The following is a 113,625-nucleotide window of genomic DNA, read 5'->3' as shown; positions in this document are numbered from 1 at the left end:
CAGATCAAGGTGCGCATGAGGGCGGCCCGCCGGGCCGAGAACGAAGCCGACCTGGCCTTCATGGAGGACCTCCTCCGGGAGAACCCCGAGGCCGACATCGAGCAGGACATGCAGAAGACGCGGTCGGAGATGGGCGTGCCGGAAACCCCGGAGGCCCAGGACGCCCAGGAGGCCGCGCCCGCGTCCAAGCGACAGATCATCGACCTGCACCAGGAGTTCCGGGGCAAGTTCCCCGCGTATCTGCGCGCGCGCTCCTTCCTGCTGCGGCACCGGATCCGTACGCACCTGGTGAGCGGCATCGAGTTCCAGATGGGCGTCTTCATGATCGGCCCGCTGTTCGACGTGGTGCTTCCGGCGACCATCGTCTCCGGTGCGCTGCTCCTGGTCTTCGAGCTGGCCATCATCTACAAGCTGCTGCTCTCGACGCGGGACTTCACGCGGACGATCGACTCCTTCGAGGAGCGCAAGGCCCTGGCCGCGACCACTGCCGCGACCGCGACCACGACCGCGACCATGAATTCGACCTCGACCTCGACCTCGACCTCGACCTCGGCTTCGGCTTCGGCGACGGTGTAGGGATCACCGACTTCGCCAAGTGCGCCCTCAGGCGCCGGACGGGCTGAAACTCTTCAGCCCGTCCGGCGCCTGAGGGCTTTCATGGACCGCATGGACAGCGTCCCGAGGATCGCGAAGACGGCGACCACGACCACGACCACGATCGCGGCCGCCCACCGGCACTGCCCGGCGCTCCGTCCGTCGCCGCGAGCGGCTGACCCCTCCTCGTGAAGGAGGAGCCCGGCCGTCACAAGCCCCTTACATCTATGAGGACTTACGGGATTCGGTCCCGCGGTGTCCGATCTGCCGACGGGGGCCCGATTTGTTATTACAGAAGCTTGTTGAACAAGTCACAGGTGTATGTAGGTATTGATCTGCGCGCGTCAATCAGACATGGTTTCGTCCCAACGCCCGGAGATCTTCCGGATCTCAGGGGGCGTCGCAGTGAAGTTTTGAAACCCCCCACATCCCCCCACAAGCACCACGAGGAGACCCCTCTTCATGGCAAATCACAAGCGTGCCCGCTCGGTGAAGCTCGTCGCGGCGATAGCCACCACGGCCACCGCGGTCGGCGTCACCGTATTCGCCACCTCGTTCGCCGGTGCGGCAACCCCCGCCGAGGGCAAGGTCTACGGGGCCGACGCCAAGGGCGCCGTCTCCGGCAGCTACATCGTCATGCTCGACGAGAAGGCCAACAAGGGCGCCAAGTCCGACCTGGCCAAGGAGTACGGCGGCGAGCTGAAGCGGAACTACTCGTCCGCGATCAACGGCTTCTCGGCCAAGGGCCTCAGCGAGACCGACGCCAAGCGCCTGGCCGCCGACCCGGCCGTCGGCAAGGTCGTCCAGTCCAAGAAGTTCAGCACCCAGGCCACCCAGGAAGACCCGCCGTCGTGGGGCCTCGACCGCATCGACCAGGACGACACCAAGGGCGACGGCAAGTACACGTACCCGGACGCGGCCGGTGAGGGCGCCACGGCGTACGTCATCGACACCGGTGTCCGCGTCAGCCACAAGGACTTCGGCGGTCGCGCCACGTCCGGCTTCGACGCCGTCGACAACGACGACGACGCGGACGACGGCAACGGCCACGGCACGCACGTCGCGGGCACCATCGCCGGTGAGGCGCACGGTGTCGCCAAGAAGGCGAAGATCGTCGCGGTCCGCGTCCTCGACGACCAGGGCTCCGGCACCACCGAGCAGGTCGTCGCGGGCATCGACTGGGTCACCAAGAACCACAAGGGCCCCTCGGTCGCCAACATGAGCCTGGGCGGCGGCGCCGACGAGGCGCTCGACGCGGCGGTCCAGAAGGCGATCGCCTCCGGTGTCACCTTCGCGGTCGCGGCCGGCAACGAGTCCTCGGACGCCGGTCAGGGCTCCCCGTCCCGCGTGAAGGAGGCCATCACGGTCGCCTCCTCCACCAAGGACGACGAGCAGTCGGACTTCTCCAACTTCGGCAAGGTCGTCGACATCTACGCCCCGGGCTCGGACATCACGTCCGACTGGAACACGGGTGACGACGCCACCAACACCATCTCCGGTACGTCGATGGCGACCCCGCACGTCGTGGGTGCCGCCGCCGTCTACCTCGGCGCCCACCCGGACGCCAAGCCGGACGCCGTCTCCAAGGCGCTGACCGACGGAGCGACCGCGGACAAGATCTCCAACCCGAGCGAGGGCACGCCCAACAAGCTGCTCAAGGTCGTCGAGTAAGACCCGTAAGACCCGCAACACCCGTAAGGCCAGTAACACCCGGCTGAGCAACACCCACCGGACCGGCGGCCGCCGCGCCCACCCCCACGGGGCGCGGCGGCCGTCTTGCGGTCGTCCTATGGTGTGCGGATGACGGTCAAGGCATACGCGGTGCTGCTGCGCGGCATCAATGTGGGTGGCAAGAGAAAGCTGCCGATGGGGGAGTTGCGAACTCTCCTCTCCGGTCTCGGATTCGATGACGTACGCACCCATCTGCAGAGCGGCAACGCGGTCTTCGCCAGTGCGGCCGCCGACGAGGACGACCTGGCCGCGCGGGTGAGCCAGGCCATCGAGCGGCATTTCGGCTTCGACGTGGACGTCCTGGTGCGCGACGGCGCGTATCTGAAGGCGGTCGCCGACGCCTGCCCGTTCCCCGCGGCATCCCTCGAAGGCAAGCAGCTGCACGTCACGTACTTCTCCGAGCCGGTCGACGCGTCCCGGCTGGACGGGATCGACCCGGCGGTGTTCCTGCCCGAGGAGTTCCGGCTCGGTGACCGCGCGCTCTATCTCTACGCGCCGGACGGGCTCGGCCGCTCGAAACTGGGCGAGGTCCTGTCGCGCCCCGCCCTGTTCAAGGGCGTCATCGCCACATCCCGCAACTGGAACACCGTCACCAAGCTGGTGGAGCTGACGCAGGAGCCGCCCCGTGGCTGACCGCACGCCCGCCGTCGAAGCGGCCATCGAGGGCGAACTGCGGCTGCTCGCCCCCGAAGTGCGTGCCTCGCCCGAGCTGCTGGGGGAGCTGCTGCACCCGGAGTTCACCGAGTTCGGCGTCTCGGGCACCCACTGGGACCGCCCGTCGATCATCACGGCCCTGTCCCAGGACCCGGGCGGGACCGGCCCCTCGGTCACGACGTCCCGGATGCGGGGCGTCCAGCTCGCCGACGACATGGTGCACCTGACCTTCGACACCGAGAGCAACGGCCGCAGTGCCCACCGAAGTTCGCTGTGGCGGCTGTGCGACGGCGTGTGGCTGCTCTGGTTCCACCAGGGAACGCCCTTCGGCGAAGTCGGCCCGCCCCAAGCCTGATCTTCCTCGGTGCCGTGTGCGAGGCTCGGCTCCATGCGCTACATCATCGTGGGAGCAGGGGCGATCGGCGGCACCGTGGGCGGACGCCTTGCCGAGAGCGGACATGACGTGGTCCTCGTCGCGCGGGGCGCGCACTACGAGGCGGTACGGGAGAGCGGACTGCGGGTCAGGACGCCCGAAGGGACGGCGACCCACCGCCTTTCCGTCGTCCGGAACCCGGATGAACTAGGCGAGTTGAGGGCGGACGACGTGCTCTTCCTCGCCGTGAAGACACAGGACTGCGTAGCCGCCCTCGACGCCTGGAGCGGGCGTCCGGTGGTGGGCGGCGGGACCGCGGGCGAGGTCCTTCCACTGGTCTGCGCGCAGAACGGCGTGGAGAGCGAGCGTATGGCGCTGCGCCGCTTCCGTCGGGTGTACGGGATGTGCGTCTGGCTGCCCGCGACCCATGTCGAGCCGGGCGCGGTCTCCGCGGCGGGTGCTCCCTACACGGGCATCCTGCACCTCGGCCGCTATCCGACGGGCACGGACGACACCGCCCGTCTCATCTCCGCCGACCTGGCGAAGTCGAAGCTGCTCTCGCCCGTCGTGGCGGACGTGATGCGCTGGAAGTACGGCAAGCTGCTCTCCAATCTGGCCAACTCCATCGAGGCGGTCACGGGACCGCTCGTCGACAACGAGGCCATCGCGCTCTATCGGCAGGCACGCGCGGAGGGCGAGGCGGTGCTTGCCGCCGCGGGCATCGAGGCGGTGGGCGAGCAGGAACAGAAGGAGACCCGCGGTGACCGCGTCCGCCTGGAGCCCTTCGAGGGGTCGGAACGCGGCGGCGGCTCGTCCTGGCAGAGCCTGAGCCGGGGAACGGGCAGCATCGAGGCGGACTACCTCAACGGCGAGATCGCGCTGCTCGGCCGTCTGCACGGAGTGCCGACGCCGGTGAACGACGTCTTGCAGGCTGTGGCGAACGCGTTCGCGCGGGAGCGCCGCGACGCGGGGTCGATGCCGGTGTCCGAACTCCTCGGCCTGGTGGCGAAGGCAGAGGAGAGGGCGGGGTGACGGAGTAGGCAAATGGCCCGGCAGAAGGAAGGGTGAATGGCCCAAAGCTGTACGCCATTTGCTCATTAGGGTCGGGTCATGACGACGACGGACGACGCATCGAAGGCTCCGGAGCAGACCGCTCCCCGGACCCGCATCGACTTCTACTTCGACCCGGCCTGTCCCTTCGCCTGGATCACATCGCGCTGGATCCTGGAGGTCGAGCGCGCCCGTGACCTCGACCTCCGCTTCCGCGTGATGAGCCTCTACCTCCACAACACCGGCAACGAACTGCCCGACTGGTACCGGGAGCTTGTCGACAAGTCGATCCAGCCGGTCCGGGTCGCGGCCGCCGCGGCGCAGCAGCACGGCGACGACGTGCTCCGCGACCTCTACACGGCCTTCGGCACCCGCATCCACCAGGACAAGAACGAGGACTTCGACCAGGTCATCGCCGAGTCCCTGGCCGAGACCGGCCTGCCCGCCACCCTCGCGGCCGCCGCGCACGACCCGGCGTACGACGACGTGGTGCGCCGCAGCCATGACGCGGGCAAGGACCCCGAGGAAGGCGCCTACGTCGGTACCCCGACGATCCACGTCGACGGCACCGTCTGGTTCGGCCCCGTGCTGCGGGCGATTCCGCGCGGCGACGACGCGGTGCGGCTCTTCGACAGCTTCCGGGTGATGGCCGGATATCCGGACTTCTTCGAGCTGAAGCGCACCCGCACCACGGGCCTCGACTTCAGCTGAGCAGCGCCGAGGTCATCAGAAGCGTGGTGCGGCCGTTGTCCTCCGGGACCGTGCGGCCCTGGGTGAAGCCGAGGCGCTTGAGGACGGTGATGGGCGCGATGTTCTCCGAGTCCACGGTCGCGTGCACCTCGGGCAGGGCCAGAGTCTCATGGCCGTACGAGGTGAGCAGCTGGCCGAGCTCTGTGCCCAGACCCATCCCCCAGCTGCCGCGGAAGATGCCGCAGACGATCTCGTGGCCGTCGAGCCAGCTCTCGGGGGACGGCTTTATCTCCGCGTGGCCTATGTAGCGTCCCTCGTGCCGCACAGCCCAGATCGGGAACTGGTTCTCGGCGTACACGAGGCCGAAGATCCGGCGGAACAGCGCGTGGGTCTGCTCCACGCTCTGCATCCCGTCCCCGAACCAGCGGCCCACGGCCTCGTCCTGGAGGAGCGAGACGAACTGCTCCTCGTCGGTGGCGGCATATGGGGACAGGTTCAGGCGCTCGGAGCGGAGTACGGGGGTCATCGGCGTGACGGTAGGGCCACGGGCGGTGATCCTGCAACCGGATTGGCGCAGCCCGCTCAATCCGCTCGAAACACTCAACCCTCTCAACCCGCTCAGCCCGTGGGGCGCGGCAGTCCGATCGGGTTGGGGAAGGGGACGAGGTCCGCCGCGAGGATCTCCCGCACCGGATGTTCGAGGGCGGCCAGGAGTGTGTCCGCGTCCCGCGCGGCGAGCGGGCGCAGCAGACGGGCCGACAGACGGTCCGTCGCGTCCTCGATCGACTCCCGCTCCGTGCGGCCGTGTTCGGTGATGTGCCCGTCCCCGTCGAGGAGGCCGCGCCCGCGCAGCCGGTCCATCGCGTGCGCCCACTCCTGTTCGCCCCACCCCCGGTCGTGCCGGATGGTCTCCGGGTCCACACGGCCCGTGGCGGCGGCGAGCACCACCGCCTCGCACGCGTCGAGGCCGTGGTCGGCGAGTACGGAGACATGGGCGTCGCCCCTGAATTCGCGTACGCAGGTGACCAGTTGCCACAGCCGCTGCACCGGATCGGCCCGCTCGCTCACGTCACGGTTCGCCGCGAACAGCGGGCGGGACAGTGACGGCGCGTCCTCGACCATGGCAGCGAGGGGCGGACAGAGGGCGATGGCCTGGTCCTCGATGTCCGGCACGAGGGCGCGCAGGGCCCGCGCGGTGCAGGCCGCGCGCTCCTCCACTATCCGGCCGGGCGACACGTACTGCCAGGCGGAGGGGAGGGCCCGCTCCACCATGCCGGGGGCGAAGACGCCGAGCGAGGCCGTGGCAGGGCCCGCTTCGACCGGGCCCATGGGAGCCGTACGGGCCGCGAAGTAGCCCATCCAGAAGCCTTTGAGGCCAAGCGACCTGCCCAGATCGCGGCAGCGCTCCTCGAAGTAGATCACTGCGTGCAGGGGCTCGGTCCGCAGCCAGAGAGTGCGGGATCTGGTGAGGGTCATGACCCCACAAACTAAGCCAGCACGGGAACCCGCGCCATACGCCCGACCACACCGGACTCGGAACATGCCTCGTCGTAGCGCCGCACGAGCAGCCGCGCCAAACCGGGCGAGGGGCCGAGGACTTCGGCCGTGACGTCCGCGTCGGCGGCGCCCCGCGCGATGCGGTCCGGCAGGAAACCGGGCGCGATGACATAGGGCGCCACCGCCACCCTGCCCACACCCAGATCGCGCAGCTCCCGCACGGCGTCCTGCGTGCGGGGCAGAGATGCGGAGGCGAACGCAGGCCGCACGGCGCACCAACCGGTGTGCCGCCACTCCCGCGCGATTTCAGCGATCACTGCGATCGCCTCCGGGTCAGATGACCCCGCCGAGGCAAGAACGACCCCGGTCGAGGACTTGTCGGCGGGGGTGAGCCCCGCCTCGTAAAGGCGTTGGTCCAGCGCGGTCAGGAGCAGCGGCGAGGGGCCGAGCACTCCGGCCTGCCGGATGCGGAGCCGGGGCGGCGCCTGGCTCAGGGCCGCCGGGATGTCCGACTTCGCGTGGAACGCCCGGGTGAGGAGCAGGGGCAGTGCGATCACGTCGCGTATGCCCTCGGCGTCCAGGGACTGAAGGACCTCGGGGACCGAGGGCGAGTTGAAGTCGAGGAACCCCGTCTCCACCCGCAGCCCCGGCCGCTCCTCCCGCACCCGTCGCACCAGGGCGCGCACCGTCTCGGCATGCCGCGGATCGCGGCTGCCGTGGGCGATGACGAACAGGACGGGACGGACGGTGTGGACGGGACGGACGAACATGGTGCGTCAGCTCCTCACGAGGAGTCCGCGGCTGCGCAGGACGCGCCGCTCAAGGGGGCTGAATATCAGCAGGTCGATGGCGATGCCGACGATGAGGATGAGGAGGATCGCGAAGAACACCTGCGACATGCTGCTGTTCGTGCGGCCCGCCTCAAGGAGCTGGCCGAGCCCCATGCCCAGGTCGGGTGACTGCGCGATGATCTCCGCGGCCATGAGCGAGCGCCACGAGAACGCCCAGCCCTGCTTCAGGCCCGCCAGATAGCCGGGCAGCGCCGCCGGCATCACGATGTGCCAGGTGTGGCGCAGGCCCGTCGCCCCCAGGGTGCGGCCCGCCCGCAGGAAGAGCGGCGGCACTTGGTCGACGCCCGCGACCAGGCCGTTGGCGATCGAGGGGACCGCGCCGAGCAGGATCACCGCGTACATCATCTGGTCGTTGAGCCCGAGCCAGATCACGGCCGGCGGCACCCACGCCACCGACGGCAGCGACTGCAGACCGGACAGGATGGGACCGATCGCGGCCCTGATGAACCGCACCCGGGCCACGATCAGACCCAGCGGCGTACCGATCGCGAGCGCCATCAGGAAGCCGAGGAGACCGCGCGAAACGGAGGTCCAGATGTACTCCAGGAGCGTGCCCTGCAGCCAGGCGTCCTGCACCTCGTGCCAGACGTCGGCGGGCGGCGGCAGCTTGTAGGTGTCGGTGGTCTTCGTCCACACCAGGACCTGCCAGACGACCAGGACGAGCAGGACGGCGGTCATCGGCGGCAGGATCTTCTGGACGAAGGTCTGACGGAAGGGCGTGCGCCGGGTCTGGACCGCGTCCAGGGCGTCGAGGCCCGCCTCAAGACCGGCCAGGTCCTGGCTGCTCTCGCTCTTGGCCTTGTCGACATCGGCCTTGTCGACCGGAGTGTCAGTGCTGGCCATGTCGGCGGATCTCCCCACGCAGTTGTTCGGTGATCTCGACGGACAGTTCCGCGACCGCGGAGTCCTCGATGCGGCGCGGGTGGGGGATGTCCACCCGCCACTCGTGCGCCACCCGGCCCGGACGCGACGAGAGGAGCACGACGCGCTCGGCGAGGCGGACGGCCTCGCGCACGTTGTGCGTGACGAAGAGGACGGAGACGTTCGTCTCGCGCCAGATGCGGGTCAGTTCGTCGTGCAGGACGTCGCGCGTGATCGCGTCGAGCGCCGCGAACGGCTCGTCCATCAGCAGGATCTTGCTGTCCTGCGCGAGCGCGCGAGCGAGCGCCACACGCTGGCGCATGCCGCCGGACAGCTCGTGCACCCGCTTGCCGTACGCCCCTTGGAGCCGTACGAGGCCAAGGAGCTCCTCGGCCCGCTCGCGCCGCTCCGCCTTCGCGACGCCGCGCAGCTTCAGGGCGAGCTCGATGTTCTTGCCCGCGGTCAGCCACGGGAACAGCGCGTGCTCCTGGAACATCAGGGCCGGGCGGCCGTCGGTGGCGATGTCGCCCGCCGACGGCTTGTCGAGCCCGGCCACCAGATTGAGCAGCGTCGACTTGCCGCAGCCCGAGGCCCCCAGGAGCGTGACGAATTCGCCTTGAGCGACATCGAGCGTGATGTCGTCCAGGACGAGCTGCTGCCCGGCGGGTGTGGCGAAGGACTTCGAGACGTGCTCGATCCGGGCTGCGTGCGGGGCGGCCGTGATGTCGTCCGCCGCCTTGGCGAGCGTGGTCGTCGCCATGGTCGTCACCTCCTGGGAACTGGTCTGATTCCGGGGTTACTTGACGCCGAGACCGGCGTCGTCGACGGCGGACTTGCCCTCGGCCTTGAGGACCTTGTTCAGGGGCCTCAGGTCGTAGATGCCCTTGAGGTTCGGCTTGTCCAGGAGACCGGCCTTGACCGCGTGCTCCGCCTCGGTGTCGAGCGTGGCGGCCAGCGGGTCGTCCGTGGTCTGGATGGACTTCCACGCCGGGTCGATCACCTCGGGCGGCAGCTCCTTGCCGGACGCCTCCTTGAGCGACGCGTTGGCGGAGGCCTTCGCCTTCTCGGGGTTGTCCTTGATCCACTGGTTGGTCTTCACCGAACCGCGCAGGACGGCCTCGACGACCTTCGGGTGCTCCTTGAGGAACGACTGCGACACGATGATGTTCGTGATCACGAACTTCTTGTCCGGCCACAGGTCGGACTCGTCGAGGATGGCCTTGCCGCCCTCGGCGACCAGCTTCGACGCGGTCGGCTCGGGCACCCAGGCGCCGTCGACGGAGCCGGACTTGTAGGCGTCAGGGGTGATCTTGTTGTCGGTGCGGACCACCGAGACGTCGCCCTTGCCGCTCTCCGCGTCGACCTTCCAGCCCTTTTCCTTGATCCAGTTGAGGAAGGCCACGTCCTGGGTGTTGCCGAGCTGAGGCGTCGCGATCTTCTTGCCCTTGACGTCGTCCAGGGACTTGATCTTCTTGGGGTTGACCACCAGCTTCACGCCACCGGACGCCGAGCCGCCGATGATGCGCAGGTTCTTGCCCTGGGACTTGGTGTAGCCGTTGATCGAGGGCGACGGGCCGATCCAGCCGATGTCGATGGACTTCGAGTTCAGCGCCTCGATCTCCGACGGGCCCGCGTTGAACTGCGTGTACTTGGCCTTCGTCGCGCCCAGTTCCTTCTGGAACAGGCCCTCCTGGTCGCCGACCAGGGCGGTGGCGTGCGTGAGGTTCGGGAAGTACCCGATCTTCACCTCGTCCAGGCCCTCGATCTTCTTGGCGCCGGAAGCCACCTCCGCCTTGTCGTTCTCGTCCTTCGAGTCGGATCCGTAGCCGCAGGAGGTGAGCACTACGGCGAGCAGGGGCAGGGCGGTGACGGCGGCAAGGGCACGGCGGCCGCCGGTGGTACGTGGTGCGCGGAAGCTGGCAGGCACGGGAGGTGGTCCCCTCGTTGGCCCGGCTCTCACGCCCTCAGGGCGTGGCCGGGAGATCGGCAGGTTTTCGTCTTCGCAGGTCGGACTCGCGAGGGGTGTGGGCGCGCGAGCGGTGCGCGTGCCCCCTCCCCGCTGGAGGCGTCACGTCGCGACATCGCCCGACCCCGCCCTGTCCGCTGCCGAGGGCACCGCTGCCGACACGGCCGCCCTCCTTCGCGAAGGTCGAGAAATAGTCGGTCGAGATCATGTCAGAAGTCCCAACCCTCGTCGTCCGCGGCCTTCGTGGTCTCCTCGGCCGTCTCGGCGGTGGTGGCGAACGCGTCGCCCGCCATGCCCGCCGCGAGCGTCGTGCCGTCGGCCGGGTCGATCAGGAGGAAGGAGCCGGTGCGGCGCGAGGCGGCGTACGCGTCGACCGCGATCGGCTCGGCGGTGCGGATGACGACGCGGCCGATGTCGTTGGCGACCAGCTCTCCGGGTGCCGGGTGCTGGGAGAGGTCGTCCAGGGTGAGCCGCGAGGGGATGTCCTTGACGATCGCCTTGACCGTGCGGGTGGTGTGCTTGAGCAGCACCCGCTGACCGACGGCAAGGGCGGTGTCCGCGACATGGCAGACCGTCGCCGTGAGGTCCTGCGAGATCGGCGGCTGGTCGCCGCTCGGCACGATCAGGTCGCCGCGCGCGATGTCGATGTCGCTCTCCAGGAGCAGCGTCACGGACTGCGGCGTCCAGGCGACGTCCACCGGCTCGCCGAGCAGGTCGATGCCGGCGATCTTCGACGTCTTGCCCGAGGGCAGCACGGTCACGGACTCGCCGACCCGGAAGGTGCCCGCCGCGATCTGTCCCGCGTAGCCCCGGTAGTCGGGGTGCTCGGCGGTCTGCGGACGGATCACGTACTGGACGGGCAGGCGCGCGTGGCAGGAGGTCAGGTCGTGGCTGACCGGGACCGTCTCCAGGTGTTCGAGGACGGTGGGGCCGCCGTACCAGTCCATGTTCGACGACGGCTCGACGACATTGTCGCCGGCGAGCGCCGAGATCGGGATCGCGGTGATCTCCGGGACGCCCAACTCGCTCGCGTACGCGGTGAATTCCTCGGCGATCTTCGCGAAGACGGTCTCCTCGTACTCCACGAGGTCCATCTTGTTCACGGCGAGCACCACGTGCGGGACGCGCAGCAGCGCGGCGACGGCGGCGTGGCGGCGGGTCTGCTCGATGACGCCGTTGCGGGCGTCCACGAGGACCACGGCGAGGTCCGCCGTCGACGCGCCGGTGACCATGTTCCGGGTGTACTGCACGTGGCCCGGGGTGTCGGCGAGGATGAACCGGCGCCGGGGCGTCGCGAAGTACCGGTACGCCACGTCGATGGTGATGCCCTGCTCGCGCTCGGCCCGCAGGCCGTCGGTGAGCAGCGCCAGGTCGGGGGCCCCGGCACCGCGGCTGGCGGAGGCGCGCTCCACGGCTTCGAGCTGGTCGGTGAGGACCGACTTGGAGTCGTGCAGGAGCCGTCCCACGAGGGTGGACTTGCCGTCGTCGACGGACCCGGCGGTGGCGAACCGCAGCAGGGTGGTGGCCGACAGCTGCTCGTTGGAGAGCGGCTGCGCCTTGTCGGGTTCGGTGGTGCTGGTCATGTTTAGAAGTACCCCTCGCGCTTGCGGTCTTCCATCGCGGCCTCGGACATCTTGTCGTCGGCGCGGGTGGCGCCTCGCTCGGTCAGTCGCGAAGCGGCGATCTCGGTGATGACGGCGTCCAGCGTGGTGGCGTCGGAGTCGACGGCGCCGGTGCAGGACATGTCGCCGACCGTGCGGTAGCGCACGAGCCGCTTCTGAGTCGTCTCGCCGTCCTTGGGGCCGCCCCATTCACCGGCGGTCAGCCACATGCCGGAGCGCTGGAAGACGTCCCGTTCGTGCGCGAAGTAGATCTCGGGGAGCTCGATGCCCTCGCGGGCGATGTACTGCCAGACGTCCAGCTCGGTCCAGTTGGAGATCGGGAAGACGCGGACGTGTTCGCCGGGGGCGTGGCGGCCGTTGTAGAGCTGCCACAGCTCGGGGCGCTGGCGGCGCGGGTCCCACTGCGAGAACTCGTCCCGCAGGGAGAACACCCGCTCCTTCGCGCGGGCCTTCTCCTCGTCACGGCGCCCGCCGCCGAACACCGCGTCGAACTTCTCGCTCTGGATCTTCTCGGTGAGCGGGACGGTCTGCAGCGGGTTGCGGGTGCCGTCGGGGCGCTCGCGCAGCTTGCCCGCGTCGATGTACTCCTGCACGGAGGCGACGTGCAGACGGAGCCCGTGCTCGGCGACCACGCGGTCGCGGTACTCCAGGACCTCGGGGAAGTTGTGCCCGGTGTCGACGTGCAGGAGCGAGAAGGGGATCGCCGCGGGGGCGAAGGCCTTGAGCGCCAGGTGCAGCATGAGGATCGAGTCCTTGCCGCCGGAGAAAAGGATCACCGGCCGCTCGAACTCCCCCGCCACCTCGCGGAAGATGTGCACCGCCTCGGACTCCAGGGAGTCCAGGTGACTGAGCGCGTACGGGCTGTCGGTGCCCTCGCTCACGGTGGCCACGGTGGTCGTCATGCCAGACCCCTTTCGATGAGCAGCGCGCGCAAGGCCGCCGCGGACTCCTGCACGGTCTGGTCCTGGGACTCGATGCGCAGATCGGGTGACTCGGGCGCCTCGTAGGGGTCGTCGACCCCGGTGAGACCGGAGATCTCGCCGGCCGCCTGCTTGGCGTACAGACCCTTCACGTCGCGTACGGAGCAGACCTCGACCGGCGTGGCCACATGGACCTCCAGGTAGGGCGTGCCGCCCTTCTGGTGGCGTCCGCGCACCGCCTCACGGCTGTCCGCGAACGGCGCGATCACCGGCACCAGGACCTTCACGCCGTTACGGGCGAGCAGTTCGGCGACGAAGCCGATGCGCTGCACGTTGGTGTGCCGGTCCGCGCGGCTGAAGCCGAGGCCCGCCGAGAGGAACTCGCGGATCTCGTCGCCGTCGAGCACCTCCACCTGGTGGCCCTCACCGCGCAGCTTGTCCGCGAGTTCGTACGCGATGGTGGTCTTGCCCGCGCTGGGCAGCCCGGTGAGCCAGATGGTGGCTCCGGTGGTCACGTGCTTCTCCGATGCGTTCCGGGGACCGGTGGCCCGCTGAGGCCCGGTCTGCTGAGGCTCTGTCATCAATGGATCCCGCACTCGGTCTTGGCGTTGCCCGACCAGCGCCCGGCGCGGGCGTCCTCGCCCTCCAGGAGACGGCGGGTGCAGGGCGCGCAGCCCACGGAGCCGTAGCCGTCCATGAGGAGGGGGTTGGTGAGGACACCGTGCTCGTCGACGTAGGCGTCCACGTCGTCCTGCGTCCAGCGGGCGATCGGCGAGACCTTGACCTTCTGGCGCTTCTCGTCCCAGCCGACGACCGGGGTGTTGGCCCGGGTCGGGGACTCGTCGCGGCGCAGACCCGTCGCCCATGCGGCGTACGAGGTCAGGCCCTCCTCAAGGGGCTTGACCTTCCGCATGGCGCAGCACAGGTCGGGGTCGCGGTCGTGCAGCTTCGCGCCGAACTCGGCGTCCTGCTCGGCGACCGACTGCTTCGGCGTGAGCGTGATGACGTTGACGTCCATCACGGCGGCGACGGCGTCACGGGTGCCGATGGTCTCGGGGAAGTGGTAGCCGGTGTCGAGGAACACGACGTCCACGCCGGGGCGGGCCCGCGAGGCGAGATGGGCGACGACGGCGTCCTCCATGGAGGAGGTCACGCAGAAGCGCTCACCGAAGGTGTCCAGGGCCCACTGGAGGATCTCCAGGGCGGACGCGTCCTCCAGATCCCGCCCGGCCTGCTCGGCGAGAGCCTTCAACTCGTCGTTCGTACGCTGCTCCTGAGCCTGAACAGCCGTCATATCTCTTCCCCTCCACCGCTGTTGCGCTGAACTCCCTGGGCGAGCAGCCCGAGGAACTTCAACTGGAAGGCTCGATTGCACGCGGCGCATTCCCACGCGCCGTGACCGGTCTCGTTGGGGCGCAGGTCCTCGTCACCGCAGTAGGGGCAGTGGAAGGGGGCGGCTCGCTCGCTCACTTCAGTGCCTCCTCGCTGGCGCGGGCCACCCAGGTGGCGAAGCGCTCGTCGTCCGCGCGCTCGTCCTGGAACCGGGTCAGGACCCGCTCGACGTAGTCGGGCAGCTCGGCCGAAGTGACCTTCAGGCCACGGACCTTGCGGCCGAAACCGGCCTCAAGGCCGAGCGCGCCGCCCAGGTGCACCTGGAAGCCCTCGACCTGGTTGCCCTCGCCGTCCAGGACGAGCTGGCCCTTGAGGCCGATGTCTGCGACCTGGATACGGGCGCAGGCGTTCGGGCAGCCGTTGATGTTGATGGTGATCGGCTGGTCGAACTGCGGGATGCGGCGCTCCAGTTCATCGATGAGCGTGGAGCCGCGCACCTTGGTCTCGACGATCGCCAGCTTGCAGAACTCGATGCCGGTGCAGGCCATCGTGCCCCGCCGGAAGGGGGAGGGAGTGACCCGCAGATCCAGGGCCTCAAGCCCCGCCACGAGCGACTCGACCTGCGCCTCTTCCACGTCGAGCACGATCATCTTCTGCTCGGCGGTGGTCCGCAGGCGTCCAGAGCCGTGGGCGGCGGCGACATCGGCGATCTTCGTGAGCGTCGCGCCGTCCACGCGGCCGACGCGGGGGGCGAAGCCGACGTAGAAGCGGCCGTCCTTCTGCTTGTGGACGCCGAGGTGGTCGCGCCAGGTTCCGGCGGGCTGCTCGGGCGCGGGTCCGTCGATGAGCTCGCGCCCCAGGTACTCGTCCTGAAGGATCTGCCGGAACTTCTCGGGACCCCAGTCGGCGACGAGGAACTTCAACCGGGCACGGGTGCGCAGGCGCCGGTAGCCGTAGTCACGGAAGATGCCGATGACGCCGGTCCATACGTCCGGCACCTCCTCCAGCGGCACCCAGGCGCCGAGCCGCACCCCCAGCTTGGGGTTGGTGGAGAGGCCGCCGCCGACCCAGAGGTCGAAGCCGGGCCCGTGCTCGGGGTGGTCGACCCCGACGAAGGCGACGTCGTTGATCTCGTGCGCCACGTCGAGCTGAGGGGAACCGGAGATCGCCGTCTTGAACTTGCGCGGCAGGTTCGAGAACTCGGGGTTGCCGATGAAGCGGCGCTGGATCTCGTCGATGGCGGGGGAGCCGTCGATGATCTCGTTCTCGGCGACACCGGCGACGGGCGAGCCGAGGATGACGCGGGGAGTGTCACCGCAGGCCTCGGTGGTGGAGAGCCCGACGGCTTCGAGCCGCTCCCAGATCGCGGGAACGTCCTCGATGCGGATCCAGTGGTACTGGACGTTCTGCCGGTCCGTGAGATCGGCCGTGCCGCGCGCGAACTCCTGCGAGATCTCGCCGACGACGCGCAGCTGCTCGGTGGTGAGACGCCCGCCGTCGATGCGCACCCGCAGCATGAAGTACTCGTCGTCCAGCTCTTCCGGCTCCAGGACCGCGGTCTTGCCGCCGTCGATGCCCTGCCGACGCTGGGTGTAAAGACCCCACCAGCGCATACGCCCGCGAAGGTCGTTCGGGTCGATGGAATCGAAGCCGCGCTTGGAGTAGATCGTCTCAATGCGTGTCCGCACATTGAGACCGTCGTCGTCCTTCTTGAACTGTTCGTTGCCGTTCAACGGCGTGAAGTGGCCAACGGCCCACTGGCCCTCACCACGGTGACGGCTCGCCTTGCGCCGGGGCGCGGCAGTCGTGGGTTTTTCAGGGGTGGCAGCCATGGCTATACGTCCTTCAAGGCGGGCTGAGGGCTGGGCTGACCTGCACACTTCGCGCAGGAGGCGCGGCGGTGCGCTTTAGGGTGGTCAGGAAAGGGAAGTCGTCGGCGCTGGTGCTGTCAGCTCGCCGGACACATGGCGCTGGACATGCGGCAGAGATCGACGTGGCGTCGACTCACCAAGGCAATTCCAGTGCGATCCATGACGGAAGCGTGTCACGGGACTTTCGGCCCAGTCCACCATTATCCAAAATGTGGACGTGTCGGTCTCGCGATGCGAGATGGTGTGGCTTCGATCACTCAACCCTGGACCAATGATGGTGCCCTGAAGGGGCGCGGGGAACTGCGCGCCCAGCCACAACCGGACCCGCAGTCAAATATCGCACCCCCCCGCGCGGAGGCTGCGCTACGCCCCGGGCCAGGGTCCAGGCGTAGGTACGTCCCGCTCCTGCGAGACCTCCGTGTCGAACAGCTTGAAACCGCGCCGAAGGTAATTGCCCATCGCGTGCTCCCCGTCCTTGGAGCAGGTGTGCACCCACACCCGCTTGGTCGGGGGCAGCTCCGGCCACCGCTCCGCCAGGTCCCAGGCCCGCCGCACCCCGTACGAGAGCAGATGCCCACCGATCCGCCGCCCCCGGAAGGCCGGGATGAGCCCGAAGTACACGACCTCGACGTCACCGTCATCCCGCGCCGCCAGCTCCACATACCCGGCGGGCGTCCCCTTGTCGTACGCGACCCAGGTCTCGACGCCGGGCTTCGTCAGATGCTCCTGCCACTGCGCGTACGTCAGGGAGAGCCGGTCGATCCAGCGGATGTCGCCGCCGACGGAGGCGTAGAGGAAGCGGCTGAACTCGGGGGAGGGGATCTCGGCCCGGACGATCGTGACGTCGCCGTCGGGAGCGGCGGCCGGCTGTAGATCGCTGGGAGCGGTCTGCTCCAGGGACCACGTGGTGACAGTGAGGCTCATGCCGGTCAGAGAATCACGGGGCGGGGGTACCGGCCAAGGCGGGTACCCCGAGCCCCCCCCCAAGCCCCCGGGCCTCAGCGGCGCGCCGGCCGCACCACCAGGTCGAAGGCGGTTCCGTGAGCCGGGGTGCAGATGGGGATCGGGAGGCCGCCCGCGATGGTGACGCGTCACGCGAGGGCGGTGGCGTAGCGGCACGCGAAGCTTTCGAAGCCTTCGCGACGGCACTCCGGCACTCCGGCACTCCGGCACTCAAGGCTCCGCCACTCTCCGTGCCTCCCGCACCGCGGGCGCCGTCGAATGCGGCAGCAGGTTCGCCGGGTGCTCGGGCAGGATCACCTCCACGTCCACGTCCTCGGGGAAGCGGTAGGGGCGGTGGGCCAGGAGGCCGCCCAAGTAGCGGCGGACCCGGGAGAGTTCGGCGCGGACCGTCACCGTGCGCGCCGGGTCGCCGAACATGTCCTCGGCGAGGCCCGAAGCGCTGCGGCCCTCGCGGTGGGCGCTGAGGAGATAGAGCAGTTCGGCGTGGCGCGGGCTCAGTTCATGGGTCCAGCCGCCCGCGCCACCGCCCTCCACGGTGACCGACCAGCGGCGCAGCCCGCTCACGTCCAGGATGACGCGGGTCGCGGCCAGGGGCTGCGGATCCTCGTCCACCCGCAGCAGCCAGCCGCCGGGCAGCGGCTCCACCGCGCAGGTGCCGAGCGAGGGCAGCCACGTACGGCCCGCCGCCATGGATTTGGGCAGGGAGAGCCGGTCCGTGTGCGGCATTCCCGTGACCGCCGCGGTCCACCCGCGGGAGTCCACCGCGACGGCACGCCCGTCCAGGCGGGCGAGGACCGGCGCCGCCACCGAACGCAGCCGGTCGAGCGCCGTCACGTGGTTCTCCCGCAGCCTGGCCTCGGCGAGCTTCGCCACCGCGTCGACCAGGGCGAGCGTCGCCGGATGCATCGTGTTCAGCGGGCCGCTGATGTCGACCACACCGAGGAGGCGGCCGTCACGGGGATCGACGATGGGCGAGCCCATGCAGGTCCACGCGTGGTGCGTCTCCACGAAGTGCTCGGCGGAGAACACATGTACGGGCCGACGTACGACGAGCGGTGTCCCTATCCCGTTCGTGCCGACGACGCCCTCGCTCCAGTCCGCGCCCAGTTCGAAACCGAGCGAGTCCGCCTTGCGCAGCACCGTGGAGTGGCCCTCGCGCCACAGGACCCGGCCGTCGGCGTCGCAGACGACCATGATGTGGTGCGCCGCGTCCGCCACCGAGACGAGCGCGTCGCGCAGCACCGGCATGATCTCGACCAGCGGCGATGTACGGCGGCGCTCCTCCAGCTCCTCGACGCCGAGCAGCCGTGAACGGAAGTCGCGGTCCGGATCGACCCCGCCGAGCAGCATGCGCTCCCAGGACTCCTCGATCACCGGACGGGGCAACACGCGCGGCCGCCGCCCGGCGAGCGTCGCGTGACGGACGCTCGCGAGCAGTCGCGCGGCCTGTGTGCAGTCCATGGTCGAGATCCTCGCGAGGTCGAGCGTCGAAGTCGCTTCCATCACTGGGTCCTTCCCGAGCAGAGCCAGTGCGTCGGGGGCATCCGCCCATCGTGCCCCTTCGGCGCCCGCAAAGGTGTCGATTCAGTGATGAACCGACGTAGTTCAGTGAGAGTGACCAGCCGCAGCCGCAGCCGCCGACTTGCAACCGTCTGCAACCCTCGCGAACAGGCATGCGGCGGCCGAAGCTGATGCCGACGCCGTTCACGCGGCGTCGACGCTCCTCATCGGGGCTTGAGGCGGGGGTGACGCCGTGTCGGCGCGGCATCACCCCCGCTGCTCCATCCCGCCTACTCCCTCCCGCCTGCTGCGTCCCACCTACTGGGTCCCGTCGCCGCCGGGCGCCGCCCGCTCCACCACGGCGGCCAGGTCGAGCGTGTGCGGCAGCGTCCCGAACGCCGAGCCCCAGTCCCCGCCGAGCCGCGAGGCACAGAACGCGTCGGCGACCTCCGCGGGCGCGTACCGCACGAGCAGCGAACCCTGGAGCACCAGCGCCATCCGCTCCACGAGCCGACGGGCCCGCGCCTCGATGCCGTCCAGGTCGGCCAGTTCGGTGAGCAGCGCCTTGATCGCGCCGTCCAGGCGGTGATCGGCGCCGCGCGCGCTGCCGACCTCCTGGAGGAAGGCGTTCAGCGCCTGCGGCTCCCGCTGCAACGCACGCAGCACATCAAGGGCCTGTACGTTCCCCGAGCCCTCCCAGATCGAGTTGAGCGGCGACTCGCGAAGCAGCCGCGGCATCCCCGACTCCTCGACGTATCCATTGCCGCCGAGGACTTCGAGGGCCTCCACCACGAGCGGCGTGCAGCGCTTGGTCACCCAGTACTTCGCGGCCGGCACGGCGATCCGCAGGAACGCCCGCTCCTGCTCGCTCCCGTCGTCGTACGCGGCCGCGAGCCGCAGCGCGAGCGTCGTGGCCGCCTCCGACTCCAGGGCCAGATCCGCCAGTACGTTGCGCATGAGGGGCTTGTCGATGAGCTTGCCGCCGAACGCCTCGCGGTACGTGGCGTGGTGCACCGCCTGTGCCACGGCCTGCCGCATGAGCGCCGCCGAGCCCACGACGCAGTCGAGTCGCGTGGCCGCCACCATGTCGATGATGGTGCGCACTCCGCGCCCCTCGTCGCCGACCCGGCGCGCCCATGTCCCGTCGAACTCGACTTCGCTGGACGCATTCGACTTATTTCCCAGTTTGTCCTTCAGGCGCTGAATGGCGAAGGCATTACGGGTGCCGTCATCCAGCACGCGCGGCACAAGAAAGCAGGTAAGTCCCGCATCGGTCTGCCCGAGCACGAGAAAGCCGTCGGACATAGGTGCGGAACAGAACCACTTGTGCCCCGTGAGTTCATAGGCGCCCTCTTCCGCGAGAGCACGCGCACGTGTCGTATTCGCGCGCACATCGCTTCCGCCCTGTTTCTCCGTCATGCCCATCCCGAAGAGCACTCCGGCCTTCTGGGACGCGGGCCTGAGCCCTTCGTCGTAGACCGGAGAAGTGAGCCGCGGCTCCCACTCGGCGGCGAGCGCGGGATCGGCCCGCAGCGCGGGCACCGCCGCGTGCGTCATCGACACCGGACAGCCGTGCCCCGCCTCGACCTGCGACCACACCAGGAACCCGGCCGCGCGCCGCAGATGGCCCCCGGGCCGCGACCAGGCGGCGGTCAGCCCCGACGCCACCGCCTTGCCGAGCAGTCGGTGCCACGCCGGATGGAAGGCGACTTCGTCCACGCGATTCCCATAGCGGTCATGGGTGTGCAGAACGGGCGGATTCTCATTGGCCAGAAACCCCCATTCCCGTGCCTGGGCCGAACCCGCGGTGCGCCCGAGTTCCGAGAGTTGCTCGCGCGCGGTACTGAGAAGCGTGGGATCGAGATGCCGCTCGACTCCCTCGGTGAGGGCGCGGTCCGACGTAAAGACGTCATATCCCACCAGGGGCGGAGCCTGGTTGGTCACTGTGTGGGTGCTGGCTGCCATGCCGCTACGGTAAGGAGGTGCACCAGGCAAAAGAAACACCCGGGAGGCCGAAGGGCCGCTGGAACCGGGCCCGCGCTCTCTACAGCAACGTCTCCAAGCGCAGGACTGCCTGGCTGCTGCTCAAGGACACGGTCAACTCATGCGTGGAATACCGGATCCTGGGTCTCGCGGCCGAGGCGGCGTTCTTCACCCTGCTTTCCGTGCCGCCGCTGCTCCTGAGCCTGATCGGTCTGCTCGCGTACGTGGACCGGTGGACCGGCGCGAACACCATCGCCAGCGTCGAGAACAACATCCTCGAAGCGTCCCGCACCGTCCTCTCCGACAAGGGCGTCAGCCAGATCGCGCAGCCGATACTGGAGGACGTCATGCGGGTCGGCAGGCCCGACGTCATCTCGATCGGTTTCCTGTTCGCCCTCTGGTCGGGCTCGCGCGCCGTGAACGTCTTCATCGACACGATCACGGTCATGTACGGCCTGGACGGCGCGCGCGGCATCGTGAAGACCCGGCTGCTCGCGTTCGGCCTGTTCATCGTGGCGCTGCTGATCGGTTCGGTGGCGCTGCCGCTGATGGTGGCGGGGCCTGACGCCGTGGTGAAGCTGGTGCCCGGCTCCACGACGGTGGTGCAGGTCCTGTACTGGCCGGTGGTGACGCTGCTTTCGGTGGTGTTCCTGACGACCCTCTACCACGTGTCCGTGCCGGTGCGGTCGCCCTGGGTGGAGGACATGCCCGGTGCGCTCGTCGCCCTCGGGATGTGGGTCCTTGGGAGCTTCCTGCTGCGGATCTACCTGACGAGCACGGTCGAAGGGCCGACGATCTACGGCTCGTTGGCGGCGCCGGTCGCGGTGCTGCTGTGGATAGGGGTATCGGCGTTCGCGGTCCTTGTGGGGGCCGCGGTGAACGCCGCGATCGACCGGGTGTGGCCGTCTGTCGCCACGGCTGCCGCGCGAGCGGCCAATGACCGGATACGGGAGGCGCGTGCGGTGGAGGTGGTGGCCCGCGCCGCCGCCGCGCGGGAGGCTTCCACGGACCCCGACGACCAGGACATGCCGTCCGAGTTCCCCGAGCGGTGGTCGCGGTTCCTGCCTCCGGACGACGTCTCCTCGCGGCTGCGGACGCATGTGAAGAAGCCTGGGGGGAACGGGGAGACGCCGCCGGAGTAGGGGCCCGGACGGGCTGGAATTCCAGCCCGTCCGGGCGATTGAGGACGAACTCGGCGAAGCCGGTGATTGACGGCGCGCAAGGCTTTGGAGCCAGTTCACCCCTTCCAGACGCCCGCCTCCGCCTGCTCCCGGGCGAACTCACCGAAGTCCCGAGGGGCCCGCCCGAGAACCTCCCGCACTCCCTCGGAGAGATACGCGTTGCGCCCGTCCAGATTCGTCTCGAAGAGTTCGATCAGGAACTCCGCCTCCTCGGCCGGCACCCCGTACTCCGCGAGCGCACCCCCGTACTCCCGAGCGGAAACGGGAACGTACCGGATCTCCCGCCCCGCAGCCGCCGAGACCTCGGCCACCGCACCGCGGAACGAGAGCAGCCGCGGCCCCGAGATCTCCACGACCCGCCCCGCGTAGCCCGAGCCAGGGCGCAGCACCGCCACCACCACATCCGCGATGTCCCGCGCGTCGATGAACGGTTCGAGCACTTCCCCGGCGGGGAACACCAGTTCCCCGGCCCGCATGCCATCGAGGAGCGGCCCCTCGCTCAGGTTCTGGGCGAACCAACTCGCCCGTACGACAGTCCACTGAGCCCCGGACTCCCGCACCGCCCGCTCGGCGGGCTCCGCCTGGTCCTCGCCGCGCGCGGACAGCAGCACAAGGTGCCGCACCCCCAGCTCCACCGCCCGCCGGGCCAGCGCCCCCACCGCCTCGCCCGCACCGGGCGCGCCGACGTCCGGCATGTACGCGAGGTACGCCGCGTCCGCGCCCCGCAGCGCGTCCTCCCAGGTCGAGGGGTCGTACCAGTCGAACTTCACCGCCCCCGACCGCGAAGCGGCCCGCACCGTGAATCCCGCCGCCTCCGCGGCCTGCGCGACCCGGCGTCCTGCCTTGCCGGAAGCGCCCGTGACCAGCAGGGTCATCGTCTGCGTCTGCGACGCGTTCTTCGTCATGCGTCCCAGTCAACTGCCGCCCGCCACAAGGAACCATCCGTCAGCGACTCACCCCCATACGCGTGCGTCTACGCTTCCGGCATGGACGTACTCGCAGGCTTGCTGGAGGGCCCGCGCGCGCGAGGAGCCTTCATGATCCGCGCGTGTTTCGACCCGCCCTGGTCCGTCCGTATCGCGGACGAAGCGCCCCTCTCGGTCATGATCATGGTGCGCGGCACCGCCTGGATCGAGCCCGACGACGCCGAACCCCAGCTGATCCGTCCCGGAGACGTCGCCGTCGCGCGCGGCCCCGACCACTACACCGTCGCCGACGAGAAGGACACGCCGCCCCGCGCCGAGATCCAGCCCGGCCAGCGCTGCGTACCCCTCGGCGGCACGCCGATCGGGCAGTACCAGGACCTCGGGCTGCGCACCTGGGGCGAGTCGCTCGACGGCGCCGCCGAGCTGCTGATCGGCACCTATCCGGCGCGCGGCGAGATCACCGGACGGCTCCTGGACGCGCTGCCCCCGCTCCTCGTGCTGCCCACCGAGGTGTGGGACTGCCCGCTCACCCCGCTGCTCGCCGACGAGTTGGCCAGGGACGAGCCGGGGCAGGACGTGGTGCTCGACCGGCTGCTCGATCTGCTGATGATCGCCGCGCTGCGGGCCTGGTTCTCCAGGCCGGAGGCGGAGGCGCCCGCCTGGTACCGGGCGATGGGGGACCCGATCGTCGGGCAGGCGATCCGGCTGCTCCAGGACGACCCCGCCCACCCCTGGACGATCGCCGCGCTCGCCGCGAAGGCCGGGGTCTCGCGGGCCGCGCTCGCCCGGCGGTTCACCGAGCTCGTGGGCGAGCCGCCGATGGCGTACCTGACGGGCTGGCGGCTCGCGCTCGCCGCCGACCTGCTGCGGGACGGCGAGCAGACGATCGCCGCGATCGCACGGCGCGTCGGGTACGGCAGCGCGTTCGCCCTGTCCAGCGCCTTCAAGCGGGTGTACGGGGTCAGCCCGCAGGAGCACCGCTCACGGGCCGCGTAGCCCTGAGCGGTGTCACTGAGCGGTGCCACTGAGGGGTGCCACTGAGGGGTGTCACCGAGCGGCGTAACCTTGAAGGCGTGTCGTCCGAGACCGTCGAGTACGCGGAGCGGCCGTCCCGTGTCGCGGGCGCGGTCCTGTGGACCCGCACCAGCGGTGGTCAGGCCGACGCCGCCCACCCCGTCCTTCCTGACGGCTGCATGGATCTGCTGTGGGCCGACGGCACGCTCTTGGTGGCCGGGCCCGACACCCGCGCACACCGGCCCGAAGCGAAAGCGGCCGCCCGGTACGTGGGCATCCGTTTCTACCCCGGCACCGCCCCCGCCTTCCTCGGCGTGCCCGCGCACGAACTCCGCGACCGGCGTGTCGACCTCGCCGACCTGTGGCCCTCCGCCGACGCCCGTCGCCTGACCGAGCGCATGGACGCGGCGCGCGATCCGGCCGCCGTCCTGGAGTCCGTAGCCCTGGAGCGCGCGGTCGGGACGGAGCCGCCCGACCCGTTGCTCGCCCATGTCGTGAAGGCGCTGGACGCGGGGCGGTCCGTCGCGGCGACCGCCGAGGAGGTCGGCGTCAACGCCCGCCTCCTGCACCGGCGTTCACTCGCGGCGTTCGGCTACGGGCCCAAGACACTTGCCCGTGTCCTGCGGCTCCAGCGCGCGCTCGCCCTGGCCAGAGGGGGCCTGACGTACGCGGAGACGGCGGCCGTGGCCGGTTTCGCCGACCAGGCCCATCTGGCGCGCGACGTCAAGGAGTTGGCGGGCATGCCGCTGGGGGAGCTGCTCAGCCCGCGGCCGGTCCGGACGGCGTAGAGAGCGGCGCGAACAGGTCGACGCCGTTCCCGTCCGGGTCGAGGACGGAGGCGTACCGCTGGCCCCAGAAGGCGTCCCACGGCTTGAGTTCACCGTGATATCCGGCGTCGACCAGCTCGTCGTACGCCGTGTCGACGCCCGCCGGGGTCGCGCAGTGGAACGCGAGACCGATGCGGCCCGCGCCCCGCGGCGGCTCCCAGTTCTCGGTGAAGGAGCGAATGGTCTCCTCCGTGTCGAACGCGATGCGCAGACCGCCGGGGAGCGTCGCCTCGACATGCGGCTGGTCCTCGGAACCCTCGGGAAACTCCAGGCCGAGGCGGCGGTAGAAGGCGAGCGTCGCGGCCATGTCGGAGACGACGATGCCGATCAGGTCGAAGCGGGGTGTGATGTCCGTGTTCATGCCTCGCAGCGTAGGCAGCCGCTCCCCGCCCGTCTTGAAGAAAACGGACGCCGTGCCAAACGGACGCCGCGCCACTCCTTGCCGCCGACCCCGCATGGTCGTACATGTGAGCAGGAAGGCACGTACGTGCACGTGGACGAGGAGAGTTGGCCGCCATGTCCGCCATGCCCACGCCGACCACGCTCGGCAAGGACCCGATCGGTCCGGTCGGTCCGGTCCGCCTCGAGACGCAGTACGACGCCGGTCTTTCCCGCTGGCTCTGGCTGGTGAAGTGGCTGCTCGTGCTCCCGCACTACATCGTTCTGCTCTTCCTGTGGATCGGCTTCCTGCTCGTCACCGTCGTCGCCTTCTTCGCCGTCCTGTTCACCGGCAGCTATCCGCGAGTCCTCTTCGACTACAACGTCGGTGTGCTGCGCTGGAGCTGGCGTGTCGAGTACTACGCGTACGGATCCCTCGGCACCGACCGCTATCCGCCCTTCGCCCTGGGCGACGTCGCCGACTACCCGGCCCACCTGGACATCGACTACCCCGAGCACCTCTCCAGGGGACTCGTCCTCGTCAAGGGCTGGCTCCTTGTCGTTCCGCAGCTCATCGTGGTCGCCCTGCTGGTGGGCGGCTACCGCTTCAGCGTCGGCCTCGCCGGGCTCCTCGCCTTCTACGCGGGCGTGTCGCTGCTGTTCACCGGCCGCTACCCCCGTGGGATGTACGACCTGAACATCGGTCTGCACCGCTGGGTGGCGCGCGTCCTGGCCTATGGCCTGCTGCTCACGGACGTCTATCCGCCCTACCGCCTCGATCAGGGAGAGCTGGAGCCCCTCGGGTGACTGTCCCGGTCCGCGAATCCTCGCTACGGTGGATGCCATGGACTTGCCGAGCGTGCCGAGCGACAACCGACTCGCGGCTGCTGTAGTGGCGCACCAGGGGCGTGTGCTGCTGGTGCGGCGCAGCGAGACCGAGCGGTTCCTGCCACGCGTGTGGGGCGTCCCCTGCGGAAAGCTGGAGCCGGGCGAGAGCCCGCTGGACGGCGTGCTGCGGGAGCTGAAAGAGGAGACCGGGCTGCTCGGCGAGGTGCTCCGCAAGGTCGGTGAATCGTCCTTCGTCAGTCAGTACCGCGGGCACGAGGTCAAGAACTGGCAGGACAACTTCCTGGTCAGACCGCTGAGTTTCGAGGTGTCTCTGCCGCTCCCCGACCAGGAGCACCGGTGGCTCGCCCCGGCCGACCTCGGCACGGTCGAGATCGACGACTACAACCTGGACATCGTGCGGCAGGCGTTCACCGGCTGATCAGTTCCACCGGCCGACCAGCTTCACCGGTTGACGGCTGACCGGTCTCACCGGCTGATCAGTTCCGCCAGCGCCTCCAGCTCCGCCAGATACTCGTCCACCTCCATCGGCCGCTTGGCGACCGCCTCCGCGCGCCTTCCGGCCTCCGCGCCCGCGTCCGCGAACACATCCGCGAACACGTCCGTGTAACGGCGCCGCCCCGCCCCCGTCTCCAGGAACAGGGTCACCGCCGTCCCCTCCGACGCGCACCACGCGCGGTGCAGGGCGTGCGACGGCAGGCCGTAACCGCTGCCCGCCGCGTACTCCGCCGTCTGCGTGAGCCGCAGCCGCGCAGGGCCGGCGGGCTCAAGGAGCCAGTGGCCCTCAACGTCCGACAGGGACTCCCGGTACGAGGACGCCGCGAGACCGCTCTCACCGGAGTCGGACTCCACCGGCTCGCGCGAGGGTTCGTACAGCTCCATGCCGAGTGTCCCCCGCACCACGTAAGAGGCGAGCGCCGAACGGTGGTTGTGGATGTCCTCGCGGCCCGCCGAGCGCGGGCCGGGGTGCCAGACGTGGGCGCGCAGCTTGTGCCGCGGGCCGCCGTCGATCAGGAGCAGCTTGTCGAAACCGAGGACATGGCGGTACGAGAGGAGCGCGCACTCCGAAGGGGCGCCGCCGCTCGCCGCCAGTTCGCCCACCAGGCCCAAGAGGCGCCCGGGGGAGCCGAGTTCGGCGACGACCGCGCGCGCCGCTCGCACCAGTCGCTCCTCCGGCAGCGCCGCGTCCAGGGCCCCTTCGAGCAGACGCCGGGCCCTTTCGACGTGCCGACCACCCATGCGGTCACTCTTCCCCTCGGTCGCGAGCGCGCCGCCGGGGATCATCCGCCCGGCTGATACATCCATACGGCATGGGCTCGCAGCGCCGAAAGCCCTTGATAGGTCATCCACATCGGGCGGCCGAGATCGTACCCGTCCCAGTTCCAGATCCCGGCGTCCTGCTGGCGCCACACCGCGCCGACCGCCCCCGCCACCAGCGCGTGCCACGCGTCCTCGCGGCCCTCCTCCGAAGCGATCTCCCAGGCGCTCGTCGTGAGCAGCGCGCGCATCATCCAGGCGGCGGTGAAGTGCCGTACGGAGAGCACCTCCTGGCGCCAGGAGTCGACGGGGTGCGGGCGGCGCACCTCCTCCTGGGTGTTGCGCAGATCGGTGCAGTCCCCGTGCTCGGGCGCCGGGCAGGCGAGCAGCCAGCGGATGCCGTCCTCGCGGGCCGCGCGGGTGTTGCTGTCCTCGCCGAGCACGCGGGCGGCGCGGTCCAGGGCGACGACCGCCTGCGCGGTGTGCACCGCGGACGGCCGCGTGACCCGGGCGCGCAGGGCCGGGCCCCAGCAGCGCCGGTGCTCACGCAGGGGATCCGTCACCGTCCGGTCGACCAGCTCGGCCCGGAGGCGTGCGAGGTCGGGGGAGCCCGGCGCCGCGCGCAGCAGGCCACGCAGCATGGTCGTCACGACGTGGGTCCTGCCGAGCCCGGACGGCTCGATCTCCTCGGTGAAACGCGCCACGCACTGCGCCGCCTCCTCCGCGAGCCGTCCCGGGTCCGCGCCCGCCCGCGCGAGCGCCCCGAGAACCAGGGCTGTCACCTCGGGGCGCGGCGTCGAGCCCTGCGAGCGTGCGGCCCAGCCGCCGTCGGCCAGGCGCAGCCGCCACAGGGTCTCTACCAGTTCCGATGCGCGCAACCTGCCGTCGGGCACGCCGAGTTCGAGCAGGATGTGAAGGCCGTACGCCGTGCCGGTCGGAGTGGGCCGCACCGGTTGCGTCTGCTCGTCGAGTGCGTGCGCCCAGCCGGTGAGGCGGCCGCTCTCCGGGGCGTCGACGGTGGCGAGTTCGGCGATGAGCGTGGCATGGGTGGCGGCGGCGAGCTGCGGGAAGGGGCCGGGGGCGGGAGCTGCCCGCGGTGCCATCGGAGCCGGTAGCCGGGTGCGGTCGTCCGCGTCCGCTCTGGTCCGGATCAGCGCGGCGGCGAGCCAGGCGGCGACACCCGTGCCGATGCCGCTGACCGCCGCGATGCCGTAGCGGGCGGTGTCGCCGGAGATCGAGTCCGGCAACACGCCCACCAGGGACTGGAACACCGCGAAGGCCGCCGCCGCGCAGCCGAAGCCCCCGATCCACCCCACGAACCTGCCGGGACGTGCGTCACCCGACGGGGGAGGAGGGGTGGCCGGCGGCCTCAACGGGCTGCGACGGAGCCGCGGTTGTGACACGGGGTGCTCCCTCCCCCCAGGGTGGCACGTGGTTCGACGGTGACTTCCAGTCTAGTGCCGAGTCACCGGAAAACCCCGGTCAGAGCGAGGTTCACCCGCCTGGCGGCGGCATCGGCGGCATGGGTGGCTCCTCCTCGGGCGTGGCGTCGCGGTGCGCGAAGGTGAAGGTGAACTGTGCGGGTGCGGCGGGGAGTTCGTACTGCGGAAGGACCCCGGGCCCGCAGGACTGCGAGCCGATGCCGTGCTGGCCGTGGTCGAGATGGACCCACACCGTCTCGCCGGGGGTGAGGTCCGTGCGGTGCGTGGCCGCGTCCAGCTGTTCGGTGGTCCAGCGGCGCGCGGTGAACCAGAAGGCGGGCTCGCCGACCACGCGCACGCCCTCTCCGGTGAAGCCCGCCCGCAGCTCGGCCCAGCGGACGTCCGCACGGGCGCCGTTCTCCTGGGGGCGCACGTACGGGGTCTGCATCCGGTCGACCGGCATGGAGCGGCGGCTGATGTCGGACGCCGCCGCCGTGTCCGGGTACGCTTCGCCGTTGCCGCCGCCGAACCAGTGCGCGTACCCGTACGCGGCGGGAAGGCCGAGCCGGATGCCGAGCCGGGGCAGCGGAACCGTCCACTGGCCCTCGGGCACCACGGAGACCGTGAGGCGCAGCCGGGTGCCGTCGGAGGTCCAGTGGTAGGTGGTGCGCAGGCCGATGTCGCGCGAGGCGGGAGCCACGCGGGTGCGGACGGTGAGCGCTTCGTCGGTCAACTCGACGGCATCGAGACGGTGTTGCATCCGATGCAGGCCGAGCTCGCGCCACACCAGGCCGTTGCGCTGTCCGCCCTGCCAGGACGCCCCGTTGTCGTTGTCGGTGGGGGCCCGCCAGATGTCCAGGCGCGGGGCGCTGGACAGGGGGATGGCGTTCAGGGCGTGCAGTGCGCCGGTGTGGGCGTCGAAGGTGCCCGGGCCGAGATTGATGAAGTGGCCGTCACGCTGGGGCCGTTCGCCGGCAGCGGCGCGGGCGGCGGGACGCGGCGTCACCGCGAACTCGGCCCGCGCGACGACGTGGTCCAGCTTCGTCCAGTTCGTGTCGGCGACGCCCACCAGCGCCGTGAGATGCAGGAAGGTCTCGGCGGCGCGGCTCGCGGGCGGCGCGTCCGGCAGCTTCAGTTCGACGGATTCACCGGGCCCGAGTTCCGGTGGCACGGCCAGCTCTCCGGCCTCGGACGCCGCGTCGCCATCGCTGATGTACGACCACTCGAAGGACAGGTGCGACAGGTCCGCGAAATCGTGCAGATTGGTGACCCTGACCGTCCCCGCGTCCGCGTCGTACGCGAAGCCCACCGGCTGGATGACCCGCTTGTACGCGTCGAGCCCCGGTGACGGCGCCCGGTCGGGGAAGACCAGGCCGTCGCAGACGAAGTTGCCGTCGTGCAGCTCCTCGCCGAAGTCGCCTCCGTAGGCGTAGCCGAGCTCCGGGTGCTCGAAGCCGTGGTCGATCCACTCCCAGATGAAGCCGCCCTGATTGCGCTCATGGGCGTCGAACAGCGCCTGGTACTCGCTCAGACCGCCGGGTCCGTTGCCCATCGCGTGCCCGTACTCGCAGAGGATGAAGGGGAGTTGGAGCCGTGCTGCCGGTCCTTCCGTGTCCTCGCGGCGGCCGATGCGATCGACCTCGGCATGGTCGGCGTACATGCGTGAGTACATGTCGGTGTACACGCAGGACTGGTCGCCCTCGTAGTGGATGAGGCGCCCTGTGTCCCGTGCGCGGATCCAGCGGGCCATCGCGCTCAGGCCGCGGCCCGTCCCGCACTCGTTGCCGAGGGACCAGATGATCACCGAGGCGTGGTTCTTGTCGCGCTCGACCATGCGGGCCGCGCGGTCCAGGAGGGCGGGCGTCCAGCGGTCGTCGTCGACGGGGTTGTCGCGCCAGCCCTGCTCGGTGAAGCCGTGGGTCTCCAGGTCGCACTCGTCGACGACCCACAGGCCCAGCTCGTCGCAGAGGTCGAGGAAGGCGGGGTGCGGCGGATAGTGGCTGGTGCGGACCGCGTTGATGTTGTGCTGCTTCATCAGCAGGACATCGGTGCGCATGGTGTCGAGGTCGAGCGCGCGCCCCGTCCGCGGGTGGAACTCGTGCCGGTTCACGCCGCGGAACAGGATCCGGCGGCCGTTGACCTTGATGACCCCGTCCTCGACGGCCACCGTGCGGAAGCCGATCCGCAGCGGGACGCGCTCGCCCGCGGTGGCCAGGACCCCGTCGTAGAGGCGGGGCGTCTCGGCCGTCCACGGCTCGACGGCCACCGTCACCGACTCGCCCGTCGCGACGTCGACCCCCAGCTCGGGCACGGTGATCCGGCCGTCCACGTCCGAGTCGACCCGCAGCGTCCCGGTCCCCGCGCGGTGGTCGTACGAGGCGTGCGTGAAGAAGTCGAGCGCGCAGCCCTCGGGGCGGTGCAGCAGGGTCACGTCCCGGAAGATGCCCGGCAGCCACCACTGGTCCTGGTCCTCCAGGTACGAACCGGACGACCACTGGTGGACGCGGACCGCGAGGACGTTGCCCGAGGGCTTCAGGAGGTGGCCGACCGCGAACTCGTGCGGAAGCCGTGAGCCCTTGAACTCGCCTAGCTCCGTGCCGTTCAGCCAGACGCGGGCACAGGACTCGACGCCGTCGAAGCGCAGGGCGCCGCCCCCGGTCGCGGGCCAGTCGTCCGGCAGGTCGAAGGTGCGCAGGTGGTCGCCGGTCGGGTTCTCGGTGGGGACGCGGGGCGGGTCGACCGGGAAGGGATAGGCCACGTTGGTGTAGAGGGGCGCGCCGTGCCCCTGCAGCACCCAGTGGCCTGGCACCGCCACGGTGTCCCAGGCCCCGGCGTCGAAGCCGTCCGAGGCGAAGGAGTCGTCGGCGGCGTCGGCGGTCTGGGAGAGCCGGAAGCGCCAACTGCCGTTCAGGGAGAGGGAAATGGCATCCGAGTCCGCATACCACGCGCGGGGCGGGAGGCTGCCGGTGCCGGGGGATACGTCCTCAAGGTAGGGGAGCTCCATGACCTCCATCAGACAGCCGGGAGGAGGGACGTCACAACACTCACGCGGCGGGGGTTGTTGGATTCTCGGCGGGGGAGTTGGACGGATGGTGCACGGGCTACGGATCTCGCCGTACGGCGCGGGTCATCGGAGCTTCAGTTCCCCGGAGATGACACGCTGGGCCACCGAGTCCAGGGGCACGCCCGAGGCGAAGGCCCGTGCCTTGATGAGCGCCAGGGCGTCATTGACCGAACCGCCCGTCTGCTCGGACAGCACGCCTGCGGCCTGGTGGACCGTGGCCCGCAGATCCGCGCCGCCGTAGAGTCCGAGATCCGCGTCCGGCCCTATCAGCACGCCGTCCGCCAGCGCGGCGGCGACCTCGCTGAACTTCCCCGATCTGGCGAGCGACGACGGGGGATCGAAGACCGTGAGCACCCCTATGCAGCCCGACGACACCTTCAGCGGGAGCGCCGCGACCGATCTCAGGCCGAGGGCGGCGATGCCGGAGCCGTAACCGGGCCAGCGGGTCTCGAGCACCGGGCCCGACGCGTACACCGCAAGTCGGGCGCGGACCGCGTCGAGTCCGGGGCCCGCCGTCAGGACGTACTCCAGATCCTGGGCGCCGCGTGAGGGCTGGTCCGAAGCGGCGACCGCGAGTTGGCTCAGATCGGGCCCGACGAGCGTGAGCGCGGCGCTGAGCGTTCCGCAGGCCTCCGCCACCCCCGCCATGAAAAGGGAGGAGAAGCTGCTGTCTGTGGGCTCCGCCTCCACCAGCCGGAGTGCGTACGCCTGCTGGAGGCGGGCCGTGGTGCGATGGCGTTCCGCGATCGCGTGGTGCCGCGTCGCCATCGTCGAGTGGAGCACGCGGCCGGTCTCCACGAAGAGCCGCTCATGGCGCTCGGCGGTCGTCGTCTCCTGCGTGGCGCGCTCGTCCGCTCGGACAGCACGCCGCCGGGCGGTGTCGGCCCGGCCGCCTGTCTCCGGAGAACTGCCCTCCATGGCGCTCATGTCCAACAGCGTACGACCTTGCGGGTCAGCTGCCCCCTGTGTCGGCGACATCTTCCATGAGGAGGACGACACCGCCGTTGTGTCCGTCGAACGGAGAGCAGATGACCGAACAATCGATGTTTCGTCCGATGCGGTTCACCGCGGGGATGACCACGGGGCCCGACCGCTTGCCCGACGCGACGCACCGCTGGATGACATCGCGCAGGCGGTCGGTGGGCAGCCCGAAGTCGAGGGCGAAGAAATGCTCGTCGAGCACCTCGTCCGGGCGCAGACCCCACAGGTCGATCGCGCCACGGTTCCAGTTCTTCGTGCGCATGTCGGCGGAGAGCACCACCACCCCGGCCGCGATGCTGCTCACCACGCCTTCCAGGAAGGCATGCGCCTCGTCCAGATCAGTGGTGCGCAGCCGCATCTCGTCGTTCATCGTCTCGAGCTCTTCATTGCCGGACTGGAGCTCTTCGTTGGTGGTTTCCAGCTCCTCGTTCGTCGACTGGAGCTCTTCGTTGGTGGTCTCCAGCTCCTCGATGCTCGACTGGAGTTCCTCGTTGGTGGTTTCCAGCTCCTCGTTCGTCGACTGGAGTTCCTCGTACGCCGTCTCCAGGTCCTCACGCACGCGCTTGACCTCGGCCTTGAGGCGGGTGGACTGCGTGACGTCGAGGAACGTGACGTTGATGGCGACCGGCAGACCCGGTCCGCCCGGCCCGCTCAGGATCGGCTGGATGTCGATGTCGAAGTACTGCAGCTCGTTGCCGAGACGGCGCTCCGCGCCGCGGACGTGCATCGGGCGGCGTTCGTAGATGGCCTGGTCGATCAGGGAACGGAGCTCGGCCGGCCGGTAGGAGATCTCCAGGTCCTGGAAGGGCCTGCCCACGTCGTTGGGCGTGAGGCCGAACTGGGCCCGTGCCCCGTGATTGACCATGATGACGATTCCGCTGCTGTCCAGGGCGATGCTCGCCCCCGGCGTCGAGTCCAGGACCAGATCACGCAGCTGTACCGTCTGCGGGATCGGCTGCCTTTCCAAAGCCATGCTGACCCTGGCCTTCAGCGGGGGTGTGGCGTGATACGGCGGCCCGTTGCCGCCGGGGCGGCGGCGGAAGACGCGCTGTCGGATACTGATCGCCTCGAAGCGGTCGGTGTCGTTCAGGAGCATCTCGGCCTTGCCGAGGAAGAGGTGACCCCCTTCGCGCAGGGCGAAGTGGAAACGGTCGAGGATCTGGGTCTGCGCCTCCACGTTGAAGTACATCAGCGTGTTGCGGCAGACGAGCAGGTCGAGGCGGGAGATCGGGGCGTCACGGGTGATGTCATGACGGCCGAAGATGACGCGGCGGCGCAGATCCGTCCGGAAGGTGTAGTGGGTGCCATTGCGCTCGAAGTACTTGTCGCGCAGTTCCTTGGACAGCGGCTCCAGGACCTTCGCGATGTACTGACCCGAGCGGGCTTCGCGCAGCGCTTCCTCGTCGACGTCCGTGGCGTAGATCTTGACGCGTTTCGCGCACTCCTCGACGCCGATCTCCTCCGCGAACAGTATGGCCAGGGAGTACGCTTCCTCCCCGCTGGAACAGCCCGCGCTCCAGATCCGGATCTCCTCCTGCGGGCTGACGGTCTCGAGCAGCCGGGGGAGCACGTCGTGCCGCAGGAGGTCCCAGGCGTCCGGGTCGCGGAACACGGAGGTGACGTTGATCAGGATCGTGTTGAACAGAGCACGGAATTCGTCCGCGTCGGTCTCCAGGAGGTCGCGGTAGTCCGCGAAGCCCTGCACTCCGACATCTCCCATGCGCTTGCGGATGCGGCGGCCGAGGGTGGACCGCTTGTAGCCGGTGAAGTCGAATCCACGTGCGTCACGGATGAACCCGAGCAGACTCTCCAGGCCCGGGTCGACGAGCTCGGCGGGCTGCGCTTCGCGCCCCTGCCCCGTCCTCTGATCCGGCTGACGCTTCTGCTCTGCTTCACCCACCTGCTCCGCGTCACGCAGCTCCTGCGCTTCACTGTCCGGTTCCGGACGACCCTGCGCCTCCGGCTCCGCGTTCTGCCCTGTCTCGGCGCCGGACGACTCACCCATCACTGCCTCTTGTCCTCTACCAGTCCGCGGATGGCCGCGGCGATTTCCTCAATACGGAGTACGAAGTCCACGGCTCCGGTCTCCACCGCGGCCTTGGGCATCCCCGTGAACTGTGCGCTCTGCGGATCCTCGGCGATCACGGTGCCGCCACGCGACTTGACCGCCTCCACGCCCATGGCGCCGTCCATGCCGGTGCCGGTGATCACACAGGCGATGGCCTGCGGGCCGTACGCTCCGGCCACCGACTCGAAGAGCAGGTCGGCCGAGGGGCGTACGAAGTGCACAAGCTTACTGTTCGACAACGTCAGTATCCCGTCCGGCCCCACCAGGAGGTGTCGGTCGGGCGGCGCCAGATACACGGTCCCCGGCTCGATGCTCTCCTGGTTCTCGGCCAGCTTCACTACGAGTTCCGTGCGCCGGCTGAGGACCTCCGCGAGGAGCGTGCGGTGACGGGGATCAAGGTGCTGGACCACGAGGATGGGCACGGGCAGCTCGGGGCCGAGTTCGCCCAGGATCGCGACGAGCCCCTGAATACCTCCGGCGGACGAAGCGATGGCCACGACGGCGAACGGCCCTGGTGTGTGCTCTTCCGACCTCACACCGTCAAGCGTAGTCGCTGCCGGTCCGATCGGTACCGGGACGCGGGACGGCGTTGCGCTCAGCCTTGTCGCCGTTCGGGGCGTCTGCTTGACTCCGCCCGCCAGAAAGCCAGGAACGCCTGAACGCCAACCCGACCGGCGGAGGTCGCCATGGAGATCACCCGCAGACGTCTGCTGTCCGCCCTTTCGGCCGCCGGTCTCCTGACGGTGCTCCCCGCGCTGCCCGTGAGCGCCGCAGAGGCCACGGCGGACAGCGCCCGCCTCCTGGCCAACACCGCGGGGATCTTCGCGGGGACCACCGAGTCCAACGCGCGCCCCGAGACGGCCGCCAAGCTCCTCGCGATCGACAGGACGGCGCGGACCAACCTGACGTCGATGGACGACGCGGGAGAGGGCGAGCTGTTCGCGGGCCTGGCGCTCGGCACGGACGAGACCAACCTCAACACGGCCTTCAAGCGGCTCTACGAGATCGCCCTCGCCACCCGCGTCCCGGGCACCCTCTCCGACCTCTACGGCGACACCGCCGTGCAGCGCCGGGTGATCGACGGCCTCGGATTTCTGCACGAGCGCTACTACGGCGATCAGTCCAAGGGCTACTACGGCAACTGGTTCCACTGGGAAATCGGCATCTCCCAGCACGTCAGCAAGACCCTCGCGCTCCTCGTCGACGAGGTGCGGACCTACAAGCCCGACCTCATCGCCACCTACGTCGCCTCGATGGACGCCTATCTGCGCAACGGCACCGGCGGGGACGTGAACCTCGACTCGCGCTTCCACACCGGCGCCAACCTCGCCGACATCACCACCAACCGCATCCTGCAGGGCGCGCTCATCGGCGTGGGCGGCGAGGCCCGTATTCGCAAGGCACTCACCGACCAGCTGACGGTCTTCGTCACCATCGACCCCTACCACCTCCGGCACGGGGTGACGGACGGCTATTACGCCGACGGCTCCTTCATCCAGCACGCCTCCGTCGCGTACACGGGATCGTACGGAAAAGGGCTGCTCACCCGGGTCGTGCAGACCCTCAAGATCCTCGACGGCACGGGCTTCGCGCACGGCGAGGAGCTGCTGCCGACGGTCGGGCGGTGGGTGCGTGACGGGTTCGCGCCGCTCATCTTCGAGGGCTGGATGATGGAGATCGTCAAGGGGCGTGCGGTGTCGCGCCCCGACAGCGGCTACACGGACGTGGCGGTCGTCGTCGAGGCCGTCGTGGACCTCTCGTCGCTGTCCACCGGCGCCGACGCCACCGCCCTGAAGAGCTATGTGAAGCACATCAGGTCGACCTCGCGCGCCGCGCTCAACCCGACAGGATTCGTCTCGCCGGTCAGCATCGTGCGCTACGCCGACATCATCGGCGACACCTCCGTGCCGCCCGCCGACCTGAACCCCGCGTCGCGCAGCGTCGCCTTCAACGCCATGGACAAGCACGTCCATCGCCGACCGGGTTACGCCTTCGCGCTCGCGCGCAGCTCCGACCGGATCAGCAAGTACGAGTACATGAGCGGCGAGAACCTCATGCCGTGGTTCCAGGGCGACGGCGCGTACTACCTCTATCTCTCCGGGCAGGACCAGACCCAGGCGTACGGCGTCGACTACTTCACCACGGTCTCGCCGTACGGCCTCGCGGGCGTCACCGCCCCTGTCGAGCAGCGCCGGACGATCCCCGAGCTGTACGGGAAGCCGTTCTACGACAACCCCGGCCACCCCCTGAACTTCACCTCCTCCTCCGAGTCGCAGAACACCTACGTCTACTTCCCGCGCGGCACCAACCGGCACTCCGGGGGCGCGGTCCTCGGGGCGTACGGCGCGGTCGGGGCGGTGCAGTCCAGTGATGTCGCCTTCCGCGACCGGGAGCTGCTGCCGGACGACTTCGTCGTATATCGCAACGCGACGGCGACGAAGTCGTGGTTCCTGCTCGACGAGGAGATCGTGGTGCTCGCGGCGGGGGTGGGTGACGGCGCGCGGCGCGCTGTGACGACGACGGTCGACGCGCGCGTCGCGGCCCCGGACGACCAGGTCTCCGTCACGGGCGAGCTGCGTGACGGCCGCCCGTGGAGCGGCGCGGGCAGCGGTGACCTCCGTTGGCTGCGCTACGCCAACGCCACGCGAAGCACCTCCGTCGGCTACGTCTTCCTTGACACCCCGAAGGTGCGGGTCGCCCTGGGAAAGGTCACGCGCAGCCGCCGGATCGTCCGCACCGCGAACCCGGACACGGCGGTGACGCGCACGGTCCTCGGCGTGAGCGTGGACCGGGCTGCCGGGGCCCGGCCGCTCTCCCTGGCCTACGCGCTGGTGCCGAACGCGGGCGAGACCGGGCTGAGGTCGTACCGGGGCGGGCAGCCGCTGAAGGTGCTCGCCAACACGGTCCGGATGCAGGCCATCGGCCACGCGGGCCTCGGTCTGACCGCCGCGAACACCTTCACGGCAGGCGGTCACGAGGTCGCCGGGCCCGCCGGGCTACGGATCGAGGGCCCCGCCTCGGTGCTCGTACGGAGCGAGAGGCGGGGCCCGACGACCGTGGCCGTGTCCGATCCGACGATGGACCGCGACAGGGTCGGCGTGCTGCTGCGCGGCCGTTCCCTGCGGCAGGTCGAGGCCGACGCGGGGGTGCGCGTGAGCCGGGTCCACGGCGGGACCCGGATCGACGTCGACACCCACCACGCGTACGGACGCAGTTTTACGGTGACGCTGCGCGGTTAGGGCCGGTACGACGGCCCGGTCAGGACTCGTCGACGGTGACCGCCTGCACCGGGCAGGCCCGTACGGCCTCACGCACCAGGGGGTCGCCGCCCCCGTCCTCGCGGCCGGGGAGCACCTCGCTGAAGCCGTCGTCGTCCTGGGTGAAGACGCTCGGAGCGGTGAGCGCGCACATCCCCGCACCCACGCACCGCTCCTGTTCGACATGAACCCGCACGCTCGTCTCCTCCCTCGCCTACCAAGTGACGGGGAGTTCGAGCATCCCCTGGATCGTGTCGCCCGGTTTGAACGGGATCTCCCGCGCGGGCACCGCGAGGCGAAGCTCCGGCATGCGCGCGAAGAGCGTCCGCAGGGCGATGTCGATCTCGGCGCGGGCGAGGTTCTGGCCGAGGCACTGGTGAATGCCGAAACCGAAGGCCAGGTGGTGGCGGTCGGCGCGGTGGAAGTCCAGTTCCTCCGGTGTCTCGTACGCCGCGTTGTCGCGGTTGATGAGGGAGGTGGAGAAGATGACGCCGTCGTCCGCGCGAATGGTGCTGCCCGCGACATCGATGTCTTCCTTCGCCACGCGCAGCATTCCGTCCGCGATGGACAGGAAGCGCAGCAACTCCTCGACGGCGGCGGGCATCAGCGTCTGCTCGGACCGCAGTTCGGCGAGCTGCTCCGGGTGCTGGAGGAGCGTGAACGTGCCGAGGGAGATCATGTTCGCCGTGGTCTCGTGCCCCGCGATCAGCAGGATCGTCGCCAGGCTGACCAGTTCCTCGGTGTCGAGCGCCCCCTCGGAGAGCTGCCGGTGGATGAGCTCGTCGAGGAGTCCGTCCCCCGGCTCCCGGCGTTTGCGTTCGATCAACGCGTAGAAGTAGGCGTCGAGTTCGTCTCTCGCCCGCTCGGTGTCCTCGGCGCGGGGGCCGCGCAGCAGTCGGCGCGACTGTTCCTCGAAGAATTCGTGGTCGGCGTACGGCACGCCGAGCAGGGCGCAGATCACCATGGAAGGAACCGGCAGTGCGAACGCGCTGACCAGCTCGGCCGGTGACCCCTGTGCCTCCATGGCGTCGATGAGCCGGTCGACCGTCTCCTGGATCCGTGGGCGCAGAGCGGCGATCCGCTTCACGGAGAAGCTGGGGATCAGCATCCGGCGCTGGGTGTTGTGCACGGGGTCGTCGACGCCGAGCAGGGCGACACGGCGGTTGCGTACCTTCGCGAAGCGCTCCGTCGGCGCGGGGAACGCCTCGTTCTCGCGGTCGGTGGAGAGGCGCGGGTCGATGAGCAGGTCACGGGCCGTCCCCTGCCCGGTGACCACCCAGACGGAACGTCCGTCGAACAGCCGGACCCGGGAGAGCGGACGGGCCTCGCGGAGTGGTTCGTACGCCTGTGGCGGGTGATAGGGGCACGTGCGGTCCTGCGGGAAGGCGACCGCTTCGGACGTGACTGCTTCGGACGCGATTGCTGAGGTGGGTTCGGACGTGACTGATTCCGTCATGGACTTACCTCACAAGCGGAGGGGCTCCCTTTACCTGTCCCATTGGATGCCTGGGGCATCTACTTGGTCCACGACACAACAAGCCAGATAGCGGCCTGTTCTACGGCCGAATCTGGCCGGAACCGAGCCCTCCGCTCACCCCGCTTCTGCGTTGTCCCCGCTCCGTACCGCTCGCGGTGTCGCACCCCACCAGCGTCGGCAGCAGCGGTTGAGAGCCGACTGCTCGGAGAGGCCGATGAGCAGGGCGATCTGGCCGAGCGGCAGGTCGGTGTCGACGAGATAGCGGCGGGCGGCGCCGCGCCGCTCCTCGTCGACGACCTCGGCGAACGTCGTGCCCGCCGCGCGCAGCCGTCGCTGGAGGGTGCGCGGATGGACGTTCAGGAGACGGGCGACCGTCACGATCTCGGGCGGCGACGTACCGAGCGAACGCGCGACGACGGCGCGGACACCGCTGACGGCGTCCGTGCACTCCGTGGGCAGCTGCTCGTCCAGGTACGCGAGTGCGAGGCGGCGCAGATGCGCGTTCCCCCCGCCGAGCGGTCGGTCGGCCAGGCTGAGCGGGACACGCAGCAGTGCGGCGGGGCGGTCCGCCTTCACCGGGACGCCGAAGAAGTCCTCGTACACCGAGAGCGGAGCGAGCAGCGGATGCGGCAGCTCGACCGAGCCGAGGCCGTACGGGCCGACGAGGTAGACGATGGCCCGGTGCATGAACCCCAGGGAGAGATCGATGCCCTGGGGCGGCGCCTCGACCCCCTCGCGCACGCCGTAGCGCAGGGCGGCCACCCCCGGAGTGCCGTACGGGTCCGGCTCAAGGCTGAGGCTCAGCGAGCGCGCGTGGACGAACAGATAGCGCGTGGTGCACTCCAGGGCGTCCCCGAGGGTGGCGGAGTTCTGGATGGCGAGCGCGAGGGCGCCGAGCATGCCGAGATCCTGCCGGGTCGCGATGCGCAGGCCGAGATCCGGACAGCCGAGATCCTCGGCGGCGAGCTCAAGTACCGTGGCCATCGCCTCCTCGGGCACCAGGAGGTCGTCCCCGTCGAGGGCGGCCGTAGGGCAGCCCGCCTGCCGGGCATAGGCTTCGGCGTCGCCGCCGAGCTCCGCCACCGTCGCGCGGAAACCGCGAAGACCCGCCGATCTGATCACGGACATGTCGTCCAGGGTCAAAGATCTGTCGCCCCGGGTCAATTCCTGCCGGGTGTGCTTCCGGACACTGAGGAGCATGACGCACACCGCAGACTCCAGCGCCGAAGGTACCGATGGCACCGCCGGTATCGCCGCCCCGCCCGAGCACATCGACGTCGTGATCGTGGGCGCGGGCCTCTCCGGCGTCGGCGCCGCGTACCGGCTGCAGACCGAGTGCCCCGAGCTCTCGTACGCGATCATCGAGGCCCGGCAGTCCATGGGCGGGACGTGGGACCTGTTCCGCTACCCGGGTGTGCGCTCGGACTCCGACATGTTCACGCTCGGCTACGCCTTCAAGCCCTGGCGTGACTCGAAGGTGCTCGCCGACGGCCACTCCATCCTGAGCTACATCAAGGACACGGCAGCGGAGTTCGGCATCGACCGCCACATCCGCTACGGGACCAAGGTCGTCGGCGCAGACTGGTCGACCGCGACGGCGCGCTGGACGGTGACGCTGGAGCGCACCGACGAATCCGGCGGCCGCACCCTGACCACGGTCACCTGCGACTTCCTGTACTCCTGCACGGGCTACTACAACTACGACCAGGGCCACGCCCCCGAGTTCCCGGGCGCCGAATCCTTCACCGGCACGGTCGTGCACCCGCAGTTCTGGCCCGAGGACCTCGACTACGCGGGCAAGCGCGTGATCGTCATCGGCAGCGGCGCCACCGCCGTCACGCTGGTACCCGCGATGGCGGAGAGCGCCGCACACGTCACCATGTTGCAGCGCAGCCCGACCTGGATCGGCTCGCTGCCCTCGCGGGACAGGCTGGCCGACGGCATCCGGGCCGTCCTGCCCGCGAACGCGGCCCACCGGGTCGTGCGCACGAAGAACATCCTCTTCGCCATCGGCCTCTACCAGTTCTGCCGCCGCAGCCCGAAGGCCGCACGGCGACTGCTCACCGGCCTCAACAAGCGCATCGTCAAGGACGACAAGCTGGTCGCCGACCACCTCACGCCGTCCTACGACCCGTGGGACCAGCGGCTGTGCGCGGTGCCCGACGCCGACCTGTTCGAGGTCCTGAAGACGGGCGACGCCGAGATCGTCACCGACCACATCGACCGCTTCGTCCCCGAGGGCATCCGGCTGAAGTCCGGCCGCGTCCTGGAGGCCGACGTGGTCGTGACCGCCACCGGACTCCAACTCCTCGCGTTCGGCGGCATCGCCCCGCGCGTCGACGGCCGACAGGTGGAACTGAACCGGCAGTTCGTGTGGCGCGGCGCGATGATGACGGGCGTCCCGAACTTCGCCGTCTGCATCGGCTACACCAACGCGTCCTGGACCCTGCGGGCCGACCTGACGTCCCGCCTCGTGTGCAAGGTGCTCAACCACATGCGCGAGCACGACTACGCGGCGGTGGAACCGAGGCCGACGAGCACCCTGAACGAACGCCCGCTGCTCGACCTGGCCTCCGGATACGTCCAGCGCTCCATCGACGCGTTCCCCCGACAGGGCGACCGCAGCCCCTGGAAGGTCCGGCAGAACTACGTCCTCGACGCGGCGTCGACGATGCGCACCAACTTGCGCAGGACGCTGGCGCCCACGCCGGTGTCCGCCGTGCGGGGGGCGCGGGCGGCGGCGGATTCTCGCGGCCGAACATTTCAGATTCCCCGGCGTTAGACGGGTTCTTCGACGATAGACTTTACGTTCGGGGATGCGGGGAAAGCGTGCGGCTCATCGGGGGAGGGCTCATGAGACCACAGCAGATCATTGGGCGTCTTGAGGAGATCGAGGGCTGGGAGCAGCTCACCGCAGAAGAGTGGCGCATCGTCGGTGACGTACTGAACCGGATCGGCGCCGCGCTCTCTGAAGGGGACGACACCAAGATCAGGAGTGTGCTCGCCCCGCTCGAACCCTTGGAACGAAAAGAGGCGCGCCGCGCACGGGCCGAGTTGGGCGCGAAAGGCATAGCTATACCGGCGCAGCAGCGGGAGCAACGCAATCATCTGATCGAACGGCTCACCGCCGACCTGCGCAGTCCGGAGGGACGCTCCCCGGGCACCCGCGAGGGCCGGGGCACGTCGGCGTGAGCAGGCGTGCCCGAGCCGCAGAACGTCGAGGCGGGCCGCCCGCAGAATCGCACTTCGAAGAAATCGCCAGCGTTTCGCGACGGCGTTTCGCATGTGCGAAAGCAGGTTGCGTGACATGAGCGGAATCACCAAGCCTGCCTTGCTTGTCATGGCGTTTGCGCCGGCTGATTCGGAAATCGAAAATCACTCGCGAAAATATCTCGACTCCCTGTGGCGAGCGTGCCGTTCGCTGGGCATGATCGAGCCGATTCCGGGGATCCAGGCACCTGCGGATCACATCGACTTCGGCTCGGCGCCGACGACCACCCTTGAGTTCAATGTGCTGGCGGCCGCGCGGCGGACGGGAGACGCCTCCCTCTATTCCGCCTTCGCCTTCGCCCAACATGACGTCGTCGGTGTTGTCGCCCTGCTCGCGCCCAACGACACGACGGCGGACCTCGGCCAGTGGAGCGACCTCGACGCCGAGTGGAGCGGAGCGGTGGCGGCTGTGGGCCTGCCGCCCCGGCCCTGGGGGCTGCTCGGCGAGTTCCGGGTGTTCGAGGCGCTCTACGGACGTGGCGGGTTCGCCCGGAGAGAGCGCGCGATGTGCGATCTCATACGTCGACATGCGCCCCGGACGGGCAGTGAGCCCTGGTGGACCGGCTTCGACCGCACGGAGCAGGGGTTCGACGTCTGGCGATCCCATGACACCGGCGGACCTGAAGAAGTCACCGACCTCTACGTCCTGGCTCCGGCTCGCGAGGAGACCGCCCTCGACGAATGGGCTTGGGCTGTCGGGGGTCGGCTCGGGCTGATGCCGCTCGCACGCTATCTGCTCCAGTTCTCGAAGATCCGCCACCAAGGGCAGCTGTATGAGGCCTCGGGGGCGTCGTACGCGCAGATCGCCGAGAGCGACGAGCGGACCGCAGCGCTCCTGCGGGAGCTGAAGTCCGCGACGCACCGTCCCGTGCGGCTGGAGCGAGTGCTGAAGGCATCGACGCTGGTCGACGAGGCGCAATTCGGCCCGCAGGGACTGCTGTGGACGATCACCCGGCAGCGCCAGCTGACCGGCAGCCTCTCGACCGCCGTCGCCAATATGCGCCTGCATACCCCCGGAGTCCGCAGGCGCGGCAAGGGGGTCTCCTGGACCGTGACCGACTTGGCGGAAGCCGAATGGCTCATCAAGCAGGTCGAGAAGGACCGGCTGCATCTTGAAGCCGTGCGCGAGCGCGCGGACGGCGTGCGTGCGGCTGTCTCGGTGCTCGTCGAGCGTGAACTGGCTGTGCATCGAGGGTGGTTGACGCTCGTGCAGACGTCGATTCTGGGATCGGTCCTCACTGCGCTGGGGGCAGCGCAGGCGATGAGTTACGAGGTGCCGATACGCGCGGTCCTTCAATCCCCGGTCATCGCCGTGGGGGCGACTCTCGCCCTTGCCCTGCCCCTGACCGTGCTGCGCTGGGCAGGTGTCGCGCCCGCGTCACCCCGATACAGATGGCTCGACTCGGGCGCCGCGGGGTTGCTCGGTGCCGCTCTGGGGTGGCTGACCGTCACGGCCTTGGCAACCCGCGGAGGAATGGAGCCGCCCGCCGCTGCGTGGACGCTCTCCGGCGCCTTCGTGACCGGTCTGATCGCGTTCCTCGCGACACACGTCCTGGCGCGACCGCGGTAGGGCCTGTCAGACAGTGCCCGTCTGCCGCGCGACGCCCCCACGCTCGCTCGCCCTCCCTCCCTGTCCGCGACGCCACCTTGGACACCGCAGCCCCGGAGTCGCGGACTCGGGGCAACAACCGAGGAGTTCACCCCATGCCTCAGGACGATGGACATCACCCGCAGGACCCCAGCTCCATGATCAGGACCTTCGTCGAGGCACTGGACGTCGAGGATCTGATCATGAGGTTCGACATCGACTTCGACGCTCCGATGCGCCAGGCGGATGCCACCGGAATGCTGCGCTTGGCCCGAGCGCACACCAAGGACCCCGAAGCGGGTGCCCGTGGCATCGCCCGTCGAGTCGGCGCCCACTGGTGCGAAATCGTTCAGGCAGACGTCGCCTACGAGTTACTCTCGGCGCTGCGACTAGTCGAGGCGTCCCAGCCTGATGCTGAACGGCTGCTGGCGTGGTTGACCGGCGATGCCGACCCCGATGATGTCTTCCCCGCCTACGCCCTCGCCCGCTGGTATGACGGAGTCGGTCGGATCCGTTACCGCCTTGGCAGCTACACCGCCTCCCGCCGTGCCTTCGGAACCGCGGTGCAGGTGGCCGAGAAGGCCCGGCTGTGGTGGGCACTGCCCGACTTACTCAGCAACTACACGCGTGCCGAGTACGAGGAACGCGGCCAGGCGGCGCGGGAGAAGGCCCCGGAGAAGGGCGGCCGCACGGACGCCAATGCGTTCCTCCCCGCGATGTGGCAGATGCAGGACAAGCTTCTCCAGCAGGCGAGCGAGCAGGGTGTCGACGTCAAGACCCTTCCGGACGAGGCGACGCCCCTGAGACACCGGGAGTTCCTGCGCGGCTACTCCAACTGTCTCCACAACCTCGCCACCGCCCTGAGGCAGGCCGGGGACAGCGAGCGGTCGCTGCGCGTCACCGCGCGCTCCAAGGCCATCTCCGAGGGATTGAACGACACGTACCGCATGGCACAGTCGCTTTTGAACGAGGCCCTCTGCGGAGACCATCCCGAAGAGCACTTCGTGACCCTGCGTGACTTGGGGCACGGCCAGACGAAGTACGCGGGGCCGGGGTGGGAGCGTGGTCGGCGGATCGCCCGCCAGAACCTTGCTCGGCTCGGCGGAGGCCGCGACGGTCTGGCCGACCTGGGGCGGCTGCTGGACGAACTGGAGGGCGACGCGGCCGGTACGGGCCGCCGGGCCGGTCTTGACGTCGACTTCTACGCCTACACCGTGCGCTACTACCGGGAGACGGCTGCCGCCCTTCCCGCGGCCGATCGTCCGCGGGACGTGCTGGACCGCCGGCTGAAGATGGCGGAGTCGGTGCGGGAAGCGATCGCTCTCCCCGTGTACAAGCGCGCCTACGCCAATCACGTGAGGCCTGCCTACCTGCGGGCCATCGGCGCGCAGATGGCACGGGGCAGTCATCGGCAGGAGGACCTGGAGAAGATCGTGTCCCTGGTGGAGGAGTCTTCAGGCCGGGAACTTCTGGACCTGCTCGCATCCTCTCGCCCGCCGGTTCTCGGCCGCCCCGCCCACCCGCTGCCCACCGCCTTGTACGAATCCCAGGCAGCGGGGGACCGTCCGGACGGTCGTCGAATGCCCCTGCGGGCACAGACCCCTGTCGAGGCGGCGAAGGCGAGGGAGCGTCGAGAGTTGCTCGTCGAGCGGGAGCAACAGTACGAGGACCACTTCCTCCACCACCCGCTGACATCGGCGACACATGACGAGGACATCGCCCATCAGCTGGTGCAGTACACCCTCAACCACGAGGGTTCCTGTGTCGTGCGGTACTTCCGCTTTGGTACGTCGGACGTGGCCCTGGACGGCGAGGAGACGCCCGAGCCCGACTCTCTGGGCATCATGGTCTGTCGCGACGGGGTGCTGACGCTGCTGCCCTCCGTCCTCTACGCGGATGTGGCCGATCTCGCACGCAAGGTCTTCGAGGATCTCGACGATCAGGAGTTTCCGGTGCCCAGGGAAGAAACCTGTCGGCGTATCTGGAACCTTCTGGTCAGGCCGGTGTGGGAGAGCGCCAACAGGGGTGGCTCGCCGACCCACCTCACGCTGATCCCGACCGACGACATCTTCGCGATCCCGCTGCACGTCGCCACCGCGCCGGAGGACGACCGGCCGCTCGCTGCCCGGGTTCCGCTGTCGCACTCGGTGAGCGTGGCCGCTTTTGTCACCCGTGGCCGCCATCTGCTCAAGAAACAGCTGATGGAACACGACGACGACCTCGCGGCACTGATGTCCACCGATGCGCGGGCGACGGGCCGCGAGATCGTCGACGCCAGTTGGACCGCAAGGCATGTCCATGTGGCTGGCAAAGTCCCCGACGCCCTCGTGGGTAAGGTAGAGGGCGCCTTCGCCGCCGACTGGCAAGGGCTCGAGCAACTGATCGCGGTGAAGCCGGAGTTCTTCTTGTACGCCGGCCACGGAGTGTATGTGAACGAGCCCGAGGTGTCCGGCCCGCTGATCCACCTGGGAGAGACGGACATGCTGTCGCAGTTCGACCTCGCCCTGCGCGTCAGCCTGCCGAGGAACAAGCTCACCGTGCTCGGAGCCTGCCTGGCCGGGCAGGGCATGGGGTCCGACGGCGGTGACGTCCTCGGGTTCATGCGTTCCCTGATCATCAGCGGAGCCGGTGCCATCGGTGTGCCGTTGTGGTCCGTGCGTGACACGGCGTTGGCGTCGACGGTGAGTTCCTTGCTGCGCGGGAGCAGAGCGGCGTTGAGATCGTCGTCCACCGGCGTCTTCGACGTGGTTCAGGCATTGCACGACCATTACCGGGAGAGCATGGAGACGTACACGTCAGTGGAGGCCCGGGTCGACCGTCTTCCCATCGCTTTGTATCTGTGACCGGCGTGCGTTCGTCCCCGCCACGGCGGCCCCGACGTGGCGCGCAGACAAGGGGAGTCATGAGCGCGCACGATCGAGCCGCCAGGAAGCAGGTCGCACTCACGGCCTACGACGCGCTGCGTGAGCAACGCCCGGAGCTCTTCGAGAACCCACCAGGCGCGGCTTTCGAGATCCTCCTCGACCGCGCCGACCAGGAACAGGCATCTGACGAAGCCTCACGGGCGGCCGTCGCGGCCGGGCTGCCCGAGAGCGCCGGAGACATCGGCGTCGTCTATCGCGACGCCTACTTCTGTCTGGTGCGTGACGCCGTACGGTTCGCGAACCGCGGGGATCGCAGGCTGGGGACGTACATCCGCATCGTGCCCGTGTCGGGGGGAGCCGCCGTGCTTCCGGTGCTCGCCGATGGACGCATCGTTCTGCTGCACCACTTCCGCCATGCCGATCGGGCCCTGCATTGGGAGATCCCCCGCGGATTCGGTGACCCGGGGGAGGACGGGGCCGGTACGGCCGCTCGGGAACTCCAGGAAGAGCTGGGAGTCCACGTCGTGGACTTCACCTATCTCGGCGCTGTTTCTCCCGACACCGGCCTACGCGCCGGCGTGGACCATCTGTACCTCGCCCGCGTCGGGACCGCGCAGTTGGCCGACAAACCCGACCGGGGTGCCAGGGCGGAGGGAATCGACGCGTACCTGGCCGTATCGCAGGAGGAGTTCCGCGCCATGGTCGCAGACCGGCGAATCTCCGACGCGTACACCCTGTCTGCATACGCGCTGGCCATGGCTCAAGGACTACTGGGAGCAGGTCTGTGAGCGGGTGAGGTCCCGCCATGCCGCCGTTGGCGAGCAGTAATCCGATGGCGTCACGGCCGGTGCATCTCTATCGTTGGTGTTGTTCGAGCGGTGGCCCCCAGGGGTGCCGCAGGTGACTTGACCTGACTTGGTACAGGAGGTGTGACCGATGGCTGTCGTTGAGATGGGCGCTGCCCGCATCGAGAAGTCCGTTCATTCCACCTCCGTGGCCACCGGCTGACCTTCCCCTCTTCCACGCGCCCGAGTGCGCGTGCGCCGGGGCCACCCCTGTGAAGGGTCACCCCTTGTTTTCCTCTGCATCCCCGCAGGCTTCTTCTCCGTCTTCGCACCCTCTCGCGCCCTACGGCTGGGACGAGAAGTGGGAAGCCGATTTCACCCCGTACGCGGCGCAGGGTCTGTTGCCCGGCCGTGTGCTGCGCGTCGACCGTGGGCAGTGCGATGTCGTCACCCCGGTCGGTACGGTGCGTGCCGACACCGAGTTCGTCGTTCCCCGTGACCCGATGAAGGTCGTGTGCACGGGGGACTGGGTCGCCGTCGACCCCGAGGGCGGCGATCCGCGGTACGTCCGGACGCTGTTGCCGCGCCGTACCGCCTTCGTGCGCTCCACCTCCTCCAAGCGGTCCGAGGGGCAGATCCTCGCGGCCAACGTCGATCACGCGATCATCGCGATCTCGCTCGCCGTCGAGCTCGACCTCGGCCGGATCGAACGGTTCCTTGCGCTGGCCTGGGAGTCCGGGGCCCAGCCGCTGGTCGTCCTGACCAAGGCCGACCTGGTTCCGGACGCCACCGGCCTGTCCTACCTGGTCGAGGACGTGGAGACGTCGGCCCCCGGCGTCCAGGTGCTCCCGGTCAGCGCCACCACCGGGGAAGGCGTCGACGTCCTGTGCGCCGTCGTCTCCGGCGGTACGTCCGTCCTGCTCGGCCAGTCGGGAGCGGGCAAGTCGACGCTGGCCAACGCGCTGGTCGGCGAGGACGTCATGCACGTCAACGCGGCCCGTGACGTGGACGGCAAGGGCCGCCACACCACGACGACCCGCAACCTCCTCGTGCTCCCCGCCGGTGGCGTCCTCATCGATACGCCGGGGCTGCGCGGTGTCGGTCTGTTCGACGCCGAGGCAGGCGTCGGCCAGGTCTTCTCCGAGATCGAGGAGCTTGCGGCCGACTGCCGCTTCCACGACTGCGCCCACACCGCCGAGCCCGGCTGCGCGGTACTCGCGGCCGTCGAGGACGGCACGCTCCCGAGCCGCCGCCTCGACAGCTACCGCAAGCTGATCCGCGAGAACCAGCGCATCGTCGCCAAGACGGACGCCAAGCTCCGGGCGGACATGCGCCGCGAGTGGAAGCTGCGGGGCGCGGAGGGCAAGGCGGCCATGGAGGCCAAGCGGGGCCGCTTCCGCTAGCGGCGCGGCACCACGTCGCGGGGCGCTCGGGCCCCCCGCAACGTGGTGTCCGAATTCCGCCAGCCGAACGCCCTGCGAGGCCGCACACTGGTCCATGTGATCGATGAAGAGACCAGGTACGAGGCGGTGCGCAGCCGCGACGCGCGCTTCGACGGAGAGTTCTTCTTCGCCGTCGAGACCACCGGCATCTACTGCCGGCCCAGCTGCCCCGCCGTCACCCCGAAGCGCCAGAACGTCCGCTACTACACCACGGCGGCCGCGGCCCAGGGTTCCGGATTCCGGGCCTGCCGACGCTGCCGTCCGGACGCCGTGCCGGGGTCCGCGGAGTGGAACGTACGCGCGGACGTCGTGGGCCGCGCCATGCGCATGATCGGTGACGGTGTCGTCGACCGCGAGGGCGTCCCCGGCCTCGCCGTGCGGCTCGGCTACAGCTCACGGCAGGTGCAGCGGCAGCTCACCGCCGAGCTCGGGGCGGGTCCTGTCGCCCTCGCGCGGGCCCAACGGGCGCACACCGCGCGGGTGTTGCTCCAGACCACGGGGCTGCCGATCACGGAGATCGCGTTCGCCGCGGGGTTCGCAAGCGTGCGGCAGTTCAACGACACGATCCGGGCGGTGTACGCGCTGACGCCCACCGCCCTGCGGGACGCCGCGCCGCGTGGCAGGGGCGCGGGGCGCGCCACCCCGGCCGCCGGAGTGCCGCTGCGGCTCGCCTACCGGGGGGCCTACCTGGCCGGTGCCGTCTTCGACCTGCTCTCCGACGAGGCCGTCGACGGGGTCGAGCAGGTCAGCGGCGACGTGGGCGCGCGGACCTACCGGCGTACGCTGCGGTTGCCGTACGGCACGGGGATCGTGGCCGTCGAGGAGAGTGATCACGGGGTCGGCGGGTGGCTGGACGCGCGGCTCCATCTGACGGATCTGCGGGACCTCACGACCGCCGTACAGCGGCTGCGCCGGCTCTTCGACCTCGACGCGGATCCGTACGCCGTCGACGAGCGGCTCGGCGCCGATCCACGGCTCGCTCCGCTGGTCGCCGCGCGGCCCGGACTGCGGTCGCCGGGGGCCGCCGATCCCGAGGAGTTCGCGGTGCGGGCGCTGGTGGGGCGTGCGGAGGCCTCCTCGCTGGTGGAGCGGTACGGGAAGGCGCTGGACGCGCCGTGCGGGGCCCTCACCCATGTGTTCCCCGAGCCGGGGGCGCTTGCCGGGGAGCCGGGCCCGTTGGGGGAGTTGGCCGGTGCGCTCGCTGATGGGCGGGTGCGGTTGGACGCGGGGGCGGATCGGGAGGACGCGGGGGCGGGGCTCGCGGCTCTGGCGGGTGTGGGGGAGGGGGTCGTGGCGTTGATTCGGATGCGGGCGTTGGGGGATCCCGATGTGGGATGGCCCGGTGAGCCGGTGCCTGATGGGTGGCGGCCGTGGCGGTCGTACGGGGTGCGGCATGTGCTGACGGCGGGGTCGGGGAGGATTCACTGATCCAATCCCCAGCTATGGATCCGCCGAGGATGAATACGGATCAGCTCCTCACTGAAGTCAGGCCCCAACTCATGCGGCCCCGTGAGGAGTTCCGCGTCCCCACGGATGTCGACGCCCCGCACCTTCCACGGCCTCTCGCTCACGATGTCGTCGACGACCAGTGACACCTTCGGATTCCCCTGGAGATTGCGCCACTTCTTGGTGGTGCCCAGCGCGTACCCGCCGATCAGGATCGTCCCGTCATCCTGCGGAAAGAACCCGACAGGGTTCGCCTGCGGCTGACCCGTCGCATCGACGCTGGCCATCCGGCCCAGACGCTGGGACTTGAGGTACGCCCGCTCGGCCTCGCTGAATTCGGTCATGGCGCGAGCCTCGCACGCGTACCCCGTCCACGCATCGGATCTTGGCCCCAGGGTCGGCGGACAGCCGGTCCGGGCGCCGGTCCGGGCGCCGGTACAGACAGCCGGTCCGGGCAGCCGCTCTAGGCCGCCGGAAGGCCCCAGCGCGGCGCATCCTCGTTCGGTTCGACCGGAGTGATCCGCAGATCGGGCCGGTCACCCTCAGCGGTGATCAGCGCCGACCCGCCCCGCCCGAGGGCGATCTCGACCGCGCCCTCGCCCACGTCCTCGTACGAGACAGGGCGCCCCCGCTCGTCCCGCACCTCGATCGCCCCCGCGATCCCGTGCCGCACGACGCACGGCGCCCCCGCCTCGCTCACGAGCCGCACCCAGCGGGTCACCCCGCCCTTGCGCACCGCGCTGAGCAGGAACGCCCCCTGCGTACGGAAGTTGTGCACCGTGAGGTCCGCCCACGCCGACGGCAGCGCGGGGAAGACGCGGATGACGTCGCCCCAGGACTGGCAGACCATGTCGTGCAGGGACTGTGCGGCGGAGAGCGGGGTCTCGATGACCGGGCCCGACTCCTTGTACATGGTGTTGGGCTGGATGAACCGCGTCATCAGCTGCCCCAGGTACTTCAGCGCGTCCTCGCCCTTGCCGAGCAGCGCCGACATGGACGCCGCGCCCGTGAACGTGTAGCCCTGCAGGGCACCCTCGAAGCCGACCCAGTGGGCCAGGGACCTCTCCATCAGGGCGCGTTCGTCCGCCGTGCGGCCCGTCACCTCGTAGAGGGGGTATACCGCGAGCATGTGGGAGTAGTGGCGGTGCGACTTCGCGAAGGGGATGTCCGCGCCGATCATGTAGCCGTTCGCGTCGGTCGGGTACGCGGCGAGCCTGCTCCCCACGTCGCGCCAGCGCGGCGCCAACGTGTCGTTCACACCCAGGAGTTCCGCTGATTCGAGGAGCGTGCGGCAGCCCCACTTGAGCAGCATCAGGTCGTAGTTGCAGTCGCGCGAGTTGCCGCCGTACTCGGGCGAGTAGGTCGCAGGGAGGTGCAGCCTGCCGTCCGGGCCCGGCTCCAGGAAGTGCAGGTAGTAGGTGACCGCCTTCCGCAGGAGGGGGAAGAGGACGTCGCGCAGGATCGACTTGTCCATGGTGTGGCGGTAGCTCAGCCAGACATTGTGCAGAGCCCAAGTGAGGTTGCCGACCTCCGGAGTCGGCGGGTCCTGGCCGGGGACGCCGACCCCGTAACCGCCGTCCGTCACCGATGCGCCGTTCACCAAGGACGGATCCGTGGTGCGCGGGATGCCGAGCGAGTCCGCGCGGTAGGGGGCGGCCATCTCCTTGGTGAGGTTGGACCGGAACTCGCTCAACGCGCGTGTCACGGCGTCGAGTTCGAGGTGGTTGGAGCCGTGGATCAGCCAGTACTCCAGCTGAACGTTCAGGTTCCACCAGGTGTTGGGCCACGGGGTGGGCTCCAGCCAGGGGCCGCAGGTCGCCATCACCGGGGCGTCGCGACGTGCTGCCGCCGCCGTCTTGTAGAGCTGGATCCAGTAGAAGCGCTGCATCCGGGCGTCGGGCAGCGACAGGAAGCTCTTGCGGTAGTACGCGTGCCACCAGGCCCGGTGCGACACCGCGAGCCCGTCGTACGAGAGGGCCGCCGCACCCCGCACCGCGCGCACCGCACGGTCGCGGGCCGCCGTGCCCGGGTGCGAGTGCGCCACGTTCACGTACAGCGTCCGTGTGCTGCCCCGCGTCCGCTCCCGCCACGCGGTGACGTGCCGGCCGCCAGCGAGCAGCGGCTGTACGGCGGCCGTGACGCCGTCGTACTCCTTGATCTCGGCGGGCGGGTTGCCCGCGTATCCCTCCGGCAGCGGCTTGAACGCGGCGCGCGGGCTGATCGCGTCGGCCGGATGGAACACCCAGCGGAAGCCGCGCTCGCCCGCGCTCGGTGCGACCTCGACGGCGAGGACGGAACGCGTGTCGTGCACCTGCGCGCGGAGCTTCAGGGTGCCCTTGTCGGTGGTGAGAGTGCCGGTCAGCTCGGCGTCGCGCAGCCGCAGGCGCCAGTCGACGCCCGTGATCCTGCCGACGGGTTCGAGGGTGAAGTGGCCGATCGGCAGGCGTGCGAGGCCGAAGAGGGAACCGAACTCGGGGCGGTGGTCCTGCACCTCGGAGTGCTGGATGTTGAAGCGCAGGGCGGTGGTCCGGCCGTCCGGCCGCGTGCTCGGTTCCGCGTAGATCCCCGAGCCGAGGAAGCCGTTGCCCAGGTAGGGACCCTCGTACCAGGTCTTCGGCAGCTTCTGCCAGACCAGATCGGCGTCGTCGAGGACGGTGCGCCAGGGGTCGCCGGGCGCGCTCAGCGCTGCTGCTTCTGCTCCTGCTCCTGCTCCCGCTCCCGTCTCCTGGGGAGCGGCCGTGGCCTGGGCGGGCAGGCCCCCGGCCATCAGCGCGCCGCCGACCGCGGTTCCGGTGGTGGCGAGCACGGTTCTTCTGGACGGTTTTGGCATCGCGTCTCCCGAGCAGTTACCGCGCCATCGAGTCATAGTCAGTCATCGGAGCTTTACCTCCGCTGAAAGCTAGAGATGGTGCGGCATCCCGTCAATGAGGCGGGAGAGATCCGATGGCGGTATATGTATGTGAACTCATACTGAGTGGGTGTCGTAGTGGGCCTCGTAGTGGGTGTCGGGGCTCAACGGCCTTGTCGGCCTCAACCCCAGATCACGGCCCCCAGCCACGCCCCCGCGATCAACAAGCACGCGAACAGCTCGGTCAGCACGCTCCACCCGCCCGCCCGCATGGCCGTCCGCGTCGCCGTGGCCGCCTCCCCGTGCCCGCCGAGCCGCAGCCGCTCCGAGAGGTAGATCCCTCCGACGAATCCCGGGAGCGACCCGATCACCGGCAGCACGCAGAACCCCACCAGTGCCCCGGCGCCCGCGTACACGGCTGTCCGGCGCGTGGCGCCGCTCTCCCGCAGTCGCCGTGGCGGCAGCAGCCATCGGACCCCCTGCGCCACGAGGAGTACGACGGAGGCGCCGACCAGGATCCCCCAGGCGACCGGCTCCGGATCCTGCAGCGCCCACCACAGAATCGCGGCCCACACCAGCCACGGTCCCGGCACTCCGGGGACAAGCACTCCGCCGATTCCGAGCAGCAGCACTACTCCGACCAGCAGAAGTTCCCACGCTCCCATCTGCCAAGCGTGCAGGAAACGGGGCAAAACCGCAGATCGCGCGTCAGTCCTTGCCACACCCTGGCGCACCCTGCCGCATCGACACGGGCTAGCGCGCCACCCAGCCCCGTTCGTACGCGTGCCAGCCCAGCTGGAGGCGCGTCGTCACGCCCGCCAGCTCCATCAGGCGTTTGACCCGGCGCTGCACCGTCCGAAGGCCCAGGTCGAGCTGCTTGGCGACGCTCGCGTCCGTCAGGCCCGCGAGCAGCAGCGACAGGATCTCCAGGTCCGCGCCGTCGGGTCCTTCGGCGGCGTCCTCGGTGACCGAGCGGCCGTCCTCGCCGAGCCGCAGCGGCAGCGCCTCCCGCCACACCGCCTCGAAGAGCCCGCTCAGGGATTCGAGCAAACCGCTCGCGTGCACCACGAGCGCGGCGGGCTCGGCCCTGCGCGAGGTCAGCGGCACCATCGCGAGGGAGCCGTCGGCGATCACCAGCTTCGTCGGGACGCGGTCCACGACGCGCACCTGTTCGTTGCGGCCGATCGCCGTCGACAGTTCGATGAGCCCGGTGGGGAGCGCGAGGACGGAGCGCTCGACCACCACGCGGTAGGTGACGCCGCGGCCCGCGGCCTGCTCCTCCGCGTTGTTCTCCATGCCGGTGACGGCCACGGGGTTGCCGGTCACCAGGGCGCACACCTCGGTGCTCGCGCCCAGCTGGAGCTGGAGGAAGCGCTGCGAGACCGCGCCCGCGCCGGTGACGACCTCGACCAGGTCGTGCACCGCGGGCTCGGCGGCCTGCGCGCGGTACTCCTCGGCGAGCAGCTTCGCCGCGAGTTCGGCCTTGTCCAGTTCGTGCCGCTGCTGGGTCAGGAGTGCGCCGAGCGCGACCCCCGGTGGAGCCGCCACCCACCGGCCCGCCCTGCCCGACGCCTGGGCCGCGAGGCCGTGCAGCTCAAGGCGGCGCAGCGCGCGCACCGTGTCGGGCTCGCCCAGCGAGAGCCGCCGCGCGAGATCGGGCACGTCGGCGGCGCCCACCGCCACAAGGGCGCGGTACGCCGATTCGTGCGTCTCGTCCAGACCTATCGCAGCCAGCATGCGGCGACGTCCCTCCCCAGAGATCCGTTCCGACGGCTCCATGGCGGAAAAGAGCCACGGCGTAAACCCGCCCCGGGACATCATCCCCGCACCCCCCGCCTCTCTGCCAAGGTGACGCCACCGCTGCACCAACGGCAGCCGTGAATACGGCCTTCGGCCCGATTTCGGCTGTGGTTCCGCATGCCCGACAATCCTGGGGAGAGCGATGCGCCCGATATCGCGTACGGCCTTGGGGGCGGCGTCCGCCGCCGTCCTCGCCGTCACCGCGGCCGTACCGTCCGTGGCCGAGCCACGCACGGCCGCGGCGGACACGAGCCCGCTGGTGGGGGGTGCGCCACGGGGCGAGGGGAGCTCCGTCGTCACCCTCGTCACCGGCGACCGCATCCTCGTCACGTCCGACGGCAAGGACCGCGCGGGCGCCAGCGCGCTGCCCGGCGCCGACGGCACGGTGCCGCTCATCCAGACCAGGCAGTCCGGCAAGGACCTGTACGTCTATCCCGAGGGCGCCGTCCACGCGATCGCCGACGGCAAGGTCGACGAGGAGCTCTTCAACGTCACCGGGCTCGTCCGCCAGGGCTACGACGACGCGCACGCCAAGAAGCTGCCGCTCATCGCCGTGTACGGCAAGTCCGTCGACGTCACGCGCTCGGTGCCCGCGACCCCGCGTGGCGCCGAGCGCGGGCTCGTCCTCGAACCCGTCGACGGTGTCGCGCTGAAGGCCGACAAGAAGAAGGCCGCGGACTTCTGGGCCGACGTCACGTCGGTCAAGTCCCGTTCCGGGGCGGGCCTGAAGAAGCTGTGGCTGGACGCCAAGGTCAAGGCCACTCTCGACAAGTCGACCAAGCAGGTGCACGCCCCCGAGGCCTGGGCCGCGGGCTACGACGGCAAGGGCACCAAGGTCGCCGTCCTCGACACCGGCGCCGACGCCGAACACCCCGACCTCAAGGGCCGGATCGGCGCGACCGAGAACTTCACCGACTCCCCGGACAACGAGGACCGCCAGGGCCACGGCACCCACACCACCTCGACCGTCGGCGGCACCGGCGCCGCGAGCGGCGGCAAGAAGAAGGGCGTCGCCCCCGGCACCGAGCTGCTGCACGGCAAGGTCCTCAACGACAGTGGCTCAGGCGCCACGTCGTGGATCATCGCGGGCATGCAGTGGGCCGTCGACGAGAAGGCCGATGTCGTCTCCATGAGCCTCGGCAACCCGGCGCGGACCGACTGCACGGACCCGATGAGCACGGCTACCGAGGAACTCGCGCAGTCCGCCGAGAACACCCTCTTCGTGCTCGCCGCGGGCAACACCGGGCCGAGCCTCAACTCCGTCTCCTCGCCCGGCTGCGCGCCGAGCGTCCTGACGGTCGGCGCCGTCGACCGCGACGACTCGACGGCCTCCTTCTCCAGCCGGGGGCCCGCGTACGGCTCACACACCCTCAAGCCGGAGATCGCCGCGCCCGGAGTCGACATCTCCGCCGCCGCGGCGGGCGGCAGAGGCGTCTACGCCTACCAGTCCATGAGCGGTACGTCGATGGCGACCCCGCACGTCGCGGGCGCCGCCGCCCTGGTCAAGCAGCGCCACCCGGACTGGAGCGCGCAGCAGATCAAGTCGGCCCTCGTGTCGTCGGCGGACAGCGGCATCCCGGGTGATGTGACCGAGACGGGCGGCGGTCGCCTCGACGTGAAGGCGGCCGTCGACCAGAAGGTGCTCGGCTCGCCCGCCGTACAGGGCGGCAGCTTCGGCTGGCCCCAGGACAACTCGGACCGCACGACGGTCGCCGTCCCGTACACCAACACCACCGACAAGGCAGTGGAGTTGAAGCTGTCCGTGCAGGGCGTCACCGGCAACGACGGTTCCGCCGTCCGGTCGGACATCGCCAAGCTCGGCGAGCGCTCCGTGAAGGTCGCGGCCAAGGCCACGGTCGAGGTCCCGCTGAAGCTGGACCCCGACGCGAGCCTGAAGCGGGCACAGTACGGCGACGTGACCGGCCGCGTCCTGGCGAAGGCGAGCGGGGGCGTCGCGGTCTCCACGCCCTTCGCCCTCTACGTACAGCCCGAGACCGTCAGCCTCCGCGTGAAGCTCGTCGACCGCGCGGGAAAGCCCGCCGACGGCGCGTCGTCCGTCGACGTCATCGGCACCGACGACGCCCGCGGTGAGCGGCGCTTCAACGAGGGCGCCAACGACCAGACCTACCAAGTCCGCCCCGGCGCCTACTTCCTGACCGGCTTCATCACCACACCCGACGCGGACGGCGGCACGCTGAACGACTCGCTCACGCACCTGGCCCGGCCCCAGGTCGAGGTCAAGAAGGACATGACGGTCACGCTCGACGCCCGCAAGGCGCACCGCCTGACCGTCAAGACGGACAAGGAGTCCGAAGTGCGGGGCGCCACCCTCGGGTTCGCCCGCAGCTGGGGCACCGACCACTGGCTGCACGCCGGCACCGCCGCGGGGCCGCGCTCCATCCGCGGCTTCTACCAGTCCGTCGAGGGCAAGGCGACCGACGGCACCTTCGAGTCCGGCAGCTACTGGCGCGCGGCGGCACCTCTGCTCTCCGAGCTCGCCGTGAAGGGCGGCAAGCCGCTGCACCCCGTGACCGCGTCCACCGGCTCGGCCAACCTCGACGGCACGGGCAAGGCCGCTCTCGTGGACGCCGGGTCCGGTACACTCGATGAGCTCGACGCCGCCGGAGTCAAGGGCAAGATCGCCCTGGTCAAGGTCGCGGACGACGGCAGCGCGAGCGCCGTCGCCAGAGACGCCAAGACGGCCGGAGCGGTCGCCGTCATCGCTCACCGCACGGCGCCGGGCCGCTGGTACCCCGCGGTCGGCCTCAGCGGCTCCCCGCTGCCGGTCCTCGGCATCCAGACGGACGAGGCGGCTACCCTGCTCGGCCAACTGGGCAACGGACCCGTCGAATTGAAGTGGAAGGGAACGGCGAAGAGCCCCTACGTCTACAACCTCGCCTTCCCCGAGACCGGCCAGATCCGCGACGACCGCACCTACCGGGTGCGCGACAAGGACCTCGCCGCGAACGAGGCGACGTACCGCGCGATGGGCACGGCCACGGACTACGTGGACCTGCCGTCCGCCGTCCGTCCCTCGGGGCTCGAGGTGTACTTCGGCGACTTCGAATCGGTCCCGGCCCCCGGCAAGCGCACCGAGTACTACTCGGCGGGCACGACCGGCTGGGGCCACCAGGTGTCGAGCAGCTTCCCGTTCGGGGAGTTCATGATCGACCCGGTGCGGACGTACGAGAAGGGGGAACGGCGCAGCGAGAAGTGGTACGACGGAGTGCTGACCCCGGCCGCGCCGCGTGACGCAGAGGGCGGGCTCGCTCTCGCGGGGGAGCGGCAGGGCAATCTGATCGGGGTCGCTCCCGGTTTCTGGGGCGACGGCGAACACGCCGGGATCCAGGGCGGGTTCGGCGACATCGGCAGTGTCCAGCTGAAGCGGGACGGAGAGATCGTGGGCGAGTCCGGCTGGCCGTCCGGTGTGTTCGATGTCCCGGCCGCCGACTCGGCGTACGAACTGACCCTCAGCACCCAGAAGATCGGCTCGAAGGTCTGGCAGCGGTCCACGGGCACGCGGACCACGTGGGCGTTCCGCTCGCACCTCGACGAGGAGGCCTACTCGCAGGGCATCCCGATGCTGTTCCCGCGCTATCAGCTGCCGGAGGACGGCATGAAGACCCTTGCCGCCGAAGACGGCCTGCGGATCGGGATCACGGCCACGGGACACGCCGGCTACAAGCCCGGCGCGCTCAAGTCGGCGGCGCTGTCCTACTCGTACGACGAAGGCGAGACCTGGATCGAGGCCAAGACGTCCGCCGCCGGGGGGAAGTGGACCGCCACCGTGAACCACGCGGGCGCCTCGGGCAAGCACGTCCGGCTCAGGACCGAACTGACGGATGCGAACGGAAGTTCCGTCACTCAGACGGTGGATCGCGCCTACGACGTGCGATAAACACACAGACACCGCCGGGCGGTCCTCCCGTGGGGGGTGGGCCCGCCCGGCGGCTCTTCATCACTCTTCCGGCGGCCGGAATTTCCGGATGAACCGTTTTCGTGCGGCCTCCGCGGTGGACAATAGGGGCATGAGCCAGCAGGGGGAGACGCACGACGGGGCCTCCGGCCAGGAGGACGACTGGTGGGGTCAGCTGTACGACGACTCCGCTCATGACACGGGTCCGGCCGAGGCGGCCGACACCCTCGACGACAGATTCGCGTCGGCGGTCAGCGCGTCCGTCGGCGAAGGCGGTCTCGTGCCACCGGACGGGGCGCCGCCCCCACGGGCCAGGAGCGCGGAAGGAGCGCTTCCGCAAGCGCCCGAGCCCCCACCCCCGCCCCGCACCCGCCCCGCCACCGCCCCCTGGGAGCCCCCCGCAGCGCCCACGGGCCCGGTGACCTTCCCCGACGCACCCAAGCCACCCGGCGCCGGTGCGCCGGAACCACTCCCCAGCCGCACCACCGCGGTCCCCGAGCCCCGCCTGCCCGACGCGTCCGCGGGGCCGCCCGGCACCGTGTACGAACCTCGGGAAGACATCGTGTCGGCGCCCGCCGCGAACGCCGTCTCGTACGTGGGCGACGGCCCGCCCACCTACGACGCCGAGCCCACCGTCCTGCCCGCCGCCGACCCCGACGACCTCGGCGATCTGGTCGCCGACACCGTGCTCGACGGCGCCCGGTGCGGCACCTCCACGCTGCGAGCCGTCTCCGTGCGCGGGGACTCCGCGCGGTACCGGGGCGAGCCACGGCGCGATTCGCTGCTCACCGCGCGGTTCGGGACCGGAGAGAGCGCTCTCGTCCTGATCGCCATGGCCACCGGGGCGCGGGCCACTCCCGGCGCCCACCGCGCCGCCGCCGAGGCCTGCGCCTGGATCGGGCGCGCCGTGGGCCGCAGCCACCAGCGGCTGTCCGAGGACATCAGGGCCGCCCGGCGCGGCGACCTCAAGAGCGGCCTGCACCGGCTCACCGACCGCAGCCTTGGCAAGCTGCGCGCGCACGCCACGGACCTGGGCATCGAGCCCGACGAGTACGCTGCGTCCCTGCGCTGTCTGCTCCTGCCCGCCGACCCCGAGTGCCGCACCCGTGTCTTCTTCGGCGTCGGGAGCGGCGGACTCTTCCGGCTCAGGGACGGCGCCTTGCAGGACATCGAGCCCCGCGTCAGCGACTCCGCCGGTGACACAGGGCTCCCCGTCGTCGGGTTCGGTTCCGTGCCGCCCCAGACCCCGGACGGCGACCGGCTGACCATGGACATGGGGATCATCACGCCCCCCAGCCCGTACGAACCCGCCCCCGAGCCCCCGCCCCGCGAGCCCTTCCGCTTCCGCGCCTCCGTAGCCCGCCCGGGTGATGCCCTGCTGCTCTGCAGCGGCGGCCTCGCCGACCCCCTGAGCGGAGAGTCCGAGCTCGCCGCGCACCTCACGCAGCGGTGGGCCAAGAGCGGTCCGCCGGGCCTTGCGACCTTCCTCGCGGACATCCAGGTCAGGGTCAAGGGGTACGCGGACGACCGAACGGCGGCCGCTGTTTGGGAGGCGTGAGCGCCCGCCCTGTGAATTCATGGACCCCAAGGAGTCACAAGAGAGTCAAGGGGACTGAAGGGTTCGTGTAGCCATGGCCAAGCAGAACGTCGCCGAACAGTTCGTCGACATCCTCGTCCGCGCCGGTGTGCGCCGCATGTACGGAGTCGTGGGCGACAGCCTCAACCCGGTCGTGGACGCGATCAGGCGCACCAAGGGCATCGAGTGGGTGCAGGTCAGGCACGAGGAGACCGCGGCCTTCGCGGCCGGTGCCGAGGCCCAGATCACCGGGAGCCTCGCCGTCTGCGCCGGATCCTGCGGCCCCGGCAACCTCCACCTGATCAACGGCCTCTACGACGCCCACCGCTCCATGGCGCCCGTCCTCGCCCTGGCGTCGCACATCCCGTCGAGCGAGATCGGCCTCGGGTTCTTCCAGGAGACCCACCCCGATCGGCTCTTCAAGGACTGCAGCCACTACAGCGAGATGATCTCAAGCCCGAAGCAGATGCCGCGGCTGCTCCACACCGCCATCCAGCACGCGGTCGGGCAGTCCGGCGTCAGTGTCGTCACCCTGCCAGGAGACATCGCCGACGAGCCCGCCCCGGACAAGTCCGCGGAGAGCGCCCTGGTCACCTCGCGCCCCTCCGTACGCCCCGGCGACACGGAGATCGACAAGCTCGCCGCGATGATCGACGAGGCCGACAAGGTCACCCTCTTCTGCGGCAGCGGCACGGCAGGGGCGCACGCCGAGGTCATGGAGTTCGCCGAGAAGATCAAATCCCCGGTGGGGCACGCCCTGCGCGGCAAGGAATGGATCCAGTACGACAATCCCTATGACGTGGGGATGAGCGGCCTGCTCGGCTACGGCGCCGCGTACGAGGCCACCCACGAGTGCGACCTCCTCATCCTGCTCGGCACCGACTTCCCGTACAACGCCTTCCTGCCCGACGACGTCAAGATCGCCCAGGTCGACGTGCGGCCCGAACGCCTCGGCCGCCGCTCCAAGCTGGACCTCGCCGTCTGGGGCGACGTACGCGAGACCCTGCGCTGTCTCACCCCGCGCGTCACGCCCAAGTCCAGCCGCAAGTTCCTCGACAAGATGCTGAAGAAGCACGCGGACGCGCTCGAAGGCGTCGTCAAGGCCTACACGCGCAAGGTCGAGAAGCACATCCCGATCCACCCCGAGTACGTGGCCTCCGTGGTCGACGATCTCGCCGCGGACGACGCGGTGTTCACCGTCGACACGGGCATGTGCAACGTCTGGGCGGCCCGCTATCTCTCCCCGAACGGCAAGCGCCGCATCATCGGCTCCTTCAGCCACGGCTCGATGGCCAACGCCCTGCCGCAGGCGATCGGCGCCCAGTTCACCGACCGGAAGCGCCAGGTCGTCTCGATGTCGGGCGACGGCGGGTTCTCCATGCTGATGGGCGACTTCCTCACCCTCGTCCAGTACGACCTGCCCGTGAAGGTCGTACTCTTCAACAACTCCGCCCTGGGAATGGTCGAGTTGGAGATGCTGGTGGCCGGGCTCCCTTCGTTCGGCACGGCCAACCACAACCCCGACTTCGCCGCCGTGGCCCGCGCCGCCGGCGCCTACGGAGTGCGGGTGGAGAAGCCCAAGCAGCTCGCGGGCGCCCTGAAGGACGCCTTCGCGCACAAGGGGCCCGCCCTCGTCGACATCGTCACGGACCCGAACGCCCTCTCCATCCCGCCCAAGATCAGCTCCGACATGGTGACCGGCTTCGCGCTCTCCGCCAGCAAGATCGTCCTGGACGGCGGGGTCGGCCGCATGCTCCAGATGGCACGCTCCAACCTGCGGAACGTGCCACGCCCCTGACGGCCGAACAGCCCCACCAGTCCGATCAGGCCGGTCGCAGCCTCAGCGTCAGGATCTGGAACGGACGCAGCGCCAGCACGATCCCCGAGTCGTCGGCGTGGGCCGGTTCGAGCGGGCGCTCCAGGAGGTCGGTCACCTCGGCCGCGCTCACCGCGAACGACGTGGTGAGCGCCGCCGCCGCACGCCCGCCCCGCGACTCGTAGAGCCGCACCACCACATCGCCGCTCCCGTCGTCCGCGAGCTTCACCGACTCCACGGTCACCGCCGGATTGTCGACGCTCACCAAGGACGGCAGGACGGGCGCGGCGGCGACCCGCAGCGGCAGGTTGAGCGCGAGCCCCTCCGCGACCGCGTCACCCGTCGTCGCACCGGGCAGCAGCGCGTACGTGAACCGGTGGGTGCCCAGGTCCGTCTGAGGGTCCGGACTGTGCGGGGCGCGCAGGAGCGTGAGCCGCACGGTGGTGCCGAGCCCGCCCTCGTGCGGCGCGCGCGTCACGTCATGGCCATACGTCGAGTCGTTGAGCACCGCCACGCCGTACGCCTCCTCGGCGACCCGCAGCCACCGGTGCGCGCAGATCTCGAAACGGGCCGCGTCCCAGCCGGTGTTGGCGTGCGTGGAGCGGTTCACGTGCCCGAACTGGATCTCGGCGGACGACCGTTCGGCGTGCACGTCCAGTGGGAACGCGGCCTTGAGCACCTTCTCCGACTCCTGCCAGTCGACCTCCGTGACGACGTCGAGACGGCGGCTGCCCGCCGCGAGCCGGATCTCCTGGGTGATCCGCGACTTCCCGAAGGCCCGCACCACACGGACGGCGACGCGCAGCGGCCCGTCCTCGACCAGCTCCACGGACTCGGCGTCCGTCAGGTCGGTGTGGGTGTTGCGGTAGTGCTTGTCGAGGTCCCACGCGTCGTAGTGCGTGGGGTGGTCGGGGTGCAGCTGGAGGAGGTTGCCGCGCGAGCCGGGGGACAGGACCTCGCGGTGCGCGTCGATGTCGTGCACGGAGGTCAGCAGCCCGTCCGTGTCGATGGCGACGCGCAGATGCTCGTTCAGCAACTGGATCTCGCCGTCGGCGAGGAGAGCGGTCGCCCCGGTCTCCCGCGTGTACGAGACGGCCTCTTCGAGTCCCTTGCTCCCCAGGGCCGGGACGTCGACGTGCACCAGGGTGCCGTCGTCGGCCGTGACGACCTCGCTGCGCGCGTACGGCGACGAGTTGAGCGCGACGGGACCTCCCGGGCCCAGGGAGCGGACCGCCGCCGCGGTGATCTCATCGAGCTCGGCGAGCACGCGCTCGTACGTGTCGCGGGCCTCGCGGTGCACCCAGGCGATCGACGATCCCGGCAGGATGTCGTGGAACTGGTGCAGGAGCACGGTCTTCCAGAGCCGGTCGAGGGTCGAGTAGGGGTAGGCGTAGGCAGGGTCGCGCACGGCGGCGGCGGTGCACCACAACTCGGCCTCGCGCAGGGCGTGTTCGGTGCGGCGGTTGCCGCGCTTGGTGGCCGCCTGCGAGGTGTACGTGGCGCGGTGCAGCTCCAGATAGAGCTCGCCGGACCAGACCGGCGCCTGTGCCCCGTACTCCTCCTCTGCCGCGGTGAAGAACGCCGACGGCTTCACGATCTCGACGCGCGGCGAACCCTCCAGGGAGCGCACCCGCCGTGCCTTCTCCAGCATTTCGCGGGTCGGACCGCCGCCGCCGTCGCCCCAGCCGAACGGGACGAGGGAGTGCGAAGCACGGCCCTTCTCGGTGAAGTTCCGCTCCGCGTGCGCGAGTTCGGCGCCGTGGATCTGGGAGTTGTAGGTGTCCACCGGAGGGAAGTGCGTGAAGACGCGCGTGCCGTCGATGCCTTCCCACCAGAAGGTGTGGTGCGGCATCTTGTTGGTCTGGTTCCAGCTCAGCTTCTGGGTGAGGAACCAGCGGACGCCCGCGAGTTTCGCCAGCTGCGGGAAGGCCGCCGTGTAGCCGAAGGAGTCCGGCAGCCAGATCTCCTGCGTCTCGATCCCCAGCTCCTCGCGGAAGAACCGCATCCCGTGTGTGATCTGCCGGGCAAGGGCCTCGCCGCCCGGCATGTTGGCGTCCGACTCGACCCACATGGAACCCACCGGAGACCAGTTGCCGTCCGCGACGGACTTCTTGATGCGCTCCCAGATGTGCGGCTGGTGCTCCTTGACCCAGGCGTACTGCTGGGCCTGTGAGCAGGCGAATACCAGCTCGGGATAGTCCTTTGCGAGAGCCGTCACATTGGCAAAGGTGCGGGACGCCTTGCGCACCGTCTCGCGCAGTGGCCACAGCCAGGCCGAGTCGATATGGGCGTGCCCGGTGGCCGAAACCCGGTGTGCGCTGGCGTGCGCGGGACTGGAGAGGACATCCGTGAGCTCGGCGCGGGCCGCCGCCGCCGTGCCCGACACGTCGTGCAGATCCAGTGCGTCGAGCGCTCGCTCCAGGGCGCGCAGAATCTCGTGGCGCCGCGGACGGGCGGCGTCCAGTTCGTACATCAGCTCGGAAAGGACCTCGATGTCCAGCGTCAACTGCCAAACGTCCTCGTCCAGTACGGCGACATCGGCAGACGCGAATCGGTAGATGGGGCCATCCCCCGCGGTCAGTACGTCGCCCAGGGGTGTCGGTTCGAAATCATGCAGAACGGTCGGGTTGGCGGCCGCCTCCAGGAGGAGGTGTACCTGCTCTCCCCCCTGCGCGGCAGTTGCCACGGGGATGTACCGATTGCGGGGGTGAATGCCCTTGATCGGGACGCCCGACGCGTCGTACACCAGACCCTCCGCCTGGAAGCCGGGACCCTCACCGGTGAAGCCGGGGTCGATGACCACCTCGACATGCCGCCCGCGCCAGGCGTCGGGCACCTGCCCGCGCAACCGGAACCAGCTGGTTGACCAGGGTTTTCCCCACGCGGTGCCCGTCTCGAAGTCCTCGTACGAGGCGTCGAGTGCCTCGGCGACGGGGACGGGTTCGCCCGGCGCGTGCCAGACGGAGAGGGTGAGCGGCACACGGTCCGCGTACTGGGCGGGGCGGATGAACTGCCTCAGGGCGCGCTCCAGGCGTCCCTCCACCAGCAGTCGGTCGTCGTGCACGGCGGCTCCTCGGAATGCTCGGGCGGGCCCTGCGCGGTGCGGTCGGGCCCGGTGGGGATCATGCGGAAACGGTCCACCGCTTCACTTCCCCACCGGGCCGGGGCGCACCCACTCCAATCGTTGAGGAATGGACATGAGTGCCGCCAACTGGGAGGGGCATGCATTCCGTGTGCGTGTTCGATCAGGGAGGAATTATCTCGTTTGTGGGCGGGGATCATGAAAAGGCAAGTAAGAGGGGGCGGCCCCATTCATCTAGGTCATCTAGGGGCCTCTTCGCCGAAAGCAAGGGATGAGCCGATCGACAGCAAGTCGGCTGAGCCCCACTGGGCCCAGCTCCGGCGCAGATTGGGGCGGTCCGACCTGCGGGCGGTACCCGAAGTCAGGGGCGCGCTACGCGAACTGCTCCGGTCCTGGGGGAGGCCCGGAGAATCCGACATAGCCGAATTGCTGACCAGTGAGCTGGTCACGAACGCACTGGTGCACACCGACCGGGACGCCATCCTGACGGCGACCGTGCGGCCGGGCAAGCTGCGCGTCGAGGTCAGGGACTTCGTCGGGCGTCGCCCGAAGCTCTGCGTGCCGAACGCCGACGACGACACGCACGGCCGGGGTCTGATGCTCGTGCAGAGTCTCGCGGACGCCTGGGGCGTAAGAGCGCACGGGGTCGGGAAGGTGGTGTGGTTCGAACTGGACGGCGGCCCGGTGTGAACCGGACCGCCGACCAACTCCCGTCCTGCGCTGCTGACATCAGCCGAACTGCTGCTCCAGATCCTTGAGCTTGCGCTCGAGGGAGTCGAGCCGTGGCAGCGCCTGGGTGTCGTCCTCGGCGGTGAGGTCGACGGTGACGGGTTCAGAGCCGCTCTTCACGGCTTGGAGGGAGGGACGGGAACGCAGGGGCAATTGCTCCTGCGTTGCTATGGAAGGGTCCGCGGTGACCTGCGCCGCCCCCGTGGCCGGCGTGACGGCAGGCAGGTCGACCTGACGGCCGCCGCCGCGACCGGGGAGGCCGCGCTGGCCCCTGCTGATCGCCTTGAGCTGCGCACGCTCAAGCTTCTCCCGGTCCCGCCTGGTGATCCGGGTGCGCTGCTTCTCACGCCGGTCCTCACGGACCTCCTCGACCGCCTCGTCCAGGGTGCGTACGCCTTCGAGGAGCATCAGCGACCAGGCGCCGAAGGTCTCCCGGGGCGCGCGCAGCCACCGCACGATCCGGATCTGCGGCAACGGCCGCGGTACCAGGCCCTGTTCACGCAGGGCCGCACGGCGCGTCTGCTTCAGCGCGCGGTCGAAGAGCACCGCGGCCGACAGCGACATCCCGGAGAAGAACTGCGGGGCGCCCGCGTGGTCGATGCCCCGGGGCGCGTGCACCCAGTTGAACCAGGCGGCAGCACCCGCGAACGTCCACACCAGGAGCCGCGAACCGAGCGCCGCGTCACCGTGGCTCGCCTCGCGCACGGCGAGCACGGAGCAGAACATCGCCGCGCCGTCGAGCCCGAACGGGACGAGGTACTCCCAGCCGTCGGTGAGGTTGAGGTTCTGCCGGCCGAAGCCGACCAGGCCGTGGAAGGAGAGTGCGGCGGCGACCGCCGCACAGCAGAACAGCAGAACGTACGAGGCCGTTCCGTAGATGGCTTCCTTGCGCCTGCGGCGCTCCTCGCTGCGTTCCCAGGTCTCGTCGCCGGAGGCGTTGGCGGACGTCTTCTGTCCGGCGCGCTTGCCGCGTGCGAGTACCGCCACCGCCACCAGCATGCCCAGGAGCAGGACGCCGCCCGGAAGCAGCCAGTCCAGCGATATGTCGGTCAGTCTCATCTGGGGTCCCTTGCGTCGCGGTAGGGCGTTCGGGCGCCATAGTGACCCAAACCCGATGGCCCCCAGTGGGGTTTCGGGGCAAGAGAACGCCAAGGGGGGTGCAAAGGGGTGCGGCGCGCGCCGTTTGCTCGAACACAGCGCTTTGCAAGGGGATTTGAGTTCGATTAAACGAACGCGAACGGGTGGTTCAACGGGGGAGGGGTGGCGGTTTGGGCCCGGCGCGAGGCTCCGGTCAGGCCGCGGCGGCGGCGCTCAGCCGCGCGACGCGGTCCGCGTCGCAGGTGCGCGGGCAGGTCACGCAGGTGTCCTCGGGGCGCAGCGTGTAGAACATGCAGCAGCTCGCGCGATCCCGCGTCGGCAGCGACTCCCCGTTCGGTCCGGTCAGCTCACGGAACCCCGCCGTGCCCACGTACGGCTTGGTGGCACCCGGAAGCAGCCGCTCCAGCTCGACCGTGGCGCGCTCCTCGTCGCCGAGGAGGTGGGCGATGTACCAGAGCCCCTCGACGATCTCGTCCGTGGCCAGGCTCCACAGGGCGCGCGAGCGGCGTCGCATCCGGGGCCCGAAGGCGTCCAGGAGCGGACCCAGGTGCTCGGCGACGGCGTCGCGCACCTCGGCGCGCAGGGCCTCCTCGTCCGGCACGACGCGGGCGCCGGGCAGTGCGGCGGCCGGATCGCCGGGCAGGCAGGCGAAGCCCGTGCTGCGGACGGCGAGGCGGCCGAGGGAGCGCTGGTAGGCGACGTTCTGTACGGGGTAGCGGGGCACCCGGCGGTGCAGGAACCACGGCACGGTGATGAGGAGAGTGGCGGGCCAGGCGTAGCGGTGCAGGGCGAAGCTGGCGATGACGTCAGGACGCCCCTCCTGCCCATAATCCTTGCGCACCTGCGCCTCGTCCCACGCGAGAAACGCGTCGAGGTCGGCCCCGCCCTCCGCGAGCCGGGATGCGGTGACCCAGCCGCCGCCCTGTGGGGGCTGCTCCTCGTCGCCGAACTCCGTCACGCTCAGTCCGGGGAACACCTCGGTGAGGCGGGCGTAGGCGTCCGCGAGGGCGCTCGGGGCGCGCTCGGCCAAGGTGGGAACGGGCATGGGTGGACCACCGAATCACGATCGATTACAGGTAAGCCTAACCTTACCCATGATGATCGAGGTTTCAACTGCGGGGCTGTCCGCCTATGGTGCCTCTCGTACCTTTCGGACCGAGCGGACTTCGGGGTGGACTCGTGGAGCAGGCCAGAGCGCATGACGCGTACCGCCTCGCCGTCCGTGTGCCGGAGCAGGTGCGGGCCCCATCGGCCCCGCAGGCCCGGGGTGAGCACACGCACGGGGAGGCGGTGGAGCTGCCCGCGCCCCGCAGGACGGTGCAGCGGAACTCGGTCCGCGGACAGATCCTGGACGCCCTGCGGGCCGCACTCGTCGGCGGCGACCTCGCGCCCGGCGAGGTGTACTCCGCGCCCGTGCTCGGCGAGCGGTTCGGGGTCTCGGCGACCCCCGTGCGCGAGGCGATGCAGCAGCTGGCGACCGAGGGGGCCGTGGAGGTCGTGCCCAACCGCGGTTTCCGGGTCACCGAGCGGAGCGCGCGCGAGCTGGGGGAGCTGGCGGAGGTGCGGGCGCTCATCGAGGTGCCGGTGATGCTGCGGCTCGCCCGTACGGTGCCCGCGGCGCGGTGGTGCGAGGTGCGGCCGCTGGCGGAGGCGAGTGCGGTGGCGGCGGCGGGCGGCGACCTCGCCCGCTACGCGGAGGCGGACCGGGCCTTTCACGGGGCGGTGCTAGGCCTTTCGGGGAATCAGCAGCTGGTGCAGGTGGCGGATGATCTGCACCGGCGGTCGCAGTGGCCCTTGGTGAGTGGCCCCGTCCACGGCCGCCGGGCGGACCTTGTCGCTGACGCGGCGGAGCACATGGCTCTGCTGGAGGCGCTGGTCGCGAAGGATCTGGCGGTCGTCCAGACCTTGGTGCGGGAGCACTTCGCGGGGGCGGGGGGCTGAGGTCCGGGCGTGCCCTGCGGGGCTCTCCCCGATCCCGCTCCCGCCCCTCCCCGAAACCAGGGGGCTCCCCCCTCTTGGACCCCCGACAAGATGACCTCAGACGTCGGCCGGGCTGAAAACCAAGGGCCGGGGGCCTACGCCGCCGGAGCCGGTGGCGTCAGATGCTGCGCCAGCCACGACGGCACCCCGCCCATCAGCCGGAACAGGCGAGCCGCCTCTGCCCGAAGGCGCCCGGCCTCCGGTTCGGGCTCCGCATCGGCGAGAGCGGCGAGCGCGGGCGCCGTACCCACCAAGTACCCCAGCTCCTCCCGGATCCGCAGCGACTCCGCGAACCCGTGCCGCGCCTCCGCCAACTCCCCCTCCCGCAGCGCGAGTCCGGCCAGATGCCGCCAGGTGAAGGAGAGGAGCAGGGTGTCACCGTGCGCCGTCGCCCCCGCATGCGCCCGCCGATAGGCGGCCCGCGCCGCCTGGGGCGAGTCCGCGACGTGCTCGGCGATCAGACCCCGGCGGAAGTCGAGAAGAGGGCGCCCCGGAGCATTCGGGGCAAGCAGCGCCGCCGCCCGCCCGAGCGCCGTACGCGCCTCGTCAGCCCTGTCCCGCACGGCGAGCACCGTGGAGGCGTACGCCAGCTGCCCGCGCTCGCACGCCGCGGCCCCGCGGTCGTCGTCCTGAACCGCCAGTGCCTCCGCCGTACGCAGTCCGTCCTCCGCCTCGGCCCAGCCCTCTCCCGTGAACAGGCACCGCTCGACGAGCAGCGAGGTTCTCTGGAGTGCGGGACCCGGCCCCTCTCGCGAGGCGAGCAGCGCGGCCGCGTCGGTCCAGCAGCCGCGCGAACGCAGCCGCCATACCGCGGTCTGGAGTGGATCGTCCCCTGCAGTCGTTCCGGTACCAGACATGGCGGGATGCGCCACGTTGCCCTCCCCGAGCACGCCATTGAGCTGTTGAGTCGTGGGCGCATCTCAGCATGGATCGGCACATCGGGCCAAGGGGGTGGGTGAAAGAATTCACAAAGGGCGGGCCATGAAAGCGGATCGTCCGAGGTCGCCCGCGTCAGCTCATCCGCAGTGCCAGGAAGAAATCGAGCTTGTCCTCGAGGCGCGAGAGGTCACGGCCCGTCAACTGCTCTATACGGCCGACCCGGTAGCGCAACGTGTTGACGTGCAGGTGCAGGCGCGCCGCACAGCGTGTCCAGGAACCGTCGCAGTCGAGGAACGCCTCAAGGGTCGGAATGAGCTCCGCCCGGTGGCGCCGGTCGTAGTCCCGCAGCGGGTCGAGCAGACGGGCCGTGAACGCCCGGCGCACGTCGTCGGGGACGAAGGGCAGCAGCAGGACGTGCGAGGCCAGCTCCTGGTGGCCCGCCGCGCAGACCCGGCCCGGGCGCGCCGCCGCGACCCGGCGGGCGTGCCGGGCCTCCTCCAGGGCGCCGCGAAGGCCCTCCGCCGAGTGCACGGACGCGCTGACGCCCAGCGTGAGGCGGCCGTCGCCGTCGAGGCCCGCCGAGAGCGGGTCGCGGACGGACTCCAGGAGGGAGTCGGCAAGCAGGCCCGTCTCCGAGCCGTCGTGCTCCGAGGAGACCGCGGGCAGCGGCACGAGCGCGATCGCCTCGTCACCCGTATGGGCTACCGCGATGCGGTCGGAAGGCTCGGGGCCCGCCGACAGAGGATCGACGAGGATCTCCTCCAGGAGGGACTGGGCCACCGGGCCGCCCTCGATCTCGCCGCCGTCCCACTCGACGCGGGCCACCACGACCTGCCAGTGCGGTGCCGCGCCCAGGCCGGGAAGGAGTACGGGCGCCGCGACCCGCAGGCGCGCCGCGATCTCCGCGGGGGCCGCGCCCGTCTGCACCAGTTCGAGGACTTCCTGCGCCAGTCTGCGCCGCACCGTGCGGGCCGCGTCGCGCCGGTCGCGCTCCACCGCGATCAGCTGGGTGACGCCCTGCAGCAGGTCGAGCCGCTCCTCGGGCCAGTCGCCCGCGTCGGCCTCGACCGCGAGGAGCCAGTCCGAGAGGACCGTCTCGCGCACGTCACGCAGGGCCGCCGTGCTCGCCGCGGCCGCCGCGGAAGCCGGACCGCGCCCACTGCTCCGGACGGGGAACAGGGAGTACGTCGTGCCGTCCACCTGGACCCGGTGCGGGCCTCGCCGCCCCGTGCGGGCCGCGGCCAGGTGCTCGGCCGCCAGGCGTGCGCACACCGGCCCGGAAAGGGCGGGGCCCGCCGCGCTCGACCCCGCGATGGCGCGGCCGGCGGGGGACAGGACCCAGGCCCGCAGGTCCAGGTCGGAGCCGAGCAGGTCGAGTACGACGTCGGGGCCGCCGCCCGTGGGGCCCGACGTCATCAGGCGGCGGTGCCGGTCCACGACGGCGGCCAGGTCTCCGGCCCGCTCGCCGGAGACCTGGCGGACGACGTGCTCGGTGATCGTCGCGAAGGCCACCGTCTCGTTGACGGCGAACAGCGGAAGGCGGTGCCGCGCGCAGGCCTCGACGATGTCGGCCGGGATGTCGCCGAGCTCGGCCTCGCCCGCGGCGAGCGCCGCGACGCCCGCGCTCGCGAGGATGCGGACGAAGGGCTCCGTGTCGGAGGCGTCACGGCGCCAGGCGAGGCCCGTCAGGACCAGTTCGCCGCCCGCGAGGTACCGGCTGGGGTCGCGCAGGTCCGTGGTCATCACACCGCGCACGGTGCGGTCGAGCTCGTCCTCACCGCCCAGCAGCCGCAGGCCCAGCGCGTCGGTGTCAAGGAGTGCGCGCAGCCGCATGGTGGTCGCCGCCGATCTTGTCTCGAATGGGATGTACAGACAGTCCAGGTCTGTCGACTCTGTGTCGCTGAATTTCGCCCCGGGCCCTCGTGTCCTGGGATGCCTCCGGTTTCCAGGGGGAATCCGCGAGGTTACTGAGGCCCGTTCTTCATACGAATCTACAAGACGCGCGGCTTGGCCAGCCAACTCCTTCATGGTTTCGGTGACTGACCCCACCGGACGACGGGGCGGTGTACTTGGCCCACTCCGCGTTAACAGCACATGAACGAGCAGTCGAGAGGCCTCCGGTCCGACTTGGCTGGATCTTCTCGAACGTACGACCCTCGATATGAAGAAGAGAGCCTCATGGACTTCCTTCGCCCCGCCAGCTGGGAGGAGGCGCTCGCCGCCAAGGCCGAGCACCCCACCGCTGTGCCGATTGCGGGTGGCACCGACGTGATGGTCGAGATCAACTTCGACCACCGTCGTCCCGAGTACCTGCTTGACCTCAACCGCATCGCCGAACTGCGCGAGTGGTCGGTGGGCGAGGAGACGGTCCGACTTGGCGCCTCGGTTCCGTACACCACGATCATGGAGGAGCTGCGCACCGAGCTCCCCGGTCTCGCGCTCGCCTCGCACACGGTCGCATCGCCGCAGATCCGCAACCGCGGCGGCGTCGGCGGCAACCTCGGTACGGCGTCCCCGGCCGGCGACGCCCACCCGGCGCTGCTCGCCGCCGACTGCGAGGTCGAGGTGGAGTCCGTACGCGGCTCGCGCCTCATCCCGATCGACGCGTTCTACACCGGCGTGAAGCGCAACGCGCTCGCCGAGGACGAGCTGATCAAGTCCGTGCACATCAAGAAGGCGGACGGCCCGCAGCAGTACTCGAAGGTCGGCACCCGCAACGCCATGGTCATCGCCGTGTGCGCCTTCGGTATCGCCCTGCACCCCCAGACCCGGACCGTACGGACCGGCATCGGCTCCGCGGCCCCGACCCCGATCCGGGCCAAGGCCGCCGAGGAGTTCCTGAACGCGGCGCTCGACGAGGGCGGCTTCTGGGACAGCAAGAAGATCATCACCCCCTCGATCGCCAAGCAGTTCGCGGAGCTCGCCTCCGGTGCCGCCAACCCGATCGACGACGTCCGCGGCACGGCGAACTACCGCCGCCACGCCGTCGGCATCATGGCCCGCCGCACGCTCGGCTGGACCTGGGAGTCGTACCGCGGCGAGGGCCGCAGCACTGAGGGAGTCGCATAATGCGCGTGAACTTCACGGTCAACGGCCGTCAGCAGGAAGCCGACGACGTCTGGGAGGGCGAGTCCCTTCTCTACGTCCTGCGCGAGCGCATGGGGCTTCCGGGCTCCAAGAACGCCTGTGAGCAGGGGGAGTGCGGTTCCTGCACCGTCCGCCTCGACGGCGTACCGGTGTGTTCGTGTCTGGTCGCCGCCGGACAGGTCCAGGACCGGGAGGTCGTGACCGTCGAGGGCCTGGCGGACTACGCCAAGCACCGCGAGGACGCCCACCCGGGCGGCGCCTGCGGCTCCGTCTGCGGCGGCACCAGCCTTCAGGAGGCCCGCCAGTGGCAGGCCAAGGGAACCGACGGCCAGACCGGCGAGGGCGGTGAACTCTCCACGATCCAGCAGGCGTTCATCGACGCCGGTGCCGTCCAGTGCGGCTTCTGCACCCCGGGTCTGCTCGTCGCCGCCGACGAGCTCCTGGAGCGCAACGTATCGCCGTCGGACGCCGACATCCGCGAGGCGCTCTCCGGCAACCTCTGCCGCTGCACGGGTTACGAGAAGATCCTCGACGCGGTACGCCTGGCGGCCGCCCGTCAGGAAGAGACGGTCTGATCATGGCTGGAACCAAGACCACCACGGGCGCGCCCACCGACGTCACCCAGAAGCACAACGAGGGCGGTATCGGCGAGTCCACGCTCCGCCCGGACGGCACCCTGAAGGTCACCGGCGAGTTCGCCTACTCCTCGGACATGTGGCACGAGGACATGCTCTGGGGCCAGACGCTCCGCAGCACCGTCGCGCACGCCGAGATCGTGTCGATCGACACCGTCGAAGCGCTCAAGACGCCGGGTGTCTACGCCGTCCTGACGTACGACGACCTGCCGGCCGAGATGAAGAACTACGGCCTGGAGATCCAGGACACCCCGGTCCTCGCCCACGGCAAGGTCCGGCACCACGGTGAGCCGGTCGCCCTCGTGGCCGCCGACCACCCGGAGACCGCACGCCGTGCCGCCGCGAAGATCGTGGTCGAGTACAAGGAACTGCCCGTCATCACCGACGAGGCATCGGCGACCGCTCCGGACGCCGTCCTCGTCCACGAGGGCCGCAGCGACGAGTACATCAAGCACGTCCCGCACCCGAACATCGTGCACAACCAGCCGATCGTCCGGGGCAACGCCGAAGAGGCCGCCAAGAAGGCCGACTTCGTCGTCAAGGGCGAGTACACCTTCGGCATGCAGGACCAGGCCTTCCTCGGCCCGGAGTCCGGCCTCGCCGTACCGGCCGAGGACGGCGGCGTCGATCTGTACGTCGCCACCCAGTGGCTGCACTCGGACCTCGAACAGATCGCCCCGGTCCTCGGTCTTCCCGAGGACAAGGTGCGCATGACGCTCTCCGGTGTCGGCGGCGCGTTCGGCGGCCGTGAAGACATCTCGATGCAGATCCACGCCTGCCTCCTCGCGCTGCGCACCGGCAAGCCGGTCAAGATCGTCTACAACCGCTTCGAGTCCTTCTTCGGCCACGTGCACCGCCACCCGGCGAAGCTCACTTACGAGCACGGCGCCACCAAGGACGGCAAGCTCACGCACATGAAGTGCAAGATCGTCCTGGACGGCGGCGCCTACGCGTCGGCCTCCCCGGCGGTCGTGGGCAACGCCTCGTCCCTGTCGGTCGGTCCGTACGTGATCGAGGACGTCGACATCGAGGCGATCGCCCTCTACTCCAACAACCCTCCGTGCGGCGCGATGCGCGGCTTCGGCGCCGTCCAGGCCTGCTTTGCCTACGAGGCCCAGATGGACAAGCTCGCCGACAAGGTGGGCATGGACCGGGTCGAGTTCCGCCAGCTCAACGCCATGTCGCAGGGCACGCTCCTGCCGACCGGACAGCCGGTCGACTCGCCGGCCCCGGTCGCCGAGATCCTGCGCCGCGTCAAGGCCCGCCCGCTGCCGCCCGAGCGCCAGTGGGAGTCAAGCGAGGGCGCGGACGTCCGCGCGCTGCCGGGCGGACTCTCCAACACCACGCACGGCGAAGGGGTCGTCCGCGGCGTCGGCTATGCGGTCGGCATCAAGAACGTCGGCTTCTCCGAGGGCTTCGACGACTACTCCACCGCCAAGGTGCGCATGGAGGTCATCAACGGCGAGCCGGTCGCGACCGTGCACACCGCGATGGCGGAGGTCGGCCAGGGCGGCATCACGGTCCACGCGCAGATCGCCCGCACCGAGCTCGGCGTCCAGCAGGTGACCATCCACCCCGCCGACACGCAGGTGGGCAGCGCCGGTTCGACGTCCGCGTCCCGTCAGACGTACGTCACCGGTGGCGCGGTCAAGAACTCCTGCGAGCTCGTCCGCGAGAAGGTCCTGGAGATCGGCCGCCGCAAGTTCGGCTCGTACCACCCCGCGTGGGCCACCGCCGAGCTCCTCCTGGAGGGCGGCAAGGTCGTCACCGACGGCGGTGAGGCCCTCGCGGACCTGGCCGAGCTGCTCGAAGGCGAGAGCGTCGAGGTCGAGGCCGAGTGGCGCCACCGTCCGACCGTGGCCTTCGACAAGAAGACCGGTCAGGGCAACGGCCACGTCCAGTACTCGTTCGCCGCGCACCGCGCGGTCGTCGAGGTGGACACCGAGCTCGGCCTGGTCAAGGTCATCGAGCTCGCCACCGCCCAGGACGTCGGCAAGGCGCTCAACCCGCTCTCCGTGGTCGGCCAGATCCAGGGTGGTACCACCCAGGGTCTTGGCGTCGCGGTGATGGAGGAGATCATCGTCGACCCGAAGACCGCGAAGGTGCGCAACCCCTCCTTCACGGACTACCTCATCCCGACCATCCTCGACACCCCGACCATCCCGGTCGACGTGCTCGAACTGGCCGACCCGAACGCGCCCTACGGCCTTCGCGGCATGGGCGAGGCCCCGACCCTCTCGTCGACCCCGGCCGTCCTCGCGGCGATCCGGAACGCGACAGGCCTGGAGCTGAACAGGACGCCGGTACGTCCGGAACACCTGACCGGTACCTGACCGGCACCTGATCCCTCGATCTCTCCGGGCGGCGCGCGCCTCCCATGGAACGTCACACTTCCCGACGCCCGTGCCGCCCGGAGAACCCCAGTACCGCACCGCTCGCGGTCTCGCAGCACCCAGCAGCACCCACGCAGCACCCACGCTCTTCGGAGCCCCAGTTCGTCTCGGGCCGTCCCCCGGGTCGTGCGCCCAACGCAGCATCCCAAATCCCGCAGTCTCCACAGGCTCAACCCCTGATCGACCAGCCTGTTGCGGGTGCCCCTTTGAACCTTGGGAGTTAGGCACCATGACCCAGCAGTCAACGGAGCCGAAGACCACGGCAGAGGACGCGGGCAACGGCTCACGCGTCCCGGCCGGCAGGTCTTGGCTCGACCGGTATTTCCACATAACCCAGAGAGGGTCGACGGTCGGCCGGGAGGTGCGTGGCGGCGTCACCACCTTCATGGCGATGGCCTACATCATCCTTCTCAACCCCGTCATCCTCTCGGTGCCCGACGCCACGGGACACCGCCTCGACGGTGATCAGCTCACCACCGCCACCGTCTTCGCGGCGGCCGCCACCACCCTCGTCATGGGGATCATCGGCAATGTGCCGCTGGCCCTCGCGGCGGGACTCGGTGTCTCCGCCGTCATGGCCTTCCAGGTCGCCCCGGAGATGACCTGGGGCAACGCGATGGCGATGTGCATCATCTACGGCGTCATCATCATCCTGCTGGTCCTCACGGGGCTGCGGACCCTGATCATGGACGCGATCCCCCTGGCGCTGAAGCACGCCATCACCATGGGCATCGGCATGTTCGTCACGCTGATCGGTCTGGTCCAGGCGGGCTTCGTCACCTCCATGCCGTCCAAGTACGGCGACATGGGCTCGAAGCCGATCCAGATGGGCATCGACGACAAGCTCATCGGCTGGCCCGTCCTCTGCTTCGCCGTCACCCTCCTGCTGATCTTCCTGCTCCAGGTCCGCAAGGTCCCGGGCGCGATCCTCATCGGCATCGTCGGCGGCACCGTGTTCGCCGCGATCGTCAACCAGGTCGCGGGCATGAGCCAGAAGGACTGGGGCCTGAACGCCCCCGAACTGAACGGTTCCGTCGTCTCGTCGCCCGACTTCGGACTCTTCGGCGAGGTGTCCTTCAGCGGCATCGGTGACATCGGCGGCATCACCGTGGGCGTCATCGTCTTCACCCTGGTCCTCGCCGGCTTCTTCGACGCGATGGGCACCATCATCGGCATCGGCCAGCAGGCCAACCTCGCCGACAAGGACGGCAAGATGCCGGGCCTGAACAAGGCACTGGCGATCGACGGTGCCGGTGGCGTCGTCGGCGGTCTCGCCGGGGCCTCCGGCCAGACCGTCTTCGTCGAGTCCACCGCGGGCGTCGGCGACGGCGCGCGCACCGGCTTCGCGAGCGTCATCACCGGTCTGGCCTTCACGCTGTGCCTCTTCTTCACTCCGCTGGCCCAGCTCATCCCGACCCAGGTCGCCGCCGCCGCGCTCGTCGTCATCGGCGCGATGATGCTGAGCAACGCCCGGCACATCGACTGGACCGACCAGGCCACCGCCATTCCGGTGTTCCTGACCATGGTCCTGATGCCGTTCACGTACTCCATCACGGTGGGTATCGCGGCCGGTGTCATCGCCCACGTCCTGATCAAGGCCGTCCAGGGCAGGGTCCGCGAGATCGGCTGGCTGATGTGGGTGCTCGCGCTCGTGTTCCTCGCCTTCTTCGCGCTCCATCCGATCGAGAACTGGATGGGCGTCAAGTAACCGCTCATCCTGTTGACCACACACCCGTTAGGAGACGGACATGCTGGACATCGCCGAAGATCTGGACCGGTGGGTCGAGCAGGGACGCGACTTCGCCGTCGCCACCGTGGTGGCGGTCGGCGGCAGCGCGCCCCGGCAGCCGGGCGCGGCTCTGGCCGTCGACTCCGACGGCACGGCGATCGGCTCCGTCTCCGGCGGGTGTGTGGAAGGAGCCGTCTACGACCTGTGTCAGCAGGCCCTCGAAGACGGCGAGAGCGTCCTGGAACGCTTCGGATACAGCGACGAGGACGCCTTCGCCGTGGGTCTGACCTGCGGCGGCATCATCGACATTCTCGTCACCCCGGTCCGCGCGGACTCCTGTGTGCGGCCGGTCTTCGCCGCCGCGCTCGCGGCGGCCGCCTCGGGCGAGCCCGCGGCCATCGCCCGGATCACCTCCGGTCCCGCTGAGCTCGTGGGCCGGGCCCTTCTCGTACGTTCCGACGCCGACGCCCCTCATGAGGGCGGGCTCGGCGGACATCCCGAGCTGGATCGCACCGCTGCGGGCGAGGCCCGCGCGATGCTGGACGCGGGGCGCACGGGCACGGTGGAGATCGGCGAGGACGGCTCGCGCTGCGGGCAGCCGCTCACACTCCTCGTCGAGTCGAGCGTCCCGCCGCCCCGCATGATCGTGTTCGGCGCCATCGACTTCGCGTCGGCGCTCGTCAGGATCGGCACGTTCCTCGGCTACCGCGTCACCGTCTGTGACGCGCGGCCCGTCTTCGCCACGGCGGCGCGCTTCCCCGACGCCGATGAGGTCATCGTCGAGTGGCCGCACAAATACCTGAAGCGGACGGAGGTCGACGGCCGCACCGTCCTGTGCGTCCTGACGCACGACGCCAAGTTCGACGTGCCGCTGCTCGAACTGGCCCTGCGTCTGCCGGTCGCCTACGTGGGCGCGATGGGATCGCGCCGCACGCACGAGGCCCGCAACGACCGGCTTCGTGAAGTCGGCGTGAGCGAGCTGGAGTTGACCCGCCTCCGCTCGCCCATCGGCCTCGACCTCGGCGCTCGTACCCCGGAGGAGACGGCCCTCTCCATCGCCGCGGAGATCGTCGCGAACCGGCGGGGCGGCAGCGGGGTCTCGCTGACGGGAGCGCACACGCCGATCCACCACGACGGCTCGCGGCGCCCTGCGGGACGTATCGGATCCGTGGCCTGACGTACCAGGTCTGCTACGTTGCGTTACAAAATGACCACTTTGTGACGCAATGGGAGCATCTGTGAAGGTCGCCTGCGTCGGCGGCGGTCCCGCCGCCCTGTACCTCTCGATCCTGCTCAAGCGGCAGGACCCGTCCCACGACATCACCGTCCATGAACGGAACCCGGCCGGGTCGACCTACGGCTGGGGGGTCACCTACTGGGGCGGCCTCCTTGAGAAGCTCCGCGCCGAAGACCCCGAGTCCGCGCGCGCCATCAGCGAGCACTCGGTGCGCTGGAGCGACGGCATCGCGTATGTGGGCGACCGCACGACGGTCCACCACGGCGACGAGGGCCACGGCATCGGGCGCCACCGGCTGCTCGACATCCTTGCCGGACGGGCCCAAGCCCTGGGCGTACGCGTGGAGTTCGAGAGTGAGATCACGGACGCGGCCCAGCTGCCCGACGCCGATCTCGTCGTCGCGGGCGACGGTGTCAGGAGCGCGCTGCGCGAGCGCCACGCGGGCCACTTCGGCACGGAGGTCGCGGTCGGGCGGAACAAGTACATCTGGCTCGGCACCACCAAGGTCTTCGACTCCTTCACCTTCGCCTTCGTGGAGACCCCGCACGGCTGGATCTGGTGCTACGGCTACCGCTTCAGCGACGAGCAGAGCACCTGCGTCATCGAGTGCTCCCCGCAGGTCTGGACGGGCCTTCGCCTGCACGAGGCGGGCGAGGCCGACGGACTCGCCCTCCTGGAGCGGCTCTTCGCGGGGCCGTTGGACGGTCACCGCCTGATCGGCCGCGCGCAGGCCGACGGCAGCGCGCAGTGGCTCAACTTCCGTACGCTGACCAATCGGACGTGGCACCGCGGCAACGTGGTCCTGCTCGGCGACGCCGCGCACACCACGCACTACTCGATCGGCGCGGGCACGACGCTCGCCCTGGAGGACTCGATCGCCCTGGCGGGCGCGCTGCGGGGGAGCCCGGCCGGGAGCCCCGAGCTCGGCCGCGCCCTCGCGGGCTACGAACGGGAGCGCAGGTCCGCCCTCCTCTCCGTCCAGAGCGCGGCCCGCTACAGCGCCCAGTGGTACGAGAACCTGCCGCGCTACATCGGCCTCGACCCGGCCCAGATGTTCGCGCTCCTGGGCCAGCGACACTCGCCGCTCCTGCCGCACATCCCGCCGCAGTTGTACTACCGGATCGACCGGGCGGCCGAACAGTTGGAGCCGCTGCGCAGGATGAAGCGGTGGCTGGGGCCGAAGGTGGCGCGGACGCTGCACGGGAGGGCGCGGGCGTCACGGGACTGAGCTGGGGGCTTCGCTGGACCGAGCCGCAGGCTTCACGGGACCGAGCCGCGGACTTCACGCGTCTGAGGCAGTGGCTTCACGGGTCTGGGACGGGGAGGGGGTGGACACCTAGAATGATCTTGATCTTGGTCTTCGGCGTTCCGTCCCTCCCCCCACGGCAGGAGCCCCATGTCGCAGTCATCCGCCCCTCGGCAGCCCATAGCCATGGACCCCGCAGGCCGCGACCTCCACGGAGAGGCGGACCGGCTGCGGCAGCACGGCTGCGCCACCCTGGTCGAACTCCCCGACGGCATAACGGCCTGGGCCCCGACGCAGTACGACGTACTGAAACAACTCCTCGCCGACGAACGGGTGTCGAAGGACCCGAACCAGCACTGGCCCGCCTGGATCGAGGGCGAGTTCCGCGAGAGCTGGGTCAACTCGTGGGTGGGCGTGACGAACATGTTCACCGCGTACGGGTCGAACCACCGGCGGCTGCGGAAACTTGTCTCGCCCGCGTTCACCAAACGGCGTACGGACGCGTTGCGACCGCGCGTCGAGGAGCTGACGGCCGGGCTGCTCGACACGATGGCGAAGGCCGCGGACGGAGTGGTGGACCTGCGGGCGTCCTTCGCCCATCCGCTGCCGATGCAGGTCATCTGCGAACTGTTCGGGCTGCCGGAGGACCGGCAGGCGGACACGGCAAGGCTCGTCGAGTCGATCATGGACACGACGTCGACACCGGAACAGGCCGCGGCCACCTGGCAGGAGGTGCATCAGCTGCTCGCCGGCCTCGTGGCCCACAAGCGGGCCGAGCCGGGGGACGACATGACGAGCGTCCTGATCGCGACCCGGGACGAGGAGGGGTCGGCGCTCACCGAGGCCGAACTGATCGACACGCTGCTCCTGGTCATCGGTGCGGGCCACGAGACGACGGTCAACCTCATCGGCAACGCGGTGCACGCGCTGCTCAGCCACCCCGATCAACTGGCGCGCGTGCGGGGCAAGGAGGTGCCGTGGAGTGATGTCATCGAGGAGACGCTGCGCTACCAGCCTTCGATCGCGAACCTCCCGCTGCGGTACGCCGTCTCCGACATCGAGCTGCCGGACAAAACCGTCATCGCCCGGGGTGACGCGATCCTCGCCGCGTACGGAGCGGCGGGCCGCGACCCGCTGCGGCACGGCGCCACCGCCGGGCAGTTCGACGTGGGCCGCGTCGACAAGGAACATCTCGCGTTCGGCCACGGGGTGCACTACTGCATGGGGGCACCGCTTGCGCGCCTGGAGGCGGGGGTGGCGCTGCCCGCGCTCTTCGAGCGGTTCCCGGAGCTGCGCCTGGACGCGGAGGCGGGGAGCACGGCGCCGGTGGGTTCGTTCATCGCGGACGGGTTCGCCTCGATCCCCGTGCGCCTGACGTGAGTCCCGCCGTGCCGCGTTGACCGCCGCCGTCGGCGTCGACCGGCCGTCACGCGCGGGGGCGGGACGGGGGAGAGGAGAGCAGCTCGTCCACCGCCCGCCCGAACATCCATCGCCCGGCCGCCACGAGTGCCCCGTCGAAGATCCGTGGCAACCACCGCACGCGCAGATCCTCCCGCCAGGCCACCGTCGAACCGCCCCCCGCCCGCGGGGACACCTCGATCTCCGCCCACCCCGTCACGAACGACCCACGCTTCTCAAGACGGCACAGGCCCCCACCCCCGCCCCCGTTCCCGCGTGCGTCCCCGGAGGCCGGGCGCCACGTCACGACCTCCATCACGTCGTCGAACCCGAAAGGGCCGATCCCGCTGCGGGCGACGAACACCGTCCCCTCCCCGCTGGGCGGTGGCGTCCGGACGGCGATCCGCGTCAGCGGGACCACGTCGGCATGCCGCTCCCACGCGGTGAGCCGACGCCAGACCTCGTCGGTGGGCAGGGATGATTCCCGGTCGATACGGAAGAGAGCCACACGCCGATCCTGCCAGGCCCCGGAGGCGAACAGCGCCTGTTACGGGCAGTGTCTGCTACGGGCAGCGCCTGCTACGGGCGGTAGATCTTCCCCGACTCCGCCTTGCCCGGCGCGAGCAGCTGGGGCACCGTCACGAAGACGTAGCCGCGCTTCTTCAGCTCGTCGATGATGCCCGGCACCGCGGGCACCGTCCCCTTGTAGATGTCGTGCAGCAGGATGATGCCGTCACGCTGGGTCTGATCGATGACGCGCTTCTGGATCAGGGCGGAGTCGTCGGTCGTGTAGTCCTTGGCGGTCACGCTCCACAGGACCTCCGCGAGGCCTTCCTCGCGCGAGATGTCGTTGACGTCGGGGTTCGTACGTCCCTGCGGCGGGCGCATCAGGGTCGGCTTGTGGCCGATCAGCTTCTCTATCGCCTCGTTGGTCCTGCGCAGTTCCCGGTGTGCCTCGTCGGGCGTGATGTCGGTGAGGATCTTGTGCGACCAGGTGTGGCTCGCCACCTCGTGCCCCTCGTCCTCCATGCGCTTCACGAGTTCGGGGTGCTCGGCTATGTGGTTCTTGCCGAGCAGGAAGAAGGTGGCGGGCACCTTCTCCTTCTTGAGGATGTCGAGAAGGCGCGGCGAGTTCTCGCTCGGTCCCGCGTCGAAGGTCAGGGCCACGCACTTGGCCTTGCGGCAGTCGACGGTCCCGAACTTCCCCCGGTCCTCGGCGCTCAGGGACGCCCCGTCCTTGCGGACGGAACTGGGCGCCGAGGTGTCCACCTTGGTGCATCCCGTCAGGGCGACGGCCAGGGCCGCGGTGGTGGCGGCCGTCAAAGACGCGGCTCGGCGGAACCCTTTGGCGGAACTTCTCATCTTGTTTTTCGCAGCGGACATGCCAGCACTATACACAGCATGTATATACGAAGTGTATAGAGGGGTGGCCGTGGTCGTGGCTGTGGTCACGGTCCCGGTCGTGGCCGAGCGCGGGCCCGTGCGCCGAGCCCGTGCTCCGATGTCGCCGCCCGCCCTGGCGGCTGTCCGCCCTAGCGGCCGTCCGTCAGGCCGCTCATCCACTCCTCGACCGCCGCGGCGCCGCGCGGCAGACCCGCCGACAGGTTCTCGTTGCCGTCGGCCGTGACGAGGATGTCGTCCTCGATGCGGACCCCGATGCCCCGGTACTCGGCGGGCACGGTGAGGTCGTCCGGCTGGAAGTACAGGCCTGGTTCGACGGTGAGCACCATCCCCTCTTCGAGTACGCCGCCGACGTACTCCTCGGTGCGCGCCTGGGCGCAGTCGTGGACGTCGAGGCCGAGCATGTGGCCCGTGCCCGCCATGGTGAAGCGGCGCTGCAGGGCGAGCTCGAAGACCCGCTCGGGATCGCCGTCGAGGAGGCCCCACTCGACGAGCTTGTGCGCGAGGTGGCGCTGCGCGGCGTCGTGGAAGTCGCGGTACGCGGCGCCCGGCTTCACGGCGGCGATACCGGCCTCCTGGGCCTCGTGCACCGCGTCGTAGATCTTGCGCTGGAGCGGGGTGAAGGTGCCGTTGATGGGGAGCGTGCGCGTGACGTCGGCGGTGTAGAGGGTGTGGGTCTCCACGCCCGCGTCCAGGAGCAGGAGTTCGCCGGGGCGCACGGGGCCGTCGTTCTGCTGCCAGTGCATGATCGTGGCGTGCTCGCCCGCCGCGCAGATCGAGCCGTAGCCGATGTGGTTGCCCTCCAGGCGGGCGCGGCGGAAGAAGGTGCCCTCGATCCAGCGCTCCGACGTGGCGACGGCGGTGGCCAACTCCCGTACGACATCGGTGAATCCGCGGACCGTCGCGTCGACTGCCTTGCGCAGCTCGCCGATCTCCCAGTCGTCCTTGACCAGTCGAAGGCCCGAGAGAGCCTCCTCCAGCTCGGCGTCGCGCTCCTCGTCGGTCGTCACGGCCGCGTCGAGTGCGGGGTCGTGGCCGCGCACGATGCGGGTCGGCACGTCGGGTGAGGCGGCGAGCTCGGCCGGGGCGTCGCGGACGTCGCGGCAGGGCAGGCCGAGGAGCAGCTCGGACTCGGCGAGGCTGCGCCTGCGGCCCATCCAGAGTTCGGCCGTCATGCCGGTCCAGAACTCGTCGCTGTCCCTGCTGTCGCGGGGGAGTTGGTAGAGGTGCGCGTCGTGGCCGCCCTCGCCCCCGGCGCGCGGTTCGAGGACCAGTGCGCAGTCCCTCGCCTGGTCGCCGGTCATGTGGACATAGGCGGAGTAGGGGCGGAAGGGGTAATGGTCGTCGTTCGAGCGGGTCTTGAGGTTCCCGGAGGGAATCACCAGGCGCTCGCCGGGGAACAGTGCGGACAGGGCGGCGCGGCGGCGCGCCGCGTGCGGGGCCTGTTCGGCCGGGCGCAGGTCGCGCTGCTCGGTGTCGGCCCAGCCCGTCCGCATCAGGGCGGAGAGCTCGTCGGAGACCTCGGGGTACAGGGTGTTCTTGCGGGCCTTGGGCTTGGCGGACTTGGCGGGCTTGGCGGACTCGGCGGGCTTGGCGGACTCGGCGGGTTTGGTGGGCTCGGCGGGTTTGGCGGACTTGGTCATGGGGGTCACCTCTTCTTCCCCGTTCCGGGGCTCGTGGCGGAGTGCTCAGTGGCGGTTCCGCCAGCCTAGAGACCCTTGGCCCGTAAGGGAACATGTGACATAGTACTGACGTGACAAAGCGGCTGACCTGCGATGTTGTGGTAGTCGGTGCCGGGATGGTGGGCGCCGCGTGTGCTCTGTACGCGGTGCGGGCCGGGCTGTCCGTCGTCCTGGTGGACCGCGGGCCCGTGTCCGGCGGCACGACCGGATCCGGCGAGGGGAATCTCCTCGTCTCCGACAAGGAGCCAGGGCCCGAGCTCGACCTGGCCCTCCTGTCCAACCGGTTGTGGACGGAGCTCGCCGCCGAGCCGGGAGTGGGCGCGGGCATCGAGTTCGAGGCCAAGGGCGGCGTCGTCGTGGCATCGTCCGGTGAAGGGCTCGCGGCGCTGGGGGAGTTCGCCGCCGGGCAGCGCGAAGCCGGGGTCGACGCGCGGGCCGTCGCGGCCGATGAGCTGTACGAACTCGAACCGCACCTCACTCCCGACACGGCGGGCGGCGTCCACTATCCGCAGGACTGCCAGGTGATGCCGTCCCTGGCCGCAGCCCAACTGACGCGGACGGCACGCTCGTTGGGAGTGCGGTTGCTCACCGGCCGGACCGTGACCGCCGTACTGCGGACCGCGAGCGGTGAGGTGTGCGGGGTCCGCACCGACCAGGGCGAGATCCACGCCCCGTACGTCGTGAACGCGGCGGGCACCTGGGGCGGCGACGTCGCCGCCCTCGCCGGAGTGCGCCTGCCCGTGCTGCCCCGGCGCGGCTTCGTCCTGGTCACGGAGCCGCTGCCGCGCATGGTCCGGCACAAGGTGTACGCCGCCGACTACGTGGCCGACGTGGCCAGCGGATCCGCCGCCCTCCAGACGTCGCCGGTGGTCGAGGGCACGGCCGCCGGGCCGGTCCTGGTCGGCGCGAGCCGCGAACGGGTCGGCTTCGACCGGAGCTTCTCGCTGCCGGTCATGCGGGCCCTCGCGGCGGGGGCGACCCGGCTCTTCCCGTTCCTGGAGAGCGTCCACGCGATGCGCGCGTACGTGGGCTTCCGCCCCTACATGCCGGACCACCTCCCCGCCATCGGGCCCGACGCCCGGGTGCCGGGGCTCATCCACGCCTGCGGACACGAGGGTGCGGGGATCGGCCTCGCCGCGGGGACGGGCCACTTGATCGCCCAGGTGCTGAGCGGGGCGGACCCCGATCTCGACCTCGCTCCGTTCCGCCCCGACCGGTTCGCCGACACCGTGCCCGAGGAGTCGCCATGAGCAGACGCACCCCTTTGAACCTGGTCCGCGCCCACCCGGCCCCGCCGCACACCGTCACGTTCGACGGCCGCGAGATCCCGGCCCTGCCGGGACAGACGGTGGCCGCCGCGCTCTGGTCGGCGGGCATCACCGCCTGGCGCACCACGCGCCGGGACGGCGAGCCGAGGGGAGTCTTCTGCGGGATCGGCGTCTGCTTCGACTGCCTGGTGGAGGTCAACGGCCGTGCGAATCAACGGGCTTGCCTGCTACCGGCGGCACCTGGAGACGAGATCAGGACGCAGAACGGCAGCGGTCATGGCGGCGGGGAGACGGGGGAGCAGCGATGAGTGCGTCGCCACTTCGGGTGGGGCCGAGCGGCGTGCCCGCGGGCACGGCGTACCGGCACGTCCTCTCAGGAGCAGGAGCGCGGGTCAATCGGGTGGACGGGCGGGAAGGCTCGTTCGTCCAGGGTCGGATGCGGGGTGGTCAGCGGTGATGGCGGGTGTGGAGGCGCCGCGGACGCTTGCTGTGGTCGGTGCCGGGCCCGCCGGGCTCGCTGCTGCGCTCGCCGCGGCTCAGCGGGGTGTGCGGGTCACGGTGCTCGACTCGGCCGCGCGGGCGGGCGGCCAGTTCTACCGCCAGCCCGCAGGGGCGCTGGGCGCGCGCCGACCGCAGGCGCTGCATCACCAGTGGCGGACGTGGGAGCGACTGCGGGACGGGCTCGCGGAACAGATCGCGGCGGGCCGCGTCTCACACATGACGGAGCATCACGTCTGGTTCGTGGAGCGGCGGGACGATCCTCCCGCAGGCTTTACCGTGCACGCGCTCCTCGGCCCCGGGCAGGAGGAGTCCGTGGCCGTGCACGCCGACGCCGTGCTCCTCGCGACCGGGGGGTACGAGAAGGTCCTGCCGTTCCCCGGCTGGACCCTGCCCGGTGTGGTCACCGCCGGAGGCGCGCAGGCCATGCTCAAGGGAGGCCTCGTCCTTCCGGGGCGTACCGCCGTCGTCGCCGGAACCGGGCCGCTGCTCATGCCCGTCGCCGTCGGGCTCGCCGCGGCCGGTGCGGAGGTGGCCGCCCTGGTCGAGTCCGCCGACCCGAATGCCTTCGCGCGGCACGCGGCCACCCTCGCCGCCCACCCGGGCAAGCTCGCCGAGGGAGCCGGGTACGCCGCTCAACTGCTGCTCCACCGGGTCCCCTTGGCCGCACGGCACACCGTCGTCGAGGCGCACGGCAAGGACGCGGTCGAGGCCGTGACCATCGCCGCGCTCGACACGGCGGGGCGCGTCAGACCCGGCACCGAGCGGCGCATCCCCTGCGACACCCTCGCCGTCGGCCACGGCATGCTGCCGCACACCGATCTCGCCGAAGGGCTCGGCTGCCGCGTCGACGGCCTGAACGTCGCCGTCGACGCCGAGCAGCGCACCGACGTCCCCGGCGTCTGGGCCGCGGGCGAGACCACCGGCATCGGCGGCGCCGCCCTCTCGCTCGCCGAGGGGCACATCGCCGGTCGCTCGGCCGCCGCGCGGCTCCGGGGAAGCGCACCCGACCCCCGCGCATGGGCGTCCGCCGCCAAGTCCCGTACAAGACTGCGGGAGTTCGCCGAGGTGCTCGGCGCCGTGTACGCGCCGCCCGCGCACTGGGCCGAGCAACTCCATGACGACACCCTGGTCTGCCGTTGCGAGGAGGTCCCGGCGTCGGCGGTCCGCGAGGCCGTGGAGGAACTCGGGGCCACCGACGCGCGGACCGTGAAACTCCTGACCCGGGCCGGTATGGGCTGGTGCCAGGGCCGGATGTGCTCGGCGGCCGTCGCCGGGCTCGCGGGCTGCGAGGAGCGGTCCGCGCGGCGGCCGTTCGCCCGGCCGGTGCCGCTCGGGGTGCTCGCCCGCGGCACCGACGAGGAGCAGCCCCCCTCCTGAACCTGCCCCCTCCTGAACCTGCCCCCTCCTGACCTGAGCCCCCATCCCCGCACCGCAACGAAGGGACCACGCCCATGAACGCGCCCGTCGAACGCCCCCGCCCCTGGCACGGCGTCCTCGTCGCCACCGCGCTCCCGCTGAACGACGACCTCTCCGTCAACTACGGCCGGTTCGCCGAGCACTGCGCCTGGCTCATCGAGAACGGCTGCGACGGCGTCGTACCCAACGGATCGCTCGGCGAGTATCAGGTGCTCACCCCCGAGGAGCGCGCCAAGGTCGTGGAGACCGCCGTCACGGCGGTCGGCGGGCAGCGCGTGATGCCCGGCGTCGCGGCCTACGGCTCCGCCGAGGCCCGCCGCTGGGCCGAGCAGGCCAAGGACGCGGGCTGCGCGTCCGTCATGCTCCTTCCGCCCAACGCCTACCGCGCCGACGAGCGCTCGGTGCTCGCGCACTACGCGGAGGTCGCCGAGGCGGGCCTCCCGGTCGTGGCGTACAACAACCCCATCGACACCAAGGTCGACCTGGTGCCGGAACTCCTCGCGAAGCTCTACGCCGAGGGGTACGTACACGGCGTCAAGGAGTTCTCCGGAGACGTGCGCCGCGCCTACCGCATAGCTGAACTCGCCCCGGAACTGGACCTGTTGGTGGGCGCCGACGACGTACTGCTCGAACTCGCCGTCGCGGGGGCCAAGGGCTGGATCGCCGGGTACCCGAACATGCTGCCCGCCACGTCCGTCGAGCTCTACCGCGCCGCCGTGACGGGCGACCTGGCCACGGCTGGCAAGCTCTACCGGCAGCTGCACCCGCTGCTCCGCTGGGACTCCAAGCCCGAGTTCGTGCAGGCCATCAAGCTGTCCATGGACATCGCAGGACGCCACGGCGGCCCCTGCCGCCCCCCACGGGTGCCCCTGCTGCCCGAGCAGGAGGAGGCGGTGCGCACCGCCTCCGAACACGCCATCGCCGCCGGACTCGCCTGACCAGGCCCACCCCCGCATGCCCCCGCACCCGCACCCGCACCTGTACGAAAGGCACCGCACATGCGCAGCAAACTGGTCCTGCACGCGGTCGACTCGCACACCGAAGGCATGCCGACGCGGGTGATCACCGGCGGCATCGGCACCGTCCCTGGCGCGACGATGAACGAGCGCAGGCTCCACTTCCGCGAGCACCGCGACGACATCAAGCAGCTCCTGATGAACGAACCGCGCGGCCACGCGGCGATGAGCGGCGCGATCCTCCAGCCGCCCACCCGGCCCGACTGCGACTACGGCGTGATCTACATCGAGGTCTCCGGCTATCTGCCGATGTGCGGGCACGGCACCATCGGCGTCGCCACCGTTCTCGTGGAGACCGGCATGGTCGAGGTCGTCGAGCCGGTCACCACGATCCGCCTGGACACCCCGGCCGGCCTCGTCGTCGCCGAAGTCGCCGTCGAGGACGGCGCGGCGAAGGCGGTGACGCTGCGGAACGTGCCGTCCTTCTCCGTCGGCACCGACCGCAAGATCACCCTGCCCGACGGCCGTTCGGTGACGTACGACCTGGCCTACGGCGGCAACTTCTACGCGATCCTGCCCCTGGACCAGTTCGGCCTCCCCTTCGAGCGCGACCGCAAGGACGACATCCTCGCGGCGGGCCTCTCGCTGATGGAGGCGATCAACGCCGAGGACGAGCCGGTCCACCCGCAGGACCCCTCCATCCGCGGCTGCCACCACGTCCACCTCTACGCACCCGGGGCCACCGCCCGCCACTCCCGGCACGCGATGGCCATCCATCCCGGCTGGTTCGACCGCTCGCCGTGCGGCACGGGGACGAGCGCGCGCATGGCCCAGCTGCACGCGCGCGGAGAGCTGCCGATCGGCACGGAGTTCGTCAACGAGTCCTTCATCGGTACGCAGTTCAGCGGGCGGCTGCTCGGCACCACCGACGTCGCGGGCATCCCCGCCGTGCTGCCCAGCTTCACCGGGCGCGCCTGGGTGACCGGCACCGCGCAGTACCTCCTGGACCCGGACGACCCCTTCCCCGCGGGGTTCGTCCTCTAGGGCTCTCGCTGGGATACTCCTGGCACGTGACATTGCACATTGCACCTAGGAGGACCGACCCTCATGGCCGCCCAGCGCAACCGCGCTCCGTCCGCCGCGTCCGCCGCACCTGCCGCCCTGCCGAGCCTGGGCGGGACGCGCAGCAGCTACCGCGAGCGGGTGGCGGACGCGCTCCGTGCCGCGCTCATCGCGGGCGAACTGCGCGCGGGCGAGGTCTACTCGGCCCCCACCCTCGCCGTGCGCTTCGGCGTCTCCGCCACACCCGTGCGCGAGGCCATGCTCGACCTCGCCAAGGAGGGGCTCGTCGACACGGTGCCGAACAAAGGCTTCCGGGTCACCGCGGTCTCCGAGAAGCAGCTCGACGAGTACAAGCACATCCGCGCGCTGATCGAGATCCCCACCACGGCGGAGCTCGCCACATCGGCGGACCCCGCCGCGCTCGAGGCACTGCGCCCCGTCGCGCAGGAGATCGTCACCGCGGCGGCGGACGGCGACCTCATCGCGTACGTAGAGGCCGACATCCGCTTCCACCTCGGTCTGCTCACGCTCTGTGGCAACGACCACCTGGTCGATGTGGTCGGCGACCTGCGCAAGCGTTCACGCCTGTACGGACTCCAGGCACTGGTCGACGCGGGCCGTCTGGAGGCCTCGGCCGAGGAGCACCTGGAGATCCTCGACGCGCTGCTCGCCCGTGACGAGGACGCCGTACGCGCGGTGATGACCCGCCACCTCGGTCACGTACGGGGCCTGTGGGCGGCCGAGTGACTCAGCTGAGCGGCTCGGCTCAGTGGTTGTTGTCGCCCGGGATCAGGAACAGATGGATCGACTGGTCCTTGGCGCGGTACCGCGTGCTGCCCGGGCCCTTCTTCGCCCGGTCGGACACGATCACCACGTGGTCGGACGAGACCCACGACACGCCCTCCGGGTTGCCGTAGACCCTGCGGCCCTTGCTGTCGGTGGGCAGGCGGTGCACCGTGCCCTCATCGACCACCTGCCACTTCTTGGGGGAGAGGCGGCCCACCCACAGCGCGGACGACGCCTGCGACAGGACGGCGATCCGCCCGTCGTCGCGCACGGACACACTGCTGTAGTCCTCGAAGGGCAGCGACTCGGGCAGCCTGATCGTGCCCGTGTTGATCCAGCGTTTGCCGCCGTGCCGGAAGACCTGGATGCGGCCGCCGCCCGGCGTCCTGCCCTTCTTGCCGCCCTCGCAGCGGTTTCCCTCGCACAGGGCGAGGAGATAGCCCGTGCCCGAGCGGTCGACCCACTCCAGGCCCTCCATGCCCTTGTTGGCGTCCGCCAGATCGAAGTCGAGGTGCGCGGAGCCGATGGGGCGCAGCTTCGCGTCGTACTCGTGGACGCGGGCGCGGTAGCCCTTGGGCTTGACCCGTTCGGCCTCGCTCAGCGTGAAGTAGCGGTCGTTCACCTCGTCGTGGGCGAGATCCTCGTACCCTTTGTTCGCCGCCGAACTGCCCTTGGTCTTCCCCTTGTTGGCAGCCTTGTCGCCGGCCTTGCCGCCGGTCTTGTTGCGGCTGAGGACGCCGTTCTCCGGCGCCTTGGGCGACAGTTCGCTGCTGACCCGGATGAGGGAGGGCAGGTTGTCGCAGACGATCAGGAAGGCGCCGTCGCGGTAGAGGACACCGCTCGCCTCCAGGCGCTTGCCCGCGCCGTCGCCGATCAGCTCCTGGATCTTGGCTTCCTTGACCAGACGCAGCTCGTGCGCCTTCTCGACCTTGGGGTCGGACTTGGTCTTGCTCTTGCTCTTGGTCTTGCTCTTGACCTGGGCCTTGGCCTTCGCCGACTTCTTGGGTGCGGTCATGAGGGCAGTACCTCCATCGCGGCCGGGAACGCCGCCCCGCTGGCGCCGTTCGGATAGGTCTTGCGCAGCTCGGCAAGCTGCTGACGTGCGTGGTCGTAGCGCATGCGCGTGTAGTGGAAGATCCCGAGCGTGAACTGCGAGCCGCGGCTCAGCTCCCACTGGCGGTACCCGGCTCGGTACACCTCGTCGTTGGTGAACTGCCGCCCGGTGAAGGGCTGTCCGTGCTGGCTCGTGGCCTCGCCGTACGCGGCGGACGAGATGAGCTGCCACAGGCCGTCGGTCCTCCCGGAGCCCTCCGCGCCGAGCAGCGCGGCGACCCGCTCGGGGCCGAACTCCGTGTCCAGGAGGTATTCGAGGTGGTCGAGGTAGTACTGGCAGAAGTCGTGGTGCCGCAGCAGGTTGGTGAACAGCGGCAGGCGCGACACCTCGTGCGGCGCGTGCGCGATCCGGCAGTAGTTCCGGCTCATCGCGGGCCAGTCGAGCAGGTCCGTGTACTGCCACTGCGTCGAGAAGAAGTCGATGCCCGAGCTGTTGTCGTAGTCCCACGGGATGAACGTGAAGTACGGGCGGGCCATGAACCCCGTCGGGTCGCCGAGGTGCCCCGAGTTGTAGAGGTAGTAGTTCGACGGTGTGGCGAAGTAGTTGTCCCAGCTGCCGAGGAGGACGTTGGCGCCCGCCCAGCGCAGGAACGCGGGCACGTTGAGGACCTGCTCCACCGATGCGCGGAACGCATCGGACGCGAACCGGTCTTCACCGCCTGCGAGTTTGACGCCGTTGACCGTCCGGACGAGGGTGGCGAGGTCGTCGTACGTACTGGATGAAGGAACGTCCTCGTTCGTCTTCAGACGGTACGTGCGGTCGTCCGCCAGGCTGCCCGCGGTGAAGTACTGCCGGCCGCTGTCGGCGCCGTCCGTGCCGGAGCGGTGCTCCAGGGTCGCGCAGCCGACGTCGCCGCAGTACGCCTTGTAGAGGTTGCCCTCGGCGTTCTTGCCGAAGTGGTCCTTCAGGAACTTCTTGTCGACCTGCTCGATGACCGAGAAGAGCCCCATGTAGCGGTCGTTGATCGAGAACGTCGCGTACGTGTGCTGCGCCGCCGGGATGCCCGCGCGCTCAAGGAGCCGCCAGGCGACGGCCTCGCGCATCTGCGACGGGTCGTTGTACATCGCCTTGAGGTTGACCCGCTCCATGCCGAAGAGCCGGTCCTCGCTCTCGCCGATCTCGAAGTCGATCTTCCAGGAGCGCTTGGGCGCGTGGGCCGTCAGGTTGCCGCTGTTGACCATCGAGAACGACGGTGTCGCGAGCAGCGTGTCGTCCGGGGCGCCGCTCTTGGCCAGGGTCAGCCGGGCGCCCTGCGGCGCCTGCATCACCTCGTCGGCCGTCAGGACGCCGGGCGGCCAGCCGGTGACCTTGACCTGATACATGTCCTGGGCGAAGAACTCCGCCTTGTTCTGGGCCGAGTTGAGAAGCTCGTCGACGATCCGCCCGATCGCGGTGAGCTGCCCGCCCGCGTCCAGAAGCACGAGGCTGCCGTCCGCGGAGGGGCCGGACGTGGCCGACTGCTCGGCGAGCAGGAGGTCGTACAGGGCGCTGAACTCGGCCTTCGTGCGCAGTGCGGAGTCGGAAGGCCCCGCTGTCGCATTGGCGGCCTCGGCGAGCCGCCGCCCCTTGCCCTTCGGCAGCGCGGAGACGGCGATGACCTGATTCTTGAACGCGTCCCGAAATGTGCCCTTGCCGATGATCCTGTCCACGGCGGCCCTCCTTGGGGTCCCTGGGGTGAACCTTTCTCTCTACGCCCGGTGACGCATGACCGCCAGACCGATATCCGGCCTGGCGGTCGCGGCCCGTCAGACCCCGAGGATCCGGATCGACGGGTGGATGGCCGTGTTCAGGTACAGCTTCTCCTTCTTGCGGTCCTGCTCCAGCTCCATCACGAGCCGGTACCTGTGCACGCCCGGCCTTGCGGTGCTCAGGACCGTGCCGGCCCAGTAGTAGTAGACCGGCGTGTACGGGGAGCGCATGCGGTCCGGCATGCCGTAGATCTTCAGCTCGGTGAAGATCTTCCGCTCGGCCACGTCCTCCTCGTCACCCAGCTCGGTGTCGAGGAACGTGATGTTGTTGATCTTCGGCATGGGAGGCCAGGTGCCGTCCGGGCGCTTCTCCATGTCGAGCGGTCGCACGATCCAGTTCAGGACCTGGCCCTGCTTGCAGACCGTCTCCAGGGACGACGTGCCCTGCCCCTTGCCGCCGATGCTGTTGTCCATCATGTACATCGAGTCGCTCAGTGAGCCCGTCTCCGCCGCCCGCTCCATGTTGATGAGCGTCACGATGTTCAGCTGGACCGAGTTCAGCTGTCCCGGGTTCTGCTTCTGCTGCACGCCGCCGGTCGACTTCTCCTGCACGCTGCTGGTCAACACTCCTCCTTCACGTACGCCGTCATGCCCGGTCCTAGCCGATGAGGGACGACGACAGGGTGGTGGCGATCGATTCGTCCCTCGTGCCCAGCTTGAACGAGATCTGGTACGTGACGTTGGCCGCGTCCTTCTTCACCGTGCCGGTCCAGTACGCGACGTCGGTGCCGGGGTAGACCTTCCGCTCCGGTACGCAGATGGAGCTGTCGATCTCGATGCCGTCGATGGCGACATACGCCTCACACTCCAGCGCGAGCGCGTTCCACAGGAGCGTGTCGCCCTTCTTCGCGCGCGTCTGCAGTTCCTCGGTGCCGAAGCCGGTGGATCCCACGGACTTGGCGGTGTCGTACATGTACAGGTGGCCCTGCATGTTGCCTGCTGCCAGGGCACCCACACAGTCCACAACGGCGGTGATGGAGATGGGCCGCTTCGCGGCGCTGGTCTCCCGCCGCTTGGGCGTGGTGGTCATCTGCTCCTCCTTCTGGCTGAAGTCCGTGCGGGGTCAGGGAGTGCCGGGGCGCGTACCCGCACCCGGAGGGATGGGCAGCATGCCCATGCCCGCCTTGGTGAAGGCGTTCCGCCGGGGCTCGGAAGTGATCTTGAGGGTCGAGGGACAGACCAGGTCGACGGCCTCCCAACGCATTTCGCCGTTGAGTCCGACCAGCTTGTGCAGCTGGATGCGCATCACGTAGGAGTAGGTGCCGGGCCGCGAGGTGTCGACCGTCGCGGACCAGTACCAGCCGTCGGTGACCAGGTCGGGTGAGCCGTACTCCGCCGGATACATGATCTTCGAGTCGACGGCCTCGCCGTAGATGTCGGTGATCACCGGGGCGGGGTAGGTGTACGCGGCCGTGTTCTCCTCGGTGAGCACCTTGCCGGTGACGTCCAGGATCTTCTGCCCGGACAGGCGGCCGCGCGTGCGCCGCGTGGTCTTGACGCGGGCACCGACGGTCTTGCGTACTTGGCTCAGCTGCTCCTGCTGGTCGTTGCCCGCGACCGACGACTTGCTCGCGAGGTCCTGCAGATCGGCCAGGGCCTGCTCGTCGGTCTGCCGCGCCCGGTCGAACTCGTAGCCGCGAGGCACGGTCGGCGGGATGGAACCCAGGCTGTACGGAAGCCAGTTGAGCACCTGCTCGCTGGCCTGCGATCCGTCCCTCCAGTAGGAACCGTTGATCGATGTGACGAGCTCGCCGGTCCCCTGGTTGGTGGAGCCCTGCAGCTTCATATTGTCGAACAGGTAGGTGTTGCCTTCGAGTGACTCGGACTCCAGCGCATTGCCGACGTCCACGAGCACGATGATCGCCAATTGTTGGGGCATGTTTCCGCCTTCGTCGCCGCTACTTGGTTCCCGGCCCTTGCCGTCGCGCTCCGGCTGCTACTGCTGGCACATCAACGCGGGTGTGTCGACGTACATGACGCTGTTCTCGCCCTCGTACATCTGGAGTTCCAGGCGGTACTGGTAGGCCACTCCCGGCGTCAGCCAGCTGGGCACCACGCCCGTCCAGACGTCGAGGTCGAGCTTGTCGCCCTCGACGTGGTTGCCGCCCTGAGCACCCTGCGCCTGGCCGTGGGACTGGCCGTGGCGCTGGCTCTGGGACTGGCTTTGCGACTGACTCTGGGACTGGCCCTGCGTCTGGCCCTGCGTCTGGCTCGCGCCCTGGCCCGAAGCCCGGCTCTGGCCGTTGTTCTGGTCCGCGGGCACGAACGAGATGTTCTTGATCTCGACCGGGGTCTGCAGATCCACGGCCAGGGCGGACCACGAGACGACCTGTCCCGGCCTGACCACGGTGCACAGGTCCGGCGTCCCCTGATGGGCACTGTTGTGCCCGCCGTCGTCCATCATGCAGAGGTTGCCGTTGAGCAGCGTGCTGCCCGAGAGCGCTCCGATGACGTCGACGACCGCGATGATGTTGACTTGCGGCTTCATCCTCACTCCTCCTGTAGGCGCTAACCCCGGTCCCGCACCAGCGGGACCTTGCCGACGGCCGTCCGCTCGATCTCGGCCGAGAGGCGGGGCACGAACTTGAGCTGGAAGCTGTACCCGGTCTTCTCGATCGACGCCGGGTTCGCCTCCCCGTGGTTGAACAGCGAGAGGGAACGCGGCAGGGCGTTCACGAACGTCTGCTGGACGCCGTAGGGGCCGAGGGCCGTGTCCGTCCGGTACGACGCGCCGAGCACGTCGTCGACCGAGGCGAGCAGCGTGATGGTCCTGCTCTCGCGGTGGTTCACGAACTGCACCTCGTGCGCCACCGCGTCCAGGTCCACCGCCTCGGCGGCCTTGAGCTCGTCGCGCAGAGCCTCGTAGGCACGGGCGGCGGAGTACTGGCTGTCGTTGATGTGGAGCACGTCGCCGGTGCGGCCCGCGAACTCGAACCGCTGGGTCTTCAGTCCGGGGCCCTCGGTCCTGGGCCGCCGGATCATCCGGTCGCCGAGCTTGAGCCGCAGGAGCGGCGCCTCGTGCGCGTGCAGGCGTGTGACGACGAGCTCGCCCTCCTGGCCCTCGGGAACCCAGTGCCCGTTCTCGTCGACGATCTCGATGAAGTGCAGGCCGGGCACCGCGGACAAGTAGGGCGACGCGGCATCCAGTTGCAGGCCGATGGTCTCCGCCTGGGTGGCGGCGAAGTAGCTGAGGATCGCCAGGTTCGGGTAGAGCGCCTGAAGCTCGACCCGCTTGCGCTGCGAGAGCACCCCGCTGCCGTACAGGGCGACGCGGAAGCTCTCCCTGGACTCCTTGCGCATGCCCACGCCGAGCTCGCTCAGGATCCCGATGCCCGCGGAGATCCCCATCAGGGCCTTGGGGCCCTTGTAGGAGAACATGTGCTCAAGGACGGGGGCCGTGACGGGACCCGCGCCGACGTAGTTCACGCCGGGCACGCGCTGCAGCACACCGCCCACCATCGTGCCGCTGCTCCACATCTGGTAGTCGGCCAGCGTGGTGAAGAGCCACTTGGGGTCGGTGCCCATGAGATGTCCGGCGAGCTGATACGTGCCCATGAAGCGGCCGGCGATCTCGTACGTGTCCTTCAACTCCCGCAGGGAGTAGACGACTTCGATCGGACGGCCGCCGCTGGTGCCGCCACTGGCCACGATCTCGAACTCGCCGCGGGTCAGGGGCACCACCATGCCGGGGCGTGACTCCATGAAGAAGTCGCGCTGGATGTCCTTGTCCGACAGCGGGATCCGCTGCCACGCCTCGTACGTCTCGGGGGCGCGTACGGTGCCCGCGTTGCGCAGCCGGTCGCGCCAGAGCGGGTTGAGCATCGCCGTGTTCACCATTTGCTGCAGGCGACGCAGTACGACGGCTTCCTGAACCTCGTACGACACCTCGCTGTACGGTGTCTGGCATACCCGTTCGCATTCACGTAACTTTCCGGCGAACGAAGGCAGCGCCGTTACGGCTTCAATTGATTCCGGAAGTAACTCCCAGTCCGGGATGAGCCAGTTGGCCAGTTCGCGGGCGCCACCGGGCGCCGGTGTGACCGGCGGAACGTGCGTGGCCTGTGGAACTTGCGATGTACTCAACATCCGTCCCCTCTAAGCTGTTTCTGTTCCCGCTTCGCTGCTGAGCAGGTCCTGACCTGTCCCTCTGATTTCCGAGATCAGCATCCGGAAGTGTTCGCCGGTGATTTCGTGGTTCATCATGACCACGCGCAGTGCGGCCACCCCATCGACGTTCACTTTGGAGATGAAGAAGTTTCCCTGGAGTTTCACGCGGTTGCGTATGGCGATCTGGAGGCGATGGATGTCCTCTTTCCTGATCCCGGCCGGGTGATATCGGAAGCACAGAATGTTCGCTTCCGGACGGTGCACCGCCTCGAAGTCGGGATCGGCCTTGACGATCCCGTACGCTTCCTCCGTCAATTGGCAGAGATACTCGATCTTCTCCGCGAACAAGGCCGGCCCGTACATGGCCCAGAGCGACCACAGGGTCATGATCATCGGCCGTTTCGTGCACTCGAAGTTCTTGCCGCCGCTGTCGTACGCGGTGTATATGTCCGGCTCCTCGTCGAACACATAACTGGCCTTCTGCCGGAACGCGGTGAGGCTCGCCTCCTTGTCCCGGTAGAAGAGCATCGTGCAGGGCGCGGGAACGAACATCATTTTGTGCGCGTCCCAGGTCAGGGAATCCGCCTTGTTGATTCCCCGCAGCTTTTCGCGAAGCGTGTCCGAGACCAGGAGACTCGCTCCGTGGGCGCCGTCGACGTGCAGCCAGAGATCCCTCTCCGCGGCCAGCTCCGCGAGTTCGTCGATGGGGTCGAAGGCACCCACCGACGTGCTGCCCGCCGACGCGACGAGGCAGAACACCTTCAGGTTCTGCCGCTCGGCCGCCTCCAGGGCGGGCCGTGCGTCGGCCACACAGATCTGGCCCCGGCTGTTCAGCGGCAGCCGCACGAGCTGCGCCTCGCCGATGCCCATCACACCGGCCGCCCGCGCGACGCTGTAGTGCACGTCGGCGCCCACCGCGATGGCGGGTCGCGGCTGGCCCCGCAAGGAGGATCCGCCCTCCGACCAGTAGCCGGGCAGCTTCTGGTTGCGGGCCGCCAAGAGCGCGGTGAGGTTGGCCAGGGACCCACCCGACGTGGTCACCATGGTGAACCGGGCGGGATCCCAGCCAATGAACCGGTTGAGTTCATCGGCCATGATCCGCTCCACCGCGTTGGGCAACTGGGCCGCCTCGTAGAACGAGGCCGGCTGGTTGACCACCGAGCTGACGAAGTCGATGACGCCGGCGAGCGGTACGACGCCCGAGAACTGACGGCCCATGTACCCGGGCGAGTGCACCTGGATGCCGGTCCTGATGTACAGGTCGATGATCCCTGCCAGCTTCTCCTCGTCGAACGCCGCGACCTTCTCGCGTTCGGTCGTCATCAGGGCTTTCGCCGCCGCCGACAACGTCGCGGGATCGGTCAGTTCGAGGCCCCTGATGGAGAGGTCGGAAAGGTGCTTCTCCAGCTTCGAAAGTGCGGTTTCGGAACTTTCCCGGAACAGTTGGGCGTCAAATGCTTCTAGCAGTAGTCCGCTCCCTGCGGAAGCGGGGTCGTTCGGCCGAGTTTCCGTCACGGGGGTCTCCTTCGTGAAGTCCCTGTGTTGCCCAACGTGAATGTGTGGGGCGGACGCAACCTGCGCAGAGTCCCGAGTCTTTGAACCTGCCTACGGAAGAAGGACTTCATTGCGACGGAACGGAGCCGGCTGGTCGAACCGGACAGCACCATCTGCGCCGGCGGCGGGCGTTCGGCCGTCGCCGCACGGATTCCCCCGAAAGAACAGCCGCTGGTTTACGGCGCTGCGCGTACCCCCCGGTATTCGCGCAGCGCCGACTTGATCGGCGAATCCCCCCTCGTGCCCCTCGTGATGCCCCTCGTGGTTCCCCCCACGTGGAGAACCGTAGAGCCAAAAGTTTCGAGCAGGTGACTCTTCCAATGGTCTGTCCAAAAATGGTGACGCGGATCTGATAGGGCGTCAACTCTGTGTGACCTCAACTGGTTTCACACGTACCTCATGGGTCAGGTGACGTACTCCATTTTTGGACAGGGGGCAGGTGTGTCGATTCCGGGCCGGGCCAGCGGTGCAAGGGGGGAGCCGCGAAAGGAACGAGTCAAAGGCGGGGGAATGGTGTCATTGTCATGTGCCGGACGAGTGCACCGCATGGCGGACGAAGGGAGCGTCTTATTCTGTGTGGTGGGAATTCAGGCCATCACCGGATCCACTTTAATTGGTCGCTATTTCAACTGGAAAAAAGCGTTGTCCGCATCGAAGAAAGGAGGGTGGCGACCCCTATGGGGCCGCCACCCTCCTCGCTCGTCTGCCGGTATGTCAGTCGTCGACGGCGTCGAGCACGTCACCCAGATCCACGAACTTGAAGTCCGTGGAGGGCCTTTCGGGGTCGCCGGGTGCGTCGTGACCGTCCTGCACGACGAGCAGTCCGTGCGGGTACGTCGAGCCGAGCGGCTCGTTGAGCACCGCGGCGCCGTCGCACTCCTCGGAGCCGTCGAGCGCGGAGGAAGCGGCGGTGACGCGGAAGCCGCCCTCGTACTCGTTGCGCTCGGACAGCTCGCGGTCGTAGGCGGCGAACGTGTCGTCACCCTGGCTGGAGGCCAGCAGGTAGCCGTCGCCGCCGTCCTGGTTCAGCAGCGTCAGGCCCTCGACGTCGGCCGTGAGGTGCTTGCCGCCGTAGCCGGGGTCGGCGCCCGCGACGCACTCCTCGGTCGATTCGTCATACGTTCCCGGTACGCCGAACTCGCGCACCTTGTCGGCCAGTTGTGGCTTGCCCGTCAGATCCGCGCGCAGCCGCCAGATACCGACGTCCTCCTGGCCCGCGTACAGCGTGCCGTTGGCCGGATCCACGACCATCCCCTCCACCTGCGGCTGCTCGTCCGGCTCACCGCACGGCGACCACGAAGTGCCGTTCGGCAGACGGAAGTCGGCGGGCAGGTCGAGCGTGCGGACCTTGCGGTAGCCGACCGTGCCGCCGTTCTTCGGCGTCAGCTCGAGAAGTGCGATGCGGGTCCGCTCCCGCTGGCTGACCAGGGCGTAGGACCGGCCCGTCGACCGCTCCGTCCACGTCGCGAGACCGTACGCGGTGCGCTGCTCGTTGATCTCGTCCTGCGAGGACGAGAAGACGGGCGCCGCGGACGGGTCGGTGACATCGGTGAGCGGGCCGCCCGCGCGGTCCCGGTCGATGCGGTAGACGCGCAGCCGGTCGCTGCCGCGGTCACTGGTCACCGCCAGGTCCGCACGGCCCGACGACAGGCGCAGACCGTGCACCAGGTCGACGTTGTTGAAACGGCCGGGCGCGTCATCGGGCTCTGGTGCGGCGGGCGCCGGGACGGACTGCACCTCGCGCGCGTGGAGGTCGTACACGCGAAGGCCACCCTGCTTGGCGGTCGCGACGACCAGGCTGCGGTCCGGGTCGGCGGGGTTGCGCCAGATCGCCGGGTCGTCGGCGTCGGCGTCGCCGCCCGCTTCGTCGTCGTGCAGGGAGGGGGTCTCGGCGCGAGGCTCGACGGCGGGAAGTGCCGTGGCCGCCAGGGCGCCGGAGCTCAGGGGGACGGTCGCGGCAAGCGCCGTGACGGCGGCTACCAGGGCGAGTCGGCCGTGAGAGAGCCGATTTCTGCGGGACTTGGCCATGAAGGGAATCCTCTCTGTCATGGATCTGTCATGGACAGTGTTACGGGCGAGTAATGACAGAGAGCACTCTGTGATCTTGCCGTGAAGGGTTCCTGGCAGGTGGGGCGTCGCCCAGCGGGCCGTGAGGTGAACGGGCGGTGTCGCCGCTTACCGGCTCCACAGCTGAAGGCAGCTGAATTGTTGCCCCGTAAACGGCCTGTTGCCGCGCCTTCCGGGTGACCGGCGCCACGGCCCGTTCGGGGGTGCCCGACTCCGTCCGCCCGAGTAGGGTCGGGGGCTGCGTGATGGCTGACGGCCGCACCCTGGCCTCCCGGCCCTTGTGAGGGCCCATGCGTGCATGGCCTTCCCGGCCCCACCCGGGAAGGGCGCACCGCGTGCGCGCGTACGGGAAATCTCCGTACGCGCAGGGCACCGGGATGCGGCTCCGACGTCTCTCGCGGGCAGTACGTCTCACCAGCAGTACAGCGGACCCCCGGGCCCGTACCCCCCACACAAAGAGTCGCGCGTGCGCGGCCGCAGATCAGGAGCACCAGTGCAGGGCATCCCCCACATAGCCAGCACACCGCACGACGGGCGATGGTCGTCCATACCCCCGTGCCCGCCGAGCGCGCCCGGACGGGCGCAGCATCCGAGTCGGGACATGACGCAGCGCGTGCCGCACCAGGCGGCGGCGCCTCGTATGCCCCCGGTGGCAAGGCGCCCACAGGCCGCCGCCCCTCAAATCCCTGTATTCATCGACCATTCGGGCTGGCGCAGGCGGACGCTGCAGGGCATGGCGGTGGTCGTCGGTGTCGCCTGCCTCGGGTATCTGCTGTTCGTCACAGCGCTGATCAGTGGACTCCGGCAGCCGGTCGGCACGCAACCGCCGAGCATGAACGGAACGGCGCCTTCCGGCCCGGACGCAGGTCAGCCTCCGGCCGACAGATCCGACCCGCCGGCCGGAGGCCCGAAGCAGTGAGCAGGCGCGCTGAGGGCGTCCGTCGCCCGCCGCGCGGACACTGGCTCGTGCTCCTGCTCGTCCTCCTGGTGGTCGCCGTCACCCTCCTCTTCGAAGGCTGGACGACCCACCAGGTCGACGCCGCGCGCACCAAACCGCTGTGCACCAGGCCGATCCCGCGCCAGGCGGACGACGGGAAGCCGCTGCTGCGGTTCGGCCCCACGGGGGCGGCCGCCACCGCGGCCATGCCCCCGCGGACGGTCGCGCTCACCTTCGACGGCGGGCCCGACCCCGAGTGGACGCCGCGCCTGCTCGACCTGCTGCGCAGACACCACGCGCACGCGACCTTCTTCGTCTACGGGAAGGACGTGGCCCGGCACCCGAAGCTGATGCGGCGGATCGTTCGCGAGGGCCACGAAGTCGGCTCGTACACCTACAGCGGCGGAGACCTGGGCGTGGCGTCGCCGCTGCGCGCACGCCTCGAACTGTCGCTCACCCAGTCCGCTCTCGCGGGTGCGGCGGGCATCAACACCACCCTGCTGCGGCTGCCGCACACCACGGCCGCCGACACGCTCTGCGGTGCCGAGTGGACGGCCGCGCGGGACGCGGCGGGGCAGGGGTACCTGGTGGTCGCATCGGACTACAAGGACCGTAAGCCGTGGCGGGGCCTCGTGAGTCAGCACAGCCAGACCGACCTGGGCTACCGCGAGGCCGAGGACCTGCTGCGGGACCGCGGCGTGAAGCGGTTCACCACGGTCAGCGGCGGCCTCGACCGTCCCTCCTTCCTCGCGCAGGCCCCGGTCGGCCAGGAGGTCAAGGGCGTGGGCTTGCTCTGGTCGCAGCGGCTCGGCCGGGCGTTCCTCACCGTGATGGTGTGGACGCTGACCCTCACGGGTGTGCTCGGCGTCCTGCGGATGCTCCTGTTCATGGTGTTCGCCCGGCTGCATGTGCGCAGGCTCCACCGGTACCGGCCAGGCGCACCACGCCTTCGCGAGGTGCGGGACCCGGTGACGGTCCTGGTGCCCGCGTACAACGAGGAGGCCGGTATCGCCTCCACCGTGTACTCGCTGCTCGCCTCCACGCACCCGCACTTCCAGATCATCGTGATCGACGACGGCTCGACCGACGCCACCGCCGACATCGCCGAGGGCATCGACGATCCGCGGGTGACGGTGATCCGCCAGCCCAACGGCGGCAAGCCGAGCGCCCTCAACACCGGTCTGGGATACGCCCGGCACGACATCGTCGTCATGGTCGACGCGGACACCATCTTCGAGCCCGAGGCGCTGGCCCGCCTCGTCCAGCCGCTCGCCCACCCGGCGGTCGGCGCGGTCAGCGGCAACACCAAGGTCGGCAACCGGCGCCGCCTGCTGGGCAAATGGCAGCACCTGGAGTACGTGCTCGGCTTCAACCTCGACCGCCGGATGTTCGAGGTCCTGGAGTGCATGCCGACCGTTCCGGGGGCGATCGGCGCCTTCCGCAGGGACGCGCTGATGGGCGTCGGTGGCGTCAGCGACGAGACCCTGGCCGAGGACACCGACCTCACGATGGCGCTCTGGCGGGCCGGATGGCGCGTCGTCTACGCGGAGTCCGCGGTCGCCTGGACCGAAGTGCCCAGTACCCTGCGGCAGTTGTGGCGCCAGCGCTACCGCTGGTGCTACGGCACCCTCCAGTCGATGTGGAAGCACCGTCACGCGGTGACGGAGGTCGGCCCCGCCGGACGCTTCGGCCGCCGCGTGCTGCTCTACGTCACGCTGTTCCAGATCGTGCTTCCGCTGTGCGCTCCGGTCGTGGACATGTTCGCCCTGTACGGGGCGCTGTTCCGAGACCCCGTGGAGGCCGGACTCGTCTGGTTCGGTTTCCTCTCCGTCCAGTTGGTCACCGCCGCGTACGCGCTGCGGCTCGACCGCGAACGGCTGCGTGTGCTGTGGGTGCTGCCGCTCCAGCAGTTCGTCTACCGGCAGTTGATGTACCTCGTGGTCATCCACTCCGTGACCACGGCGCTGCTCGGCACGCGCCTGAAGTGGCACAGCATGCTCCGCACCGGAACCGCGGACCCGTATCTGCTCGATGCGCCGATCGAGGCGCCGCCCGGAGAAATGTCCGGAGAGATGTCCGGAGAGGGGCCCGGCGATCCGGTCGACGACGGAGCAGGGAACCGGCGAGGGACCGTGCGAGTCGGACCCGGTAATGACCAAGGGAGTTGACCATGGCAGACGCGCTTGACCAACGGGCCGAAGAGGACCCGTACGCGGCCCCGAACGGCTCCTCCACCGCGCGTGAGCGGTTCGCCGACCGCCCGAGCTCCCACTACGGACCCCGGCGCGCCCACGCCCGGCAGCCGAAGAGGCGAAAGCGGCTGCGGCGGGTGGTGCTCGTCCTGCTGGCCTCCGTGGTCGTCGCGGCGGGCGGCACCTACGGCTGGGCCGAGACCCGGCTCGACCGCGACGTCGACCTCGGCGCGTACGGGGACCGTCCGCCGCCCGGCGAGGGCACCAACTACCTGGTCGTGGGCTCGGACAGCCGCGACGGGCTCTCCGAGGGCGACGTGCGGGACCTGCACGCCGGAGGGGGCGGCGGACGGCGCACCGACTCGATGATGCTGCTGCACACCGGCGCCAACGGAAGCAGCATGGTCAGCCTGCCGCGCGACTCCTGGGTCACTCTGCCCGGCCGCCTCGACACGACGACGGGCAAGACGAAGAGACCCGAGGGAGACAAACTGAACGCCGCGTTCTCCTACGGCGGCCCCGAACTCCTCGTACACACCGTCGAGCAGAACACCGGCCTCCGCATCGACCACTACGCGGAGATCGGCTTCGCCGGGTTCGTGAACATCGTCGACGCCATCGGCGGCGTCCGGATGTGCCTGGACCGGGACATCAAGGACAAGAAGTCGGGCGCCGACCTGCGCAAGGGGTGTCACACCCTGAGCGGCAGGCAGGCGCTCGCCTTCGTCCGTCAGCGGCACCAGGAGAGGGAGGGCGATCTGGGCCGGTCGAAGAACCAGCAGAAGTTCCTGTCGACCCTCGCCCACCAGGCCGCCCGCCCCGGCACTCTCTTCGACCCGACGGAGATCGGCCCGGCCATGGAGGCGGGGCTCGACACGCTCATCGTCGACAAGGACATGAGCCTGCGCGATCTCAGCGAGATGTTCCGCGCCGTGCAGAGCGTCTCGGGCGGACACGGCAAGCGGATCAACGTGCCCGTGTCCGGCTTCGGGGTCCCCACGTCCAAGGGCAACGTACTGAAGTGGGACGCGAAGAGGTCGACCCGGCTCTTCGACGACTTGCGGCACGACCGCGTGGTGACGGAGATGGGCGAGTCGCGCCGGTAGCAGCGGCACGGCCTATGGCACGGCCCACGGTCGGCCTATGGCACGGCCTACGGCACCCGCTCAACTGCCTTGGTCTCGACCTTGATGAGCGGCGCGTCCCGGGTGAACTCCCGGAACCTGACGCTGTAGTACAGGCCGCGCGCCTGGGGGTGCCCCGGCGCCCCCAGGCAGGCGACCGTCATCTGAGCGGCCCCGGCCGCCCGCGCGGAACGGGCGCGCCCCTCACCACCTGATGCCGGCCGCCACCGGCCGGTGATCGCTGCCCGTGGCCGGAAGGACCCACGAGCTTTCCGGCTCCACGCCCCGGACCAGGATCTGGTCGATCCGCGCCACCGGGAACTTCGCCGGCCAGCTGAAGCCGAAGCCGTCCCCGGCCGACTCCTGGGCCGAGCGCAGGTGAGAGGTGATGCCGGCGAACGCGCGGTCGTCCATGGTGCCGTTCAGGTCACCGAGCAGCACCATCCGTTCGTTGTGCTCGGCGGCGACGGCCTCGGCGAGCGCCTGCGCGCCGCGGTCCCGGTCGTCCGTCCCGAAGCCGCTCTTGGGAAGCACCCGCACGGACCCCAGGTGGGCCACGTACACCGCCAGCGGACCCCGGTCCGTGGCCACCGTGGTGCGCAGCGCCCGGTTGTCGGCCATCTTGGCCTCGGTCGGCTTGGTGTCCCCCAGCGGCCCGACGTCCTGCTCGGTGTCGACCGGCCGGGTGTCCGACAGCGGCAGCTTGCTCCACACCCCGACCGTGCCCAGCACCGTGTGGTGCGGATACGCCTTCGCCAGTTCCTTCTCGTACAGCGGCTTCGCCTGTGGGGTGATCTCCTCCAGGGCCAGCAAGTCCGCGCCGGAAGCGGCCAGTTCGCGGGCGGTGCCGACCGGGTCGGGGTTGTCGGCGTCGACGTTGTGACCGGCCACAGTGAGATCGCTGCCCGAGGAGTGGGACTTGTCGACGAGCAGCCCGCCGAAGAGGCTCAGCCACACCGCGGCCGGTATCAGCAGCGCGAGAACCGCGGAGGCGGAGCGGCGCCACAGTGCCCCGGCGAGGAGCAGCGGAATGAACAGGCCGAACCACGGCAGGAAGGTCTCCAGCAGGCTGCCGAGGCCCCCGCGGTCCGTGAACTGTGCGTGCAGCAGCATGAGCAGGCCGAGGAGCAGCGCAAGCGCCGAGAGCACCAGGCCGCGCTTCCAGGGCCCCGGACGGGAGCTGATGCGGATGGCCCGGCTGCGGATGGCCCGGCGGATGATTCTCGCGCGCCAGGTACCGGCGCCGGTGTCCCGGCGGTCGGCGCCCTCCTGACCGGTCTGCTCCTCTGCATCAACATCAACCCGCACGATCGTCTGTCCTGGCTCACTACCGGTCACTTCTGCATCCTCGGGTCCTGGGTGGGGTCGGCGTACATCTGCGGGCAGCCGTCATCGATCGCTTCTGGGTGCAGCTCGTAGTGCCAGGGTTCGTTCCGGTAGATCTGGCAGAGCCCGTACTCGGGGCCGTGTTCGGACAGCCACGACGTCGCGTTGGAGCGTCCGATGTCGACCGCCTCTCCCGACACGTGAGGAGACGTCTTGGCGGTGGCCACCCACCGGGCTGCCTCGTCTTCGGACCCGTACTTGGCGACCGCCTCGCGAAGAAGCCGGTCCTGGTATTCGGGGGAACGCCAGCCGCTGTTGACGGAGAAGGAGACTCCGTCGCCCTCGGCATTCTTCGCGGCCCGGCGGATGGCCTCCAATAACTCCGGATCGAGCTTGGCCACGGCCGGAATACCGTCGTCGAAGACTGTCGTGCCGTCGGGAACGGCGCCGTCGGCCTCGCCCAGCGCACCACCTTCCTCACCGGGAGGACCTTTCGAAGGTGATGCGGCAGGGGAATTCGAGGAAGTCGAGGCAGACGAGGAGGACGAGGAATTCTGTGCCTGATAGCCGAGGGTCGCGGCGACCGCTGCCGTGGCGGCTATGAGGCCGACAACAAGACGCCGCTGAATCCGGGACGTCATGGTTCGCGCTGATGGCAGGGTGTGATTCATGCCGCCAGTCAAGGCGGCGAGGTGTTGTCGGCTCGTATGGGATTTTCGATACGCCGACGATATGGACCGGCTCGTAGCATCGAGAGCATGCGTGTGTTGATCGTCGAGGACGAACCCTTTCTGGCGGAAGCCATTCGCGACGGCCTGCGGCTGGAGGCGATCGCGGCCGACATCGCAGGTGACGGCGGCACGGCGTGGGAACTGCTGAGCGTCAACGCCTACGACATCGCTGTCCTCGACCGCGACATCCCGGGCCCGTCCGGTGACGAGATCGCCCGACGCATCGTCGACTCCGGCAGCGGCATGCCGATCCTCATGCTCACAGCGGCCGACCGCATCGACGACAAGGCATCCGGGTTCGAGCTCGGTGCCGACGACTACCTCACGAAACCCTTCGAACTCCAAGAACTGACGCTCCGGATCAGAGCACTCGACCGCAGACGCGCCCACCACAGACCGCCCGTGCGGGAGATCGCGGGTCTGCGGCTCGACCCGTTCCGCCGCGAGGTCTACCGGGACGGCCGCTATGTCGCGCTGACCAGGAAGCAGTTCGCCGTACTCGAAGTCCTCATCGCCGCCGAAGGCGGTGTCGTCAGCGCCGAGGAACTCCTGGAACGCGCGTGGGACGCGAACGCCGACCCGTTCACCAACGCCGTGCGCATCACGGTCTCGGCACTGCGCAAACGGCTCGGCGAACCCTGGACCATCGCCACCGTGCCGGGCGTCGGCTACCGCATCGACTCCGGATGTGGGGGAGAGCAGCGTGGATAGGCAGCCTGGTGTGAGCGTCCGCGTCAAACTGACCCTCAGCTACGCCGGGTTTCTCATGCTGGCCGGCGCGCTGCTGTTGGCGGCGGTGTGGGTCTTCCTCCTGCGCTACGTCCCCGACCGGGCCATGCTCATCAACCCCGACGACACCCCCGGAGGAGTCTTCCCCGTCAGGTCCGAACTCCTGCGCGTTTTCGCCCCGAGGGCGGCTGCGGTGATGGCGATCCTGCTGGTTTTCGGCCTCGGGGGAGGGTGGCTCCTCGCCGGCCGCATGCTCGCCCCGCTGACCCGCATCACGCACGCCGCCCGCATGGCCACCGGCGGATCGCTCTCCCACCGAATCCGGCTGTCGGACAGGAACGATGAGTTCCGAGAACTCGCCGACGCCTTCGACGCGATGCTCGCCCGGCTCGAATCACACGTCGCCGGACAGCAGCGATTCGCAGCCAACGCCTCTCACGAGTTGCGGACTCCGCTGGCGATCTCGAAGGCACTGCTCGACGTGGCCCGCACCGATCCGGACCACGACACCGGCGAACTCGTCGACCGTCTTCACGCCGTCAACACCCGGGCCATCGCCCTCACCGAGGCACTGCTCCTGCTCAGCCGAGCCGACCAGCGGTCCTTCATCCGCGAACACGTCGACCTGTCCCTCATGGCGGAAGAAGCCACCGAGACACTCCTGCCCCTCGCGGAACAACACGGCGTAACCCTGGACACCGGCGGTGACATCGCCCGCACGAGCGGATCGCAGGCGCTCCTGCTGCAGCTGACCACGAACCTCGTGCACAACGCGATCGTCCACAACCTGCCTGAACAGGGCAGCGTGTGGGTCCATACCGGCGTCGGGACCGGCGTCGGGACGGGCGTCCGCCCCGGGACTGTGGTGCTCACAGTCGAGAACACCGGCGAGCAGCTCACCCCGAAGATGGCCTCGACACTCACCGAACCGTTCCGGCGCGGCACCGAACGCGTACACGCCAACCACGCGGGAGCCGGCCTCGGCCTGGCGATCGTCGACACCATCACCCGCGCACACGACGGAACGCTCACCCTCGCCCCGCGCCCTGCCGGTGGACTCCGTATCACTGTGGAACTACCCGCGACGACCCCGCCCCGTTGAGATCGCTCGAAGCCATTCGAAATCATTCGAAACTATTCGAAGCCATTTGGAACCATTTGACTCTGCCGGGTATCTATCCACCAGTACGGCCGGTATCCCGAAGAGAGGAGCTGCTCCGGATGGTGCTTCGTCGACTCCGAGTTTCGCTGACCGCTCTACTGCTGCTGGTGACGGGCGCGGTGATGTCGTCCGCGCCGGCCTCCGCCGTCATCGGCGGGTCGAAGGCTACGTACGCCCCCTGGGCGGTGCGCATGCTTGTCGACGGCAAACCGGCGTGCACCGGGACGGCGGTCACCCGCCGGTGGATCCTGAGCGCATCGCACTGCTTCTTCGAGCAGGGACAGCCGGTCGCCGCCAAGCGGATCTCGTTCCGCGTCGGCGACCTCGACATGCGCAAGGGCACCACGGTCCACCCGCTGCCCGGGAAGCGCGCGGGGAGCGCCAAGGCCGACATGCTGCTCATCAAGGTTCCGAAGATGAAGATCCGCCCGGCGCGGCTGTCCACGGCTCCTGTCCACCCCGGCCAGGACGTGCGCCAGTACGGGTGGGGCGCCACCTGCACCGGCGATGAGAACACCTGTCAGTCGCCGGTGCTCAAGCAGTCTCACCTGCGAGTCGTAAGGCCCGACGACCCCCGGTGCGACGGTTACACGACACCGGGCGGCTCGGACTTCTACATGAAGAAGGTGTCCGGTATCCCCGCAGGCGGCGACTCCGGAGGCCCGGTGATGAGCATCGCCCCACGCGGGAAGGAGACCCTGCTCGGTGTCTTCGACGGCTCCGACCGAGAGAAGATCGCCGAGGCCGGGGAGATCTCCCAGCAACTCGCCTGGATCCGCTCCGTCGTCCGGCGGTAGTACGGGGCGCGAGAGCCGACGGCCCGTCCCGAAGCGGGGCATAGTACTCCGGCAGCCGATGGCCGAAGTTGCCCCCTGTGCGGCCACAGCCTCTGAGCGGCATGTTTGCATATGCCCATGATCATTAACGCGCAGCAAACACAGGCGCAACAAACAGACGCGCAGCGAACATCCGAGCCGAGTACGTACGTGGACCGCATCCTGGAGCACTGGCACACGGACGAGGACGTCGAGGCGCTCGTCCAGGGTGCGCAGCGGCTCACTCGGGGGGAGGCTCGGCGACGGCTCTTCCGGTTGGGGCACGCGCTGCGCGGCCAGGGGCTCGAACCCGGCGACGGAGTGGGGCTGTTCCTGGCCAACCGTGTGGACTCCGTCCTCGTGCAGCTCGCGGTCCATCTCATCGGCTGCCGCGTCGTGTTCCTGCCGCCCGAGCCGGGGCCCGGGGAGCTCGCCGCGCTGGTCGAGCAGTCCCGGGCGCGCGCCGTGGTCACCGACCCGCTCTTCGCCCAGCGGGCCGCCGACGCGGCCGGCCGAAGTGTCCACGCGCCTGTGCTGCTCAGCCTCGGGCCCTGCGAGCAGCCGTGCACGGACCTGCTGGCCCTGGAAGCCGAATGCCCGGCGGTGCGCCCCGAGGGCGTGCCCGCCCCGGGAGCGGACGAGGCCGTCACCGTCCTCTACACCGGCGGCACTCTGGGCCGCCCCAAGCTCGCCGCGCACAGCCACCGGCTCTACGACGCGCTGGTGGACTTGGTGAAGGACGCCCCGCAGGACTCCCGCCCCGCGGTCTTCCCGACCATGAACGCGGGCACGGACAGGGTCCTCGCCTCCACCCTGCTCACGCACGGCAGCGGCCACCTCACCTCGGTGCAGGCCCTGGTGACAGGTTCCGTCCTCGTCGTACTGCCCGAGTTCGAGGCGAGTGCGGCGCTGACGGTGCTGCGCGAGGAGCGGATCACCGCCACCATGTTCGTGCCGCCGATGCTGTACGCGCTTCTCGACCACCCGGAGTGCGTGCCGGGCGCTCTCCCCGCGCTGCGCCGGATCGCCGTCGGCGGCGCGGCCTCGTCACCAAGTCGGCTGCAGCAGGCGGTCGAGGTCTTCGGGCCGGTGCTCAGCCAGGGCTACGGGCAGTCGGAGGCGCTCGGTATCGCCGTGTTCGGTGCGGACGAACTCGCCTCGAAGGGAGCCCAGAGGCCCGAGCTCTGGCGCAGCTGCGGTCGCGCGATTTCCGACACTCGGATCGAGATCCGTGGTGAGGAAGGCGAGGACAGCGCCGTGGCGCTCCCCGTCAGGCAGGTCGGCGAGGTGTGTGTCAGTGGCGAGACGGTGATGCTCGGCTACTACGAGGACCCGGAGCGCACCGCGCAGGCGCTGCACGACGGCTGGTTGCGCACCGGGGACATGGGCTACCTCGACGCCGAGGGATACCTCTATCTCGTCGACAGGGCCAAGGACATCATCGTCACCGGCAGCACCAGCGACAACGTCTACTCCAGGGTCCTGGAAGACTTCCTGCTCACACTGCCCGGCGTACGCAACGCGGCGGCCCTCGGCGTGCCCGACGAGGAGTTCGGGGAGGCCGTACAGATCTTCCTGGCCACGGCCGAGGACACGGACGTGGACCCGGACGCGGTCGGCGCGGCGGTGACCGCCGAGTTGGGAGAGTTGTACACGCCGCGCAAGACGGTGCTCCTTGACCGGCTGCCGACGACCAAGGTCGGCAAGGTGGACAAGAAGGCGCTGCGCGCAGAGTGGACGAGCGGGGCCATGGCTACGCCGTAGGCGCCGCCGTGCCAGGCGGCTCGTCCGTCCTTCCCTGCAGCCAGCCCCGCCGCTTGAAGATGAAGTACAGACTCACGCACACCGCCGCCATCAGCGGAATCGCGAACGGATAGCCGAACGCCCAGTGCAGCTGCGGCATTTCGTCGAAGTTCATGCCGTAGGTCGTGCCGACCAGCGTGGGTGCGAACAGGATTGCCTGCCTGTTGATGCGGCCGAATCCTCCCCAGCCGCCCCCCAATAGGGCTTCATTCTCCCCAGATCCTCCCCAGATCCTCCCCAGCGAGGGGCGCTCCGGGAGAGGCATCGCTCCTGGTCGAGTCCGGTTCCCGGCTCTTCACGGCGGCTACGCCAGGTATCTGAGGGCGCTTGGCCGGGAGGGCGCGCGCCGAACAAGCGCCGCGCCTGAAGCACGTGTGTCGTCGATGAAGCCAGCCTGGTGTCGCAGCGCTGTTGGCCGGCCGGGGCCCTGGTGCGTGGGTGGCGGCCGGGCAGGCTAGTTTGCCTGGATGAGTCTTCTTGATGATGTGGCTGAGCGCGACGGCTGGCGATGCTGGGTGTGTGACGAACCGGTCGACCCCGACGAGTCGGTGAACGACCCGCGGGGGCCCAGTGTCGACAGCCGGACCGCCGATCGGAAGGCCAAGGTCGCCGAGCGGCTCGCGCACCGCGGGTGCAATAGCCGCAAGGGTGCGGTCAAGGTGGTCATCGCCTGGCCGGAGCGCCTGTACGTAGTCGAACCCGCGCCGCTGATCGCCGTTGCCGACAGGCTGGAGCGCAAGGGGGGCCGCGAGATGGTGGGCCGTTGTCCGACCAGGAAGGACGCCCAAGAGGCGGCGGATTGGCTGGTGGACCGGTTCTCCCGACTGCTACCGGGGGTGCCGGTGACCGCCGGCGTCGAGGCGGGCGGCGGCCAGTTCCTCGTCATCCTGACCACCGGTCGCCGCTGATCGGGGATCACCCCTCAGCCAAAGACGGCCGACGCCGGGGCGCAGTGGCCGGAGAAGGCGAACGGGCCTGCGACGCCCCGCCATCAGCAGTACGCAGCAGTGGGGGGGGGGGGGGGGTGCCGGGGGGGGGGGGGGGGGGAGGGGGTGGGGGCGGGGGGGGGGGGGGGCTCGGGGAGGTGGGCGGCAGTACTGCAAACCCACAAAGACAAGGGTGTGCAAGGGGAAAGTTTTCTGGTT

The 113,625-nt window shown here is 69.9% G+C and carries 97 protein-coding genes and 1 pseudogene (1 of these 98 only partly in view); 45 read left to right on the top strand and 53 right to left on the bottom strand.

Annotated features, from left to right (window positions below; translation table 11 throughout):
* Positions 1 to 576, top strand: the 3' portion of a protein-coding gene (locus tag ACZ5CR_RS31790; protein ID WP_468863782.1) for a CDP-alcohol phosphatidyltransferase family protein. It extends 498 nt beyond the left edge of the window; only the last 576 of its 1,074 coding nucleotides appear in the window; its start codon lies off the left edge, out of view; the stop codon is at positions 574 to 576.
* A gap of 53 nt (positions 577 to 629) precedes the next feature.
* Here the strand turns inward: ACZ5CR_RS31790 and ACZ5CR_RS31785 are convergent, their stop codons facing one another.
* The gene (locus ACZ5CR_RS31785; RefSeq protein WP_468863779.1) at positions 630 to 806 is read right to left on the bottom strand and encodes a hypothetical protein; all 177 of its coding nucleotides are present in this window, start codon (positions 804 to 806) and stop codon (positions 630 to 632) included.
* Positions 807 to 1,056: 250 nt separating this feature from the next.
* Between ACZ5CR_RS31785 and ACZ5CR_RS31780 the strand changes: the two genes are divergently transcribed.
* The 5 genes from ACZ5CR_RS31780 to ACZ5CR_RS31760 all read left to right on the top strand — a co-directional run bounded on the left by ACZ5CR_RS31780 (position 1,057) and on the right by ACZ5CR_RS31760 (position 5,113).
* On the top strand, positions 1,057 to 2,265 hold the full coding sequence (locus tag ACZ5CR_RS31780) for a S8 family peptidase (protein WP_468863777.1): 1,209 nt from the start codon (positions 1,057 to 1,059) through the stop codon (positions 2,263 to 2,265).
* A gap of 129 nt (positions 2,266 to 2,394) precedes the next feature.
* Positions 2,395 to 2,958, top strand: a complete 564-nt coding sequence (locus ACZ5CR_RS31775; RefSeq protein ID WP_468863775.1) for a DUF1697 domain-containing protein — start codon at positions 2,395 to 2,397, stop codon at positions 2,956 to 2,958.
* Positions 2,951 to 3,334, top strand: a complete 384-nt coding sequence (locus ACZ5CR_RS31770) for a nuclear transport factor 2 family protein (protein WP_468863773.1) — start codon at positions 2,951 to 2,953, stop codon at positions 3,332 to 3,334. The genes ACZ5CR_RS31775 and ACZ5CR_RS31770 overlap by 8 nt, the downstream gene beginning before the upstream one ends.
* A 33-nt stretch (positions 3,335 to 3,367) precedes the next feature.
* A complete protein-coding gene (locus ACZ5CR_RS31765) occupies positions 3,368 to 4,384 on the top strand; it encodes a ketopantoate reductase family protein (RefSeq protein ID WP_468863771.1) in 1,017 nt (338 codons plus the stop codon).
* Between the two features lie 78 nt (positions 4,385 to 4,462).
* Positions 4,463 to 5,113: a mycothiol-dependent nitroreductase Rv2466c family protein gene (locus ACZ5CR_RS31760; protein WP_468863769.1), complete on the top strand. Its 651-nt coding sequence runs from the start codon at positions 4,463 to 4,465 to the stop codon at positions 5,111 to 5,113.
* Here ACZ5CR_RS31760 and ACZ5CR_RS31755 read toward each other — a convergent pair.
* From ACZ5CR_RS31755 to ACZ5CR_RS31680, 16 genes are all read right to left on the bottom strand, one after another.
* Entirely contained in the window at positions 5,106 to 5,618 is a 513-nt protein-coding gene (locus ACZ5CR_RS31755; protein ID WP_468863766.1) for a GNAT family N-acetyltransferase, read from the bottom strand. The genes ACZ5CR_RS31760 and ACZ5CR_RS31755 overlap by 8 nt on opposite strands.
* Before the next feature lie 92 nt (positions 5,619 to 5,710).
* Positions 5,711 to 6,568: an SCO6745 family protein gene (locus tag ACZ5CR_RS31750; protein ID WP_468863764.1), complete on the bottom strand. Its 858-nt coding sequence runs from the start codon at positions 6,566 to 6,568 to the stop codon at positions 5,711 to 5,713.
* An 11-nt stretch (positions 6,569 to 6,579) separates the two neighbouring features.
* On the bottom strand, positions 6,580 to 7,359 hold the full coding sequence (locus ACZ5CR_RS31745; protein WP_468863762.1) for a sirohydrochlorin chelatase: 780 nt from the start codon (positions 7,357 to 7,359) through the stop codon (positions 6,580 to 6,582).
* A gap of 6 nt (positions 7,360 to 7,365) precedes the next feature.
* Positions 7,366 to 8,283 (bottom strand): ABC transporter permease, encoded by a 918-nt coding sequence (locus ACZ5CR_RS31740; protein ID WP_468863760.1) that lies wholly within the window; start codon positions 8,281 to 8,283, stop codon positions 7,366 to 7,368.
* Positions 8,270 to 9,061 carry an ABC transporter ATP-binding protein gene (locus ACZ5CR_RS31735; protein WP_468863758.1) on the bottom strand — a complete coding sequence of 264 codons (792 nt, stop codon included), beginning with the start codon at positions 9,059 to 9,061 and terminating at the stop codon, positions 8,270 to 8,272. The genes ACZ5CR_RS31740 and ACZ5CR_RS31735 overlap by 14 nt, the downstream gene beginning before the upstream one ends.
* A gap of 36 nt (positions 9,062 to 9,097) precedes the next feature.
* Positions 9,098 to 10,228 (bottom strand): ABC transporter substrate-binding protein, encoded by a 1,131-nt coding sequence (locus tag ACZ5CR_RS31730; protein ID WP_468863756.1) that lies wholly within the window; start codon positions 10,226 to 10,228, stop codon positions 9,098 to 9,100.
* A gap of 248 nt (positions 10,229 to 10,476) precedes the next feature.
* Positions 10,477 to 11,850, bottom strand: a complete 1,374-nt coding sequence (locus ACZ5CR_RS31725) for a sulfate adenylyltransferase subunit 1 (RefSeq protein WP_468863753.1) — start codon at positions 11,848 to 11,850, stop codon at positions 10,477 to 10,479.
* 2 nt (positions 11,851 to 11,852) lie between these two features.
* Positions 11,853 to 12,791, bottom strand: a complete 939-nt coding sequence (cysD, locus tag ACZ5CR_RS31720) for a sulfate adenylyltransferase subunit CysD (protein ID WP_468863750.1) — start codon at positions 12,789 to 12,791, stop codon at positions 11,853 to 11,855.
* The gene (gene cysC, locus ACZ5CR_RS31715) at positions 12,788 to 13,390 is read right to left on the bottom strand and encodes an adenylyl-sulfate kinase (RefSeq protein WP_468863747.1); all 603 of its coding nucleotides are present in this window, start codon (positions 13,388 to 13,390) and stop codon (positions 12,788 to 12,790) included. The genes cysD and cysC overlap by 4 nt, the downstream gene beginning before the upstream one ends.
* The gene (locus ACZ5CR_RS31710) at positions 13,390 to 14,103 is read right to left on the bottom strand and encodes a phosphoadenylyl-sulfate reductase (protein WP_468863745.1); all 714 of its coding nucleotides are present in this window, start codon (positions 14,101 to 14,103) and stop codon (positions 13,390 to 13,392) included. The genes cysC and ACZ5CR_RS31710 overlap by 1 nt, the downstream gene beginning before the upstream one ends.
* Complete coding sequence (locus tag ACZ5CR_RS31705; RefSeq protein WP_344518628.1) at positions 14,100 to 14,279, bottom strand: hypothetical protein; 180 nt, start codon at positions 14,277 to 14,279, stop codon at positions 14,100 to 14,102. Before ACZ5CR_RS31705 ends, ACZ5CR_RS31710 begins: the two co-directional genes overlap by 4 nt.
* Positions 14,276 to 15,973, bottom strand: coding sequence for a nitrite/sulfite reductase (locus tag ACZ5CR_RS31700; protein ID WP_468863741.1), 1,698 nt, complete (start codon positions 15,971 to 15,973; stop codon positions 14,276 to 14,278). Before ACZ5CR_RS31700 ends, ACZ5CR_RS31705 begins: the two co-directional genes overlap by 4 nt.
* Before the next feature lie 116 nt (positions 15,974 to 16,089).
* Positions 16,090 to 16,173 carry a putative leader peptide gene (locus ACZ5CR_RS31695; protein ID WP_323178717.1) on the bottom strand — a complete coding sequence of 28 codons (84 nt, stop codon included), beginning with the start codon at positions 16,171 to 16,173 and terminating at the stop codon, positions 16,090 to 16,092.
* 202 nt (positions 16,174 to 16,375) lie between these two features.
* On the bottom strand, positions 16,376 to 16,936 hold the full coding sequence (locus ACZ5CR_RS31690; RefSeq protein ID WP_468863739.1) for a GNAT family N-acetyltransferase: 561 nt from the start codon (positions 16,934 to 16,936) through the stop codon (positions 16,376 to 16,378).
* A 249-nt stretch (positions 16,937 to 17,185) separates the two neighbouring features.
* Positions 17,186 to 18,478, bottom strand: a complete 1,293-nt coding sequence (locus tag ACZ5CR_RS31685; protein ID WP_468863737.1) for a GAF domain-containing protein — start codon at positions 18,476 to 18,478, stop codon at positions 17,186 to 17,188.
* A 315-nt stretch (positions 18,479 to 18,793) separates the two neighbouring features.
* A complete protein-coding gene (locus ACZ5CR_RS31680) occupies positions 18,794 to 20,440 on the bottom strand; it encodes an acyl-CoA dehydrogenase family protein (RefSeq protein ID WP_468863734.1) in 1,647 nt (548 codons plus the stop codon).
* Between the two features lie 17 nt (positions 20,441 to 20,457).
* Here ACZ5CR_RS31680 and ACZ5CR_RS31675 point away from each other — a divergent pair, with 17 nt between their 5' ends.
* Positions 20,458 to 21,600: a YihY/virulence factor BrkB family protein gene (locus tag ACZ5CR_RS31675; protein WP_383282632.1), complete on the top strand. Its 1,143-nt coding sequence runs from the start codon at positions 20,458 to 20,460 to the stop codon at positions 21,598 to 21,600.
* 95 nt (positions 21,601 to 21,695) lie between these two features.
* Here the strand turns inward: ACZ5CR_RS31675 and ACZ5CR_RS31670 are convergent, their stop codons facing one another.
* On the bottom strand, positions 21,696 to 22,544 hold the full coding sequence (locus ACZ5CR_RS31670; protein WP_468863732.1) for an NmrA family NAD(P)-binding protein: 849 nt from the start codon (positions 22,542 to 22,544) through the stop codon (positions 21,696 to 21,698).
* A gap of 81 nt (positions 22,545 to 22,625) precedes the next feature.
* Here ACZ5CR_RS31670 and ACZ5CR_RS31665 point away from each other — a divergent pair, with 81 nt between their 5' ends.
* Together ACZ5CR_RS31665 and ACZ5CR_RS31660 are read left to right on the top strand one after the other, a co-directional pair.
* Positions 22,626 to 23,561: an AraC family transcriptional regulator gene (locus ACZ5CR_RS31665; protein ID WP_468863730.1), complete on the top strand. Its 936-nt coding sequence runs from the start codon at positions 22,626 to 22,628 to the stop codon at positions 23,559 to 23,561.
* A 77-nt stretch (positions 23,562 to 23,638) separates the two neighbouring features.
* Entirely contained in the window at positions 23,639 to 24,367 is a 729-nt protein-coding gene (locus ACZ5CR_RS31660; RefSeq protein ID WP_468863727.1) for a DUF6597 domain-containing transcriptional factor, read from the top strand.
* On the opposite strand, the gene ACZ5CR_RS31655 is transcribed toward ACZ5CR_RS31660, so the two are convergent.
* Positions 24,339 to 24,767, bottom strand: coding sequence for a VOC family protein (locus ACZ5CR_RS31655; RefSeq protein WP_468863725.1), 429 nt, complete (start codon positions 24,765 to 24,767; stop codon positions 24,339 to 24,341). The genes ACZ5CR_RS31660 and ACZ5CR_RS31655 overlap by 29 nt on opposite strands.
* Positions 24,768 to 24,922: 155 nt before the next feature.
* On the opposite strand from ACZ5CR_RS31655, the gene ACZ5CR_RS31650 reads away from it, so the two are divergent.
* Positions 24,923 to 25,591, top strand: a complete 669-nt coding sequence (locus ACZ5CR_RS31650) for a DUF4389 domain-containing protein (RefSeq protein WP_468863722.1) — start codon at positions 24,923 to 24,925, stop codon at positions 25,589 to 25,591.
* 37 nt (positions 25,592 to 25,628) lie between these two features.
* Positions 25,629 to 26,051 carry an NUDIX hydrolase gene (locus tag ACZ5CR_RS31645; RefSeq protein ID WP_468863721.1) on the top strand — a complete coding sequence of 141 codons (423 nt, stop codon included), beginning with the start codon at positions 25,629 to 25,631 and terminating at the stop codon, positions 26,049 to 26,051.
* Between the two features lie 47 nt (positions 26,052 to 26,098).
* Here the strand turns inward: ACZ5CR_RS31645 and ACZ5CR_RS31640 are convergent, their stop codons facing one another.
* From ACZ5CR_RS31640 to ACZ5CR_RS31615, 6 genes are all read right to left on the bottom strand, one after another.
* The gene (locus tag ACZ5CR_RS31640) at positions 26,099 to 26,869 is read right to left on the bottom strand and encodes a hypothetical protein (RefSeq protein ID WP_468863864.1); all 771 of its coding nucleotides are present in this window, start codon (positions 26,867 to 26,869) and stop codon (positions 26,099 to 26,101) included.
* A gap of 41 nt (positions 26,870 to 26,910) precedes the next feature.
* Complete coding sequence (locus tag ACZ5CR_RS31635; RefSeq protein ID WP_468863718.1) at positions 26,911 to 28,203, bottom strand: hypothetical protein; 1,293 nt, start codon at positions 28,201 to 28,203, stop codon at positions 26,911 to 26,913.
* Between the two features lie 178 nt (positions 28,204 to 28,381).
* Positions 28,382 to 31,312, bottom strand: a complete 2,931-nt coding sequence (locus ACZ5CR_RS31630; protein WP_468863716.1) for a glycoside hydrolase family 2 TIM barrel-domain containing protein — start codon at positions 31,310 to 31,312, stop codon at positions 28,382 to 28,384.
* Positions 31,313 to 31,435: 123 nt separating this feature from the next.
* The gene (locus ACZ5CR_RS31625; protein ID WP_468863713.1) at positions 31,436 to 32,299 is read right to left on the bottom strand and encodes an ANTAR domain-containing protein; all 864 of its coding nucleotides are present in this window, start codon (positions 32,297 to 32,299) and stop codon (positions 31,436 to 31,438) included.
* A gap of 25 nt (positions 32,300 to 32,324) precedes the next feature.
* The gene (locus tag ACZ5CR_RS31620) at positions 32,325 to 34,358 is read right to left on the bottom strand and encodes a CheR family methyltransferase (protein ID WP_468863710.1); all 2,034 of its coding nucleotides are present in this window, start codon (positions 34,356 to 34,358) and stop codon (positions 32,325 to 32,327) included.
* Entirely contained in the window at positions 34,358 to 34,957 is a 600-nt protein-coding gene (locus tag ACZ5CR_RS31615) for a chemotaxis protein CheB (RefSeq protein ID WP_468863708.1), read from the bottom strand. Before ACZ5CR_RS31615 ends, ACZ5CR_RS31620 begins: the two co-directional genes overlap by 1 nt.
* A 150-nt stretch (positions 34,958 to 35,107) precedes the next feature.
* Here ACZ5CR_RS31615 and ACZ5CR_RS31610 point away from each other — a divergent pair, with 150 nt between their 5' ends.
* Positions 35,108 to 37,660 carry a polysaccharide lyase family 8 super-sandwich domain-containing protein gene (locus ACZ5CR_RS31610; RefSeq protein WP_468863706.1) on the top strand — a complete coding sequence of 851 codons (2,553 nt, stop codon included), beginning with the start codon at positions 35,108 to 35,110 and terminating at the stop codon, positions 37,658 to 37,660.
* A gap of 19 nt (positions 37,661 to 37,679) precedes the next feature.
* Here the strand turns inward: ACZ5CR_RS31610 and ACZ5CR_RS31605 are convergent, their stop codons facing one another.
* From ACZ5CR_RS31605 to ACZ5CR_RS31595, 3 genes are all read right to left on the bottom strand, one after another.
* Positions 37,680 to 37,874, bottom strand: coding sequence for a ferredoxin (locus ACZ5CR_RS31605; RefSeq protein WP_389901173.1), 195 nt, complete (start codon positions 37,872 to 37,874; stop codon positions 37,680 to 37,682).
* A gap of 18 nt (positions 37,875 to 37,892) precedes the next feature.
* The gene (locus ACZ5CR_RS31600; RefSeq protein ID WP_468863703.1) at positions 37,893 to 39,134 is read right to left on the bottom strand and encodes a cytochrome P450; all 1,242 of its coding nucleotides are present in this window, start codon (positions 39,132 to 39,134) and stop codon (positions 37,893 to 37,895) included.
* 135 nt (positions 39,135 to 39,269) lie between these two features.
* Positions 39,270 to 40,283 (bottom strand): AraC family transcriptional regulator, encoded by a 1,014-nt coding sequence (locus ACZ5CR_RS31595; protein WP_468863701.1) that lies wholly within the window; start codon positions 40,281 to 40,283, stop codon positions 39,270 to 39,272.
* 70 nt (positions 40,284 to 40,353) lie between these two features.
* Between ACZ5CR_RS31595 and ACZ5CR_RS31590 the strand changes: the two genes are divergently transcribed.
* From ACZ5CR_RS31590 to ACZ5CR_RS31560, 7 genes are all read left to right on the top strand, one after another.
* The gene (locus ACZ5CR_RS31590) at positions 40,354 to 41,937 is read left to right on the top strand and encodes a flavin-containing monooxygenase (protein WP_468863699.1); all 1,584 of its coding nucleotides are present in this window, start codon (positions 40,354 to 40,356) and stop codon (positions 41,935 to 41,937) included.
* Between the two features lie 71 nt (positions 41,938 to 42,008).
* Positions 42,009 to 42,347 (top strand): CATRA system-associated protein, encoded by a 339-nt coding sequence (locus ACZ5CR_RS31585; protein ID WP_468863696.1) that lies wholly within the window; start codon positions 42,009 to 42,011, stop codon positions 42,345 to 42,347.
* 91 nt (positions 42,348 to 42,438) lie between these two features.
* Positions 42,439 to 43,995, top strand: coding sequence for a CATRA conflict system CASPASE/TPR repeat-associated protein (locus ACZ5CR_RS31580; RefSeq protein ID WP_468863694.1), 1,557 nt, complete (start codon positions 42,439 to 42,441; stop codon positions 43,993 to 43,995).
* A 134-nt stretch (positions 43,996 to 44,129) separates the two neighbouring features.
* Entirely contained in the window at positions 44,130 to 46,856 is a 2,727-nt protein-coding gene (locus tag ACZ5CR_RS31575) for a CHAT domain-containing protein (protein WP_468863692.1), read from the top strand.
* Positions 46,857 to 46,915: 59 nt separating this feature from the next.
* Positions 46,916 to 47,665 (top strand): NUDIX hydrolase, encoded by a 750-nt coding sequence (locus ACZ5CR_RS31570; RefSeq protein ID WP_468863690.1) that lies wholly within the window; start codon positions 46,916 to 46,918, stop codon positions 47,663 to 47,665.
* A 284-nt stretch (positions 47,666 to 47,949) separates the two neighbouring features.
* Positions 47,950 to 49,065, top strand: coding sequence for a ribosome small subunit-dependent GTPase A (gene rsgA / locus ACZ5CR_RS31565; protein ID WP_468863687.1), 1,116 nt, complete (start codon positions 47,950 to 47,952; stop codon positions 49,063 to 49,065).
* Positions 49,066 to 49,164: 99 nt separating this feature from the next.
* A complete protein-coding gene (locus tag ACZ5CR_RS31560; RefSeq protein ID WP_468863862.1) occupies positions 49,165 to 50,532 on the top strand; it encodes a DNA-3-methyladenine glycosylase 2 family protein in 1,368 nt (455 codons plus the stop codon).
* Here ACZ5CR_RS31560 and ACZ5CR_RS31555 read toward each other — a convergent pair.
* From ACZ5CR_RS31555 to ACZ5CR_RS31540, 4 genes are all read right to left on the bottom strand, one after another.
* Positions 50,526 to 50,894, bottom strand: a complete 369-nt coding sequence (locus ACZ5CR_RS31555; RefSeq protein WP_468863685.1) for a PPOX class F420-dependent oxidoreductase — start codon at positions 50,892 to 50,894, stop codon at positions 50,526 to 50,528. The genes ACZ5CR_RS31560 and ACZ5CR_RS31555 overlap by 7 nt on opposite strands.
* 119 nt (positions 50,895 to 51,013) lie before the next feature.
* Entirely contained in the window at positions 51,014 to 53,380 is a 2,367-nt protein-coding gene (locus ACZ5CR_RS31550) for a glycosyl hydrolase family 95 catalytic domain-containing protein (protein WP_468863683.1), read from the bottom strand.
* A gap of 200 nt (positions 53,381 to 53,580) precedes the next feature.
* Positions 53,581 to 54,063, bottom strand: coding sequence for a DUF456 domain-containing protein (locus tag ACZ5CR_RS31545; RefSeq protein ID WP_468863681.1), 483 nt, complete (start codon positions 54,061 to 54,063; stop codon positions 53,581 to 53,583).
* 88 nt (positions 54,064 to 54,151) lie between these two features.
* Positions 54,152 to 55,135 (bottom strand): helix-turn-helix transcriptional regulator, encoded by a 984-nt coding sequence (locus ACZ5CR_RS31540; RefSeq protein ID WP_468863679.1) that lies wholly within the window; start codon positions 55,133 to 55,135, stop codon positions 54,152 to 54,154.
* Between the two features lie 205 nt (positions 55,136 to 55,340).
* On the opposite strand from ACZ5CR_RS31540, the gene ACZ5CR_RS31535 reads away from it, so the two are divergent.
* From ACZ5CR_RS31535 to ACZ5CR_RS31525, 3 genes are all read left to right on the top strand, one after another.
* Positions 55,341 to 59,096, top strand: a complete 3,756-nt coding sequence (locus tag ACZ5CR_RS31535; protein ID WP_468863677.1) for a S8 family peptidase — start codon at positions 55,341 to 55,343, stop codon at positions 59,094 to 59,096.
* Positions 59,097 to 59,226: 130 nt separating this feature from the next.
* Positions 59,227 to 60,672 carry a protein phosphatase 2C domain-containing protein gene (locus ACZ5CR_RS31530; RefSeq protein ID WP_468863675.1) on the top strand — a complete coding sequence of 482 codons (1,446 nt, stop codon included), beginning with the start codon at positions 59,227 to 59,229 and terminating at the stop codon, positions 60,670 to 60,672.
* 73 nt (positions 60,673 to 60,745) lie between these two features.
* Positions 60,746 to 62,488: a pyruvate dehydrogenase gene (locus ACZ5CR_RS31525; protein WP_468863672.1), complete on the top strand. Its 1,743-nt coding sequence runs from the start codon at positions 60,746 to 60,748 to the stop codon at positions 62,486 to 62,488.
* A gap of 25 nt (positions 62,489 to 62,513) precedes the next feature.
* Here the strand turns inward: ACZ5CR_RS31525 and ACZ5CR_RS31520 are convergent, their stop codons facing one another.
* The gene (locus ACZ5CR_RS31520) at positions 62,514 to 65,570 is read right to left on the bottom strand and encodes an alpha-mannosidase (RefSeq protein WP_468863670.1); all 3,057 of its coding nucleotides are present in this window, start codon (positions 65,568 to 65,570) and stop codon (positions 62,514 to 62,516) included.
* Positions 65,571 to 65,786: 216 nt separating this feature from the next.
* On the opposite strand from ACZ5CR_RS31520, the gene ACZ5CR_RS31515 reads away from it, so the two are divergent.
* The gene (locus ACZ5CR_RS31515) at positions 65,787 to 66,278 is read left to right on the top strand and encodes an ATP-binding protein (RefSeq protein WP_468863669.1); all 492 of its coding nucleotides are present in this window, start codon (positions 65,787 to 65,789) and stop codon (positions 66,276 to 66,278) included.
* 39 nt (positions 66,279 to 66,317) lie between these two features.
* On the opposite strand, the gene ACZ5CR_RS31510 is transcribed toward ACZ5CR_RS31515, so the two are convergent.
* Both ACZ5CR_RS31510 and ACZ5CR_RS31505 read right to left on the bottom strand, forming a co-directional pair.
* Positions 66,318 to 67,376 (bottom strand): DUF2637 domain-containing protein, encoded by a 1,059-nt coding sequence (locus tag ACZ5CR_RS31510; protein ID WP_468863667.1) that lies wholly within the window; start codon positions 67,374 to 67,376, stop codon positions 66,318 to 66,320.
* Between the two features lie 232 nt (positions 67,377 to 67,608).
* Positions 67,609 to 68,460: a (2Fe-2S)-binding protein gene (locus ACZ5CR_RS31505; protein WP_468863665.1), complete on the bottom strand. Its 852-nt coding sequence runs from the start codon at positions 68,458 to 68,460 to the stop codon at positions 67,609 to 67,611.
* A gap of 134 nt (positions 68,461 to 68,594) precedes the next feature.
* Between ACZ5CR_RS31505 and ACZ5CR_RS31500 the strand changes: the two genes are divergently transcribed.
* Positions 68,595 to 69,356 carry a GntR family transcriptional regulator gene (locus tag ACZ5CR_RS31500; RefSeq protein ID WP_468863662.1) on the top strand — a complete coding sequence of 254 codons (762 nt, stop codon included), beginning with the start codon at positions 68,595 to 68,597 and terminating at the stop codon, positions 69,354 to 69,356.
* A gap of 134 nt (positions 69,357 to 69,490) precedes the next feature.
* On the opposite strand, the gene ACZ5CR_RS31495 is transcribed toward ACZ5CR_RS31500, so the two are convergent.
* Both ACZ5CR_RS31495 and ACZ5CR_RS31490 read right to left on the bottom strand, forming a co-directional pair.
* The gene (locus ACZ5CR_RS31495) at positions 69,491 to 70,252 is read right to left on the bottom strand and encodes a hypothetical protein (RefSeq protein WP_383284668.1); all 762 of its coding nucleotides are present in this window, start codon (positions 70,250 to 70,252) and stop codon (positions 69,491 to 69,493) included.
* 154 nt (positions 70,253 to 70,406) lie between these two features.
* Positions 70,407 to 72,107: a PucR family transcriptional regulator gene (locus ACZ5CR_RS31490; protein WP_468863660.1), complete on the bottom strand. Its 1,701-nt coding sequence runs from the start codon at positions 72,105 to 72,107 to the stop codon at positions 70,407 to 70,409.
* 345 nt (positions 72,108 to 72,452) lie between these two features.
* Here ACZ5CR_RS31490 and ACZ5CR_RS31485 point away from each other — a divergent pair, with 345 nt between their 5' ends.
* The 7 genes from ACZ5CR_RS31485 to ACZ5CR_RS31455 all read left to right on the top strand — a co-directional run bounded on the left by ACZ5CR_RS31485 (position 72,453) and on the right by ACZ5CR_RS31455 (position 81,981).
* The gene (locus ACZ5CR_RS31485; RefSeq protein ID WP_468863658.1) at positions 72,453 to 73,343 is read left to right on the top strand and encodes an FAD binding domain-containing protein; all 891 of its coding nucleotides are present in this window, start codon (positions 72,453 to 72,455) and stop codon (positions 73,341 to 73,343) included.
* Positions 73,343 to 73,936, top strand: coding sequence for a (2Fe-2S)-binding protein (locus tag ACZ5CR_RS31480; RefSeq protein WP_389901132.1), 594 nt, complete (start codon positions 73,343 to 73,345; stop codon positions 73,934 to 73,936). Before ACZ5CR_RS31485 ends, ACZ5CR_RS31480 begins: the two co-directional genes overlap by 1 nt.
* Positions 73,937 to 73,938: 2 nt before the next feature.
* Positions 73,939 to 76,329: a xanthine dehydrogenase subunit D gene (pucD, locus tag ACZ5CR_RS31475; protein WP_468863656.1), complete on the top strand. Its 2,391-nt coding sequence runs from the start codon at positions 73,939 to 73,941 to the stop codon at positions 76,327 to 76,329.
* Positions 76,330 to 76,618: 289 nt separating this feature from the next.
* Entirely contained in the window at positions 76,619 to 78,097 is a 1,479-nt protein-coding gene (locus ACZ5CR_RS31470) for an NCS2 family permease (RefSeq protein WP_468863654.1), read from the top strand.
* Positions 78,098 to 78,137: 40 nt separating this feature from the next.
* Complete coding sequence (locus ACZ5CR_RS31465) at positions 78,138 to 79,295, top strand: XdhC family protein (protein ID WP_468863653.1); 1,158 nt, start codon at positions 78,138 to 78,140, stop codon at positions 79,293 to 79,295.
* Between the two features lie 61 nt (positions 79,296 to 79,356).
* A complete protein-coding gene (locus ACZ5CR_RS31460; protein WP_468863859.1) occupies positions 79,357 to 80,583 on the top strand; it encodes an FAD-dependent monooxygenase in 1,227 nt (408 codons plus the stop codon).
* Between the two features lie 168 nt (positions 80,584 to 80,751).
* Positions 80,752 to 81,981, top strand: coding sequence for a cytochrome P450 family protein (locus tag ACZ5CR_RS31455; RefSeq protein ID WP_468863651.1), 1,230 nt, complete (start codon positions 80,752 to 80,754; stop codon positions 81,979 to 81,981).
* Between the two features lie 46 nt (positions 81,982 to 82,027).
* Here ACZ5CR_RS31455 and ACZ5CR_RS31450 read toward each other — a convergent pair whose 3' ends face one another.
* From ACZ5CR_RS31450 to ACZ5CR_RS31440, 3 genes are all read right to left on the bottom strand, one after another.
* On the bottom strand, positions 82,028 to 82,507 hold the full coding sequence (locus ACZ5CR_RS31450) for an SRPBCC family protein (RefSeq protein WP_468863649.1): 480 nt from the start codon (positions 82,505 to 82,507) through the stop codon (positions 82,028 to 82,030).
* 71 nt (positions 82,508 to 82,578) lie between these two features.
* Positions 82,579 to 83,382, bottom strand: a complete 804-nt coding sequence (locus ACZ5CR_RS31445) for a polysaccharide deacetylase family protein (protein ID WP_468863648.1) — start codon at positions 83,380 to 83,382, stop codon at positions 82,579 to 82,581.
* Between the two features lie 149 nt (positions 83,383 to 83,531).
* The gene (locus tag ACZ5CR_RS31440) at positions 83,532 to 85,043 is read right to left on the bottom strand and encodes an aminopeptidase P family protein (RefSeq protein WP_468863647.1); all 1,512 of its coding nucleotides are present in this window, start codon (positions 85,041 to 85,043) and stop codon (positions 83,532 to 83,534) included.
* Between the two features lie 110 nt (positions 85,044 to 85,153).
* On the opposite strand from ACZ5CR_RS31440, the gene ACZ5CR_RS31435 reads away from it, so the two are divergent.
* The 6 genes from ACZ5CR_RS31435 to ACZ5CR_RS31410 all read left to right on the top strand — a co-directional run bounded on the left by ACZ5CR_RS31435 (position 85,154) and on the right by ACZ5CR_RS31410 (position 91,032).
* On the top strand, positions 85,154 to 86,332 hold the full coding sequence (locus ACZ5CR_RS31435; protein WP_468863646.1) for an NAD(P)/FAD-dependent oxidoreductase: 1,179 nt from the start codon (positions 85,154 to 85,156) through the stop codon (positions 86,330 to 86,332).
* Positions 86,329 to 86,658, top strand: a complete 330-nt coding sequence (locus ACZ5CR_RS31430) for a (2Fe-2S)-binding protein (RefSeq protein ID WP_468863645.1) — start codon at positions 86,329 to 86,331, stop codon at positions 86,656 to 86,658. The genes ACZ5CR_RS31435 and ACZ5CR_RS31430 overlap by 4 nt, the downstream gene beginning before the upstream one ends.
* A gap of 148 nt (positions 86,659 to 86,806) precedes the next feature.
* On the top strand, positions 86,807 to 88,228 hold the full coding sequence (locus tag ACZ5CR_RS31425; protein ID WP_468863643.1) for an FAD-dependent oxidoreductase: 1,422 nt from the start codon (positions 86,807 to 86,809) through the stop codon (positions 88,226 to 88,228).
* A gap of 74 nt (positions 88,229 to 88,302) precedes the next feature.
* Positions 88,303 to 89,205 carry a dihydrodipicolinate synthase family protein gene (locus ACZ5CR_RS31420; protein ID WP_468863641.1) on the top strand — a complete coding sequence of 301 codons (903 nt, stop codon included), beginning with the start codon at positions 88,303 to 88,305 and terminating at the stop codon, positions 89,203 to 89,205.
* A 60-nt stretch (positions 89,206 to 89,265) separates the two neighbouring features.
* Positions 89,266 to 90,267: a proline racemase family protein gene (locus ACZ5CR_RS31415; protein ID WP_468863638.1), complete on the top strand. Its 1,002-nt coding sequence runs from the start codon at positions 89,266 to 89,268 to the stop codon at positions 90,265 to 90,267.
* A 63-nt stretch (positions 90,268 to 90,330) separates the two neighbouring features.
* Positions 90,331 to 91,032, top strand: coding sequence for a GntR family transcriptional regulator (locus ACZ5CR_RS31410; protein ID WP_468863636.1), 702 nt, complete (start codon positions 90,331 to 90,333; stop codon positions 91,030 to 91,032).
* A gap of 19 nt (positions 91,033 to 91,051) precedes the next feature.
* Here ACZ5CR_RS31410 and ACZ5CR_RS31405 read toward each other — a convergent pair whose 3' ends face one another.
* The 9 genes from ACZ5CR_RS31405 to ACZ5CR_RS31365 form a co-directional block, all read right to left on the bottom strand.
* Positions 91,052 to 92,086 (bottom strand): hypothetical protein, encoded by a 1,035-nt coding sequence (locus ACZ5CR_RS31405; protein ID WP_468863633.1) that lies wholly within the window; start codon positions 92,084 to 92,086, stop codon positions 91,052 to 91,054.
* The gene (locus ACZ5CR_RS31400) at positions 92,083 to 93,834 is read right to left on the bottom strand and encodes a CotH kinase family protein (RefSeq protein WP_468863630.1); all 1,752 of its coding nucleotides are present in this window, start codon (positions 93,832 to 93,834) and stop codon (positions 92,083 to 92,085) included. Before ACZ5CR_RS31400 ends, ACZ5CR_RS31405 begins: the two co-directional genes overlap by 4 nt.
* 96 nt (positions 93,835 to 93,930) lie before the next feature.
* Positions 93,931 to 94,497 carry a hypothetical protein gene (locus ACZ5CR_RS31395; RefSeq protein ID WP_468863628.1) on the bottom strand — a complete coding sequence of 189 codons (567 nt, stop codon included), beginning with the start codon at positions 94,495 to 94,497 and terminating at the stop codon, positions 93,931 to 93,933.
* Positions 94,498 to 94,531: 34 nt separating this feature from the next.
* On the bottom strand, positions 94,532 to 94,963 hold the full coding sequence (locus tag ACZ5CR_RS31390; protein ID WP_468863627.1) for a hypothetical protein: 432 nt from the start codon (positions 94,961 to 94,963) through the stop codon (positions 94,532 to 94,534).
* 33 nt (positions 94,964 to 94,996) lie between these two features.
* Positions 94,997 to 95,812, bottom strand: a complete 816-nt coding sequence (locus ACZ5CR_RS31385) for a hypothetical protein (protein ID WP_468863625.1) — start codon at positions 95,810 to 95,812, stop codon at positions 94,997 to 94,999.
* 57 nt (positions 95,813 to 95,869) lie between these two features.
* The gene (locus ACZ5CR_RS31380) at positions 95,870 to 96,421 is read right to left on the bottom strand and encodes a hypothetical protein (RefSeq protein WP_468863622.1); all 552 of its coding nucleotides are present in this window, start codon (positions 96,419 to 96,421) and stop codon (positions 95,870 to 95,872) included.
* Between the two features lie 20 nt (positions 96,422 to 96,441).
* Positions 96,442 to 97,818 (bottom strand): phenylacetate--CoA ligase family protein, encoded by a 1,377-nt coding sequence (locus tag ACZ5CR_RS31375; protein WP_468863620.1) that lies wholly within the window; start codon positions 97,816 to 97,818, stop codon positions 96,442 to 96,444.
* A gap of 210 nt (positions 97,819 to 98,028) precedes the next feature.
* Positions 98,029 to 99,555, bottom strand: a complete 1,527-nt coding sequence (locus ACZ5CR_RS31370) for a pyridoxal phosphate-dependent decarboxylase family protein (protein WP_468863617.1) — start codon at positions 99,553 to 99,555, stop codon at positions 98,029 to 98,031.
* Between the two features lie 753 nt (positions 99,556 to 100,308).
* Positions 100,309 to 101,622: a phytase gene (locus tag ACZ5CR_RS31365; RefSeq protein ID WP_468863857.1), complete on the bottom strand. Its 1,314-nt coding sequence runs from the start codon at positions 101,620 to 101,622 to the stop codon at positions 100,309 to 100,311.
* A 640-nt stretch (positions 101,623 to 102,262) separates the two neighbouring features.
* On the opposite strand from ACZ5CR_RS31365, the gene ACZ5CR_RS31360 reads away from it, so the two are divergent.
* The 3 genes from ACZ5CR_RS31360 to ACZ5CR_RS31350 are packed head-to-tail and all read left to right on the top strand — an operon-like array spanning position 102,263 to position 105,896.
* Positions 102,263 to 102,580, top strand: a complete 318-nt coding sequence (locus tag ACZ5CR_RS31360; RefSeq protein WP_468863614.1) for a hypothetical protein — start codon at positions 102,263 to 102,265, stop codon at positions 102,578 to 102,580.
* Positions 102,577 to 104,766: a bifunctional polysaccharide deacetylase/glycosyltransferase family 2 protein gene (locus tag ACZ5CR_RS31355; RefSeq protein WP_468863612.1), complete on the top strand. Its 2,190-nt coding sequence runs from the start codon at positions 102,577 to 102,579 to the stop codon at positions 104,764 to 104,766. The genes ACZ5CR_RS31360 and ACZ5CR_RS31355 overlap by 4 nt, the downstream gene beginning before the upstream one ends.
* A 2-nt stretch (positions 104,767 to 104,768) precedes the next feature.
* The gene (locus ACZ5CR_RS31350) at positions 104,769 to 105,896 is read left to right on the top strand and encodes an LCP family protein (RefSeq protein WP_468863610.1); all 1,128 of its coding nucleotides are present in this window, start codon (positions 104,769 to 104,771) and stop codon (positions 105,894 to 105,896) included.
* Positions 105,897 to 105,943: 47 nt separating this feature from the next.
* Here ACZ5CR_RS31350 and ACZ5CR_RS31345 read toward each other — a convergent pair whose 3' ends face one another.
* The 3 genes from ACZ5CR_RS31345 to ACZ5CR_RS31335 all read right to left on the bottom strand — a co-directional run bounded on the left by ACZ5CR_RS31345 (position 105,944) and on the right by ACZ5CR_RS31335 (position 107,881).
* On the bottom strand, positions 105,944 to 106,078 hold the full coding sequence (locus ACZ5CR_RS31345) for a hypothetical protein (RefSeq protein ID WP_468863608.1): 135 nt from the start codon (positions 106,076 to 106,078) through the stop codon (positions 105,944 to 105,946).
* 40 nt (positions 106,079 to 106,118) lie between these two features.
* Positions 106,119 to 107,105: an endonuclease/exonuclease/phosphatase family protein gene (locus ACZ5CR_RS31340; RefSeq protein WP_468863855.1), complete on the bottom strand. Its 987-nt coding sequence runs from the start codon at positions 107,103 to 107,105 to the stop codon at positions 106,119 to 106,121.
* A gap of 143 nt (positions 107,106 to 107,248) precedes the next feature.
* Complete coding sequence (locus ACZ5CR_RS31335; protein ID WP_468863606.1) at positions 107,249 to 107,881, bottom strand: M15 family metallopeptidase; 633 nt, start codon at positions 107,879 to 107,881, stop codon at positions 107,249 to 107,251.
* Positions 107,882 to 107,998: 117 nt separating this feature from the next.
* Between ACZ5CR_RS31335 and ACZ5CR_RS31330 the strand changes: the two genes are divergently transcribed.
* From ACZ5CR_RS31330 to ACZ5CR_RS31315, 4 genes are all read left to right on the top strand, one after another.
* Positions 107,999 to 108,682: a response regulator transcription factor gene (locus ACZ5CR_RS31330; protein ID WP_468863603.1), complete on the top strand. Its 684-nt coding sequence runs from the start codon at positions 107,999 to 108,001 to the stop codon at positions 108,680 to 108,682.
* Entirely contained in the window at positions 108,675 to 109,802 is a 1,128-nt protein-coding gene (locus ACZ5CR_RS31325) for a sensor histidine kinase (RefSeq protein ID WP_468863601.1), read from the top strand. The genes ACZ5CR_RS31330 and ACZ5CR_RS31325 overlap by 8 nt, the downstream gene beginning before the upstream one ends.
* Before the next feature lie 122 nt (positions 109,803 to 109,924).
* On the top strand, positions 109,925 to 110,659 hold the full coding sequence (locus tag ACZ5CR_RS31320) for a S1 family peptidase (RefSeq protein ID WP_468863854.1): 735 nt from the start codon (positions 109,925 to 109,927) through the stop codon (positions 110,657 to 110,659).
* A gap of 189 nt (positions 110,660 to 110,848) precedes the next feature.
* A complete protein-coding gene (locus tag ACZ5CR_RS31315) occupies positions 110,849 to 112,441 on the top strand; it encodes a class I adenylate-forming enzyme family protein (RefSeq protein ID WP_468863599.1) in 1,593 nt (530 codons plus the stop codon).
* Here the strand turns inward: ACZ5CR_RS31315 and ACZ5CR_RS31310 are convergent.
* A pseudogene (locus ACZ5CR_RS31310) lies at positions 112,431 to 112,637 on the bottom strand (CorA family divalent cation transporter); the annotation flags it as partial. The gene ACZ5CR_RS31315 and the pseudogene ACZ5CR_RS31310 sit on opposite strands and share 11 nt — an antisense overlap.
* Before the next feature lie 310 nt (positions 112,638 to 112,947).
* Between ACZ5CR_RS31310 and ACZ5CR_RS31305 the strand changes: the two are divergent.
* On the top strand, positions 112,948 to 113,388 hold the full coding sequence (locus ACZ5CR_RS31305; RefSeq protein WP_468863597.1) for a hypothetical protein: 441 nt from the start codon (positions 112,948 to 112,950) through the stop codon (positions 113,386 to 113,388).
* Positions 113,389 to 113,625: the final 237 nt, after the last annotated feature.

The sequence above is a fragment of the Streptomyces sp. NPDC031274 genome (assembly GCF_055570235.1).
The sequence above is the reverse complement of the archived record's forward strand: the minus strand, read 5'-3'. Positions and strand labels throughout refer to the sequence as shown.

Excerpts from the sequence above, each read along its gene's own strand:
- ACZ5CR_RS31780 (WP_468863777.1), top strand. The coding sequence starts at position 1,057 with ATGGCAAATCACAAGCGTGCCCGCTCGGTGAAGCTCGTCGCGGCGATA.
- ACZ5CR_RS31775 (WP_468863775.1), top strand. The coding sequence starts at position 2,395 with ATGACGGTCAAGGCATACGCGGTGCTGCTGCGCGGCATCAATGTGGGT.
- ACZ5CR_RS31765 (WP_468863771.1), top strand. The coding sequence starts at position 3,368 with ATGCGCTACATCATCGTGGGAGCAGGGGCGATCGGCGGCACCGTGGGC.
- ACZ5CR_RS31760 (WP_468863769.1), top strand. The coding sequence starts at position 4,463 with ATGACGACGACGGACGACGCATCGAAGGCTCCGGAGCAGACCGCTCCC.
- ACZ5CR_RS31755 (WP_468863766.1), bottom strand. The coding sequence starts at position 5,618 with ATGACCCCCGTACTCCGCTCCGAGCGCCTGAACCTGTCCCCATATGCC.
- ACZ5CR_RS31750 (WP_468863764.1), bottom strand. The coding sequence starts at position 6,568 with ATGACCCTCACCAGATCCCGCACTCTCTGGCTGCGGACCGAGCCCCTG.
- ACZ5CR_RS31745 (WP_468863762.1), bottom strand. The coding sequence starts at position 7,359 with ATGTTCGTCCGTCCCGTCCACACCGTCCGTCCCGTCCTGTTCGTCATC.
- ACZ5CR_RS31740 (WP_468863760.1), bottom strand. The coding sequence starts at position 8,283 with ATGGCCAGCACTGACACTCCGGTCGACAAGGCCGATGTCGACAAGGCC.
- ACZ5CR_RS31735 (WP_468863758.1), bottom strand. The coding sequence starts at position 9,061 with ATGGCGACGACCACGCTCGCCAAGGCGGCGGACGACATCACGGCCGCC.
- ACZ5CR_RS31725 (WP_468863753.1), bottom strand. The coding sequence starts at position 11,850 with ATGACCAGCACCACCGAACCCGACAAGGCGCAGCCGCTCTCCAACGAG.
- cysD (WP_468863750.1), bottom strand. The coding sequence starts at position 12,791 with ATGACGACCACCGTGGCCACCGTGAGCGAGGGCACCGACAGCCCGTAC.
- cysC (WP_468863747.1), bottom strand. The coding sequence starts at position 13,390 with ATGACAGAGCCTCAGCAGACCGGGCCTCAGCGGGCCACCGGTCCCCGG.
- ACZ5CR_RS31710 (WP_468863745.1), bottom strand. The coding sequence starts at position 14,103 with ATGACGGCTGTTCAGGCTCAGGAGCAGCGTACGAACGACGAGTTGAAG.
- ACZ5CR_RS31700 (WP_468863741.1), bottom strand. The coding sequence starts at position 15,973 with ATGGCTGCCACCCCTGAAAAACCCACGACTGCCGCGCCCCGGCGCAAG.
- ACZ5CR_RS31695 (WP_323178717.1), bottom strand. The coding sequence starts at position 16,173 with ATGGATCGCACTGGAATTGCCTTGGTGAGTCGACGCCACGTCGATCTC.
- ACZ5CR_RS31690 (WP_468863739.1), bottom strand. The coding sequence starts at position 16,936 with ATGAGCCTCACTGTCACCACGTGGTCCCTGGAGCAGACCGCTCCCAGC.
- ACZ5CR_RS31685 (WP_468863737.1), bottom strand. The coding sequence starts at position 18,478 with ATGGAAGCGACTTCGACGCTCGACCTCGCGAGGATCTCGACCATGGAC.
- ACZ5CR_RS31680 (WP_468863734.1), bottom strand. The coding sequence starts at position 20,440 with ATGGCAGCCAGCACCCACACAGTGACCAACCAGGCTCCGCCCCTGGTG.
- ACZ5CR_RS31670 (WP_468863732.1), bottom strand. The coding sequence starts at position 22,544 with ATGACGAAGAACGCGTCGCAGACGCAGACGATGACCCTGCTGGTCACG.
- ACZ5CR_RS31665 (WP_468863730.1), top strand. The coding sequence starts at position 22,626 with ATGGACGTACTCGCAGGCTTGCTGGAGGGCCCGCGCGCGCGAGGAGCC.
- ACZ5CR_RS31655 (WP_468863725.1), bottom strand. The coding sequence starts at position 24,767 with ATGAACACGGACATCACACCCCGCTTCGACCTGATCGGCATCGTCGTC.
- ACZ5CR_RS31650 (WP_468863722.1), top strand. The coding sequence starts at position 24,923 with ATGTCCGCCATGCCCACGCCGACCACGCTCGGCAAGGACCCGATCGGT.
- ACZ5CR_RS31645 (WP_468863721.1), top strand. The coding sequence starts at position 25,629 with ATGGACTTGCCGAGCGTGCCGAGCGACAACCGACTCGCGGCTGCTGTA.
- ACZ5CR_RS31640 (WP_468863864.1), bottom strand. The coding sequence starts at position 26,869 with ATGGGTGGTCGGCACGTCGAAAGGGCCCGGCGTCTGCTCGAAGGGGCC.
- ACZ5CR_RS31630 (WP_468863716.1), bottom strand. The coding sequence starts at position 31,312 with ATGGAGCTCCCCTACCTTGAGGACGTATCCCCCGGCACCGGCAGCCTC.
- ACZ5CR_RS31625 (WP_468863713.1), bottom strand. The coding sequence starts at position 32,299 with ATGAGCGCCATGGAGGGCAGTTCTCCGGAGACAGGCGGCCGGGCCGAC.
- ACZ5CR_RS31620 (WP_468863710.1), bottom strand. The coding sequence starts at position 34,358 with ATGGGTGAGTCGTCCGGCGCCGAGACAGGGCAGAACGCGGAGCCGGAG.
- ACZ5CR_RS31610 (WP_468863706.1), top strand. The coding sequence starts at position 35,108 with ATGGAGATCACCCGCAGACGTCTGCTGTCCGCCCTTTCGGCCGCCGGT.
- ACZ5CR_RS31600 (WP_468863703.1), bottom strand. The coding sequence starts at position 39,134 with ATGACGGAATCAGTCACGTCCGAACCCACCTCAGCAATCGCGTCCGAA.
- ACZ5CR_RS31595 (WP_468863701.1), bottom strand. The coding sequence starts at position 40,283 with ATGTCCGTGATCAGATCGGCGGGTCTTCGCGGTTTCCGCGCGACGGTG.
- ACZ5CR_RS31590 (WP_468863699.1), top strand. The coding sequence starts at position 40,354 with ATGACGCACACCGCAGACTCCAGCGCCGAAGGTACCGATGGCACCGCC.
- ACZ5CR_RS31585 (WP_468863696.1), top strand. The coding sequence starts at position 42,009 with ATGAGACCACAGCAGATCATTGGGCGTCTTGAGGAGATCGAGGGCTGG.
- ACZ5CR_RS31580 (WP_468863694.1), top strand. The coding sequence starts at position 42,439 with ATGTGCGAAAGCAGGTTGCGTGACATGAGCGGAATCACCAAGCCTGCC.
- ACZ5CR_RS31575 (WP_468863692.1), top strand. The coding sequence starts at position 44,130 with ATGCCTCAGGACGATGGACATCACCCGCAGGACCCCAGCTCCATGATC.
- ACZ5CR_RS31570 (WP_468863690.1), top strand. The coding sequence starts at position 46,916 with ATGAGCGCGCACGATCGAGCCGCCAGGAAGCAGGTCGCACTCACGGCC.
- ACZ5CR_RS31555 (WP_468863685.1), bottom strand. The coding sequence starts at position 50,894 with ATGACCGAATTCAGCGAGGCCGAGCGGGCGTACCTCAAGTCCCAGCGT.
- ACZ5CR_RS31550 (WP_468863683.1), bottom strand. The coding sequence starts at position 53,380 with ATGCCAAAACCGTCCAGAAGAACCGTGCTCGCCACCACCGGAACCGCG.
- ACZ5CR_RS31545 (WP_468863681.1), bottom strand. The coding sequence starts at position 54,063 with ATGGGAGCGTGGGAACTTCTGCTGGTCGGAGTAGTGCTGCTGCTCGGA.
- ACZ5CR_RS31540 (WP_468863679.1), bottom strand. The coding sequence starts at position 55,135 with ATGCTGGCTGCGATAGGTCTGGACGAGACGCACGAATCGGCGTACCGC.
- ACZ5CR_RS31535 (WP_468863677.1), top strand. The coding sequence starts at position 55,341 with ATGCGCCCGATATCGCGTACGGCCTTGGGGGCGGCGTCCGCCGCCGTC.
- ACZ5CR_RS31530 (WP_468863675.1), top strand. The coding sequence starts at position 59,227 with ATGAGCCAGCAGGGGGAGACGCACGACGGGGCCTCCGGCCAGGAGGAC.
- ACZ5CR_RS31525 (WP_468863672.1), top strand. The coding sequence starts at position 60,746 with ATGGCCAAGCAGAACGTCGCCGAACAGTTCGTCGACATCCTCGTCCGC.
- ACZ5CR_RS31515 (WP_468863669.1), top strand. The coding sequence starts at position 65,787 with ATGAAAAGGCAAGTAAGAGGGGGCGGCCCCATTCATCTAGGTCATCTA.
- ACZ5CR_RS31510 (WP_468863667.1), bottom strand. The coding sequence starts at position 67,376 with ATGAGACTGACCGACATATCGCTGGACTGGCTGCTTCCGGGCGGCGTC.
- ACZ5CR_RS31505 (WP_468863665.1), bottom strand. The coding sequence starts at position 68,460 with ATGCCCGTTCCCACCTTGGCCGAGCGCGCCCCGAGCGCCCTCGCGGAC.
- ACZ5CR_RS31495 (WP_383284668.1), bottom strand. The coding sequence starts at position 70,252 with ATGTCTGGTACCGGAACGACTGCAGGGGACGATCCACTCCAGACCGCG.
- ACZ5CR_RS31490 (WP_468863660.1), bottom strand. The coding sequence starts at position 72,107 with ATGCGGCTGCGCGCACTCCTTGACACCGACGCGCTGGGCCTGCGGCTG.
- ACZ5CR_RS31485 (WP_468863658.1), top strand. The coding sequence starts at position 72,453 with ATGGACTTCCTTCGCCCCGCCAGCTGGGAGGAGGCGCTCGCCGCCAAG.
- ACZ5CR_RS31480 (WP_389901132.1), top strand. The coding sequence starts at position 73,343 with ATGCGCGTGAACTTCACGGTCAACGGCCGTCAGCAGGAAGCCGACGAC.
- pucD (WP_468863656.1), top strand. The coding sequence starts at position 73,939 with ATGGCTGGAACCAAGACCACCACGGGCGCGCCCACCGACGTCACCCAG.
- ACZ5CR_RS31470 (WP_468863654.1), top strand. The coding sequence starts at position 76,619 with ATGACCCAGCAGTCAACGGAGCCGAAGACCACGGCAGAGGACGCGGGC.
- ACZ5CR_RS31465 (WP_468863653.1), top strand. The coding sequence starts at position 78,138 with ATGCTGGACATCGCCGAAGATCTGGACCGGTGGGTCGAGCAGGGACGC.
- ACZ5CR_RS31455 (WP_468863651.1), top strand. The coding sequence starts at position 80,752 with ATGTCGCAGTCATCCGCCCCTCGGCAGCCCATAGCCATGGACCCCGCA.
- ACZ5CR_RS31445 (WP_468863648.1), bottom strand. The coding sequence starts at position 83,382 with ATGTCCGCTGCGAAAAACAAGATGAGAAGTTCCGCCAAAGGGTTCCGC.
- ACZ5CR_RS31440 (WP_468863647.1), bottom strand. The coding sequence starts at position 85,043 with ATGACCAAGTCCGCCAAACCCGCCGAGCCCACCAAACCCGCCGAGTCC.
- ACZ5CR_RS31430 (WP_468863645.1), top strand. The coding sequence starts at position 86,329 with ATGAGCAGACGCACCCCTTTGAACCTGGTCCGCGCCCACCCGGCCCCG.
- ACZ5CR_RS31425 (WP_468863643.1), top strand. The coding sequence starts at position 86,807 with ATGGCGGGTGTGGAGGCGCCGCGGACGCTTGCTGTGGTCGGTGCCGGG.
- ACZ5CR_RS31420 (WP_468863641.1), top strand. The coding sequence starts at position 88,303 with ATGAACGCGCCCGTCGAACGCCCCCGCCCCTGGCACGGCGTCCTCGTC.
- ACZ5CR_RS31415 (WP_468863638.1), top strand. The coding sequence starts at position 89,266 with ATGCGCAGCAAACTGGTCCTGCACGCGGTCGACTCGCACACCGAAGGC.
- ACZ5CR_RS31410 (WP_468863636.1), top strand. The coding sequence starts at position 90,331 with ATGGCCGCCCAGCGCAACCGCGCTCCGTCCGCCGCGTCCGCCGCACCT.
- ACZ5CR_RS31405 (WP_468863633.1), bottom strand. The coding sequence starts at position 92,086 with ATGACCGCACCCAAGAAGTCGGCGAAGGCCAAGGCCCAGGTCAAGAGC.
- ACZ5CR_RS31390 (WP_468863627.1), bottom strand. The coding sequence starts at position 94,963 with ATGACCACCACGCCCAAGCGGCGGGAGACCAGCGCCGCGAAGCGGCCC.
- ACZ5CR_RS31385 (WP_468863625.1), bottom strand. The coding sequence starts at position 95,812 with ATGCCCCAACAATTGGCGATCATCGTGCTCGTGGACGTCGGCAATGCG.
- ACZ5CR_RS31380 (WP_468863622.1), bottom strand. The coding sequence starts at position 96,421 with ATGAAGCCGCAAGTCAACATCATCGCGGTCGTCGACGTCATCGGAGCG.
- ACZ5CR_RS31365 (WP_468863857.1), bottom strand. The coding sequence starts at position 101,622 with ATGGCCAAGTCCCGCAGAAATCGGCTCTCTCACGGCCGACTCGCCCTG.
- ACZ5CR_RS31360 (WP_468863614.1), top strand. The coding sequence starts at position 102,263 with ATGACGCAGCGCGTGCCGCACCAGGCGGCGGCGCCTCGTATGCCCCCG.
- ACZ5CR_RS31350 (WP_468863610.1), top strand. The coding sequence starts at position 104,769 with ATGGCAGACGCGCTTGACCAACGGGCCGAAGAGGACCCGTACGCGGCC.
- ACZ5CR_RS31345 (WP_468863608.1), bottom strand. The coding sequence starts at position 106,078 with ATGACGGTCGCCTGCCTGGGGGCGCCGGGGCACCCCCAGGCGCGCGGC.
- ACZ5CR_RS31335 (WP_468863606.1), bottom strand. The coding sequence starts at position 107,881 with ATGACGTCCCGGATTCAGCGGCGTCTTGTTGTCGGCCTCATAGCCGCC.
- ACZ5CR_RS31330 (WP_468863603.1), top strand. The coding sequence starts at position 107,999 with ATGCGTGTGTTGATCGTCGAGGACGAACCCTTTCTGGCGGAAGCCATT.
- ACZ5CR_RS31305 (WP_468863597.1), top strand. The coding sequence starts at position 112,948 with ATGAGTCTTCTTGATGATGTGGCTGAGCGCGACGGCTGGCGATGCTGG.